The sequence below is a fragment of the Streptomyces sp. NPDC037389 genome (assembly GCF_040636475.1).
GTDB classification, from domain to species: domain Bacteria; phylum Actinomycetota; class Actinomycetes; order Streptomycetales; family Streptomycetaceae; genus Streptomyces; species Streptomyces hesseae.
Map to the genome: position 1 here is coordinate 1 of NZ_JBEZUS010000015.1, position 115,343 is coordinate 115,343.

95 protein-coding genes, 1 tRNA gene, 1 pseudogene and 1 riboswitch (1 of these 98 running past the window's edge) are annotated in these 115,343 nt (G+C 72.0%); of the genes and pseudogenes, 36 read left to right on the forward strand and 61 right to left on the reverse strand.

Annotated elements, in window-relative coordinates:
* Together AB0E98_RS27695 and AB0E98_RS27700 are read right to left on the reverse strand one after the other, a co-directional pair.
* On the reverse strand, positions 1-1,291 hold a 1,291-nt coding region (locus AB0E98_RS27695; protein ID WP_361707682.1), incomplete at its 3' end, for a LuxR family transcriptional regulator.
* Positions 1,292-1,558: 267 nt separating this feature from the next.
* Positions 1,559-2,752 carry an MFS transporter gene (locus tag AB0E98_RS27700; protein ID WP_361707685.1) on the reverse strand — a complete coding sequence of 398 codons (1,194 nt, stop codon included), beginning with the start codon at positions 2,750-2,752 and terminating at the stop codon, positions 1,559-1,561.
* Positions 2,753-2,944: 192 nt separating this feature from the next.
* Here AB0E98_RS27700 and AB0E98_RS27705 point away from each other — a divergent pair, with 192 nt between their 5' ends.
* The 4 genes and pseudogenes from AB0E98_RS27705 (at position 2,945) to AB0E98_RS27720 (ending at position 7,026) form a co-directional block, all read left to right on the forward strand.
* Positions 2,945-4,591, forward strand: coding sequence for a PucR family transcriptional regulator ligand-binding domain-containing protein (locus AB0E98_RS27705; RefSeq protein ID WP_361707688.1), 1,647 nt, complete (start codon positions 2,945-2,947; stop codon positions 4,589-4,591).
* 85 nt (positions 4,592-4,676) lie between these two features.
* Positions 4,677-5,297: pseudogene (dhaL, locus tag AB0E98_RS27710) on the forward strand (dihydroxyacetone kinase subunit DhaL); the annotation flags it as partial.
* A 102-nt stretch (positions 5,298-5,399) separates the two neighbouring features.
* The gene (locus tag AB0E98_RS27715; protein WP_361707959.1) at positions 5,400-5,777 is read left to right on the forward strand and encodes a PTS fructose transporter subunit IIA; all 378 of its coding nucleotides are present in this window, start codon (positions 5,400-5,402) and stop codon (positions 5,775-5,777) included.
* A 106-nt stretch (positions 5,778-5,883) separates the two neighbouring features.
* Positions 5,884-7,026, forward strand: a complete 1,143-nt coding sequence (locus tag AB0E98_RS27720; RefSeq protein ID WP_361707691.1) for a PP2C family protein-serine/threonine phosphatase — start codon at positions 5,884-5,886, stop codon at positions 7,024-7,026.
* A 47-nt stretch (positions 7,027-7,073) separates the two neighbouring features.
* Here the strand turns inward: AB0E98_RS27720 and AB0E98_RS27725 are convergent, their stop codons facing one another.
* Positions 7,074-7,805: a PIG-L deacetylase family protein gene (locus AB0E98_RS27725; RefSeq protein WP_361707694.1), complete on the reverse strand. Its 732-nt coding sequence runs from the start codon at positions 7,803-7,805 to the stop codon at positions 7,074-7,076.
* Positions 7,806-7,947: 142 nt separating this feature from the next.
* Between AB0E98_RS27725 and AB0E98_RS27730 the strand changes: the two genes are divergently transcribed.
* The 3 genes from AB0E98_RS27730 (at position 7,948) to AB0E98_RS27740 (ending at position 10,901) form a co-directional block, all read left to right on the forward strand.
* Positions 7,948-9,015: an ABC transporter substrate-binding protein gene (locus tag AB0E98_RS27730; protein WP_361707695.1), complete on the forward strand. Its 1,068-nt coding sequence runs from the start codon at positions 7,948-7,950 to the stop codon at positions 9,013-9,015.
* Between the two features lie 75 nt (positions 9,016-9,090).
* Complete coding sequence (locus AB0E98_RS27735; protein WP_361707961.1) at positions 9,091-10,107, forward strand: iron ABC transporter permease; 1,017 nt, start codon at positions 9,091-9,093, stop codon at positions 10,105-10,107.
* On the forward strand, positions 10,104-10,901 hold the full coding sequence (locus tag AB0E98_RS27740; protein ID WP_361707698.1) for an ABC transporter ATP-binding protein: 798 nt from the start codon (positions 10,104-10,106) through the stop codon (positions 10,899-10,901). The genes AB0E98_RS27735 and AB0E98_RS27740 overlap by 4 nt, the downstream gene beginning before the upstream one ends.
* 76 nt (positions 10,902-10,977) lie before the next feature.
* Here AB0E98_RS27740 and AB0E98_RS27745 read toward each other — a convergent pair whose 3' ends face one another.
* From AB0E98_RS27745 to AB0E98_RS27760, 4 genes are all read right to left on the reverse strand, one after another.
* Positions 10,978-12,864: an endonuclease/exonuclease/phosphatase family protein gene (locus AB0E98_RS27745; protein WP_361707701.1), complete on the reverse strand. Its 1,887-nt coding sequence runs from the start codon at positions 12,862-12,864 to the stop codon at positions 10,978-10,980.
* A gap of 147 nt (positions 12,865-13,011) precedes the next feature.
* The gene (locus AB0E98_RS27750) at positions 13,012-13,647 is read right to left on the reverse strand and encodes a hypothetical protein (RefSeq protein WP_361707704.1); all 636 of its coding nucleotides are present in this window, start codon (positions 13,645-13,647) and stop codon (positions 13,012-13,014) included.
* Between the two features lie 122 nt (positions 13,648-13,769).
* On the reverse strand, positions 13,770-14,705 hold the full coding sequence (locus tag AB0E98_RS27755) for an isocyanide synthase family protein (protein ID WP_361707707.1): 936 nt from the start codon (positions 14,703-14,705) through the stop codon (positions 13,770-13,772).
* Between the two features lie 8 nt (positions 14,706-14,713).
* The gene (locus AB0E98_RS27760) at positions 14,714-16,018 is read right to left on the reverse strand and encodes a cytochrome P450 (RefSeq protein ID WP_361707709.1); all 1,305 of its coding nucleotides are present in this window, start codon (positions 16,016-16,018) and stop codon (positions 14,714-14,716) included.
* Positions 16,019-16,248: 230 nt separating this feature from the next.
* Between AB0E98_RS27760 and AB0E98_RS27765 the strand changes: the two genes are divergently transcribed.
* Genes AB0E98_RS27765 through AB0E98_RS27775 form a run of 3 tightly spaced genes read left to right on the forward strand, consistent with a single transcriptional unit; the run spans position 16,249 to position 19,324 of the window.
* Positions 16,249-16,467, forward strand: coding sequence for a hypothetical protein (locus AB0E98_RS27765; protein WP_361707710.1), 219 nt, complete (start codon positions 16,249-16,251; stop codon positions 16,465-16,467).
* A complete protein-coding gene (locus AB0E98_RS27770; RefSeq protein ID WP_361707713.1) occupies positions 16,467-18,803 on the forward strand; it encodes a heavy metal translocating P-type ATPase in 2,337 nt (778 codons plus the stop codon). Before AB0E98_RS27765 ends, AB0E98_RS27770 begins: the two co-directional genes overlap by 1 nt.
* Entirely contained in the window at positions 18,800-19,324 is a 525-nt protein-coding gene (locus tag AB0E98_RS27775) for a copper chaperone PCu(A)C (RefSeq protein WP_361707715.1), read from the forward strand. Before AB0E98_RS27770 ends, AB0E98_RS27775 begins: the two co-directional genes overlap by 4 nt.
* Before the next feature lie 75 nt (positions 19,325-19,399).
* On the opposite strand, the gene AB0E98_RS27780 is transcribed toward AB0E98_RS27775, so the two are convergent.
* Positions 19,400-20,032, reverse strand: coding sequence for a sigma-70 family RNA polymerase sigma factor (locus tag AB0E98_RS27780; RefSeq protein ID WP_361707717.1), 633 nt, complete (start codon positions 20,030-20,032; stop codon positions 19,400-19,402).
* Between the two features lie 49 nt (positions 20,033-20,081).
* On the opposite strand from AB0E98_RS27780, the gene AB0E98_RS27785 reads away from it, so the two are divergent.
* On the forward strand, positions 20,082-20,258 hold the full coding sequence (locus tag AB0E98_RS27785) for a zf-HC2 domain-containing protein (protein WP_361707720.1): 177 nt from the start codon (positions 20,082-20,084) through the stop codon (positions 20,256-20,258).
* Positions 20,259-20,452: 194 nt separating this feature from the next.
* Here the strand turns inward: AB0E98_RS27785 and AB0E98_RS27790 are convergent, their stop codons facing one another.
* Both AB0E98_RS27790 and AB0E98_RS27795 read right to left on the reverse strand, forming a co-directional pair.
* Positions 20,453-21,163, reverse strand: a complete 711-nt coding sequence (locus tag AB0E98_RS27790; protein WP_361707723.1) for a hypothetical protein — start codon at positions 21,161-21,163, stop codon at positions 20,453-20,455.
* Between the two features lie 311 nt (positions 21,164-21,474).
* Entirely contained in the window at positions 21,475-21,744 is a 270-nt protein-coding gene (locus AB0E98_RS27795) for a holin (RefSeq protein ID WP_361707725.1), read from the reverse strand.
* Between the two features lie 204 nt (positions 21,745-21,948).
* Between AB0E98_RS27795 and AB0E98_RS27800 the strand changes: the two genes are divergently transcribed.
* On the forward strand, positions 21,949-23,208 hold the full coding sequence (locus AB0E98_RS27800) for a GAF domain-containing protein (protein WP_361707728.1): 1,260 nt from the start codon (positions 21,949-21,951) through the stop codon (positions 23,206-23,208).
* 96 nt (positions 23,209-23,304) lie between these two features.
* A complete protein-coding gene (locus AB0E98_RS27805; protein ID WP_361707731.1) occupies positions 23,305-24,828 on the forward strand; it encodes an aldehyde dehydrogenase family protein in 1,524 nt (507 codons plus the stop codon).
* Between the two features lie 703 nt (positions 24,829-25,531).
* On the opposite strand, the gene AB0E98_RS27810 is transcribed toward AB0E98_RS27805, so the two are convergent.
* Entirely contained in the window at positions 25,532-25,738 is a 207-nt protein-coding gene (locus AB0E98_RS27810) for a hypothetical protein (RefSeq protein ID WP_361707733.1), read from the reverse strand.
* A gap of 406 nt (positions 25,739-26,144) precedes the next feature.
* On the opposite strand from AB0E98_RS27810, the gene AB0E98_RS27815 reads away from it, so the two are divergent.
* Positions 26,145-27,614 carry an NF041680 family putative transposase gene (locus tag AB0E98_RS27815; RefSeq protein ID WP_361707734.1) on the forward strand — a complete coding sequence of 490 codons (1,470 nt, stop codon included), beginning with the start codon at positions 26,145-26,147 and terminating at the stop codon, positions 27,612-27,614.
* 169 nt (positions 27,615-27,783) lie between these two features.
* Positions 27,784-28,629, forward strand: a complete 846-nt coding sequence (locus tag AB0E98_RS27820) for a helix-turn-helix transcriptional regulator (RefSeq protein WP_361707964.1) — start codon at positions 27,784-27,786, stop codon at positions 28,627-28,629.
* On the opposite strand, the gene AB0E98_RS27825 is transcribed toward AB0E98_RS27820, so the two are convergent.
* On the reverse strand, positions 28,616-29,446 hold the full coding sequence (locus tag AB0E98_RS27825) for an alpha/beta hydrolase (RefSeq protein WP_361707736.1): 831 nt from the start codon (positions 29,444-29,446) through the stop codon (positions 28,616-28,618). The two genes, AB0E98_RS27820 and AB0E98_RS27825, sit on opposite strands and share 14 nt — an antisense overlap.
* Before the next feature lie 556 nt (positions 29,447-30,002).
* On the opposite strand from AB0E98_RS27825, the gene AB0E98_RS27830 reads away from it, so the two are divergent.
* The gene (locus AB0E98_RS27830; protein WP_361707739.1) at positions 30,003-30,782 is read left to right on the forward strand and encodes an AfsR/SARP family transcriptional regulator; all 780 of its coding nucleotides are present in this window, start codon (positions 30,003-30,005) and stop codon (positions 30,780-30,782) included.
* A 166-nt stretch (positions 30,783-30,948) separates the two neighbouring features.
* Here the strand turns inward: AB0E98_RS27830 and AB0E98_RS27835 are convergent, their stop codons facing one another.
* The 11 genes from AB0E98_RS27835 to AB0E98_RS27885 all read right to left on the reverse strand — a co-directional run bounded on the left by AB0E98_RS27835 (position 30,949) and on the right by AB0E98_RS27885 (position 40,300).
* The gene (locus tag AB0E98_RS27835; RefSeq protein ID WP_361707741.1) at positions 30,949-32,169 is read right to left on the reverse strand and encodes a beta-ketoacyl-[acyl-carrier-protein] synthase family protein; all 1,221 of its coding nucleotides are present in this window, start codon (positions 32,167-32,169) and stop codon (positions 30,949-30,951) included.
* Positions 32,169-32,399 carry an acyl carrier protein gene (locus AB0E98_RS27840; RefSeq protein WP_361707744.1) on the reverse strand — a complete coding sequence of 77 codons (231 nt, stop codon included), beginning with the start codon at positions 32,397-32,399 and terminating at the stop codon, positions 32,169-32,171. Before AB0E98_RS27840 ends, AB0E98_RS27835 begins: the two co-directional genes overlap by 1 nt.
* Positions 32,400-32,462: 63 nt before the next feature.
* The gene (locus AB0E98_RS27845) at positions 32,463-33,509 is read right to left on the reverse strand and encodes a beta-ketoacyl-ACP synthase III (RefSeq protein WP_361707747.1); all 1,047 of its coding nucleotides are present in this window, start codon (positions 33,507-33,509) and stop codon (positions 32,463-32,465) included.
* Entirely contained in the window at positions 33,506-34,504 is a 999-nt protein-coding gene (locus tag AB0E98_RS27850) for a VlmB-like protein (protein WP_361707750.1), read from the reverse strand. Before AB0E98_RS27850 ends, AB0E98_RS27845 begins: the two co-directional genes overlap by 4 nt.
* Before the next feature lie 47 nt (positions 34,505-34,551).
* Positions 34,552-34,755, reverse strand: coding sequence for a flavin reductase (locus AB0E98_RS27855; protein WP_361707752.1), 204 nt, complete (start codon positions 34,753-34,755; stop codon positions 34,552-34,554).
* Positions 34,756-34,760: 5 nt separating this feature from the next.
* Positions 34,761-35,312 (reverse strand): hypothetical protein, encoded by a 552-nt coding sequence (locus AB0E98_RS27860; RefSeq protein ID WP_361707754.1) that lies wholly within the window; start codon positions 35,310-35,312, stop codon positions 34,761-34,763.
* A 43-nt stretch (positions 35,313-35,355) separates the two neighbouring features.
* Entirely contained in the window at positions 35,356-35,847 is a 492-nt protein-coding gene (locus tag AB0E98_RS27865) for an SRPBCC family protein (RefSeq protein WP_361707757.1), read from the reverse strand.
* Between the two features lie 6 nt (positions 35,848-35,853).
* Complete coding sequence (locus tag AB0E98_RS27870; RefSeq protein ID WP_361707760.1) at positions 35,854-37,140, reverse strand: aminotransferase class III-fold pyridoxal phosphate-dependent enzyme; 1,287 nt, start codon at positions 37,138-37,140, stop codon at positions 35,854-35,856.
* A 67-nt stretch (positions 37,141-37,207) separates the two neighbouring features.
* Positions 37,208-38,347, reverse strand: a complete 1,140-nt coding sequence (locus AB0E98_RS27875) for an acyl-CoA dehydrogenase family protein (RefSeq protein WP_361707763.1) — start codon at positions 38,345-38,347, stop codon at positions 37,208-37,210.
* Positions 38,348-38,399: 52 nt separating this feature from the next.
* Positions 38,400-39,998 (reverse strand): aldehyde dehydrogenase, encoded by a 1,599-nt coding sequence (locus AB0E98_RS27880; RefSeq protein ID WP_361707766.1) that lies wholly within the window; start codon positions 39,996-39,998, stop codon positions 38,400-38,402.
* A gap of 213 nt (positions 39,999-40,211) precedes the next feature.
* Positions 40,212-40,300, reverse strand: a tRNA-OTHER gene (locus AB0E98_RS27885).
* Between the two features lie 182 nt (positions 40,301-40,482).
* Here AB0E98_RS27885 and AB0E98_RS27890 point away from each other — a divergent pair.
* Positions 40,483-41,481 (forward strand): DUF2156 domain-containing protein, encoded by a 999-nt coding sequence (locus AB0E98_RS27890; protein ID WP_361707768.1) that lies wholly within the window; start codon positions 40,483-40,485, stop codon positions 41,479-41,481.
* 69 nt (positions 41,482-41,550) lie between these two features.
* A complete protein-coding gene (locus tag AB0E98_RS27895) occupies positions 41,551-41,736 on the forward strand; it encodes a hypothetical protein (RefSeq protein ID WP_361707770.1) in 186 nt (61 codons plus the stop codon).
* Positions 41,737-41,811: 75 nt separating this feature from the next.
* On the opposite strand, the gene AB0E98_RS27900 is transcribed toward AB0E98_RS27895, so the two are convergent.
* Positions 41,812-43,317, reverse strand: coding sequence for an MmgE/PrpD family protein (locus tag AB0E98_RS27900; protein WP_361707773.1), 1,506 nt, complete (start codon positions 43,315-43,317; stop codon positions 41,812-41,814).
* A complete protein-coding gene (locus AB0E98_RS27905; protein WP_361707776.1) occupies positions 43,314-44,276 on the reverse strand; it encodes a diacylglycerol kinase family protein in 963 nt (320 codons plus the stop codon). The genes AB0E98_RS27900 and AB0E98_RS27905 overlap by 4 nt, the downstream gene beginning before the upstream one ends.
* 229 nt (positions 44,277-44,505) lie before the next feature.
* Here AB0E98_RS27905 and AB0E98_RS27910 point away from each other — a divergent pair, with 229 nt between their 5' ends.
* Positions 44,506-44,880: a nuclear transport factor 2 family protein gene (locus tag AB0E98_RS27910; RefSeq protein ID WP_361707779.1), complete on the forward strand. Its 375-nt coding sequence runs from the start codon at positions 44,506-44,508 to the stop codon at positions 44,878-44,880.
* 74 nt (positions 44,881-44,954) lie between these two features.
* The gene (locus tag AB0E98_RS27915) at positions 44,955-46,184 is read left to right on the forward strand and encodes a cytochrome P450 (protein ID WP_361707782.1); all 1,230 of its coding nucleotides are present in this window, start codon (positions 44,955-44,957) and stop codon (positions 46,182-46,184) included.
* Between the two features lie 28 nt (positions 46,185-46,212).
* On the opposite strand, the gene AB0E98_RS27920 is transcribed toward AB0E98_RS27915, so the two are convergent.
* Positions 46,213-47,202 (reverse strand): YafY family protein, encoded by a 990-nt coding sequence (locus AB0E98_RS27920; protein WP_361707784.1) that lies wholly within the window; start codon positions 47,200-47,202, stop codon positions 46,213-46,215.
* Positions 47,203-47,350: 148 nt separating this feature from the next.
* Between AB0E98_RS27920 and AB0E98_RS27925 the strand changes: the two genes are divergently transcribed.
* Complete coding sequence (locus AB0E98_RS27925) at positions 47,351-48,781, forward strand: MFS transporter (RefSeq protein WP_361707786.1); 1,431 nt, start codon at positions 47,351-47,353, stop codon at positions 48,779-48,781.
* Between the two features lie 84 nt (positions 48,782-48,865).
* Here AB0E98_RS27925 and AB0E98_RS27930 read toward each other — a convergent pair whose 3' ends face one another.
* The 8 genes from AB0E98_RS27930 to AB0E98_RS27965 form a co-directional block, all read right to left on the reverse strand.
* Positions 48,866-50,074 carry a cytochrome P450 gene (locus AB0E98_RS27930; protein WP_361707788.1) on the reverse strand — a complete coding sequence of 403 codons (1,209 nt, stop codon included), beginning with the start codon at positions 50,072-50,074 and terminating at the stop codon, positions 48,866-48,868.
* A 147-nt stretch (positions 50,075-50,221) separates the two neighbouring features.
* Positions 50,222-50,926 carry a TetR/AcrR family transcriptional regulator gene (locus AB0E98_RS27935; RefSeq protein ID WP_361707791.1) on the reverse strand — a complete coding sequence of 235 codons (705 nt, stop codon included), beginning with the start codon at positions 50,924-50,926 and terminating at the stop codon, positions 50,222-50,224.
* Between the two features lie 163 nt (positions 50,927-51,089).
* Positions 51,090-51,878 carry an alpha/beta fold hydrolase gene (locus tag AB0E98_RS27940; protein WP_361707794.1) on the reverse strand — a complete coding sequence of 263 codons (789 nt, stop codon included), beginning with the start codon at positions 51,876-51,878 and terminating at the stop codon, positions 51,090-51,092.
* A gap of 74 nt (positions 51,879-51,952) precedes the next feature.
* A complete protein-coding gene (locus AB0E98_RS27945; RefSeq protein ID WP_361707796.1) occupies positions 51,953-52,936 on the reverse strand; it encodes an LLM class flavin-dependent oxidoreductase in 984 nt (327 codons plus the stop codon).
* An 18-nt stretch (positions 52,937-52,954) separates the two neighbouring features.
* A complete protein-coding gene (locus AB0E98_RS27950) occupies positions 52,955-54,526 on the reverse strand; it encodes a long-chain-fatty-acid--CoA ligase (protein ID WP_361707797.1) in 1,572 nt (523 codons plus the stop codon).
* 89 nt (positions 54,527-54,615) lie between these two features.
* The gene (locus AB0E98_RS27955; protein ID WP_361707800.1) at positions 54,616-60,534 is read right to left on the reverse strand and encodes an SDR family NAD(P)-dependent oxidoreductase; all 5,919 of its coding nucleotides are present in this window, start codon (positions 60,532-60,534) and stop codon (positions 54,616-54,618) included.
* Positions 60,535-60,587: 53 nt separating this feature from the next.
* Entirely contained in the window at positions 60,588-60,911 is a 324-nt protein-coding gene (locus AB0E98_RS27960; RefSeq protein ID WP_361707802.1) for an acyl carrier protein, read from the reverse strand.
* A gap of 513 nt (positions 60,912-61,424) precedes the next feature.
* On the reverse strand, positions 61,425-62,027 hold the full coding sequence (locus AB0E98_RS27965) for a TetR/AcrR family transcriptional regulator (RefSeq protein WP_361707804.1): 603 nt from the start codon (positions 62,025-62,027) through the stop codon (positions 61,425-61,427).
* A 118-nt stretch (positions 62,028-62,145) separates the two neighbouring features.
* Here AB0E98_RS27965 and AB0E98_RS27970 point away from each other — a divergent pair, with 118 nt between their 5' ends.
* Positions 62,146-63,087, forward strand: coding sequence for an alpha/beta fold hydrolase (locus AB0E98_RS27970; RefSeq protein ID WP_361707807.1), 942 nt, complete (start codon positions 62,146-62,148; stop codon positions 63,085-63,087).
* A gap of 70 nt (positions 63,088-63,157) precedes the next feature.
* Here the strand turns inward: AB0E98_RS27970 and AB0E98_RS27975 are convergent, their stop codons facing one another.
* Together AB0E98_RS27975 and AB0E98_RS27980 are read right to left on the reverse strand one after the other, a co-directional pair.
* On the reverse strand, positions 63,158-64,762 hold the full coding sequence (locus AB0E98_RS27975) for a phosphodiester glycosidase family protein (protein ID WP_361707809.1): 1,605 nt from the start codon (positions 64,760-64,762) through the stop codon (positions 63,158-63,160).
* A 1,226-nt stretch (positions 64,763-65,988) separates the two neighbouring features.
* Positions 65,989-66,528, reverse strand: coding sequence for a hypothetical protein (locus tag AB0E98_RS27980; protein ID WP_361707812.1), 540 nt, complete (start codon positions 66,526-66,528; stop codon positions 65,989-65,991).
* A gap of 175 nt (positions 66,529-66,703) precedes the next feature.
* Between AB0E98_RS27980 and AB0E98_RS27985 the strand changes: the two genes are divergently transcribed.
* From AB0E98_RS27985 to AB0E98_RS27995, 3 genes are all read left to right on the forward strand, one after another.
* The gene (locus AB0E98_RS27985; protein WP_311610484.1) at positions 66,704-67,435 is read left to right on the forward strand and encodes a class F sortase; all 732 of its coding nucleotides are present in this window, start codon (positions 66,704-66,706) and stop codon (positions 67,433-67,435) included.
* Between the two features lie 171 nt (positions 67,436-67,606).
* The gene (locus AB0E98_RS27990; RefSeq protein ID WP_361707815.1) at positions 67,607-70,138 is read left to right on the forward strand and encodes a tetratricopeptide repeat protein; all 2,532 of its coding nucleotides are present in this window, start codon (positions 67,607-67,609) and stop codon (positions 70,136-70,138) included.
* A gap of 142 nt (positions 70,139-70,280) precedes the next feature.
* Positions 70,281-70,703, forward strand: a complete 423-nt coding sequence (locus AB0E98_RS27995) for a DUF779 domain-containing protein (RefSeq protein WP_361707818.1) — start codon at positions 70,281-70,283, stop codon at positions 70,701-70,703.
* Positions 70,704-70,728: 25 nt separating this feature from the next.
* On the opposite strand, the gene AB0E98_RS28000 is transcribed toward AB0E98_RS27995, so the two are convergent.
* Both AB0E98_RS28000 and AB0E98_RS28005 read right to left on the reverse strand, forming a co-directional pair.
* Positions 70,729-72,879 carry an EAL domain-containing protein gene (locus tag AB0E98_RS28000; RefSeq protein ID WP_361707966.1) on the reverse strand — a complete coding sequence of 717 codons (2,151 nt, stop codon included), beginning with the start codon at positions 72,877-72,879 and terminating at the stop codon, positions 70,729-70,731.
* A 711-nt stretch (positions 72,880-73,590) separates the two neighbouring features.
* Positions 73,591-74,961 carry a peptidase C39 family protein gene (locus tag AB0E98_RS28005; protein ID WP_361707821.1) on the reverse strand — a complete coding sequence of 457 codons (1,371 nt, stop codon included), beginning with the start codon at positions 74,959-74,961 and terminating at the stop codon, positions 73,591-73,593.
* 170 nt (positions 74,962-75,131) lie between these two features.
* Here AB0E98_RS28005 and AB0E98_RS28010 point away from each other — a divergent pair, with 170 nt between their 5' ends.
* Positions 75,132-75,725: a hypothetical protein gene (locus AB0E98_RS28010; RefSeq protein WP_361707824.1), complete on the forward strand. Its 594-nt coding sequence runs from the start codon at positions 75,132-75,134 to the stop codon at positions 75,723-75,725.
* A gap of 522 nt (positions 75,726-76,247) precedes the next feature.
* The gene (locus tag AB0E98_RS28015; protein WP_361707827.1) at positions 76,248-78,170 is read left to right on the forward strand and encodes an AAA family ATPase; all 1,923 of its coding nucleotides are present in this window, start codon (positions 76,248-76,250) and stop codon (positions 78,168-78,170) included.
* A 60-nt stretch (positions 78,171-78,230) separates the two neighbouring features.
* Here the strand turns inward: AB0E98_RS28015 and AB0E98_RS28020 are convergent, their stop codons facing one another.
* The 10 genes from AB0E98_RS28020 to ribD form a co-directional block, all read right to left on the reverse strand.
* Positions 78,231-79,310 carry a hemolysin family protein gene (locus AB0E98_RS28020; RefSeq protein ID WP_361707830.1) on the reverse strand — a complete coding sequence of 360 codons (1,080 nt, stop codon included), beginning with the start codon at positions 79,308-79,310 and terminating at the stop codon, positions 78,231-78,233.
* A complete protein-coding gene (locus AB0E98_RS28025; RefSeq protein WP_361707968.1) occupies positions 79,307-80,641 on the reverse strand; it encodes a hemolysin family protein in 1,335 nt (444 codons plus the stop codon). The genes AB0E98_RS28020 and AB0E98_RS28025 overlap by 4 nt, the downstream gene beginning before the upstream one ends.
* 233 nt (positions 80,642-80,874) lie before the next feature.
* Positions 80,875-81,339: a PH domain-containing protein gene (locus tag AB0E98_RS28030; protein WP_361707832.1), complete on the reverse strand. Its 465-nt coding sequence runs from the start codon at positions 81,337-81,339 to the stop codon at positions 80,875-80,877.
* A 49-nt stretch (positions 81,340-81,388) separates the two neighbouring features.
* Positions 81,389-82,237 (reverse strand): ATP phosphoribosyltransferase, encoded by an 849-nt coding sequence (gene hisG / locus AB0E98_RS28035; protein WP_361707834.1) that lies wholly within the window; start codon positions 82,235-82,237, stop codon positions 81,389-81,391.
* A 74-nt stretch (positions 82,238-82,311) separates the two neighbouring features.
* On the reverse strand, positions 82,312-82,581 hold the full coding sequence (locus tag AB0E98_RS28040; RefSeq protein ID WP_045932822.1) for a phosphoribosyl-ATP diphosphatase: 270 nt from the start codon (positions 82,579-82,581) through the stop codon (positions 82,312-82,314).
* 33 nt (positions 82,582-82,614) lie between these two features.
* The gene (gene ribH / locus AB0E98_RS28045) at positions 82,615-83,100 is read right to left on the reverse strand and encodes a 6,7-dimethyl-8-ribityllumazine synthase (RefSeq protein WP_361707836.1); all 486 of its coding nucleotides are present in this window, start codon (positions 83,098-83,100) and stop codon (positions 82,615-82,617) included.
* A gap of 28 nt (positions 83,101-83,128) precedes the next feature.
* Complete coding sequence (locus AB0E98_RS28050) at positions 83,129-84,412, reverse strand: bifunctional 3,4-dihydroxy-2-butanone-4-phosphate synthase/GTP cyclohydrolase II (RefSeq protein ID WP_361707839.1); 1,284 nt, start codon at positions 84,410-84,412, stop codon at positions 83,129-83,131.
* On the reverse strand, positions 84,409-85,068 hold the full coding sequence (locus AB0E98_RS28055) for a nicotinamide mononucleotide transporter family protein (protein WP_361707841.1): 660 nt from the start codon (positions 85,066-85,068) through the stop codon (positions 84,409-84,411). The genes AB0E98_RS28050 and AB0E98_RS28055 overlap by 4 nt, the downstream gene beginning before the upstream one ends.
* Positions 85,065-85,730, reverse strand: a complete 666-nt coding sequence (locus AB0E98_RS28060) for a riboflavin synthase (RefSeq protein WP_361707844.1) — start codon at positions 85,728-85,730, stop codon at positions 85,065-85,067. Before AB0E98_RS28060 ends, AB0E98_RS28055 begins: the two co-directional genes overlap by 4 nt.
* 2 nt (positions 85,731-85,732) lie before the next feature.
* Positions 85,733-86,866, reverse strand: a complete 1,134-nt coding sequence (gene ribD, locus AB0E98_RS28065) for a bifunctional diaminohydroxyphosphoribosylaminopyrimidine deaminase/5-amino-6-(5-phosphoribosylamino)uracil reductase RibD (protein WP_361707846.1) — start codon at positions 86,864-86,866, stop codon at positions 85,733-85,735.
* 186 nt (positions 86,867-87,052) lie between these two features.
* Positions 87,053-87,183, reverse strand: a riboswitch (FMN riboswitch).
* A 345-nt stretch (positions 87,184-87,528) separates the two neighbouring features.
* Here ribD and AB0E98_RS28070 point away from each other — a divergent pair.
* Positions 87,529-89,919: a glycosyl hydrolase family 18 protein gene (locus AB0E98_RS28070; RefSeq protein WP_361707971.1), complete on the forward strand. Its 2,391-nt coding sequence runs from the start codon at positions 87,529-87,531 to the stop codon at positions 89,917-89,919.
* 45 nt (positions 89,920-89,964) lie between these two features.
* Entirely contained in the window at positions 89,965-91,185 is a 1,221-nt protein-coding gene (locus tag AB0E98_RS28075; RefSeq protein ID WP_361707849.1) for an MFS transporter, read from the forward strand.
* Positions 91,186-91,280: 95 nt separating this feature from the next.
* On the opposite strand, the gene AB0E98_RS28080 is transcribed toward AB0E98_RS28075, so the two are convergent.
* Positions 91,281-91,922: a hypothetical protein gene (locus tag AB0E98_RS28080; RefSeq protein ID WP_361707851.1), complete on the reverse strand. Its 642-nt coding sequence runs from the start codon at positions 91,920-91,922 to the stop codon at positions 91,281-91,283.
* A gap of 231 nt (positions 91,923-92,153) precedes the next feature.
* Here AB0E98_RS28080 and AB0E98_RS28085 point away from each other — a divergent pair, with 231 nt between their 5' ends.
* Both AB0E98_RS28085 and AB0E98_RS28090 read left to right on the forward strand, forming a co-directional pair.
* Positions 92,154-93,572, forward strand: coding sequence for a solute carrier family 23 protein (locus AB0E98_RS28085; RefSeq protein WP_361707854.1), 1,419 nt, complete (start codon positions 92,154-92,156; stop codon positions 93,570-93,572).
* A 112-nt stretch (positions 93,573-93,684) separates the two neighbouring features.
* Complete coding sequence (locus AB0E98_RS28090) at positions 93,685-94,377, forward strand: DUF5995 family protein (protein WP_361707856.1); 693 nt, start codon at positions 93,685-93,687, stop codon at positions 94,375-94,377.
* Positions 94,378-94,441: 64 nt separating this feature from the next.
* Here AB0E98_RS28090 and AB0E98_RS28095 read toward each other — a convergent pair whose 3' ends face one another.
* From AB0E98_RS28095 to AB0E98_RS28105, 3 genes are all read right to left on the reverse strand, one after another.
* Complete coding sequence (locus tag AB0E98_RS28095) at positions 94,442-96,148, reverse strand: NAD(P)/FAD-dependent oxidoreductase (RefSeq protein ID WP_361707858.1); 1,707 nt, start codon at positions 96,146-96,148, stop codon at positions 94,442-94,444.
* Positions 96,149-96,208: 60 nt separating this feature from the next.
* Complete coding sequence (locus AB0E98_RS28100; protein ID WP_361707859.1) at positions 96,209-97,009, reverse strand: carbon-nitrogen hydrolase family protein; 801 nt, start codon at positions 97,007-97,009, stop codon at positions 96,209-96,211.
* A 192-nt stretch (positions 97,010-97,201) separates the two neighbouring features.
* Complete coding sequence (locus AB0E98_RS28105) at positions 97,202-97,693, reverse strand: MarR family transcriptional regulator (protein WP_361707861.1); 492 nt, start codon at positions 97,691-97,693, stop codon at positions 97,202-97,204.
* Positions 97,694-97,760: 67 nt separating this feature from the next.
* Between AB0E98_RS28105 and AB0E98_RS28110 the strand changes: the two genes are divergently transcribed.
* Positions 97,761-98,885: a hypothetical protein gene (locus AB0E98_RS28110; protein WP_361707864.1), complete on the forward strand. Its 1,125-nt coding sequence runs from the start codon at positions 97,761-97,763 to the stop codon at positions 98,883-98,885.
* A gap of 18 nt (positions 98,886-98,903) precedes the next feature.
* Here the strand turns inward: AB0E98_RS28110 and AB0E98_RS28115 are convergent, their stop codons facing one another.
* The 8 genes from AB0E98_RS28115 to fmt form a co-directional block, all read right to left on the reverse strand.
* Positions 98,904-99,359: an Lrp/AsnC family transcriptional regulator gene (locus tag AB0E98_RS28115; RefSeq protein ID WP_126913291.1), complete on the reverse strand. Its 456-nt coding sequence runs from the start codon at positions 99,357-99,359 to the stop codon at positions 98,904-98,906.
* A 96-nt stretch (positions 99,360-99,455) separates the two neighbouring features.
* Positions 99,456-100,022: a GNAT family protein gene (locus AB0E98_RS28120; protein ID WP_361707867.1), complete on the reverse strand. Its 567-nt coding sequence runs from the start codon at positions 100,020-100,022 to the stop codon at positions 99,456-99,458.
* A 140-nt stretch (positions 100,023-100,162) separates the two neighbouring features.
* Positions 100,163-101,746, reverse strand: a complete 1,584-nt coding sequence (locus tag AB0E98_RS28125; RefSeq protein ID WP_361707974.1) for an amino acid permease — start codon at positions 101,744-101,746, stop codon at positions 100,163-100,165.
* Positions 101,747-102,178: 432 nt separating this feature from the next.
* Positions 102,179-103,633 (reverse strand): GuaB1 family IMP dehydrogenase-related protein, encoded by a 1,455-nt coding sequence (locus AB0E98_RS28130; protein ID WP_361707869.1) that lies wholly within the window; start codon positions 103,631-103,633, stop codon positions 102,179-102,181.
* Positions 103,634-103,842: 209 nt separating this feature from the next.
* Positions 103,843-104,832: a sugar-binding domain-containing protein gene (locus AB0E98_RS28135; protein ID WP_361707872.1), complete on the reverse strand. Its 990-nt coding sequence runs from the start codon at positions 104,830-104,832 to the stop codon at positions 103,843-103,845.
* Positions 104,833-105,050: 218 nt separating this feature from the next.
* Positions 105,051-105,737 (reverse strand): ribulose-phosphate 3-epimerase, encoded by a 687-nt coding sequence (rpe, locus tag AB0E98_RS28140; RefSeq protein WP_361707875.1) that lies wholly within the window; start codon positions 105,735-105,737, stop codon positions 105,051-105,053.
* 104 nt (positions 105,738-105,841) lie between these two features.
* Positions 105,842-107,278, reverse strand: a complete 1,437-nt coding sequence (locus tag AB0E98_RS28145) for a transcription antitermination factor NusB (protein WP_361707876.1) — start codon at positions 107,276-107,278, stop codon at positions 105,842-105,844.
* Positions 107,279-107,380: 102 nt separating this feature from the next.
* The gene (gene fmt, locus AB0E98_RS28150) at positions 107,381-108,316 is read right to left on the reverse strand and encodes a methionyl-tRNA formyltransferase (protein ID WP_361707879.1); all 936 of its coding nucleotides are present in this window, start codon (positions 108,314-108,316) and stop codon (positions 107,381-107,383) included.
* Between the two features lie 235 nt (positions 108,317-108,551).
* Between fmt and AB0E98_RS28155 the strand changes: the two genes are divergently transcribed.
* Entirely contained in the window at positions 108,552-109,055 is a 504-nt protein-coding gene (locus AB0E98_RS28155; RefSeq protein ID WP_361707882.1) for a hypothetical protein, read from the forward strand.
* A gap of 313 nt (positions 109,056-109,368) precedes the next feature.
* Here AB0E98_RS28155 and AB0E98_RS28160 read toward each other — a convergent pair whose 3' ends face one another.
* Positions 109,369-111,519 (reverse strand): primosomal protein N', encoded by a 2,151-nt coding sequence (locus AB0E98_RS28160; protein WP_361707884.1) that lies wholly within the window; start codon positions 111,517-111,519, stop codon positions 109,369-109,371.
* A 185-nt stretch (positions 111,520-111,704) separates the two neighbouring features.
* On the opposite strand from AB0E98_RS28160, the gene AB0E98_RS28165 reads away from it, so the two are divergent.
* The 3 genes in view from AB0E98_RS28165 to AB0E98_RS28175 are tightly spaced (at most 14 nt apart) and all read left to right on the forward strand, a layout consistent with a single transcriptional unit that may run on beyond the window.
* On the forward strand, positions 111,705-113,015 hold the full coding sequence (locus AB0E98_RS28165) for a helix-turn-helix transcriptional regulator (RefSeq protein WP_361707886.1): 1,311 nt from the start codon (positions 111,705-111,707) through the stop codon (positions 113,013-113,015).
* Positions 113,016-113,029: 14 nt separating this feature from the next.
* Positions 113,030-113,776 carry a toll/interleukin-1 receptor domain-containing protein gene (locus AB0E98_RS28170; protein WP_361707888.1) on the forward strand — a complete coding sequence of 249 codons (747 nt, stop codon included), beginning with the start codon at positions 113,030-113,032 and terminating at the stop codon, positions 113,774-113,776.
* Positions 113,773-115,343, forward strand: the 5' portion of a protein-coding gene (locus AB0E98_RS28175) for a hypothetical protein (RefSeq protein WP_361707891.1). Its footprint extends 379 nt past the window's final position; only the first 1,571 of its 1,950 coding nucleotides appear in the window; it begins with the start codon at positions 113,773-113,775; the stop codon falls past the right edge of the window. The genes AB0E98_RS28170 and AB0E98_RS28175 overlap by 4 nt, the downstream gene beginning before the upstream one ends.

Here is a 115,343-nt window from a genome sequence, read left to right on the forward strand (position 1 = left end):
CGGCACGGCTGCGAGGAGGAACGGCAAGATGCGGTTGTAGGAGCCGCCTGCCGCGGGGGGCGGGGGCGCCGGGGGTTCCCCCGGCGCCACCCCGCACGACGCGGACCAGGTCGACGCGGGATGCGACGCCCAGCTTCCGGAAGACCTTGCGCAGGTGGTAGTTGACGGTGTGGGGGGACAGCCCGAGCCGGCGGGCGATCTGCCGGTTGGTGAGCCCTTCGTGCACCAGGCCCGCGATGACGGCCTCCTGGTCGCTCAGATGTCCTCCGTAGGGCGCGGCCGCCGGCCCGTCCGCTCCTGTTCCTCTTCCTCCCGGTTCCGTCAGGAGGGCGGGGCCGGTGGATTCCGGTGCCCCGGAGGCCTGGCCGCGCAAGGCGTCGCGAACGGTTTCGGGCATCCAGCCGGTAATCAGCCGGTGCAACAACTCGTCGCGGAACGTGAGCCGTCCGGCATTGTTCTCCAGAACTCCGGCCGCGACCACTTCGTCCAGGGTCGGCAACAACGCCGTGGGCGGCTCGTTCAGGACCCGGGCGACTTTATCGAAGGAGACTTCATTTCCCAGCGCGGCCGCGACCCTGACCATCTGACGGAACTCCGGTGAATATCCCATGAGGGAACTCTCGACCCGTTCCACCAGTCGCCGGGGCAGCCGGTCGGTCACCAGCCGGGCCCGGTATCCGTCGACGGCGATGCTGCCTTCCTCCAGCATTCCCTGGGTGAGTTCCAGCAGCCGGCGCGGATGCCCGCCGGCCCGGCCCAGGATCCGGGCCAGCCCGGCGTCGGGCGGTGCGCCGAGGGCGTCGCCGGCGAGCGCCATCGCCGCGCCGGGGCGCAGGGGGCCCAGTTTGATCCGCTCGGTGCCCGCGGTGGGGCTGAGCAGCATGCCCTCCAGGGGCGGGGCCCCTGCGGACGGGCGGCGGGCGAGGATCCACACCCGCGCCGGGCCCTGGGGCCCGGCCTCGTGGGCGATGAGGGTCCGCACGTCCTCGTGGTCCAGGTGGTGGGCGTTGTCGACCGCCACGGCATAGGGATGGCGGGGGTTGTCGGGGTCCCGTTGCGGCAGTACCCCGGCCGTGTGCGAGCCGTCGGCGGATTTGGCGCGAATCCGCAGCCCGAACCCTTCGGCAATGAGCATGGACTCGCGCAGCAACCGGGATTTCCCGCAGCCCGGCGGTCCTTCGATCGTGATCAGTGTGCAGCGCCCGGCCATGACATGCCCGATGAGTGACGTCAGCCGATCGACTTCGGCTTCCCGTCCACGCAGCGGAGCATCGGGCACGGCTCCCAGCATCTGATTCCCTCCTTCCGCCCGCGCCGGTCAAGCACGCGTCAAGACGGCCGCCGCCGTTCCGATACGCCGATGCCGGCACCGCGACGATTCAGTGTGCAACCAGTTTGCGGGGAGGACGTTCTCACCGGCCGGGACGGGCTCGATATCAAGCCGTTCGCTTTCCGGCAGGTTTCAGAACTCGGCGCCCGTTTCCGCCGGTTGCACCACTCGTTTTCCGGCGCCGTCCCGGAGGGCTGTCGGCGCGGGGCGCCCGGCCCTCGGCCGTCCTCACCCGGCGTCGGCGGCGGGCGGCGGGAGCCGCCGGTCCCGGAGGTCGGCGACGGCGACCGCCGCCAGGGCCGCGAGCACCACGGCGACCAGCACGAATCCGGTGTCGTAGCCCGCGTACTGGGCGACGAGGCCGACGCAGAAACCGCCGAGGCCGAGGCCCGCGTCGAAGGCGAGATTCCACTGCGTGCTGCCGACGCTGGAGTCGCCGGCGCGCTGGAGGGCCAGGACCAGGGTCGCGTTCTGGAGGGCGCCGAACCCGATGCCGAAGACCACCATGAGCACCAGCAGCGCGCCGGTGTGCCGGGTGGCGACGCCGCCGAGCACGCCGAGGGCGGCGAGCAGGGTCGCGGGCGGCAGCAGTACGCGGTGGCCGTGGCGGTCGCCGAGGCGGCCCGACGCCCAGCGGCTGGCGGCGGCGGACAGCTGGAGGCAGAGCAGCGCCAGCGGGGTGAGCCAGACGGGGTCGCGGGGCGCGGCGGGCGGCAGGAAGGTCACGACGGTGCCGGACGCCATGGTGCCCGCCGTCAGCAGGACGAGCGGGCGCAGGATCGCCGGGCGGGCGAGGCCCGCGACGACCCGGGCGCGGCCGGGCGGCGCCGGGCGGGGCGCGGAGACGGCCAGGGCCGCGAGAAGGCCGCAGGCCGGTGCCAGGGCTCCGGCGACGAACAGCGGTGCGTAGCCGAACTGGTGGGCGAGCAGCACTCCGAAGGGCGTGCCGACGGCCCCGCCCAGCCCGGTGGCCAGTCCGTACCAACCGGTGGCCGTGCCGCGGCGGCCGGGGGGCGCCAGTTCGGCCACGGCCGCGCTGCCGGCGACCACGAACATCCCGAAGCCGACGCCGCGCGGCACGGCGCAGACCAGGGTCACCGGGAGACTGTCGGTGGCGAGCGGCACAGCGGCCGGGGCGCCGAGGAGGACCATGGCGGCCAGCAGCACGGTCCGGTGGCCGACGGCGGCGATGACGCGGGGCATCGCGGGCTGCACGGCGACCGTGGCGCCCATCAGCAGTCCGGTGACCACTCCGCCGGCGGCCCGCCGGCCGCTGCTCTCGGCGGCGAACTCGGGCACGGTCGCCAGCAGCAGGTAGAAGCCCGTGAAGCCGCTGAAGGTGCACAGCAGCACCGCCGTCATGGACCGGCCGAACATTTCCGACGGCGTGTCACGGGCGAGGAGCGCGGGGGGCTGTTTCACGACAATGATCTCAGCCGTCCGAAAGCCTCGCGAACAGTGGACGGATCTCCATGGATGCGGCATTCGACTGTGTGATCGTCCAGTTGGCGGGGCGGGGTCCGGACGGGGCGGTCCGGGCCGGTGGCCTGATTCCCGCCGCCGGTGGCCGCGGACGGTGGACAGGGGCATCGTCTCCTGTGTTGTGTCCGACGGGTGACCGCCCCCCTGGACCCCCCGCAGAACCACCCGCACGAACAGCCGCCCCCGCCGGGGCAGGACCCCCACGCCATGCTGCGCGTCCGCGACCTGCTCGGCGTTCCCGGGCTCGGCCTGGAGGCCGTGCCGGGCACCGGGGACACGGACCGCGCGGTCCGCTGGGCCCATGTGACCGAGCTGCCCGACCCCGGACCCTACGCCGGGCCGGACGAGCTGGTGCTCACCAACGGGCTCTGGCTCGGCCGGCAGGAGTGTGCCGCGTATGTCCACCGCCTGACCGAATCCGGCGCCGCCGGGCTGGTCTTCGGGCTGCGGACGGACATGCCCGCCGTGCCGGACGACCTCGTCGCGGCCTGCCGGGCGGCCGGGCTGCCGCTGCTGCGGCTGCCCGTCGAGGTGCCGTTCACCGCCGTCACCCAGGCCGTGGCGACCGCCCAGGCCGAGCAGCGGCAGCGGCATCTGCTGGACGCCCTGCGGCACAGCAACGCGCTGACCCGCGCGGTCTCCGCGGGCGACGGTCTGCGGGGTGTGCTGGCGGTGCTCGCCGGGCCCGCCCGGACCCCGGTCGCGCTGGTGGACGGGCTCGGCACCGTCCTCGACGCCGTGGGCCGGCCGCCCGCGGAGCAGGACGTGCGGGCGGTCGCGGACCGGCTGGGGCCGGACGGCGAGGAGTACGCGGAGTACCCGCTGCGGCTGGCCTCGGGCGCCGACGCCACGGTGATCCCGGTGCGCGGCGTCGCCGGTTTCGACCTCGCCGTCGTCTACGGCCGTCCGGTGGCGGAGCTGGGCGCGGCCGGGCGGCTGGTCCTGGAGCAGGGCGTCCGCTTCCTGACGGTGGAGCTGGCGCACCGTCAGGCGCTGCGGGCGATCGAGATGCGCTTCGCCGGGGAGATCCTCGACATGGTGCAGAGCGGGCCGCACCGCTCCGGTGAACTGGTGGCCCGGCTGCGGTCGTTCGGCGTCAACCCGGACAGCGCGCTGGCCGTGTTCTCCGTCATCGTCCCCGACTCCCCCGGCCGTGCCGCGTGGCCGCTGCCCGACACGGCGGCCGTCACCGACCACTTCGTCGCGCGGGGCCTGGCGTCCGTGGCGGCGAGCAGCGGGCAGGACGTGGTGGCGATCGTCAGCCTGCCCGCCGCCGACACGGACCCGGCACGGCTGGCGGAGGGGCTGGCGGCGGCCCTGGGGCCCGCGTCCCCCGCACCCGGGCCGCGCATCGGCGTCGGCCGGGTCGCCGCCGGGCACCAGGAGCTGCGGCGCGGACTGCTCCAGGCGCGGGAGGCCTCCCGGGTGGCACGGTCGCGGCGGCGGGGCCCGCGCGTGGTGTCGTTCGCGGACGTGGGCTCCTACCGGCTCGTCCTGGCCCTGGTGGACCCGCAGACCCGCCGGGACTTCGCGGACGCGGTGCTGGGGCCGGCGATCGCGTACGACGCCACGCACAACAGCGAACTGCTGCGCAGTCTGGACGCGTTCCTGGGCTCGGGCATGAAGTGGGGGCAGGCGGCGGCCTCGCTGCACATCCACGTCAACACCCTGCGCAACCGGCTGGCGAAACTGGAGGCCCTCACGGGCCGGGACGTGGGGTGCGCGGAGGACCTGGCCGATCTGTTCCTGGCGCTGCGGGTGCGCGACGAGGAGAGCTGACCCGCCGGCCGCCGGGGCTACGCTGGGCCGCGTTGATCATGTTGATGATTCCGTCAGCCCGCCCCAGCGCCGAGGAGCAGCCGTCATGACCGTCCCGCTCGACCTGGACTTCTTCCGCCGCTTCCTCGACCGCGCCACCCGGGTCGTCGTCGCCGAGGCCCGGCACCTGACCGACCTCGACGCCGCGATCGGCGACGCCGACCACGGGGTCAACCTCAAACGCGGCTTCACCTCGGCCGCCGGGGCCGTCGCCGCCGAGCCGCCCGCCACGCCGGGCGCCCTGCTGACCGCCGTCGGCGCGCACCTGACCAACACCGTCGGCGGCGCGGCCGGGCCGCTGTACGGGACGGTCCTGCGCCGGATGGGCAAGGTGCTGGGCGAGGACGCGGTCGTCGCGCCCGAGACGCTGGGCCGGGCGCTGGCGGCCGCGGTGGCGAGCGTACGGCGGCTCGGCGACTCCGCGCCCGGCGACAAGACGATGGTCGACGCGCTCCAGCCCGCCGCCGACGCCTACGCCGGGGCCCTGGCAAGCGGCGATGCGACGGCCGCGCTGGAGGCGGCCGCGCGGGCCGCCCGCGAGGGGGCGGAGGCGACGGTCCCGATGCGCGCGCGGCGCGGGCGGGCCAGCTATCTGGGCGAGCGCAGCGTGGGCCACCAGGACCCGGGGGCGACGTCCTCCGCGCTGTTGGTCACCGCGCTGTTCGAGGCCACCGACCCGGAGCTGTGCGCCGCTCCCCCGGCGGCGGAGGCGGCGGGGGACGAGCCGGAGGCGGCGGCCGCGGAGCGGCGGCCCGGCCGGGTCGGCGTGGTGCTGGTCTCGCACAGCAAGGCCGTGGCCGAGTCGACGGCCGCCCTCGCCCGGGCCCTGTTCGGCGCGGGCGTCCCGGCGCCGGCGGCCCCCGCCGGCGGGCTGCCGGACGGCGGTGTGGGCACCAGCGCGGAGCTGGTGCGCCGGGCGGTGGCCCGGGTGGACGAGGGCGCCGGCGTCGTCGTGCTGTGCGACATGGGCAGCGCGGTCCTCACCGTCAAGGAGCTCCTGGACGCCGGGGAGCTCGGGGACACGCGCATCGCCGACGCCCCGTTCGTCGAGGGGGCGGTGGCCGCCGTGGTGACGGCCTCGGCGGGCGGCGACCTCGCGGCGGTCCTGGCCGCGACGGACGACGCGCGGACGTACCGCAAGCTCTGACCGGAGCGCCGATCGGCGACACGGTGGCGGGCGACGGGCATTCGCGGCGAAAGTCTGGAAATGTCTACGTGTCCCGCTCCCACCCCGCGCGGAGGTACAAGCCGCGGTGTCGCGCAGACTGCTGCCGTTCGCACTGGTCCTGGCCTATCTCGTGGCCGTCGTGGTCATCGACCTCAGAACGCCGGCCTATCTGCGGCTCGACGTCTACGCGGCGCTGGCCCCGGTGACGGCCGCCGCGGTCTGCACCTACCGGCAGACGGTGTTCGTCGGGCTCGTCGACTTCTTCCTGATGGTGGCCCACCACGGGGTGCTGACCGGCGAGTCCTCACCCGTCAACCGCGTCGGGTCGGTGCTGGGCAACATCCTCATCGTGGGCGCCGCCATCACCGTCGCCCGGCTGCGGCGCAACGGCGACGCCCTGCTGGAGCGGGTCCGGGCCACCGGCGAGGCCGCCCAGCGGGCCCTGCTGCGGCCGCTGCCGCTGCGCACCCACAGCGTGGTCGTCGACGGCTTCTACGTCTCCTCGCAGCGGGACGCGCTGGTCGGCGGCGACATCTACGAGGTCGTCGACACCCCGTACGGCACCCGGGTGCTCATCGGGGACGTCCGGGGCAAGGGGCTCGGCACGCTGGGGGCGGGGGCGGCGGTGCTGACCGCGTTCCGGGAGGCGGCGTACCACCTGCGGGACCTGGGCAGCGGGGTCGCGGCGATGGAGCAGGGCCTGACCCGCTACCACCGCTCGGCGGAGTACCAGGCGCGCACGGTGGACACCCACGCGGCGGAGGAGTTCGTCACGGCGCTGGTCATGGGCACCGAGGAGGACCCGGCCGCGCGGGACGGGGCGCCCGGCGAGGTGCCGGTGGTGTTCGTCGACTGCGGCCACCCGGCACCCTTCCTGATCGGCGCCGACGGCGGGGTGCGCGAGCTGCGTCCGGCGGAGCCCGGGCTGCCGCTGGGGCTGGGCGAGCTGGTGGACGTGCCCAGGTCCCGGCAGCAGGTCACGCTGCCCCCGGACTGCCGGGTGCTCGTCTGCACCGACGGGGTGACCGAGGCGCGCGGCCGGGACGGCGGCTTCTACCCGCTGGCCGAGCGGCTGGACGCGTGGGCCGCCCTGCCCACCCCCGAACTGCTGGGGCGGCTGCGCGCCGACCTCGCCGCGCACACGGGCGGCCGGCTCCAGGACGACGTGGCGGTGCTGGTGGTGGAGCGGGCCCCCGGGCACGACCCGGGTGCCACCGGGGGCCCGTGAGCGCGGACGGCCCTTCGGCAATGAAGGGGGCGCTCAGCGGAGGAGGCTCAGCAGCGGAAGAGCTCGAACGCCACGCCCGGCCGGCCGCCGAACCGCTCGGCGACGGCCGCCATGGTGCCCGTCAGGAACGTCCGGCAGTAGTTCTCCGGCTCCTCCTCGGTGAGCGCCGCGATATAGGTGCGGTGACAGAGCAGGGACCGCACGGCCCGTTCGAAACCGGCGCCCGCGTCGACGGCGTGGGTGGGATGCGGGGAGCCGGCTACGGCCACGTAGCGCACGCCGTTCCAGGGCGGCAGGTCGTCCTCGACCAGGTCGGGGAAGATCCAGCGGTTGCCCGCGTCGGCCACGGCGTCCAGCGCGGCCCGGCCCACGGCCCGGTGGTCGGGGGTGTTCCAGTACCCGCCGGGCCAGGTGTCGTGGTGGTTGAGGGTCAGCACCAGCTCCGGGCGGTGGCGGCGGATCGCGGCGGCGAACTCCCTGCGCAGCGGGAGGCCGTATTCGATGACGCCGTCGGTGTGGCCCAGGAACTCCACACCCGTGCCCCCCACGGCCGCCGCGCTCGCCCGCTGCTCCGCCTCGCGCAGGGGCGCGGCCTCGCCGGGTCCGAGGGTGTCGATGCCCGCCTCCCCGAAGGAGGCCAGCAGATAGGCGCACGAGCGGCCTTCGTCGGTCCAGGCGGCGACGGCGGCCGAGGCGCCGTACTCCAGGTCGTCGGGGTGGGCGACGATCGCCAGGGCGCGGGTCCAGTCGGTGGGCATCTCGGCGAGGGGGACGCTCATGACGGCAGCGTAGGCCGGTGGCGCCGTTCCTTTTCACTCTTCCTCGCGACACGCGGGAACCAGGTGGACGCGCGGTCCGACTATCTGGTCCGGGTCCGCTGCAATGGCCCCGGTGAATGTCGAGCTTTGTGGAGAGTTACTGATGCGCCCTCGTGCGTGGTGCGGTGTGCTGGCCGCTGTGGCCCTGTCGGCGACGGCCTGTGGCGGCGGTGGCGGTGAGGCGGAGAAGACCGACGGCGCCGGGGCGGCCGCCCCGGCGCGGGCCGGCTTCCCCGTGACCGTCTCCGACTGCATGGGGGCGAGGACGACGTTCGACACGGCGCCCAAGAAGATCGTCACCAGCAACGCCGCCGGCCTGGAGCTGCTGATGTGGCTGGGCGCGGGCGACAAGGTCGCCGGTACGGGCTTCCCGCCCGGCAAGGGCGCGCTGCCCGGGCAGTACGGCGAGGCCGGGGCGAAGGTGCCGGTGCTGGGCAAGAGCGTGATCCCCAAGGAGAAGCTGCTCGGCTCGGGCGCCGACCTCTATGTGGACGCGTTCTCCTCCATGAAGAACATGGGCAAGATGGGCGACGCCCCCACGGCCGAGGAGTTCAAGGCCGCGGGCATCAAGCACGTCTTCCTGAAGTCCACGGCCTGCGCCTCCATGGCCAAGGCCGCCCGCACGGACCTCTCCGGTGTCGAGGCCGACATCGAGGAGCTCGGCAAGGTGACGGGCACCTCGGCCCGCGCGACCGAGCTGGTGACGGGGATGCGCAAGAAGACCGCCGAGGTCCGGGACGCCCTGAAGGACGTACCGGCCGACAAGCGGCCCACCTACTTCCTCTTCGACTACGACGCGGGCACCAAGCAGCCCATGGCCGTGTGCAACCGCCAGGTGGCCAACGCCGTGATCGGCATGGCGGGCGGGCGGAACGTCTTCGCCGACTGCGACGGCGACTTCAAGCCCGTCGGCTGGGAGGACGTCGTGGCCAAGGACCCGGACTGGATCCAGCTGGCCGTCCGCAACCGCGGCAGCGAGGAGGCCAACGCCAAGGCCTTCGACGAGGCCGCCGAGTTCCTGAGGACCTTCCCCGCGACGGCCGGCCTCAAGGCCGTCAAGGAGGGGCACTTCGTGCGGATCAACTCCGAGCGCACCACCATCGGCGGGGTCCGCAGCGCGGACACCGTGCGGGAGATCGCCCACACCCTCCACCCGGACCGGGTCAAGTAGATGACGGCGCTCGCCGCCGCCGGCACGGCGGAGGAGGCGGAGGAGGCGGAGGAGGCGGAGCCGGGCGTCCGCGTCATGGGCGCCGGCTGGGTCTGCGCCGCCCTGGCCGTCGCCCTGGTGGCGGCGCTCGCCGCGTCCGTGTGCCTGGGCTCGACCCGGGTGCCGCTCGACCAGGTGTGGTCGGCGGTGGTGCGCGGGATCAGCGGGCAGGAGCCCGCGCCCGGCACCCAGGACCTGATCGTCTGGCGGCTGCGGGTGCCGCGCGCGCTGCTGGCGGCCGTGGTGGGCGCGGGCCTGGGCCTGGTCGGCACGGCCGTCCAGGCCCTGGTCCGCAACCCCCTGGCGGACCCCTACCTGCTGGGCATCTCCAGCGGCGCGTCCCTGGGCGCGGTCGGCGCGCTCGTCCTGGGGGCGAGCGCGGGCGGGGCGCTGGGCATCGGGCTGTCCTCGGCGGCGTTCGCCGGGGCGCTCGCCTCGTTCGCGCTGGTGTGGGCCTTCGCCCGGCGCGGGGGCGGCTTCCGGCCGCTGCGCCTGGTGCTGGCGGGGGTGGGCATCGGGCAGTTCCTGTCCGGCTTCACCCACTACCTGGTGCTCCAGGCGGGCGACGAACAGCGCACGCACGGAGCGCTGTTCTGGCTGATGGGCTCCCTCGGCGGCGCCCAGTGGGCCACCCTCGCGCTGCCCGCGGCCGCCGTCGTGGCGGCCACGGCGGTACTGCTGGCCCGGGCGCGGGCCCTCAACGCGATGCTGATGGGCGACGAGACGGCCGCGAGCCTGGGCGTCGACGTCACCCGGCTGCGGCGCGAGCTGTTCGTGGCCACGAGCCTGCTGACGGGCGTGCTGGTGTCGGTGTCCGGGGCGATCGGCTTCGTGGGGCTGATGGTCCCCCATGCCTGCCGGATGCTCGTGGGCGGCGACCACCGCCGGCTGCTGCCGGTGACCGCGCTGTTCGGCGCCGTGCTGCTGACGGTCGTCGACCTGGTGGCCCGTACCGCCCTGCCCGACCAGGAGCTGCCGGTGGGCGTGGTCACCTCCCTGATCGGCGCGCCGACCCTGCTGTATCTGCTGGACCGACGTCTGGAGCGGCCGTGAGGATCTCCGTCGAGGGCCTGGAGGTGCGGCTGTCCGGGCGGACGGTGGTCTCCGGGGTCGACCTGCTCGCCGCCGAGGGCGAGATCGCGGGCCTCGTGGGCCCCAACGGCAGCGGCAAGTCCACCGTGCTGCGTACCGTCTACCGGCATCTGCGCCCGCACGCGGGCCGGGTGCTGGTCGGCGATACGGACATCCGGGAGCTGTCGGCCGTCGCCTCCGCCCGCCGGGTGGCGGCACTGCCGCAGGAGCGGGGCACGGACTTCGAGCTGTCGGTCCGCGAGGTCGTCGCCATGGGCCGTACCCCCTACAAGCGGGCCTTCGCGGGCGAGGACGCCGCCGACCGGGACGTGGTGGCCGAGGCCCTGGCCCACGTGGGCATGGCCCACGCGGCGCGGCGCCGCTTCTCCGCGCTGTCCGGCGGCGAACGTCAGCGGGTCCTGCTGGCCCGGGCGCTGGCGCAGGCCCCCGAGGTGCTGGTGCTCGACGAGCCGACCAATCACCTGGACGTCCGCCACCAGGTGGAGCTGCTGACGCTGTTGCGCGCCCAGCGCCGTACGACCCTCCTCGCCCTCCACGACCTCAACGCGGCGGCCTCGGTCTGCGACCGCCTCCACGTCCTCCACGACGGAGCGGTGGTCGCCTCGGGGACCCCGCGCGAGGTGCTCACCGCGGAGTTGCTGGCGGAGGTGTTCGGCGTACGGGCGGCGGTGGTGGAACACCCGCTGACGGGCGACCCGCTGATCGCGTTCGACCACCGGGCGCCGGCGGGGGCCGCGGTGCCGACGGCCAGGTGAAAGGCCCCGGGTCCGAGCTGACGGTGGTCGGCCCGGACCCGGTTCGCCTGAGGGCTACGGAGCCTTGGGAGTCATGTCACGGCACGATCGTCCAGCGCTGACGAGCGTCGTCGTTGCAGTTCTCGATCGTCACGTAGGCCGCCTCACGCGAGGACGGCACCAGGCACAGGTGCGCCCTCTCGTTGCGGAAGCGGAGGGTTCCGTCGCCGTACGTCTCCACCTGCCAGCGGTGGCCGGCGCCGTCCTCCCTGGCGCCGCGGTCGGTGCAGCTGTGCACCAAGGTGCGCTCACCGGCCCCGGGCTGGTGGGGGTCGATGAGGTCGACGCACTGTCCGCCGGCGCCGAGCCCCTTGAGCCGGACGAGGTTGTCGCCCCGGCCGGCGTACTCGATGTCCCACCGCTGGGTGGTGGCGTTGTCGGCGCGGCTGGTGCTCAGCGGGGTGCCGTCGCGGTCGGACCGGCCGAAGGTGTCCAGGTAGAGGCCGTTCCACGCGCGCAGCCGGACCCGCTTGTCACCGGGCTCCCACTCCCGCGCGTCCACCGCGCGGGAGTTGTCCCACCACTGCTGGGCGGGGCTGTCGCCGCACGGGAGGGCACCGACCGGCTCTTCGTTGCCCGCACCGGTCAGGCACAGGTCCGGATGGACCGAGTTGTGCCAGCGCAGCGGACCGCCGGGGGCACCCGGATCGTCGGGGTGCCACTGGGCGAGGGGCGACTCGCACGACAGCACGATGACGGAGAGCGGGAAGAACGGGTTGAGGCCGGGGCACAGCCGGTCGGCGGCGCGGCCCGCGAGAGCGCCCTGGGCGCCGGACGCGGCCGCGGGGCTGCCGCCGGCGGCGAAGCGGTACCAGTGCCCGCGCACGGTGCCCACACGGAACCGCTGACGGAGGTTGTACCGGTCCAGGCTGGTGGTCACCTGGTTCCCGGCGGTGTTCGGGGCGTCCAGGACCAACCCGGTCCGCTCGTTCTCGAGGGCCACGGAGAAGTTGTGCAACGGGCGGTCGGGCGCGGCCGGTACGGGGGTCGGAGCCGGTTCGAACTGGACGGGATAGTGGTCCGAGCCGCGTGCCGCGGGAATGTCCGCGTTGAACCGGGGGGTGCCGCGCGTGATCGCGTAGTCGAGTTCGCCGCCCCGCTGGTGGGTGGGGCGGTGCGGCCGGGCCAGTTGTTCGTTGCCCCTCAGGCGCAGGCTCCGCTCCCTGGCCTCCCGGTCGGAGCGGTTGACGATGTCGAGGTTGAAGTCGCCGACCATGACCCAGTTCTCGCCGGGCCGGGCGGCGTTGCGGATCCCCGTGAGCAGGTAGGGGACGTCCGCGCCGCGCGCGTGGACGTTGTAGTAGACGGTGTTGCCGATCCGTACGCCGAGGGCGCGGCGGTAGCGGTACTCGTTGCGGGGCTCGTCCCGGTTGTACAGCGGGTTCTCGATGACGCGGACCTCGGCCGCGGGGACCTGGGTGACCACCGCCAGGTTGACCCGGCCGCCCTGCCAGCGGTCCCGTCCCGTGGTGCTGTCGCGCTGCGGGTCGGTCTGGAGGTAGTACACGTGCCGGCGGTTGTGGTCGTAGTCCCACTGCGTGTGGCCCACATGGTCCGGCAGGCCCGCCGGGAACGGGTGGAGGATGGGGATCGACTCACCGGTGTCCCGGGCGTGGCTCGGCTCGGGGGGCGGTCCGTTGCCGACCTCCTGGAGGGCGACGACCGGGTGATGCAGCGTCAGCGGTCCGACCTCGCCGCTCCAGCGTATCCCGTGGTCGGAGCCCTGCATGTTGTAGCTGGCGAACGGCAGGCTGCCGTCGGAGGCCGGGCTCGCCCGCCGGTCGTCCGCCCGCGCCGTGTAGCCGCCCTGCCCCGGGCCGGCTCCGGCCAGCAGCCCGGCCGCCAGCAGCGCGGAGGTGAGGGCCGCGGTCAGCCGCGATCCGCGGCGGGTCTTGGGGCGGGGCGGCGGTAACGGTAATCGCATCGTGGTCTCCCTTGCGGAGCGATCGGGTCGCGGGTATGAACAACCGCGGACTCGATCCCTTCACTATTGGCAGGCCCACGTCAAGAGCCCCTTACACGCCACACGCCCCACCGGGGGGGGCGGGCGTTCCGGCCATACGCCGGCCCGTCAGTAGTACCGAGGACCGGAGTCGGTGGCCCGCACGGGCTGCGGGAAGCCCGACGGCTTCTTCCCCTTGTCGACCACCTCGCAGGCGTACTTGGACTGGGTGTTCAGGGGCGCCAGCACGGCCTTGGGGATGTCGTTGCACAGGGCGTAATCGATGTAGCCGCGGTAATTGCCGTAGAGCAGCCGGGCGACGCCGTCGCGGGTGAGGATGCCCTGGCTCGGGGTCGCCTTGAAGTTCACATAATTCTTCGAGAAGGCGGACTTCTCGCCGATGCTCACCTTCCACTCCACTTCCAGGCCCTCGTAAGTGGTCTTGCAGGTCACCTGGGTGCCGCTCGTCGTGCTCACGTCCTGGGGACACTCGGCGGTGATCTTTCCTGGCGCGCCGGCCATGTCCTGGGTCTTCTTGCGCAGCTCGTACGCGAGGTTCTCGCCGACCGGGGCGTCGGCGGCCGGGGACGGCTGCGCCTTCTCGTCGGGCACGGCCGGCGGATTCTCCAGCCTTTGCGACATCGGGGTGGCCGACGGCTTGGGCTTGGCGCCGCCGCTGTCCTTGCTGGACTTCTCGCCCCCGCATCCCACGGCGAGCAGACACACGGAACCGGCTATGAACACTGACACGATCTTCGATCTCACGACCGACACCTTAACCAGTGCCTTACCCGCGTCGTCGCGCCGTTACCGCCGGTGCCGTCGCCCTGGCGGCCTCCGCCTTCGCGGGAGTCGTCACCACGACCCCGGCGCAGGCCTCCGCTCCTCTACTCCCCCGCCGCAGCCACGAAGTGACCGGCCCGCCCGTCCCGCAGGACGACCCGTCCCAGCCGCTCGGCCTCCTCCCGCCGCACCAGCCGCGCCGTACCGTCCGGCATCCGCAGCACCGTCGTATGCCACGGCGTGGCCCACGCGTCATCCGCGTCCAGCAACCGGATCCCGAACTTGGCGGATCCGGGTCGCTGCGGATGAATGGACAGCCGCACGGACCGGGGGAAGTGATCGGCGATGAGATCGCCCCACGCACGGCTGCGGGCGATCACCCCGTACGCCCGCACGCGGCACTCCCGCTGCAACGCCGACCGGCTGCCGTCGAAGTCCGCCGTGTCCTCCACCAGGAACCGGGTGATGCCCCGGTAGAGCCTGGCCGTCTCCTCGTCCGTACGCGTCAGGGCGCGCAGCGAGTCGAGCGACGGCGCGTACGACTCGACGACGAGGCGGCGCTTCTCGTCGTGCGGCAGATCGCCGTGGACCTGCCGCAGGTCGAAGGTGTCGAGGTGGGCGAGGCCCTCCCGCTGGATGAGGGCGCGCAGTTCGTCCCCGTAGGCGTCGATGTGTTCGTCGGGCACATGGATGAGGTCACCGAAGATGTGCCCGTCCGAGCAGATGACCAGGCGCGCGCCCGGCGCGTAGATCTCGCCGATGCGGTCGCAGAGCCGGTCGAGGAAGGCCAGCGAGAGCCGCTCGCCCTCGTCGGGCAGGTGACCGAGGACCTTGGCCGGGTTGGGGGACTTGCAGGGGAATCCGGGGAGCGTGAGGACCATCGGCTCGCCCGTGTCGGTGAACTCGCGTATCTGGGCGAGCTGTTCCGGGTGGTCGGCGGGGTCCGGGGAGGACGCGCCGGTGGTGCGGTGGAAGGGCAGGAGCAGCCGGAGGATCCGGGCTTCGAGGGAGGTCGCGGCCGCGAGGGCTGTGGGGGTCATGGCGGGTATCACGTGCGGGGCCACTTCAGGTCGCGGGGGCATATGGGCGCGTCAGGGGTCTCAGGCCCCTCGGGCGTACCGGCCGTGTCGGTCACGTCGAAGGCGACGGGCAGTGCGGCCGTGCCCCGGCCGAGGACGGCGGGGATCCACTCGAGCTCGTCGTCGGGCACGGCGAGCCGCAGCCCGGGCAGCCGGGCGATCAGCGTGCCGAGGGCGACCTGGAGTTCGATACGGGCCAGGGCGGCGCCCGGGCAGAAGTGGGTGCCGTGGCCGAAGGCCAGGTGCGGGCCCTGCGGCCGGTCCAGGTCGAGGGCGTCGGGGCCGGGGAAGCGCTCGGGGTCGCGGTTGGCGGCGCAGAGGGAGACGATCACGGAGTCGCCGGCGGGGACGCGCCTGCCGTGCAGTTCGGCGTCCTCGGCGAGGAAGCGCCAGGTGGTGAGCTCGAAGGCGCTGTCGAGGCGCAGCAGTTCCTCGACGGCGCGCGGCATGAGGCCGGGTTCGGCGCGGAGCCGTTCCAGGGCCTCCGGATGGCGCGTCAGGGCCACCAGGGCGGTGGTGATCTGATTGGTGACCGGCTCCTGACCGGCCACGAGCAGCTGGAAGATCATGGAGTCGAGCTCTTCCGGGCTCAGCTCGCCCTCATCGCGGGCGGTGACGAGCCGGGAGAGCAGACCGTCGCCGGGGTGCTCGCGCCGGTCGGCGACGACCTCGGCGATGTACTCCTGGAGGCCGCGCAGCAGTGCCTCGTAGGCCGGTCGGCCGGGGTCCGTGGGGCCGACGGGCGCGACGACCTTGCCCCACTCGCGGCGGAAGCGGGCGGCGAGGTGCGGGGGCAGGCCGATGACCTCGGCGAGGACCTGGAAGGGGAAACGGGCGGCGAAGCAGCGCACGAGGTCGATGCCCTGGCCGTCGGCCGGCATCTCGTCGACGAGCGCGTCGGCCATCTCCTGGAAACGCGGCCGCAGCGCCTCCACGCGCCGTGGCGCGAAAGCATCGGTGATCAGACGGCGCATGGCGGTGTGCTTCGGCACGTCCTGGTGGAGGAGGTGGACCTGGAGCTGGGAGTGCTGCGGCTCGGGCATGATCGAGGCGCGGGCGCGCCAGCCGTCGTTGCCGAGGGCGTGGTTCTTGCCCAGCCGGGGGTCGGCGAGGGTCCGCTGCGCGGCGGCGTGCCCGGTGACCAGCCAGGCGGTGACCCCACTGGGGAAGAGCACCCGGTGGATGGGGCCGGCCTCACGCATCCGTGCGTACAGCGGGTACGGATCGCGCTTGTACTCGGGGCCGTAGAGGGGCACGGGATCGGGCAGCGGCACGGTGGGAGTCTCCTCGCGAAGTGATGGTCCCTTGAGGAGTCGTACCGTTCCGGGGGTGAGTTCCCGGCCATTTCGGCGAGGGGCGCGCCGGGCTCGGGGAGGGGTCCCCGATCTCCGGGTAGTCGGCCGCGGGGGCCCGCTGGTTCCCGGCCGGGAAAGGGACAATCCTCACGCGCCGGGAAGTGGCCGAAGCGCCCGGACGGCGGACCGTGCCGTGTCACGATGCGGCGATGACCGCACGTCTGGCACGCCCTCCGCTCCGCCCTTACGCCACCCTGGCCGGCTTCGTCCTGCTGCTGGCCGTTCTCTTCGGCGTCTCCTACGCGGCCGGTTCGGCCGCCGGCCCCGTAGCGCCCGGCCTCCACCGCGTGGGCGGCGCGACTCCGGGATCCGGCTCCGGTAGCGGAACCGACGGGAACATGGGCGGTATGCCCGGGATGGGTCACTGATGGGTACGACCACGACTACGACCACGGGTGCCACCGGTGCCACGGACGCCGCCGTCGTCACCGAGCTGATCGTCGGCGGGATGACGTGCGCCGCGTGCGTGGCCCGCATCGAGAAGAAGCTCGGCCGGCTGGAGGGCGTGAGCGCCACCGTCAACCTGGCCACCTGCCGGGCACGCGTCAGTCACCCCGCCGCCGTGCCGGTGGCGGAGCTGATCGCGGTGGTGGAGGGCGCGGGCTTCACGGCCGCGCTGCCGGAGCCGGAGAAGCCGGCGACGGACGCCGACGACGCCGGCGAGAACGGCCGGCCGGACGGCCCCGCCGTCACCCGCCTCCTCATCACCGCCCTGCTGTCGGTGCCGGTCCTGGTGCTCTCCATGGTCCCCGCCCTTCAGTTCGACAACTGGCAGTGGCTGTGCTTCGTCCTGGCCTCGCCGGTCGCGGTGTGGGGCTCCTGGCCGTTCCACGAACGGGCGCTGCGCGGGCTGCGGCACGCGGCCGCCACCATGGACACCCTGGTCTCGCTCGGCGTCCTGGCCTCCTACGGCTGGTCCGCGTACGCGCTCTTCCTCGGCGGCGCCGGGCGGCCCGGGATGCGGATGCCGTTCACTCTGGTGCCCTCGATGACGGGAGGTGCGGCGGACGTCTACCTGGAAGCGGTGGTCGGCGTACCGCTGTTCGTGCTGACGGGCCGGCTGCTGGAGGCCCGGGCCCGGCGCGGCACGGGCTCGGCGCTGCGCGCGCTGGCGTCGCTCGCGGCGAAGGACGCGGTCGTCCGGGACGCGGACGGCACGGAACGGCGCGTTCCCATCGCCCGGTTGCGGGTGGGCGACGTGTTCGTCGTACGCCCCGGGGAGCGCGTCGCCACCGACGGTGTGGTGGTCGCGGGCAGCTCGGCGCTGGACCTGTCGCTGGTGACGGGCGAGAGCGCGCCCGTCGAGGCCGGTCCCGGCACGGCCGTGGTCGGCGGCGCGGTCAACTCCGGCGGACTGCTGGAGGTACGGGCCGAGGCCGTCGGCGCGGACACCCAGCTGGCCCGGATCGCCAAGCTGGTGGAGGAGGCGCAGGCGGGCAAGGCCCGGGTGCAGCGCGTCGCGGACGCGGTCGCGGGCGTCTTCGTCCCGGCGGTGCTGGCCGTCGCCGTCACGGTCCTCGGCTTCTGGCTGGGCGCGGGCGCCGCCCCGCAGGCGGCGGTCACGGCGGCGGTCGCCGTGCTCGTGGTGGCCTGCCCCTGCGCCCTGGGCCTCGCCACCCCCACCGCGCTGCTGGCCGCCACGGGCCGGGGCGCGGGCCTGGGCATCCTGGTCAGCGGCCCGCAGGCGCTGGAGGGCCTGCGCCGGGTGGACACGGTGGTCCTCGACAAGACGGGCACGCTGACGACCGGTTCGATGACGGTCACGGAGGTCACGGGCGACGCGGAGGCCCTGCGCCTGGCCGCGGCGGCGGAGTCGGGCTCGGAACACCCGGTGGGGCGCGCGATCCACGCCCATGTGCGGGAGACGACGGCGCGGGACGCGGCGTTGCCGCGGGCGACGGACTTCACGGCGACGGCGGGAGTCGGCGTACGAGCGGTGGTGGAGGGCCGCGTGGTGGAGGTGACGCGGCCGGACGGGGCCGCTCCCGGCCGGGGCGCGGCCCAAGCCGCCCTCCCCACCCCTCTCCCCACCCCCCTCGCCGACGCCCTGGCCCGCGCCGAGCGCCACGGCCACACCGCCGTCCTCGCCCGCGTCGACGGTGAGCCCCGAGCCGTGATCGCCCTGGGCGACACCGTCCGCGCCGGCAGCTACCGCGCCGTCGACCACCTCAAGCGCCTCGGCCTGCGCCCCGTGCTGGCCACCGGCGACGGCGCGGCGGCCGCCCACGCCGTGGCCGACGAGCTGGGCATCGCCGAGGTCCATGCCCGGGCCACCCCCGAGGACAAGGCGGAGCTCGTCCGTACGCTCCGCGAGCGCGGCCACCGGGTCGCGGTCATCGGCGACGGGGTCAACGACACCGCCGCCCTGGCCGGCGCCGACCTCGGCATCGCCATGGGCGGCGGCACGGACGCCGCCATCGGGGCGGCCGACGTGACGCTCGTCCGCGAGGACATGGGTGCGCTGGCCGACGCCATCCGGCTGGCCCGCCGCACCTCCGTCACCGTTCGGTCCAATCTCCTCTGGGCCTTCGGCTACAACATGGTCACCGTGCCGCTCGCCGCGGTCGGGCTGCTCAGCCCGATGGTCGCGGCGGCGGCGATGTCCGTCAGCTCGCTGCTGGTCGTGGGCAACAGCCTGCGGCTGCGCGGCTGGCAGCCGCGCCCCGGGCGCACCACTGCGAACAAGCGGAGGACGCTCCGATGACTGATCCGATGAAGGAGATGAACGAAACGAAGGACTCCCTGCTCCGCACCGCGCGAGCGGCCCTCGTCCCGGTCGCGGCCTGCGCCGTGGCCCTCGGCGGGCTGACCGCCTGGACGGCCTCCGGCGCGGCGGGCCGCCCCGCCTCCGTGACGGTGGAGGGCGGCCAGGTCTTCCAGCCCTTCGGCATCGAGAGCACGGCGGCGATGTTCCGCCTGCGCAACACCGGCGACGAGGACGACGAGCTCATCGGCGTCGACGTTCCCTCAGCGGGCGGCGCGATGCTGAGCCGTACGGTCGTGAAGAACGGCGCGGGCAAGATGAAGATGATCGCGTCCACGACCGTCCCGGCCCGCGGCACGGTGGAGATGTCCCCGCACGAGCTGGACGTCATGGTCTACCGGCCGCCCCTGGTGCGCGTGGGCGAGCGGCTCCCGTTCGTCTTCCGCTTCCGGAAGAGCGGCGTCGTACGGGTGGACGCGGTGGTCGTCCGCCCCGGCAACAGGCCACTCACACAGCACTGAACCGCCGGAACGAACAAAAACGAGTGAGGGGCTGCGGTGCCACCCGGCACCGCAGCCCCTCACTCCGTCAATCGATCACCCGGCGAGCGCCGGCACCCGTTCCGGCACCCGCGCCGGAACCCGTTCCGGCATCGGCGCCGGAACCCGTACCGCCGCGGCTCCCCGCTCGGCCGCGTCCAGCTGCACGATCAGCGCCTCGCGCGCCCGCGCCACGCGCGAGCGGACCGTGCCGACGGGGCAGCCCGCGACGACCGCGGCCTCCGCGTAGGGCAGGCCCAGCAGCTGTGTCAGGACGAACGCCTCGCGGCGTTCGTACGGCAGCCGGTCGAGGAGCTGTGAGAGGGCGACGCCCTCGTCGAAGCCTGGCAGCTCCGCGGACTGGGTGCGCTCCGCCGCCGACTGCCAGTCGTCGGTGTCCGACAGCCGGGGCCGCGCCGCCTGGAAGCGGATCCGGTCCACGACCGTGCGGCGGGCGATGGACAGCAGCCAGGTACGGGCCGACGAGCGGCCCTCGAAGCGCGGCAGCGAGCGCAGGGCGCGCAGGAACGTCTCCTGGACGAGGTCGTCGGCGCCCTGCGGGTCATTGCTGAGCCGTGCCACGTACCGGCGGACATCGGTCTGTGTGGCACGGATGAATCGTTCCACCGCGTCGGCGTCGCCGCCGCGCGCCGCCAGTGCCCAGGCGGTCACGGACTCGTCGTCACGCATGGCGGCCCCCGGTGCTCGCGGCAGGGCCCGTGCCGGGGACGATGGCGGGGTGCACTGCGTCGACGTCCGTACCGCCATATCCGCCCGCGCCGACGGCGAGGAACTGCCGCCGGAGGTGTCCGGCGCGGCGCTCGACGCGCATCTTCCGGTCTGTGCCGAGTGCCGCGACTGGGAGAAACGGGTACGCCGGCTCAAGGTGCTCACGGCGGGTCTGGGGCTCGTGTGACGGGTGTGTCCCGTACGAGCGGACCGCCGGTGTGAGGGCAGGGGTCATCGCCCTGGGTCCTTCCTGGAATCCGGGCGACCGGTCGCACGGCGTGGCGTCGCTCGTGGTGACGAGGACGGCGGCCGTGGACGGGCGGGCCCGGTGAGGTGATTCGGCCCGGTCGGTCACCGCCGCGAGCCCGGAAAAGGAAGGGCTCAGACGACGGCGACGACGGGTCCGGGCGGACCGCGCGTGGCGAGGACATGGGCGTAGAGCAGCTGACGGAGCCGCTGCGCGGCGCGCCCGAAACCGGCCCGGACGCGGGGCGGCCGGGGCCGCGCCGGTACGTCGCGGAAGAGGAGGACCAGCGGGCCGCGCAGCCGCGCGGTGATGGTCCGGCCGAGCCGGAAGGCAGCCTGTTCGCCGCCGGAGAGCCAGAGGCCGCAGATGAGGGCGACGAGGACGTGGGCGGACCACATGCCGAGGGCGCCGTGCCCGGCGTGCATGGACATGGACATCCCGTCCATGCCGCCACCCATGCCGTGGTCCATGGGCATGGGCATCGACGGCATCGACGTGGACGCGGTGAAGCCACCGCAGACGACGTCGGACGCGGTGGCGGACGTAGCCGGAGCACTCGCCCCCGCCGCGCGGTCGGCGACGCTCTGCGCGACCGTGAAGAAGGAGTGCAGCCCCGTCTGCGCGCCCACCGTGGCGAGCGTGATCAGCAGGGGACCGCGTTCGCGGCCGGCCAGGAACCAGGCGCAGCCGCCCGTAGTCGTCAAGGCGACGGCTATCGCCCACCACGGGACGGTGGTGCCGGACATCACGGCGTGGCCCAGGGCAGCGAGCAGCACACAGACCGCTGCGAACACACCGGCTCGCAGCGCACGCGGGACCTGTCCGGTCTGCTGCCCTGCTCTCATGACGGAGACATCGTTGCACCCGCCCGGCGCGGGCCGATAGCGGGGGGCGCGCTGACGCCCGTACGACCCCCCGCTCGGGCGCACGGCTCCGACCCGTACCGTCCGCCCGGCGGTACGGGTCGGCGGGCCGCCAGGCTCGGGGGGAATGACCGGCGGCACCGGTCCCGTCGCGCCAGTGGGACTCGCGTTCTCGAGTCAACCGCGAGGAAGGCCCGGGCGGGAGCGTGTGCGAGGGGGTGGGCGCGGGTGCGCCGCGCACACCCCGTGTGAAATGCCGGCTTCCGCGAGGCTTCCGCGCGCGGCGTCCCGGGCTACCGACCGCCGGCCGGTGTCCCCGCCGAAGTCCCGCCACCCGCCTTGTCACGCTCGGGCAGCCAGGCGGCGCTGTCCTTGTCCCCGAAACGGCTGCCGATCGCGCCCTTGATCACGGAGAGCGCGGCGGGGAGCGCGGCGACGGCCGCGGCCTTGAGCGCGGAGATGCTGGTGAGGTCGAATCCGTCGGCGATGATGATGCCGAGGAAGGTGGTCACGTAGGCGGCGAGGGTTCGCTCGGCTATGTCGAGAAATACCTTACGGTTCACTGTGTTTCCGTTTCGGGAGTTCCTGATGTACGCGCGGAGGCACTGACGGGTGCCAGCGTCACCACTGTGACGTGTCCACCGCAACTCTCCGCTGTCCGTGTCCTACCCGCCGACCCGTCGGCACAGCCCTCTTCCGCTCGGCGTTCGCCGCGCACCCGCCCGGCGGTATGGTCACGGAGGCGGCCGACCTCCGGGAGGGTCCACGTGGTCAACCCCTGGCTCGCGATGGCGTCCGGCGCCGACCCCGCCGAGCGGAGCCGGACGATGGGCGGCGCGCACTCGGCGTTCGTCTCGGACGGGGTGGTGAGCCCCCGGGTCCGCGCGGTCGTCGCGGATTCGTGGCGGCGCTCGGCGGCCGTGCTGCCCGGTCCGGAGTTCATGGCTCCGGTGGAGCTGACCGACGACGAGCTGGAACGCCACCGGCGCGCGCACCCGCTGGCGCGCGTGATGCCGCTCCTGCGCGAACTGCTCGGCACCATCGCGGACGACGGCGCCCACCTGCTCGCGGTCTGCGACGCGGCGGGCCGGATGCTGTGGGTGGAGGGACACGCGGGGGTGCGGAGGGGCGCCGAGCGGATGAACTTCGTACCGGGCGCCCGCTGGGACGAGCGCCACGCCGGCACCAACGCGCCGGGCACGGCCCTCGCCCTGGACCACGCCGTGCAGATCTTCGCCACCGAGCACTACAACCGTCTGGTCCAGCCGTGGACGTGCGCCGCGGCCCCCATCCACGACCCGGTGACCGGACGACTGCTGGGCGCGGTGGACATCACCGGTGGCGACCACCTGGCCGGCCCGCACAGCCTGGCCCTGGTCCAGGCGACGGCCCGCGCGGCGGAGGCCCAACTGGCGTCCAGCCCTGCCGGAGGGCAGCCCGCATTGTCGGTCCTGGGCCGGGACGAGGCCCTGCTGGTAACGGCCGGGCGCCGATTACGCCTGAGCAGACGGCACAGCGAGATCCTGGCCCTGCTGGCGGCCCACCCGGCGGGCCTGACGGGCGACCAGCTCTCGCTGGCCCTGTACGGGGAACGCCCGGTGCCACCGGTGACCCTGCGCGCGGAACTGTCCCGACTGCGCCGACTGGTGGGCGCGCTGCTGCACTCGCGCCCGTACCGGCTGAGCGTCCCCGTGGAGACGGACGCGGCAGAAGTGGAACGAACGCTGACGGCGGGCGACCTGTGCGCCGCGCTACGGGCTTACGCCGGCCCGCTGCTCCCTTCGTCCGAGGCTCCGGGGATACAGCGGCTGCGCCGCCTCCTGGAGGACAGACTGCGCAGGGCGGTGCTGGGCGGAGGCGACGCGGGGGCGCTCCAGCTGTGGGCGGACAGCGCGTGGGGCGAGGAGGACCTGGAGGTGTGGGAGCGCCTGCTGGCCACGCTCCCCGAGGGCGCGGCGCACCGGGGCCCGGTGGCGGAGCGGGCGGGACGACTGCGGGCAACGTTCGTGCAACGGGACCGGGACTAGCGTCGCGTGACGCGCAGGACGTGCAGAACGTGCACGCGAGGCGCACCCCGAACCACCCCGGAACGCACGACGAACCCACCCACCCGAAGGGCCGCCATGACCCGCTACGCCACCCCTGGTTCCCCGGACGCGATCGTCACCTACCGCCCACGGTACGACCACTGGATCGGCGGCGAGTACGTACCGCCCAAGCAGGGCGGGTACTTCGAGAACCCGTCCCCGGTCGACGGCCGCCCCTTCACGGAGATCGCGCGGGGCACGGCCGAGGACGTGGAACGCGCCCTGGACGCCGCCCACGCCGCGGCCCCGGCATGGGGCCGCACCTCCCCGGCGGAACGCGCCCTCGTCCTGAACCTCATAGCGGACCGCATGGAGCGGAACCTCGAAATCCTGGCCGTCGCCGAGACGTGGGACAACGGAAAACCGGTCCGCGAGACCCTGGCCGCCGATATCCCCCTGGCCATCGACCACTTCCGCTATTTCGCGGGCGCGATACGGGCCCAGGAGGGCAGCCTCTCCGAACTCGACGAGGACTCCGTCGCCTACCACTTCCACGAGCCGCTGGGCGTGGTCGCCCAGATCATCCCCTGGAACTTCCCGATCCTGATGGCCGCCTGGAAGCTGGCCCCGGCACTGGCGGCGGGCAACGCGGTCGTCCTCAAGCCGGCGGAGCAGACCCCGGCGTCGATCCACGTCTGGCTGGACCTGGTGGCGGACCTGCTCCCGCCGGGGGTGGTCAACATCGTCAACGGCTTCGGCGTGGAAGCGGGCAAGCCCCTGGCCTCCAGCCCTCGCGTAGCCAAGATCGCCTTCACCGGCGAAACGACGACAGGCCGCCTGATCATGCAGTACGCCTCGGAGAACCTGAAGCCGGTCACCCTCGAACTGGGCGGCAAGAGCCCTAACATCTTCTTCGACGACGTCTCCGCCGCGGACGACGACTTCCTCGACAAGGCCCTCGAGGGCTTCACGATGTTCGCCCTCAACCAGGGCGAGGTCTGCACCTGCCCCTCCCGCGCCCTCGTCCAGCGCGGCCACTACGCCACGTTCCTGGAAGCGGCCAAGGCCCGCACCGAGGCGATCGTCCCCGGCCACCCCCTGGACACCGACACCATGATCGGCGCCCAGGCCTCCAACGACCAGCTGGAGAAGATCCTCTCCTACCTCGACATCGGCAAGCAGGAAGGCGCCCGCATCCTGACGGGCGGCGCCCGGGCCGACCTGGGCGGCGAACTCGCGGGCGGCTACTACGTCCAGCCCACCATCCTCGAGGGCCACAACCGCATGCGCGTCTTCCAGGAGGAGATCTTCGGCCCGGTCGTCGCCGTCACGTCCTTCACCGACTTCGACGACGCCATGTCCCTCGCCAACGACACCCTCTACGGCCTGGGCGCCGGCGTCTGGACCCGCAACGGCACCACCGCCTACCGCGCCGGCCGCACCATCCAGGCCGGCCGCGTCTGGACCAACTGCTACCACACCTACCCGGCCCACGCCGCCTTCGGCGGCTACAAGCAGTCGGGGATCGGGAGGGAGGGGCACCGGATGATGCTGGAGCACTACCAGCAGACGAAGAATCTTCTGGTGAGCTACTCGCCGAAGAAGCTCGGCTTCTTCTAGGAGGTATGGAAACGGCCTCTGACCTTGTTCCTTATCGTCGGCCATCACGCAGAGCGACGATAAGGAACAAGTTCATCGCTGTCAGACGACGACGATGGTCGTGTTGCCCCAGCCCCAACTCCCAGCGAGTTGGCCGCCCCAGGCGCCAGCCCTGAGGTGTACTTTCCGGTCACGGGCCAAACGACCGCTCCCAAGGACAGAGACGGCGCTGCCGCGGTAGTCCGCGGGGCAAGGGTCCTCGATCCATTTCCAGGATTCACGGCTGCTGCCGTACTCCAGGCCCATGTACTGACTGGGGCCGAACTTGTGCCGGCATTGGCCCTGCAGTGTCCCTGTGATCGTGTAGCGGTTACTGCCGTCGCTCGTGACGGTCACGTCAGCCCAGACGGCGTAACTGTTTTCGGTGGCAGAGGAGCTGTATCGCACGGTGGCTTTGGCTGTGGCTGCGGAAGCGGGGGCAGACGCAACCCCCCATGCCACGGCCAACGCCGTAACCGCGCAGGTCGCCACACGCGGCCACGCACGGCCGGGCCTGCCGCTGGAGCTGGTCCGAGTCGTCGTTGTCGTAGCGCATACCTGCCGCACCATTGCTGCCTCCCTGTTCAGTCGTATGCCTGCTGCTGGAGCGGGTGTGAAGGGCTCGGTCCTGCCGCAGTCGGCGTCCGGTGGCGACCGGATCGCTGGCTTAGGCCGTGGCGCCCGGTCAGAGTGCCCCGCCGGGGCCGTCGATGAGAGCACCCAGCTCAGGGCTTAGATCGCTCACCACCTGGCCGGCCCCGGGCAGCTCATTACTGACGACATGCGTCAGATCGGAAAGCCCCAGGTCTCCGGGATCCGCGTACGCCGACCCGGCTGGAGCCAGGATCAGCAGGACACACGCTGAGGTCAGCAGACCGAAACGCTTGAACACGGCACCTCCACAGGCTCATTGCCCCAGATCCGCCCATGCGCTGGGGCCGGTACGAGACTGTCCCTCAATGCCGCTTTTACGCTAAGAGCCAGAGCAGCTACACCAAGAGGTGAAGACCGGAACTGGTGTCCGCGCCGGCCACAATGCCCTCTTCGGCACCCCCGGGAGAGAGGCTAAGCACTCGCGGCGGTACTGGGGGGCGACCCCCACCGGACGCCAGAACCAACGAGCATCCAGCAGCCTCAGCCCTTCGATGAGGGGCTTTCCAACGCATTCTCGGCTTGTTCCTTGTCGTCAGGGCCAGCCACATGGTCACTCTTTAGGGTGACCGCAGTGTATGGGGCGGTCTTCCTCGTGATCCTGAACTCTGCGACGAGATCCAGGGGTTCACAAGGAAGGCCGTGGGATGAGTGTGCTGGTGCATACTGGCGAGCGGGAGGCGTTCGCGGACCTGTCACGCTTTCGGACGGCCTTCTACGGGTGTCTGTCCGCGCGAGCGGATGCGTTCTTCGAACTGGCCGACGCGCTGCTGTGCGCGGACGGGCCGACACGGACGCCTGTGGAGCTGTCGCTACTCGCCGAGCACCAGCGTGGCTACGGCTCGCTGTACGGAGCCTTGAACCACGGCCGCCTCGACACCGATGCCTTGCGTGACCTGCTGATATCGCTGCCTCTGCCACGGTTCGGCGGGCGGATCGTGCTCACCGTGGACGTCTCCCCGTGGCTGCGCTCGGACGCGGCGTGCTCGCCGGAGCGGCTGTTCTGCCTGGTCCACGGCCGTAACGGCCGCTCATCGGACCATGTGGTGCCGGGCTGGCCGTACTCGTTCGTCGCCGCGCTCACCCCGGACCGGACCTCGTGGACGCAGGTCCTGGACATGGTCCGCCTCGGCCCCGCCGACGACATGGCGCTGGTGACCGCCCGCCAGCTGCGGGCCGTGGTCGAGCGCTTGATCACGGCCGGGCAGTGGCGGGAGGGCGACAGGAAGATCCTTGTCGTGATGGACGCCGGCTACGACCCGATGCGCCTGGCGCACGTCCTGTCCGATCTACCGGTCGAGGTGGCCGGACGCCTGCGCTCGGACCGCGTCCTGCGGCTCGCGAAGCCGGCCTACCTCTACGACCCCAAAGGCGGCCGGCCTCCGAAGCACGGGCCCCGGTTCAAGCTCGCCGACCCCGCCACCTGGCCCGAACCCACAGTGCTGACCAGGAACGACACCGCGCGCTACGGCAAGGCCGAAACCCAGGCATGGGACCGGATACACCCCTTGCTGACCCACCGCTCCGCGTGGATCGACGACAACGGAGAACTTCCCCTGGTCGAGGGCACCCTGCTCCGGCTGAAGGTCGACCACCTCCCCGGCGACCGCGACGCGCCACCCATCTGGCTGTGGTCCTCCGCCATCGGCGCCGACGCCGAGCACGTCGACTTCGTGTGGTCGTGCTACCTGCGGCGCTTCGACCTGGAGCACACATTCCGCCTGTTCAAGCAGACCCTCGGCTGGGCCAGGCCACGGCTGCGGAGCCCGGAGGCGGCGGACAGGCGGACCTGGCTGATTATCGCGGCGCACACCCAGCTCCGCCTCGCGCTCCCGCTCACCGTGGACCAGCGCAAGCCCTGGGAGAAGACCAGCCGGCCCGGCACCACGCTCACCCCGACCCGCGTCCGCCGCAGGTTCAGAAACATCCGACCACACCTCCGCAGTCCGGCCCGTGCACCCAAACCGTCCAGGCCAGGCCCCGGACGGCCCCCAGGCATCCCGAACCGGCACCGGCCGACCCGCCATGACGTGGGCAAAACCGTCAAGCGACCCGAGACGCTGATCGAACGTGACCGAAGCAGACCGCAACGATCAGAGCCTCAATGCAGAGAGTGACCGCCCGATGTAAAGGAACAAGCTGACCTGCGCGGAAACAGGTTGGAGGCCCTCACCCGACGCCCTTGTCGACGGAGGGGGATCCGGTCTCCCCACCCGCGGCTGGGACTTGGAAGGCTGTTCCGCCGCCGGTTCAGGGCTGGCGGATATAATCCGCCGAGTGACGACCATGAGTACGGGCTCCGATGTCGGCGCCTTATTACGAGACTGGCGCCGACGCAAGAAGGTCAGCCAGAGCGAGCTGGCCCTGCAAGCCGACGCATCGGCCCGGCACTTGAGCTTCGTCGAGACGGGACGCTCACGCCCGAGCCGCGAACTGGTCCTGCGGCTCGCGGACTGCCTGGAAATCCCGTTGAGACAGCGCAATACATTGCTGGTATCAGCGGGTTACGCCCCCACGTACCAGGAGACGCCGCTGGAGGCTCCCCGGCTGGCAGCCGTCCGGGAAGCGGTCAATCGGATTCTGGGAGCCCACGCGCCGTTCCCGGCCCTGGCGGTCGACGTCGACGAGAACATCGTCGCCATGAACGCCGGCACGGAGCTGCTCCTGCAAGAGGTGTCACCCCACCTCCTCGTGCCGCCACTCAACGTGATGCGGATCTGCCTCCACCCCGAAGGTCTGGTGCGGCAGGTGGTCAACGCCGAAGAGTGGCGCAGCCACCTCACCGGCCGGCTGTACCGGCAAGCCATCTACTCGGGCCGGGAGAGCCTGCGTCGCCTGTACGAAGAGGTGAGCGCGTACTGGCCCGACGCCTCGACGCCTCCCGGCCGCGGCGAGGATCTCTCGGACACGATCGTCGCCTCGATCCGTGTCCTGGGTCTGGGCACCGAACTCCAACTCTTCAGCACCATCGCCACGTTCGGTGCGGCCACGGACATCACCGTGGCAGAGCTGTCCCTCGAGACGATGCACCCCGCCGACCAGCGGACCGCCGCCGCTTTCCGGCGCGCCGCAGACGCGCGGACCGCCTGCGTCGAGCGGCCCGGTCAGACCTCTGTCGTCATTCCGTCATAAAGTCCAGCAGATCCGCGTTGAACCGGTCCGCGTGGGTGGCGAAGAGTCCGTGTGCCGCGCCCTTGTAACGGATGACGGTACTGTGCGGGATCAGCGCGGCGGTGGCTCCCGCGCAGAGCCCGATGGGCGCGCCCAAGTCGTCCTCGCCGTGCAGGATGAGGGTCGGCAGGGTGATCTTTGCCGTCTCGGCCCGCTGGTCGCTGGTGAAGAGGGACCGGTAGATCTCCACGGCAGCCCTCGGCGAGCAGTCGAGGGCCAGCTCCGCCAGCCAGCGCGTGAGTTCCGGCGAGAGGGGCGAACCGCCCGGATCGGCGTGCGCGCCCCCGAAGAACTGCCCGGCGAGCTCCGCCGCCCAGCGCGGACGGTCCCTGACCATGGCCTCGGTCATCCCCGTGAAGGCGGCGATGTCCAGGCCATCGGGGTTATCCGGCGTCTTCATCATAAAGGGAGTGGTCGAACCGACCAGTGCGAGCCGGGACACCCGGTCGGTTCCGTGGCGCGCCAAGTAGCGCACCGCCTCCCCACCCCCGAGCGCATAACCGACCAGCCCCGCGTCGCGCAGGTCGAGGTGGTCCATCAGGGCGGCGAGATCGTCTGCGAGGGAGTCGTAGTCGTAACCGTCCCACGGCTGGTCCGAGCGCCCGCAACCGCGCCGGTCGTAGGTGATGCAGCGCAGGCCGTGAGCGGCCAAGTACGGCGCCTGGAACTCCCACATCCGGGAGTTCATCATCGCGGTGCCCAGCAGCACTACCGGCCGGCCGGCACCCCAGTCGTTGTAGAAGAGCCCGACATCGTCGCTCGACTTTACAAAGGGCATTCCCATATGATTCCCGTCCCGGCATTCCGCGTCAATTACCTCCGAGGTAATGAAGAGCGACGGAAAAGCGGCATGTGAAGCCGCGATAAGGGCGTGCACCCTCGGCCGCAGCAGCGGTGACGCAAACCTGCCATATACAACAACCGGCCATTAACGGCCCCGCGGCCACACGAGCACACCTCCACCCGCCACCCGATCCGACCCACTGTGCCCGCTTTTGACAGGGCCCCGCGCGCAAGGAAATGTACCGAATGTCGGTTGGCTCATAATCACCCCCACTCGAAAATATGTGCTTGCGGACCGCCCGCCCAATACAATGTTCTCTGGTCAATGAGCTGACTGCCGTAAACGGGGGCGTTGATGAAGAGTTCCATGGCTTTGTCGTGGAAAAAATACCGACCTGCTCGGCCATCGGACACTCCCACTCTTTCCAGCCGCTCCCTATAGCCTGCGGCTTCTCACGCTGGGCGGATGCCTGCCCCCGTGCGGCATCCACCGAAGGGGCGTGATTCTCCCCTCCTCGAAGAGACGCACTAGTCCGCAAGGAGAACAGAACGTGAGGTTCAGAGTGCTCGGCTCCGTCGGAGTCGAAGTCGGGGGCCGCTACCGCGGAATCTCCGGATCGCGCCAGCGCACGCTGCTGGCAAGTCTGCTCGTCAGCAACTGCAGGCCCGTGCCCGCCGAACAACTCTACGCGGAATTATGGGGCGAAAGGCCGCCGCCGACCGTGGAGAACTCACTGCAGGCCCATGTCTACCGGCTGCGCCGCACCCTGCAGACCCTGGCCGGCTCCGAAGGTACCGCGCCGCCCCTCATCACCCGGGCCCCGGGCTATGTCCTGGACATACAACCGGAGGACCTGGACCTGAACGTCTTCCGGGAACGCACCGCTCTGGCCCGCCAGGCTCTGGCCACCGACCCCGGCCGGGCGTACACCTACTTCGAAGAGGCTCTGGACCTGTGGCGAGGGTCGCCGCTGCAGGACGTGAGCCTGGGACCGCTGTGCCAGAGCGTGGCACTACAGCTGGAGGAGGAACACCTCAGCGCGCTGGAGGAAAAACTCTGGCTCGGCATCGACCACGAAGATCCGAACCGTGTCATCGGTGAACTCAAGAGAATGAGTACGGTACACCCCTGGCGGGAGCGGATCACCGAAATGCTGATGCTGGCCCTCTACCGCGGCGGACGCCAGGCAGAGGCCGTCGCTGCCTACAACAGCGTGCGCAGCCGGATGGTCGACGAGCTGGGCATGGAACCCTCGAAGCAGTTGGAGCTGCGTTTCCAGGAAATTCTGAACCAGGCCCCGTCGCTGCATCTTTCACCGCTGGCCCGCTGATAGAAGCTGATCGAACCGGCATTCGGTCTCCTGGACGGACGGCAGTCGTCGAGCCACCGTTCAGGAGACGGCGCCGTGCGCCACCGGGCCCGGTACGGGCGAGCCTCCGCCACCGACGGGGGCGGTGACGGAGGCGGTCCAGGAAGGGCTTGGCACTGCGGTCCGGTCATGTGCGGGCGATCGCCAGCACCGCGTTCTGCCCGCCGAAACCGAAGGAATTGCTCAGGGCCAGGGAGATCCGGGCATCGGTCGCCGTGGTGGGAACCTCGATCTCCAGTCGTGGATCGAGGGTGCGCAGGCCCGCGTTGGGCGGCACGAGGCCCGTTTCCACCGTCAGTACGCTGAGCGCCGCCTCCACCGCGCCGGCCGCGCCCAAGAGGTGACCGGTGACCCCCTTGGTCGACGTGACCAGCGGCCTGTCCGGCAGCACCTTGCTCAACATCCGTGCTTCGACAAGGTCGTTCAGCGGAGTGGAAGTGCCGTGCGCGTTGACATGGTGGACGTCCGCCGGGGCAGCACCCGCGTCCCGGAGTACGGCGCGCAGTACCGCCTCGACGCCCTTCCCCTCCGGATGAGGGCTTGTCATGTGGTGGGCGTCCGCTCCGGCCGCGTATCCGGTGATGCGGGCACGTGCGCGGGTGCCACGGGCCCTGGCATCGGCCATCCGCTCCAGGACGAGTACGCCGGCGCCCTCCCCCGCCACGAAACCGTCACGATCGACGTCGAATGGCCGGGAGGCGCTTCCCGGGTCGTCCTCGCGACGGGAGAGCGCTCCCATCTTGGCGAAGCCCGCCATCACCAATGGCGTGATCATAGCCTCGCTGCCGCCGGCCAGTACGACGTCGCAGCGGTCCAGCAGGAGCAGGTCCCGCGCCGTACCGATCGCGGTCGCCCCGGACGCACAGGCAGTGGCCACCACGATGTTGGGGCCGGTGGCCCCGAACTCGATGGCCGTCTGCCCCGCCAGCATGTTGGGCAGTTGCATGGGCAGTAGCAGTGGCGAGACCTTGGCCGGGCCCTCTTCCAACAGCACACGGTGCTGTGCCTCCACGGTACCCGGGCCGCCGTCGGCACAGCCCAGTACGACACCGACACGCGCCCCGTCCCAGGTCGCCGGGTCGAGCCCGGCGTCCGCCAGTGCCTCTCGGGCCGCCACCAGGGCGAACCGCACGAAAGGATCGAGCCGCAGTGCCCGGCGTCCCCCCAGCAGCGCGTCGGCGTCGAAGTCCGGAACCCGGCAGGACAGCCGGACGGTGTTGCCTGCCAGGGCGGGGTCGAGTGCAGCGGTGGGCCGGCCGGTACGGACGGCCTCCCAACTCGCGTCGACCCCGACTCCCCCCGGCGTCACCAGGCCGAGACCCGTGACCGCGATGTCGGAGGCGGCCATCAGACCTTCGTGCTCCTCTGCTCCATCAGCCGGGCCATGTCACCGATCGTGGCGGCTTCCAGCAGTTCGTCGTCGCTGATGGCCATGCCCAGCTCCTTCTCCAGCAGCAGGGACAGCTCGACGACCGCCAGCGAGTCCAGCTCGACCTCCTCCCTCGTGGCGTCGGGCGTGACCTGCTCCGGCGACACCTTGAGCTTGCTGACCAGGATTTCCTTCAGGGTTTCAAACATGAGTCGTCTCCTTGACTTTGATCGGTCTTCGCTTGCGCTCCGCTCCGGCCACCGGGCCGGCTGTCAACCCGCCTTGATGTCAGGCCAGATCACGGTGGTCGCGCCCCACGCCAGCCCACCGCCGAAAGCGGTGAGCAGCAGCCGGTGCCCCGGCAGCAGAGCGCCCTCGGCCGCTGACCGAGCCAGCAGGAGGGGGATGGACGCGGCCCCCGTGTTACCCACGTGTTCGATGTTGGACAGCTGACGCGTGGCGGGGATGCCCAGTTCCTGCGCCACCGCGCTGAGGATGCGGGCGTTCGCCTGATGGGCGGCGAACCGGTCGACGTCGTCCGCGGTGGTCCAGCCGGCGGACTCGGCGGCCGACCGCGAGGCCGCTGTCATACGGGTGACCGCGTGCCGGTACGTCTCACGGCCCCGCATGCGGAAGTACTCCTCACCGGCTTTCGGCGCGACGCCGGAGGAACGGGTGCGGGAGCCGCCCGCCGGGACTTCGATCAGGTCGCTGAGCCCGCCGTCGCTGCCCAGGACGATCCGGCCGATCGCACCCGGCTCCTCGTGACCGCCCGCCCGCAGCACCACCGCACCGGCTCCGTCGGCGAAGATCACCGAGGTTCCGCGGTCGTTCGGGTCGATGATCGTGGTGAAGGCGTCCGCGGCGATCAGCAGGACGCGTTCGGCCACCCCGGACGCGATCAGTCCCGCGGCCGTGGCGAGTCCGTACAGGAAGCCGGTACAGACGGCCGCGATGTCGAAGGCCGCGACGCCACCCAGACCGAGCCTGTTGGCGACCTCGGGGGCGGTGGCCGGGCAGGGCCGGTCCGGTGTGGTGGTCGCCAGCACCACCGCGTCCGGGAGCCGCTCGCCCGCTGACTCCAGCGCCCTGCGTCCCGCCTCCACCGCCAGGTCGGAGGTGGCCGTGCCGGGCGTGATCACGTGCCGACGGGCGATCCCGGTGCGGCTGCGGATCCACGCGTCATCGGTGTCCAGCCGGGCCGCGAGGTCGTCGTTGGTCACCACGTCCGGCGGCAGGTACGCACCGATGCCGGTTATCACCGCCGCCGGCCCGTAGCGGCGGGTGATGTCCGCGGCCTCGGCAGCGACGGGGCTCACGCCGACGTCCCTTGGATGCCGAGCACGTCCGGGGGCAGTCCCATGTAGGCCAACCGGGTCCTGGCCATCTCGTCGGTCCAGTGCTCGGCCATGTCGTAACGCTGGTCGGGAGTGGTGTCGATCATCCGTACACCGGGCCAGATCTCGTAGTCGCCGACCTTGTCGGCGTGTTCGGCCATCCCCTGCTGGAAGAGCTCCTCGCGGTGGATGACGAACTCGCGGTCGGGCACCACGTCCCACATCCGCGCCCCGGCCTGAATGATCTCCAGCACCCGGTCCCGCGCCTCGGGATGCCGCTCCAGGTGCTCCTTGAGGATGGTGCTGGCCACCGTCAGATGGCGGATCTCGTCGATCGCCGTGCCCCGGGAGATCTCCCCCGTGGCCGGGGACAGCGGGGTCCATTTACGTTCGCTCAGCTCGGCCGCCGGAGCGAGCACCCCTTCGATGACGATGGCGAACACGGCGACGCCGCCGATGAAGTCGCCCTGGTCGCGCACGATGTCGAGGGTGAAGTCCTCCACCGGCTGCAATACCCGGCGCCGGTAGTCCGCCGACATCTCTTCGATGTCCGCCAGGAGCGTGGCTTCGGACATACCGAGCTCCACCAGGTGATTGCGGAAGACCCGGGCGTGCCGCGCCTCGTCCAGCAGCTGGGTGGCGTAGAACTCCATCTCCGGGACGCCGGGGGCAATGGTCACGTAGTGGCCGAGCAGCCGGGTGGCGATCTCCTCGGACAGCCCGCGGAAGCCGAACTCCAGGACCAGGGCCTCGCGCAGCGGTCCAGGGGCGCGCAGGAAGTTCGGCACGCCGGCGTCCTTGTGGTGTCCGCTCTCGCCCCGGTCACGCAAGGTGCCCTGCGCGACGGAGGTGATCCAGTAGGCGAGGTCGCAGTCGCGCGGCCCGAGCGTCAGTTTCATGGCCCCGTCCAGGAGGCCAGGGGCGGTGTCCCAGTCGGCCTCGGGTGCCGTGGTTCCGTCGTAGGGGGTGGTGGTCATGGTCCTGCCTTCTCCTTCATGGGACGTGGTTCTGGTGCCACGAGGCGTCAAGAGCCGGATGCCGGTGCCGGCCCGGTGAAGGCCGAGCCGCCCCGCAGACAGACCCCCATCAGCAGCGGGGCCTTCGACACCCGGGTCACGCTGCTGATGGTCGTGCCGTGCGGCCGGTCCTCGTGGCGTACCGTCACGACGGTGACCGGCGCCGCGAGCCGGCGCAGCGCCTCCTGCCGGACGAGGGGTGCTCCCGTCACCGTGGTCACCGGATCGCCTCCGGTGCCGCGGCTCCCGGTGCCTCGGCGGAGTGCCGCGCGGCCGGTATGTGCCCGACCGGCGCCGGGTCCGGCACATGGCCGACCGGCTTGGGGTGCGCGATGCCGAGGTCGTCCAGCAGTCTCAGGTAGCCCTTCTGCCGAACCGGCTCGAAGGGCAGCGCGAAGGCCTTCATGAAGTTGCCGAACAGGCCGCGGTCGCCGAAGAGGTGGAAGGGCAGCACCAGCAGCGCCCACTCCGGCCGGACCAGCCAGCACCACAGCGCCGCGACGGCGCCCTGGGTGATCAGGCTGTGCATCACGTTGTAGAGCACGTAGTAGGTCTTGGCGATGGGCTTGCCGCCACCGCGCCGGAACGCGATGGCTCCCGGGATGTAGCCGATCAGGTCGATGTAGAGGAACAGCGCGATCGCCGGCAGCCAGCGGATCTCGTCGAGGCGCGCGATGATCAGTCCGGTCGTCACGGCCAGACCGACCAGGTACTCGGCGCGGTGCAGGGAGTAGGTCCTCGGCGTCTCGAAGGGGTTGGCCTGGTCCACGGTTCGCCTCCTGTGTCTTACCGCGGTTCATGGATGCGTGGGCTCATGCCGTGACCGGGGCCCCGGCCTCGGGAGTGCCCAGGTCCACGTCGCCCAGCAGTTCGGTGCCGGGGAAGAGGCCGGCGACCGCCCAGGCGATGGTCTCCTTGATGACGCGTTCGGCGATGGGGTCGAGGATGCCTTCGAGACTGGGGATGCCGAAGTCGAAATCGGCTTCGAAGCGCAGGCGGACGTCGTCGCCGTCCTGCGTCAGCAGCCAGGTGCCGGCGAAGCTGTCGAAGTCCCCGTCGGACTGTTCGAAGTGGATCTCCAACGTGTCGGGGTGGAAGCGATCGTCCTCCGTCCAGCGCAACAGACCACTGCGGAACTCCAGTTCCCAGCTGGAGCTGCACTCCTCCGCCGGGTGGGCGGCGTGCACGGTGGTGGCTCGTACGTGCGGTGCGAGCTCCGGGTACCGCTCCCAGCGCTGGACGGCTTCGAAAACGGTCTTCGCCTTCTCGGAGCGCACCAGGACGTCCAGTTCGACATGTCGCACGATCGGTTACCGCCTTCCGGGCATCGTGGCCGAGCCGCTGATCAGGTGGCGGGTGGCCTTGTCGAAGGAGTCGAGCAGAAAGTCCATGTCATGGTTGGTGAGGACGGCCGGCGGCGTGAAGCGCACCACGGAACTTCCGTTCATGGAGTGGTTGGCGACGACCCCCTGGTTGAACAGCTCGATCAGCAGCTCGCCGGCCAGGCCGGCCTCGACCAGTTCGACGCCGATCAGCAGACCCTGGCCGCGGACGTCGACGAGCTGATCGGGGATGTTCCGGTGGGCTATCTCCGCGATCCGCGGCAGCAGCCGAGCCCCCAGGTCCATCGCACGGGTGACCAGCCGGTCCTCATGGATGGCCCGTATCGCGCCCTGCACGGCGGCCATCAGCAGCGGCTGGCCGGAGAACGTGGCGGTGTGGACGTACGGGTCCTTGTCGAACGGGCGGAACGCCTTGCGGGTGGCGACGGCCGCGGATACCGGGACCACCCCGCCGCCCAGGGCCTTGCCCGCGAGCAGGACGTCGGGGACGACGCCTTCGGTGTCGGCGCCCCACCACTCGCCCAGCCGCCCGAAGCCGGACTGCACCTCGTCCAGGATCAGGAACCCGTCGTATTCGCGGACCAGTTCCTCGACCTGCTTGAGGTATCCCTTGGGCGGGATGATCACTCCGCCCTCGCCCTGGACGGGCTCGAGGATGACGCAGACCTCGCCGGGGTGCGCGGCGAGCTCGTGCTCCAGGGCCTCCGCTTCGCCGAAGGGCAGATGGGTGAAGTCCGGGATCAACGGACGGAAGGGCTTCTGGTAGACCTCCTTCGCCGTGGCCGACAGCGCACCGAGGGTCTTGCCGTGGTACCCGCCGTGCATGGCGACCGTGCGGCGGCGGCCGTTGGCCCGGGCCAGCTTGAGGCCGGTTTCCACGGCCTCGGCGCCGGAGAGCGCGAAGTGCACCCGGTCCAGGCCGGGCGGGGTGATGGAGACGAGCGCCTCGGCCGCCCGCGCCACCGTGGGCTCCAGCAGGATGCGGGTGGCGGTCGGATGGGTCCGCAGCTGGCGCTCGACCTCCTCCATGACGACGGGGTGCCGGGCTCCCATGATGAAGACGCCGTAGCCACCGGCGTTGAGGAAGCGCTCGCCGTCGCTCGTGGTGAGCCACGCCCCGGAGGACTCCACCTCCATATGGCTGCCGAACAGTTCGGCGAGGGTGGCCCGCCCCTTGCTCAGGTGGGCGCGGTACAGGCCGAGGATCTCCTCCTCCGTGTCGGGGGTGGTCCTGGCCTCGGGTACGACGGTCATCGCGGGGCTCCTGTGGGCAGGTACGCGCCGGGCGGCGGCGCGGGCGTGGACGGGTGGGAGGCGGGGGTCACGCCAACTCCAGCGGGGCGCCGGCGAACCACTTGAGCAGCGGGTTCTCGGCGGAGGCCCGACCCGGCGGGTGGAACATGAGCGGGCGGACCGCGGCAGCCAGCCGGGCGTTCTCGTTCGACCGGATGAAGTCGATGCCGCCGAGCAGTTCCAGCGACCGGTCCGCCGCCCCGGTCAGGGCCTCCTGAGCGGCGTACCGGGCCACCAGTACCTCGGCGACGGCCGCCTCGCCCGCCAGCCCGTCCCGTACCGCCCGGGCGGTACCTCCCAGCAGCGCGAAGGCCGCTTCCACGCGCAGCGCGAGTTCCGCGCGGTCGTTCGGGCCGCCCCGCTCCCTGTCGATGACCCGGTCGACGAGGGCCGTCGCGGCGCCGGCGTAGCCCGCGGAGATCAGGAGCTCGAACCAGACGAATCCGGCTGTCTGCAGGTCCTCCAGACGGCCGGGGTCGTCGGCGGCCGTCGTCACCACCAGTTCCTCCGAGACGAAGACGTCCTCGAGCCGCACCTCGTCGCTCTCGGCGGCGGCGAGTACCTCGTTGTCCCAGAAGTGGTGGACGGACAGGCCGGGCGAGGACGCCGGCACCAGGGCCAGGGCCAGTTCGGGCGTGCCGTCCGCGCCCGGCACGGCGATGCTCGCGGTGAGCAGGTCCATCGAGCCGGCCAGGCTGCAGGGCTTCTTGGAGCCGTTGAGGAGGTAGCCGCCCTCGGTCCTGGCCGCGGTCACCGCCGGGGCGAGGATGTTCTGCTGGGTACTGCCCTCCGCCCAGCCGGAGGCCAGTAGCCGCCTGCCGGGTGCCACCTCGTGCAGCAGTTCGAGCTGGGCGGCGTTGAGCCGGCCGGGGTCGGCGGCCAGGGCGTAGAGCATCGCCACGGTGAAGTGGTGCATGGCAGTCGCCGCCGCGAGCGAGGGGGACAGTGAGCCAACGGCGCGTTGCACGCGAATGGCCTCCAGCACGTCGGCCCCGAGGCCACCGTATTCGGTGGGGACCAGCAGACCCGCTCCTCCATGGTCGCGGAAGAGGCCGATCACCTGGCTGCCGCGGGCCTCCCGCTCCGCGTACGGAATGCTTTCCAGGGTCTTGAGCAGGCCCGGGAAGAACCGCTCGGTCAGTTCTCTGGCGTGTTCGAGTGAGCGCATGGAACATCCAATGCCGATTCGGGCACCGCTGCCGCCCCGCGGGGCCGCGGTGTCAGGAGCCGAAGACCGCGTCGCGCGGGCTGATGTCGTCGGCGATGCTGACCCCTTGCACATGCGAGGTCTTGAGCATCGGGTAGTTGGCCTCGCCGAAGACGCCACCGGTCAGCCCGGTGCCTCCGTGGCTGGGCAGATACGGGAGGAACCCGATGTGCGAGTCGTTCACCTTCAGCAGGCCGCCGTTGACCACGCGCTGCACGAACGTGTCGATCACCGCGGGTTCCTTGGCCCACAGCGAGTTGCGCAGTCCGTAATCGTTGCTGTTGACGAACGTGACGAAGTCCTCCAGAAGGCTGTCGTCGTCATCGGCCTCGGCGACGACGATCGGCAGCAGCGGGAAGAACGTCTCGTGCCGTACGACGTCGAACCCGCGGGCGTGGACCAGGCCGTCGACGCGCAGCACGGTCGGCTGGAGGAACACCCCGGATTCCGACGGGGTTCCGTCCAGTTCGGTGCGCCGGCCGCCGGTGACCAGCTCGGCGCCCTGGTCCAGGGCCTGCCGGAGCAGGGCGAAGAAGCGCTCGCTGCGGCGTACGGGCGACAGCAGGACGTCCTCGTCCTCCGGGTATCCGGGACGTACCTCCGCGGCACGCTCGGCGACCTCCGCGATGAGACGGTCGGCGATGGAGGGATGGACCAGCACGTAGTTGGGGACCATGCAGATCTGACCGGAACCGTAGAACGCCTCGGCGATTGCCTCGGCGGCCTTCGCCACGTCCGCGTCCTTCCAGACCACTATGCCGTCGTTGCCGGCCAGTTCGAGGATCGGTTTCTTTCCGGCGGCGACGCAGCGCTCCTGGAAGCGCAGGCCCTCCTGGCTGCCACCGATGTAGAAGATGTCGTCGATCAGTGGGTCGGCCAGCCAGCGCTCCAGGGTCTGGCGGGGGTTGCCGCACACCGCGTTCAGCACGCCCGGAGGCGCACCGGCTTCGTCCAGGAGCGGCCCCACCACGTCCCGCATCAGCCACATCGTGCTGAGCGCGATGCTGCGCGGGGCGCGGACGACCACGCTGTTGCCCGCCATGAGTGCCAGTACGGCCAGGGCGGCGCTCGGGGCCGGGGCGTTCTGCGGAGGGTTGAAGGCGATCACGCCGTCGGGCTGCCTGCGGACGATCAGCCGCCGGGGCCCGTGCCGGAACTCGGTGTGCATCTGGCTCCGGTACCACTCCAGGCTCTCCTCGCTGAAGACCTGCAGCAGGCAGCTCAGCTCCCATCGGGCGAGCCGTACCGGGTGGGCCTCGGTGACGAGCATCTCCACAAACTCGTCCTGATGTCGCAGGAGTTCCTCGCGGAATCGGGTGCCCAGGAGCATGCGGCGCTCCAGTGGCACCGCGGCCCAGCCGGGTGCCGCCGCCGCTGCCGCCTCGGTGGCGAGGTCGATCGCGTCGTCGCCGGCGATGGCGCAGCGGCCGGCGACATAGGGGTGCTGGGCGGCTTCGGACTCCGGGTCGCTTTCCAGTTCCCGTTTGAGCCCGACGCTGGTGAAAACATCCTCGAGCAGCGACCGGGAACTGACCGTATAGACCCAGCCGTCGCCGTCGACGTCCTTTCCGGCTATGTAGAGCTTGTAGCTGTGCAGTGGCTTTTCGCGCATGAATACGCCTTCCCGGTGTCACCGGCACGCGGGGCGGTTCGACTGATCTGGTCCCCGTATCGCCGCACATCACTTCCGAAGCGGATCGATGCTTTCAGCCCGACCTGATCCGCTGCTGACATCTCCCTGACCGTCGGCCCGGCTCCCTTCCGTGCGGCATGAAAAAGCCCGGCCGCCGAAGTGAGGCAGCCGGGCCCGTATACATGTCCGTCGCGGAGAGGGCAGGATTTGAACCTGCGTTGGCGTGAACCAGACCGCCGTTGAGCCAACGGTCCCCGATAGGCCGCTCCGGGCACCTCTCCTCGATCCCGGCGTGGTATCCCCCGCCGTTCACGGGAATGAGCATGGCACATGGATCTGATACGCACCTGACACGCCTCTGACACCGGAAAGTTCCCCCCTTCCGGCAGGTAATTCCAGCTGCTCTAATTTCCCTGTAGCCCCCGACCCAGTCCTGCCAGACCCACCCGACAGGGAGCACAGCATGCCCGCGCCCACATCCGCAGAAAGCCTGGTCCTGCATGCCGTGCGCCGGCACACGCAGGCGGAGAACCCGAGTTCTTTTCTCGCCCTGAACAGCGGAAACGAAATATTTACCGACCCGGCGGCGGACGGCGTGATCATCTACCGGCACACCGGCCGTTTCCTGGTGCAATTAGGCGGCCCGTTCGCCGCGGCGGATTCCTACGGCGCACTGCTGGACCGATTTGCGGCACACGCACGCGCCCTGGGGCTGGGCCTCGTCGGGGTGCAGCTCCAGCGCGCCGACGCCGAGCGTTACGCCCAGAAGGGCTTCACCGTGAACCAGATCGGGGCCTCCTGGGCGGTGCGGCTGCCCGACTTCACGCTGCGCGGGACCAAGTTCATGCAGCTGCGCAACAAGATCTCTCGTGCGCTCCGCAACGGCCTGCAAGTCAGCGAGGTGGACGCCGACCAGTGGCAGGACCGGCTGCGGGAGATCGATGGGGCCTGGCTCGCCACCAAGGGCGAGGCGCCGCGGGCCCTGGAATTCCTGGTCGGGCAGCTCGGGGGCCCGGCGCAGACGCATCGGCGGCTTTTCCTCGGCACGATCGAGGACCGTCCGGTGGGATACATTTCCTATTCACCGGTGTACGGGAGCCGCGCGGGCTGGATGCACGATCTCAGCCGCCGTATCCCGGACGGCTCTCCCGGACTGATGGAGGCCATCAACGCCCACGCGATCGAGGTATTCAGGTCGGAGGGGGAAGAGTGGCTGCACTTCGGGTTCACACCGTTCACCGGCCTGGACGAGGACCTCGAACTTCCCGGGCACAGCCCTTCCTTCCACTGGCTCATGCGCTTTCTGTGGGAGCACGGGGAGCAGCTGTACCCGGCCAAGTCCCAACTGGCCTACAAGGAGAAGTGGGCACCGGAGCTGCGGATTCCCGAGTACGTGGCCTTCGACGGCGAAGCGTCGCTCGCCGGTTTCGCCCATATCTTCCGTGCCTGCAACGCCTTTTGAGACACCCATATTTTTCTGCCCCCCACACACAAACCCCCCCACAATCCCCTCTGCCACCAGGAGATGACCATGTCCCAGGCCCAGCAGCAGGTAGGCAAGCCGGATTACAAGAGTGTGGAGTCCCTGCAGAACTCGCTGGTCGAGTTCCTCATGGCGATCATCGGCGCCCCGGACGACGAGACGCTCGCCCGTGACGCGGACGCGGCCGTGCGGGCGCTGGACGCCCGCCTCCGGACGGGGCCGGCCGGTACCTGACGGCGGCCGCGGGAAACGACGGAGGACGGCAGGCCACCGGCCTGCCGTCCTCTTCCGTGCCGTCCCGTATCGCGGTCAGCGGTCCCCGAGTGCCGCCTCCACCAGCTCGGCCACCCGGTCGGGGCCGGCCTCCTCCAGGCTCTCGAACCCCTCTACGACCTCGTTCTTGCCACCGGTCGCGAGGAACTTCTCCCGTACCAGGTCGCGGTGGCGCGCCCGGGTGTCCGGACCCGCCGCACCGAGCGGGATGTCCCGGCGCACGCAGAAGGACCGGCCGTCCGCGAGGCGCACGGTGACCCGGGCGCCGGTGTGCTTGGTGGCGTACCGGAAGTCCGCCGCGGGAGCGGCGGTGCGGCCGAGCAGGGCGGCCCGGTCCGGGCCCGCGAACGCCCGGAGCCATGCGGGCCCGCGGTCCGCCGCCTGCCGGAGCGCCTCGCCGAACGGGGCTTCGCTGTGCCACAGGTCGCGGGTCATCAGTGGGTCCTCCATCAGCCGCACCCGCTCCGCCAGCCGCCATCGCCGGGAGTCGTCGGTCGCCGGTGCGGTGAAGTCCGCCACGGTGAGGGCGCCCTCGATCAGCGCGGTGGCGACCGCGTACGGGACGGACAGCGGCAGCACGCTCGCCGGCGTACGCGGCCCTTCGTCGTGCGCGCGGGCCAGCCGTTCGGCGTGCATCGTGTAGAAGGAGGTCTCGACGATCACCTCGGTGATGTCCTCGGGGCGCACGGGATCCGCGGCGGACTCCGCCGCGTCCGCCAGCCGCCGGCGGATCTCCAGTGCGCAGTCCACCGCGCTGTCGACGCCGGGGCCGCCGGGGCGGACCTTGAAGGACAGCGTGTCGGTGTGCCACCGGCTGCCGAGCCCGGTCGTCACCGCCTCGGGCAGGGGCACGGCGGCGAACTGGGCCAGGAAGCCCTGCGGGTGTTCGAGGACGTCCGGTGCCGAGGTCACCCCGGCGCCGGCGGCGTCGCACGCGTCCATGGCCATCCGTACGGGCGTGAACGCCGACAGCACGCGGGCCTCGCCGCCGAGGAAACCGTGCATGAGGGTCCACGGCGGCATCGTCAGGGCGAGCCCCAGTGCCCGGGCCCATTCCGGCGCCGCGGCCCCGGTGCCGTGGAGCCGTCCGGCCACCCCGCCGACCAGGCTCGTGTGGGCAGCCGTCTGTCCCCGGAACGGGCCCAGGGTGGCGGCCGCGGTGACCCGTGCCGCGCACTCGTTGGCCGCCACCACCGCTGTGAGGAGCGCTCTGCCGTCCGCACGGCGCTCACGGGCGTAGGCGAGCGGCACCGCCACGGTCGAGTTCGACAGGTGGCCGGCGTACGCGGTGTCGTCCAGGTTCAGCCAGGACCCCAGCCCGGCGAGCACACAGGCCGCCCGCGCGGGATCGGGCTGCAGCGGCCCACCGAAGGCGCGGACGAGCTTGCCGCCGAGCGGATGTGCCAGCCCGGCGCGGATCGCCGCCAATTGGGAGACGAGCTGGCTCTTGGCCAGGTCGGTCACGCGCCGCGGCAGGTCCTCGAACCGCAGCGTGGCCGCCCACCGGGTCAGCTCGCCGAGGAGCGGCTCCGGCGCCTTCATCGCCGGTCCGGCCGGGCCGCGGTGGCGCACAGTACGGGCAGGGCCGCCGGCAGCACGTCGATGGTGCGCCGCGACCCGGCGTCCGGGGCGAGCTCCCCGTCGTGCTCGAAGCACAGTGGCAGTCCATCGGTCCGTTCGAAGGTGACGCTGCGGCCCGTCGCGTACACCACGCCCGGGCGGCCGACGTGCTCCCCGCCGAGCAGCAGCGCGGGAACGTCGCCCGGGTCGGTGTCCGCGCCGACCACGCAGACGTCCAGCAGCCCGTCGTCCAGTTCCGAGTGAGGCAGGACGAGGTAACGCCAGGCGCGGTGCCGGCCGCCGCCGACGTTGGCCAGGACGGTGTCGCCCTTGTGCACCACCACGCCGTCGACCGTGACCCGCCCCGCGTACGGGGAGAACCGGGCGGCCGCGTGTTCCAGCCCGGCCTTCAGCCGGTCCTTGCCGCTCAGCGGGATGTCCCTGGCGCTGCTCAGGACTTCGGCCGTCAGCCCGGCGCCCGCGCCGAGGACGATCAGCTCGCCCGTCTCCCGGACGCGGGCCAGGTCGAGCCGGCTCGGCGCCGGCCGCCCGGCGCCGAGCGCCTGGTCCACCGCGTCCTGCCAGGGCCGCTCGCCCCAGTGCGCGCGGTAGTTGGAGTTGCCGGTGCCGGCCGGGACGATCAGCAGGGCCACCCCGTCGGCCGCCCGGTCGCCGGTCACCATGCCGTTGACGACCTCCAGTACGGTGCCGTCGCCGCCCATCGCGACCACCACGCGCAGGCCCCCGTCGTGCGGGGCCGCCACGTCCATCGCCACCAGCCGCGTCGCGTCCCCGCGGCTCCCCGTGCGCACCACGCGCACGTCGGTGTACCGGGCGCAGCGCTCGGTCACCTCGGTGATCAACGCCTCGGTCACCGCGCCCGCACGGGGATTGGCAATGACGAGACAGCCTTCCAGACGCGGGACGTCGGGGTCCGCCATGGATGCACTCCTGTGGGGTCGTGGGGACTGGCCGCGCAGCAGCATCTCCGGCCCGGCTGACCAGCCCCTGACGGCCGGCTGACGCGCGTTCCGCGCAATCCGTTTCCGTTAAACCCGCATTACTCGACAGGTAATGGACAGCGCGTCCGGCCGGTGCAACGCTGGCCGCGTCCGACCGGCCCGGAGGGAAGAATCCCTCCGGGGTCTTTTCCATGAAAGGAAACCTTCCTTGAGCAACATCACAGGGCTCGTGGACCGGTATGTCTCCGCCTGGAACGAAACGGATCCGGCGCGCCGGGCCGAGGCGGTCCGCGAGATCTGGGCGGAGGCTGCCCTGTACGCCAACAGCAGCCAGGAGTTCCTGGGCCACTCGGGCATCGAAACCGCCATTCGCGAGGCGCAAGAGGAATTCATGGAGAAGGGTTTCAGCTTTGTGCTGAATTCCTATGCGCAGAATCACGATGCCGTGCGCATCACCTGGGACATGGTGCCTTCCTCGGGTGGTGCACCCATCACCCGCGGAACGGAATACCTGATTCTCGACACGGACGGCAAGGTCCGCACCGACCATCAGTTCCCGGAGGAACTCCCGGCTTCCGCATGACCGGTCCCCGTGTTCCGTGACCGCCGGGCCGGGCGGCGGCCGCCCGGCCCGGCGGCATAGTGAGGAGAAACCCAGTGCCCGACCTGGTGACGTTCGACGTGACGAATCCGCTGTTCAAGGCGGACCCCCATGAGTTCTACGCGCGATTGCGCGAAAGCGGCCCCGCACACCGTGTGTACCTTCCGGGATACGGCGACGTCTGGCTCATCACCACCTATGCCGACGCCCGCGCGGTGCTGGCCGACCCCCGGCTCTCCAAGGACCCGGTCAATGTGCCCGAGGCGCTGCGGAAGGCCATGGTGGAGGCGGGCGGGCAGGACAACTTCCAGCTGATGGCCCATATGCTCAACAGCGACCCGCCCGACCACACGCGGTTGCGCAAGCTGGTGGTCAGGGCGTTCACCGCCCGGCGGGTGCGCGAACTGCGGCCCCGCATCCAGGAGATCACCGACGCGCTGCTGGACGAGGTGGTCGCGAAGGGCAGCGCCGACCTGATCGACGACCTGGCCTTCCCGCTGCCGATCACGGTCATCTGCGAACTGCTGGGCGTGCCCACGGCCGACCAGGAGGACTTCCGGCGCTGGACGTCGATCCTGGTCTCCGAGGACGAGGAGCTGCTGCCGCAGTTGCAGGACGCCTTCGACCAGCTGAACGCCTATATGACGGACCTGGTGGGGCGCAAGCACACCGAGCAGGACGACGGGCTGCTGTCGGCCCTGGTGTCGGTGGCGGAGGACGGCGACTCCCTCACCGACGCCGAAGTGGTGTGGATGGCGTTCCTGTTGCTGGTCGCCGGGCACGAGACCACGGTGAACCTGATAGGCAACGGGTTGCTCGCGCTGCTGCGCCATCCCGGTCAGCTCGCCGCGCTGCGTGCCGACGAGTCGCTGCTGCCTGCGGCGGTGGAGGAGATGCTGCGGTACGACGGGCCGGTCGAGACGGCGACGTGGCGGTTCACGACCGGCCCGGTCAAGGTCGGCGACGTCGTGATCCCGTCGGACGAGTCGCTGCTCGTCGTGCTGGCCTCCGCCGATCGCGATCCGGGCCGGTTCCCGGCCCCGGACACCTTCGACATCGGCCGGGCGGACAACCAGCACGTCGCCTTCGGCCACGGCATCCACTACTGCCTGGGGGCTCCGCTGGCACGCCTGGAAGGGCAGGTCGCGATCGGGTCCGTGCTGCGGCGGCTGCCGGATCTGGCCCTCGCCGTGGAGGACGGCGACCTCGAGTGGCGGCTGGGAGTCGTCATGCGGGGGCTGCGGAATCTGCCCGTACGGTTCACCCCGGGCTTCGTGGCCCGCTGAGCCCCCGCCCCGGCGACGGGGCGGCCGCTCATTCCGGCGTCGCCCCGTCCCCGTACCGCGCGGCCATCGCCGCGAGCGTCCGCCGGAGACGATCACGGAGCTCCGGCGGGCCGACCACCTCGGCCTCCGTTCCCATCGACAGCAGCGCGGGGAGCGCCCTTTCGGCGGACTCTATGGGCACGGTCACCCTCGTCCAGCCATCCGCGTCCAGCGGGCCCGCCGAGCGTTCGGCCGCGCGGGCGGCCGCCGGCTCCAGCAGCTGTCCGATGTCCCGCAGCGCGGCGGGCGAGAGCCGCAGGACCACCTTCTCCCGGAACCGGCGCGCGTCGAAGGTGGCCAGATACTCGTGCCAGTGACCGGCCAGGTCGAAGCCCTCAGGGTGCTCGAACGTCTCGTCGAGCGCCTGCAGTTCCAGGATCCTGGACACCCTGTACGTGCGGATTCCGTGGTCGGACCCGGCCACCAGGTACCAGCGGCCCGCCTTGAGCACGACCCCGTAGGGGCAGACGGTGCGCAGCACCTCGTGCGGCGCGGCCCAGCGTTCGTACCGGATGCGTACGGTCTGCTGGTTCCACACCGCGTCGGCCAACGCGGCCAGTTGGGGCGCGTCGTCGGAGTCCTGGTACCAGCCGGGAATGTCGATGTAGACCCGCCGGCGGGACTGTTCGGCGTGCTCGCGCATCTCCGGCGGCAGGGCGGCGCTCACCTTCAGCCGCGCTTCGGCCGCCACGGGGCCGAGTCCCAGGTCCGCCGCGGCCGTGGGCAGTCCGGTCAGGAACAGCGCGCGGGCCTCGTCGGCAGTGAGGCCGGTGAGCCGGGTGCGGTACCCCTTCAGGAGCTGGTAGCCGCCCGCGCGGCCGGCTTCTCCGTACAGCGGGATACCCGAGGCGCTGAGCGACTCCATGTCCCGGTAGACGGTGCGGACGGACACCTCCAGGGTCTCCGCCAGCTCCTGCGCGGTCATCCGCCCGCGCGTCTGAAGCAGCAACAGGATGCTCACCAGCCGACTCGCACGCATGTTTCCAGCCTATGCCGGTTCACTGACACTGGATGTCAGTGAACCGGCTCTAGCCTCACTCCGATTCACTCGACAAAGGATGGAAGACCTCGTCATGACCAGTCCCCAGGCTGTAGTCCGGGCAGCTGACCGACCCTCGTGGGCGCCGTTGGCCGTCGTTCTGATCGGCGGCTTCATCGCCTTCCTGGACTTCTTCATCGTCAACGTCGCCATCCCCTCCATTCAGCACGACCTGGGCGCCGGCGCGCCGGAGACACAGCTGGTCATGGTGGGTTACGGTGCCGCCCTGTGCGTGGGGCTCATCACCGGCGGGCGGATGGGCGACCTCTTCGGCCCCCGCCGGATGTTCCTGACCGGGCTCGCCCTGTTCACCGTCGCCTCGGCGGCCTGCGGGATGGCGCCCTCCATCTGGGTGCTCATCGGCGCCCGCATCGTCCAGGGGCTCGCCTCGGCCCTGCTGGCGCCGCAGGTGCTCGCCATCGTGGGCCACGTCTACACCGGTGCGGCCCGGGCCCGCGCCTTCGGTGCCTACGGGCTGATGCTGGGCCTGTCCGGCTTGTGCGGACAGCTCATCGGCGGCGTGCTGATCGCCCTGAACGTCGGCGGGCTGGACTGGCGGACCATCTTCCTGATCAACCTTCCGATCGGCGCGGTCATCCTCGTACTGACGCCGAAGACGATCCCCGACATCCGCCCGGGTGCCGGTGCCCGGCTCGATCTGGCCGGCGCCGCGCTGGGCACGGTGAGCCTGGCCGCGGTGATGCTGCCGCTGCTGGAGGGCCGGGAGCAGGGCTGGCCGCTGTGGGCGTGGGTGTCGCTGATCGCGGCCGTACCGCTGTTCGCGCTGTTCATCACGCACCAGCGGCGGCTGGCAGCGCGGGACGCCGCGCCGCTGATCAACCCCGGGCTGTTCCGCAGCCGAGGCTTCACCTTCGGCGTCACGGCCTACTGCGTCTACTTCATGTCCATGGGCTCGTTCTTCCTGCTCTTCGCGATCTACATGCAGGAGGGCAAGGGCCTGGGCGCCCTGGCTTCGGGCCTGCTTTTCACCACCATGAGCGTCGGGTTCTTCGGTTCTTCGTTCCTCGCCACGCGGATCGCCGCCCGGATCGGCAACCAGGTCATCGCCGTGGGCGCCGGGCTGGTCGCCATCGGATACACGGTGGTGGCGGTGATCGTCGCACAGCTCGGTACCGTCGGTGCACCCGGCTGGGTCGCCCCCGGCCTGCTGATCGCCGGTTTCGGCATGGGCCTGGTCGCCGCGCCGCTGCCGGCCGCGGCCATGGCGGACGTCGACCCCCAGCACGCCTCCGCGGCTTCCGGTGTGCTGTCCACCGCGATGGAGGGCGGCGCGGCCCTGGGCACCTCCCTCGTCGGCCTGGTCTTCTTCGGCGTCCTCGGCGACTCGCCGGTGTCGCAGGACTACCCCCGGGCCTTCTACCTCAGCATCGCGCTCATCGTCGTCTTCCCGGTCGTCGCCGCCCTGCTCGTGCAGGCGCTGCCCAAGCCGGCCGCGGACCCGGCTCCCGAGAGCAGCGGCGCGGACACCAGTGTGGGGGAGCCCGTCGCCGGGCACTGAACCGGCGGCTGCCCCATGAGAATCCGGGCTTCACCACCCGCGACCCGGTGGTGAAGCCCGGAGCTTTTTCTTGCCGGCCCGCGGCTACCAGGTGACCGGCAGCGAATCCAGCCCGTGGAAGACGGTTCCCTGACGGAACAGCCCGTCCGCTTCGTCGACGGCCAGCTCCAGAGTGGGAAGACGGCCGAACAGGGACGTCAGGGCGAGTTCCATCTCCAGCCGGGCCAGCGGCGCGCCCAGGCAGTAGTGCGGGCCGAGCCCCCACTGGAGGTGCGCGCCGGTGTCCCGGTCGACATCGATGACCGCGGGGTCCGAGAAGACCGACTCGTCGTGGTTGGCTGCGGGAATGGAGATCACCACCGCCTCTCCCTTGTGCACGGTGACGCCGCCGAGGTCCAGGTCCTCCAGGGCCACCCGGAGGATGGCGTCCTGCGACAGCGACCAGAACCGCATCGACTCCTCGACATATCGGGGAATCAGTTCGCCGGGATCGGCCATGACACGGGCCCGCAGCGCGGAGTCCCGCAGCATGCTGAGGACGCTCAGGGCGATCTGATTCGTCGTGGTCTCGTGGCCGGCGACGAGGACCAGCCGGGCGATGCCCACGATCTCGTCCCGGGTGATCTCCCCGGCCGCCGCCCGCACGGCCAGCCGGCCGATCAGGTCCTCGCCGGGCTCCCGGATGCTCCGGTCGGCCATGTCCTCCAGGTACCGCGTCATCTCCAGGAACGCCGCGTAGGATTCCTCCGGATTTCCCTGGGAGAGGGCACCGCGGGTCTTGTCCGTGAAGAACTCGGAGTCCTCGTCGGGCACTCCCAGCACCCGGGCGATGACCAGCGTCGGCAGCCGCATGGAGAAGACGTCGTGCAGGTCCGCCGGGCGTGGCAGCGCCTGGAGTTCGTCGAGGAGTTCATCGACCAGCCGCTGGATCGCGGGACGCATCGTCCGCACCCGACGGGCGGTGAACTCGGACGCGATCATGCCGCGCAGCCTGCTGTGCTCGGGGTCGTCCATGCGCAGGAAGGAACTCGGCCGACCGCCCGGCGGTACCTGGAGCCGGACGGGGGCGCCGGGGGCGAGTTCGTCGGCGCTCAGCCGCGGATCCTTGAGAGCCTGGTGGACGTCCGGGTAGCGGGTCACCAGCCAGGCGAGCTGCGTTCCCACCGCACCGGCCGGTAGCCGGATCGCGCTGGGCGGCCGCTGTCGCAGCTTGGCCAGGACCGGCGCGGGACAGCCGTCATGGGTGCGGGCGAAGGGCCAGTCGAGGACGTCCTCTTGTGCGTCGAGCGTCATTCGTACCTCGCTTGTCCAATGAGATGTGCGCGGGCATTGCCTCGGCATCCACTATTGGCGGGCATGCTGACGCACGGCTGACCCGTATCTGACACACGACTGACCCGGCCGGCGACAAGCGCACGGCCGGGCCGGAAGAGGGGTGGATCAGCGCGGCAGGCCCACGTACTCACCCATGGACGCCGCCGCGTGGTCGAAGAACGCGACGGGGTCGGCCGCCACACCGGCGATGTGCCCGTACACCGCGAAGCCGGTCATGCCCAGCAGCTGGGTCCAGGCGATGTTCATCCGCGCGATGACAATGTCCGGAAGCCCCGCCGAGATGCTGGAGGACAGGATCTCGACGTTGCGCCGCATGCCCTCGTCGAGCGGCGGGGTGAGGGCGTGCTCCCGCAGCGCCTCGGACTTGACGGCCTCCCGCACGATGCCGATCAGTGCGACGGGCGTCCGCCCGCCGGCCGCCATGGTTTCGGGCGGCGCGTCGTAACCGCTGAGCGGCGGCCCCCAGACGAGCGCGAACTGCCGGGGTTCGGCCACGGCCCAGGCACGCACGCCGCGGCACACCCCGACCCACCTTCCGAGCAGGCCGGCACCGCTCTCCTCGGCCTGGCGCGCGCCGTGTTCGGCGCTGTCCCCCATCGCGTCGTAGGCGTCGAGGATGAGCGCCGTCAGTAACTCGTCACGGCTCGGGAAACGCTTCTCGGCCTGCGCGGGATCGATGCCCAGCCGCTTCGCCAGATCCGGCACCGACAGGTCGTCGCCGCCGTGCCGTGATACGTCCCGCATCGCCTCCTGCTTGATCCGGTCTGCGATCTCGTCACGGCCGTTCTCGGCGTGAACCTCGGACTGCATGTCGGGGGAACCTCCTGGTACCACTCGTCTGTTGCTCGCCCTCACGTTGTCAGCTCCGGCCATGGCTGTCGATTACGTCGTGGGTAAGGACGGCTGTGCGGCTTCACGGGAGGCCATCTCCCGCAAAGCCGCACAGCCGTCCGCCCGGCCGTCGCTCCGGCGCTCAGCCGCGGCTCCCCGCGAGCCGGTAGAGGTGGCGGGTGAAGTCCGAGGTGACCGCCAGCGCGTGCTTGTCGATGAAGAAGTGGCCGCCGGAGAACTCACTGTGTCCCAGGTACTGCGGGCTGCGCGGCACCCAGGAGGCGAAGGCGTCGTCCTCCTCCATCAGTGGGTCGGACTTGCCTCCGTAGGACACCAGCGGGCAGGGCACCTCTGCGCCCTCGTCGACGCGCTGCGCAGCGACCGAGAGGTCGGCCCGCAGCGCCGGGATGACCATCTGCAGCATCTCGGGGTTGTCGTAGATCTCGGCAGGGAAGGAGCCCAGCTTCTTGATCCAGCCGACCAGCTCCTCCTGCGGCATGCCGATGTGTTCCTTGGTGGGGTTGAAGAACCCCTCCGGCGCCCAGCCGGACATCCCCAGCAGCAGGGGCCCCGTGATGCCGTCGTCGTTCATGCGCACCGACAGGTGGTACGCCAGCTGAGCCCCGAGGCAGTGCCCGAAGAAGGCGAACGGGCGGTCGTCGCATTCGGCGACCACGGCCTCGTAGAGCCCGTCCAGCAGCGGCTCCCACTCGGTGTAGGCCACCTCCTCACGGCGCTCCTGGCGGCCGGGCAGCGTCACCGCCTGCGCGCCGATGTCGGACGGCAGCAGGTCCGCCCAGTCACGGTAGATGATCGCCCCGCTGCCCGCGTGCGGGAAGAGGAACAGCCTGATCTCGGCCTCCGGCCCCAGCTCGCCGGGCTGGAACCAATGTCCGGGGGCGGACACCTTCTTGGCGATGGATTCCTTCACCGTTGTCCCCTCGGGGTGACGTAGGAATGATGCGTCGGACGCGATTGACGCGTCTGATGTGGTCGTCTTCGTTGTCAGCCGCGTACCGCGGGCAGCACCGTCTCGGCGATCTCCTTGAGCCGGGACTCCGGGTGGAGCGACCCGATGCGCAGCACCACATGCCGCGCACCGGCCCGCACATAGCCCGCCAGCCATTCCGCGCACTCCTCGGCGCTCCCCCAGGCGTACGCCTGCAGGGCTGACATCTGCTCCAACGAGCGGCCGTAATAGTGCCGCAGGTAGTCGTCCAGCTCCCGGCGCGCCCGCTCCCGGTCGTCGTCGACGGTGATCGTGGCATAGAGCGCCGGGGTCACCGCGTCCGCAGGCCGTCCGGCCGCCTCGCTCAGCCCGCGAATCCGCTGCCAGGCACGGCCGTACGCGCCCGCCGTGGGCAGGAACGGCAGCCAGCCGTCGTACATCCGGGCGACCCGCTCCAGCACCCGGGGCGTGTCGCTGCCCGCCAGCCACAAGGGTGGCCCTCCCGGCCTGTGCGGCACGGGCAGCCGGTCGAGCCCCTCGGCCTGCCAGCGCCGTCCGGTGAAGCCGGTCGGCGCGCCGTCCTGGGTGCTGCGCCACGCGCCGCGCCACAAGGCCGCGGTCTCGTCCAGCCTCCCCGCCCGGCCCTGGAAGGGCACGCCGGCGGCGGCGAACTCCGCCTCGGACTCGGGGACGGGGAAGCCGGCGCCGAGGCCGAGTACCAGCCTGGAGCCGCACACCTGGTCCAGGCAGGCGATCATGTTCGCGCCGATCAGCGGAGGGCGCAGCGCGGCCGTGAGGGCGGCGGTGCCGAGGGTGACCCGGCTCGTCGCCGCCCCGACCGCGGACAACAGGACGAGGGGGTCCAGCCGGGGCCGCGCGGTGAGCGAGTCGCCCGCCCACACCGAGTCGAACCCGAGCAGTTCGGCTTGGCGCGCGAACTCCAGCAGCGGTTCCGCGGCGAAGTCCCCTCTGATCGCCTGCTCCCTGGTGGGAAGCAGGACGCCGACACTCAAGTCTCCAGAGGAGGGCCCGTTGGCCATGGGAGAGTTCCTTCCGGATCAGAGGGTGGTGGTCGCCGTGCGCAGTTCCTCGCGTACGGCCCGGCGGAGGATCTTGCCGGCCGGGTTGCGCTCCAGGGCGTCCACGAAGTGGAAGGCGGTGGGAATCTTGTAGTCGGCCAGCCGGCCGCGCAGGAAGAGCAGCAGCTCGCGCGGGGTGACCGTGGCGTCCGGCCGCGTCACGACACAGGCGTGCACGGCCTCCCCCCACTGCGGGTGGGGCATCCCGACCACCGCTGTGTCGGCCACCGCCGGATGCTCGGCGAGCTGCGTCTCCACCTCGGCTGGGTAGATGTTCTGCCCGGCCACGATGATCGTGTCGTTGATCCGGTCGCACAGGAACAGGTGCCCGGACTCGTCGAGATAGCCCGCGTCCCCCATGAGCAGCCAGCCGTCCACGAGGGTTTCCCGGGAGGCGTCCGGCAGGTTCCAGTATCCGAGCATGGCGGCCGGAGTACGGACGCACACCTGGCCTATACGGCCGGGCGGCAGCGTCGCGCCCTGCTCGTCGATCACCTTCAGCTCGTTCCCGGGACATACCAGCCCGGCCGAGCGCAGCAGCGGGCTGCCCGGCCGGTGTTCGTCCGGCGGCAGGCACACCGCCACGCTGGCGGTCTCCGTACTGGCGTAGATCTGCGCGAACGCACAGCGGTACACCTCCATGCAGCGGGCGAGCAGGTTCTCGCTGATCGGTGCCCCGCCGTAAGCGATCTTGCGCATCGACTGGAACGCGTCCGGCCCGGCCCCGTCCTCGTCGAGCATCATCTGCAGCATGGCCGGCGCGGCGAAGGTGATGGTCACTCCGTGCTCCCTGATGAGCCGAACCGCCTCCTGCGGGATGAACGCGCGCATCACCACGTTGGTCAGCCCGGCGTTGAAGCCGTGCATGAACCAGCCGATGCCGGCCGTCCCCAGTCCGGGCAGCGAGATGAGACTGACGTCGTCCGGGAGCCAGTCGATCCAGTCCACGCCGGCGACGGCGAACTGTTCCGGCAGGGTGAAGAAGCTGCGGTGCGGGATGACCGCGCCCTTGGGCTTGCCGGTGGTGCCGCTGGTGTAGATCTGTACGACGGCGTCGTCCGGGTCCGCGCCGAGGTCGATGTCGGTGCCGGGCGAGCCGGCCCACCACTCCCGCAGGCCCGCGCCCGGGTCGGGGTCACCGGCCCGGTCGGTGGTGACCACGCGGAGCCGTCCGGGCAGCTCCGCTCCCACGCGCTCGGCCAGGCCGCGGAACTCCTCGTCGACGAAGAGGAGTTCCGCGCCGGAATCGCGCAGGATGTGGTCGATCTCGCCGGTGGTCAGCCGCCAGTTGACGGGTACCAGGACGGCTCCGGCCTTGGCGCAGCCGAGGACTGCGGTGTAGTAGTACTCCGACTCCCGGCCGAGGTAGGCCACCCGCGTGCCCCGGCCCACTCCGGCCGCCCGCAACGCGTGCGCGAGGTGGTTGCTCACGCGGTGCAGCTCCCCATAGGTGACCTGGCGGTCCTCGCAGCGGATCGCGACATGACCGGCGCGGGCCCGGGAGTGCGCCGCGGACGTCGCGACCAGGGTCCAGTCCCTCGCTACGCTCACTCTCTCCTCCAGAAGCTCGTGGGCCCGTGGGTTCGGTGGGCCTTTGGGTTCCATGGGCGGGCGGGCCCCGTAGGGACAGGCGCCGGTACTCATCCGGTCACCGGTGCGGCTGCCATGAGCCGGCTGTCGAGGAATTCGGCCAGTTCCTGGGGCGTGGGATGGTCGAAGGTCAGGGTGGCCGGCAGCGCGATCCGGAAGGCCTTCTCCAGACCGGTCCGCAGGTCCAGGGCCATCAAGGAATCCAGCCCGAGTGCCACGAACTCGGTGCCGGCATCCATGTGCTCCTCGTCCTCCGCGTGCAGCGCGACGGCGAGGAACTCCAGCACCATCCGCCTGATCGTCAGCTTCCGCTCACTCTCCGGATTGGCCAGCAGCGCGTTCACGTCGAAGCCGTTGTCCTCCCGCGTACGGGCGCGGACCAGCCTGGAGTACAGGGCGTTGTCGAGCATGCTGGGCGCGACATAGCGGTCCCAGTCGAACTCGCCGGCCACCCGTTGGGCCGCCGGACCCGCCAGCAGCCGTTCCAGCGTCCGCAGGGCCCGCACGGGCGAGAAGAACCGGACGCCGCTGCGCCGCAGTTCTCGACCGAGGTTCTCCTCCAGCCGGGCCGACATGCCGACCCGGCCCCACGCGCCCCAGTTCACCGCCAGGGCGGGCAGACCGGACCGGGCGCGCCAGGCCACCAGGCCGTCCAGGAAGGCGAAGGCGGCGGCGTAGTGGGCCTGGGTGGCGCCGCCCAGCACCGAGGCGATCGAGGAATGGACAACGAAGAAGTCGAGCTCGGGGAAGTCCAGGCTCGCCTCGTGCAGCAGCCAGCCACCGTATGCCTGCGCACGCAACTGCTCGTCGACGGCCTCCCAGGTCAAGGAGCCGATCAGCGACTTTCCCGCGGCGCCGGCCGCGTGCACGATGCCGCCCACGGGCACGGCGGCGTCCCGGAGCCCGGCCGTCAGCCGCGCCACGTCTTCGGCGGAGCCGAGGTCGGCCCGCGCGAGGGTCACCTCGGCACGCTCGGACAGCGCCGCGAGCAGCTCGGCGGCTTCTGGGGTCGGCTGCCCGCTGCGGCTGACCAGGACCAGGTGGCGGGCGCCGAGATCCACCAGCTTCTCGGCCGTTACCAGGCCGAGCCCGCCCAGGCCGCCGGAGACCAGATAGGTGCGGTCGGGCCGGACCACAGGGGCCGGGCTCCCGGTCGGACGCGGACCGGCCGTGGCCGTCGACGCGGACGGCTCGGGTGCGAGGGACACCACGACCCGCGCACCGGAGGTCCCACGGCGCACCGCCTCCAAGGCCTCCCCCACCTCGTCCACTCCGTACACGTCGACGTCCGGCGTGGCCGGGCCGTCGCTGTCCGCCATTCCGGCGGCGCCGGCCAGCTCCGTCAGGCAGATGTCGCCCGGCGCGGGCGAGACCGCGTCCGACGGCACGGTGACCGTCCGCCGCAGCGTGCCGTGGTGGCGTGCCACCACGCGGTCGCCGACGGCCCACCGCGCGACCCCGTCGCCCACCGCGAGGACCGTGCCGGTGCAGCTGGTACCCGGTACGCCCGGTTCCGTCAGGTCCCGGCCGGTCAGGCCGACCGCGTGCACCAGCACCTGGACGTGGCCGGCCGCAGGAGCGATGTCCTCCGCGGGGACCGGCACAAGCTCCGCCACATCGGTGCGGGTCCCGCCCTGTCGCGAGGCGCCGTCGTCCTGGCCGTACTGCTCCCCGTCCGCGCCGTCGCCCCCGGTCCGGACCTCGAAGCCGCCCTGCCACGCCGGGGTCCGCTCCCCCGTCAGCAGACGGCGTACATGGCGCCGCACGCCCCGGTAGGCCACCTGGTACTCACCGGTGTCCTGCGCCAGCCACTCGTCGAACAGAACGTCCGGGTCGGTGTCCCGCCCGGTGTCGACCAGCGTGGCGCGATGCTGCGGATACTCGTTGAGCAACACGTGACCGAAGCCCCACAGCGTCGCCGCGACCAGTTGCTCACCGGTGCCCGGCACGTCGCCGGGCAGCCACTGGCCCCGCTCGGTCACCAGCCACAGCCGTGGTGACCGCCCCTGCTCCCCGCCTGACAGCGCGGCCACCAGTGCCAGCAGGTCCCGGTAGTTGCGCTCGCATTCCGCCCGCAGCCTCCCGGCGGACATCGGCGTGTCGTCCGCGTGCCAGAGCCAGCACACATCGGTCACGGAGGTGTCCTCGAGCGCGGCGGGCAGCTCCTGGACCGAGCCGACGGGCGACAGCCGTACACCGCGCTCGGCGGCCCGTTCCCCCGCCGCTGTCAGCCACTCACGCCGGTCCCCCAGGACCAGCACATGACGCGTCGCCTGCTCCGCTCCCCGTGCCGGGCTCCGGCGCAGCCAGACCGGCCGGTGCAGGAACGGCGTGGGCGCCGGGCGGCCGACCGGTGCCAGCCGCACGCCGGTCAGCTCGGCCACGGGCAGCCCGCCCTCCAGGAGCAGCAGGTCGGCCGACCGCCGGGCGGGCCCGTCGGCGGCCACCCGAGCCACGATGCGCAGGTCCCGGCTACGCGGCTTTTTGAACAGCCGTACGGTGCCGAAGCCGACCGGCGCGAAGGCGGGACTGTCCTCGTCAAGCGCCGCTGTCGCTTGCAGGGCGCTCTCCAGGACCTCGACGGGCAGCTGCTCGACGGGGTGCGCCCGCCGGGCGGACAGGGTCGCGGTGAGCACGCCGCCGGGGTGTCTCGTGACGCCGGTGAGCAGCCGGAACGCCTCTCCGTACACCCGCCCCACCGAGGCGAGATCGGTGTACACGTCGTCCTGGCCGGCCCGCTCGGCGGCCTCGCCGGGGGCACCGGCGAGCGCGTCCAGACCGGTCACCGGCCCGCCGCCCGGGGCCCCGTCGTCCAGTACGGCGGTGGCGTGCCGGACTTCGTCCGTCGTGGGCCCGCTGACCACCTCGACGTCGGCGCCGCCGCCGGGCCGTCCGCGCAGCCGGGTACGTACCTCCACCGCGGCGTCCTCGGGCAGCGTGAGGGGGTGGTCCAGGCGCAGGTCGCGTATGACGCCCTGGGTGTGGCCGTACACCGCGTCCTGCGCGGCCAGCAGGAGTTCGACGTATGCCGCGGCGGGCAGCAGGGCGTTGCCCTCGGGGTCCGTGTGGTCGGCCGACCAGGCGGGGCTGCCCGGTGCCAGGACGGCGCTGAACTCCCGGGTCCACTCCGGGGCGTCCGCCGTGTCGTGGCCCGTCGGCAGGCCGGGGCCGCCGTCCCGGTCCTCCGACGACTCCTGGCCGAGGAGCGGGTGCGTGGCCGGGCCCTGTCGCGCCACGCCGCCGGCCGGACCGCCGGCGCCGTCCAGCGGCAGCCAGTAGCGGCGGCGTTGGAACGCGTACTCGGGCAGGGTGACGCGCGGAAGCTCACGTCCCGCGTGCACACCCGGCCAGTCCACCGAGATACCGGCGGTGTAGAGGTCCGCCAGGCCGTGCAGGATCGCGTCCGTGCCCTGGCCGCGACGGCGCAGGCTGGCAGCCCAATGGTGCTCGTCGGTCAGGCACTGCTTGGCCAGTGCCGTCAGTGCTGCCGACGGCCCCAGCTCGACGAAGGCATGCCGGCCGCGCTTCTCGATCGCCCGGACGCCCTCCATGAAGAGCACCGGCTCTCCGATGTGCCGCACCCAATACTCGGGCGTGCCGATCTCGCGGAAGGCGGCGACCTTGCCGGTGACGTTGGAGACCAGCGGAAGGGACGGTTCGTTGAAGGAGATCCCGTCGAGCGCGGCCCGGAACTCGTCGAACACCTCGTGCATCAGCGGCGAGTGGAAGGCGTGCGAAACGGAGAGCGGTTCGACTCGCAGGCCGCGCTCTCGCAGCCGCCCGACCAGCTTGTCCAGCGGCTCCTGGGCACCGGAGACCACACACTGGCCGGGGGCGTTGACCGCCGCCATGGCGAGCTCGGGCGACTCTTCGAGCAGCGGCTCGACCTCGTCCGCCGGCGCGTGGACAGCGGCCATGCCACCCGCCGTCCGCACCGACTGCATCAGCCGGGCCCGGACGGCCACCAGTTTCACCGCGTCCGGGAGCGAGAACAGCCCGGCCACCGCGGCCGCGACGACCTCGCCGATGCTGTGCCCGATGAGCACGTTGGGCCGCATGCCCCAGGACATCCACAGCTTCGCCAGGCCGTATTCGAGGGTGAACAGCGCCGGCTGGGTGTATTCCGTACGATCTATCAGCGTGGCGTCGTCGGCCGTGCCGAGCAGCAGGTCACGTACCGAGATGTCCAGGTACTCCGCGAACATCCGGTCGCACGTGTCGACGCTTTCGCGGAACACCGGGAACCGCTCGTACAGGGCGGCGCCCATACCGCTGTACTGAGTGCCCTGCCCGCTGAAGAGGAACGCGACGCGACGTGTCTTGCCGGCGGAGGGTGGCTCGTCCTTGGCCAGCTGGGCCTTGAGCAGCCCGGACAGTCCGCCCAGATCCTTGACCACGCCCGAGAGACGATGGGAGAAATGCGCCCGCCCCAAGTTGGCCGTGTAGCACAGCCGCTCGATGTCAATGTCGGGATCGTCGGCCAGGAATTCCTGGTAACGCTCGACCTGGCGGCGCAGCGCCGCGGCGTTCTTGCCGGACACGGTGAACACCGCCGACGGCCGTTCGACGTCGGTGCCCTGCTCACCGGCTGCGTCCTCGCCCCCGCCGGTCGGCGCACGGTGCGGCGCCTCCTCCAGGACGACCGCGGAAATCGTGCCCGCGAATCCGAAGCTGTTCACCACTGCCCGCCGCGTGTCGTCGCCCGGCCACGGGGTGCACTCGGTCGGCACCCGGACGGGGTAGGTGTCCCACGGGATGCGGGCGGAGGGTGTGGTCAGGTTCAGGTGCGGGTAGATCGTGCCGGAGCGCAGTTGCAGGACCGTCTTGATCACGCCGACGACGCCGGACGCCGGCTCCATGTGCCCCAGATTGGTCTTCACTGAACCGACCATCAGCGGATTCTCACGGGTGTGCGACTCCGCGAAGACATCGTTGATGGCGCCCAGTTCGATCGGGTCGCCCACCGGGGTACCGGTTCCGTGCGCCTCCACATACTGGATGTCGCCCGGTGCCAGCCGCGCCGCGCCCAGGGCACGGCGGATCACCAACTCCTGAGCGGGGCCGTTGGGCACGGTCAGCCCGGCACTGTCCCCGTCCTGGCCGATGGCGGTGCCACGGACCAGGGCCAGCACGGAGTCACCGTCACGTTCGGCGTCCGAGAGCCGCTTGAGCACCAGCATCCCGCAGCCCTCGGCCCGTGTATAACCGTCAGCGGCGTCGTCGAACGTCTTGCACTGACCGTCAGCCGCGAGCATCTGGCCGTGGGAGAACATCACCATGATGCGAGGGTGGTGCAGAGCGTTCACGCCGCCGCACAGGGCGATGTCGCACTCCCCCTGACGCAGTCCCTGCACCGCCATGTGCAGTGCGCTGAGCGAGGAGGAACACGCCGTGTCCACGCTGACGCTGGGACCACGCCAGCCGAGGAAATACGACAACCTGCCGGACAGCGGGAACATCGTGATGCCGGATGCCAGATGACCGTCGAGTTCCTCATAGGGCAGCCCGTCGATCTCCAGCGCGTAATCGATGGAACTCGCTCCGACGTACACGCCTCCGTTCCCGCGCCGCAATGGGGTGGGATCGATGCTGGCGTTCTCCAGCGCATGCCAGGCCGTCTCCAGGACCAGGCGCTGTTGGGGGTCGATGTACTGGGCTTCTTTGGGCGAGATATTAAAGAAAGGGGCGTCGAAGAGGTCAATGCGGTCGAGGAAACCACCGCCTGCCGTATGAATCTTCCCCTTCTCGTCGGCACTCGCCGGGGTGAATACGGAGGCGTCCCAGCGGTCCTCGGGAAGCGCCCGGATTCCCGAGCGTCCCGCTCGCAGGAATTCGTCGAACTCATCGAGCGACTCGGATCCGCCGGGAAAGCGCAGCCCGATGCCGACAATCGCGATCGGTTCGTACTTCTCTCGTAACAGCGTCTCGACGGTGTTCCCTGCGGGCGTCGCCACGGACTCACTCGGCATCCGCGCGCCTCCTGTCCTAGTCCTCGTCATGGGGCGTCAGGGCATTGCGGGGGTCATGGACGGCTGTTCGCGGACCGGGCCGGACCGGACGGGGCAGCGGCCAGATACTCGACGAGCCGGCCGACCGTCGGTTCGTTGAACAGCACTGTCGCGTCGATGGCCACCCCGAGCAGGTCTTCCAGGCGTTTCCTCATCGCGCCGAGCGCGAGCGAGGTGAGACCGAGGTCGAAGAAACTCGTGTCCAACTCCAGCTCCTCGTCCTCGCCCATCAGCAAGGCTTCTTTGAACTGGGTGACGACCTTCTCCTCCAACGCATCGCGACGCTCGACCCACGACAGCTCGCGCGGGGGCCCACCATCAGGCAGGGAATCAACCATCTCCGTTCCGCCCCTTCGCGTAGGGAACAGGGGCACGTTTCCGGTGCCGCCCGATGTCCCACCCGATACAAACAGTGCGGCCTGACGCGCCCCTGACCGAGCGCTGATGCCGCCCACCGGCCCCCACACCGCCGGATCCGGTTTCGCACTTCCGGGTCCGGGGACCCTGGAGGCACCGACGCGAGCTGCTCCTGGAGCGAATTTCTTATGCCGATTCCGATGAGGCGGAATTCCATCCCGCACAACGCCGGGGTCCGACGCCGCGACGGCAGGCGGGCAGGCGGGCGACGGAATTCAAGGGCCTCCCGGCCGCGACGTACTGGGCCTCACGGCCCTACCTGGAGAGACTCGGGGCCGTACCGGCGCCCGGCCTGTTCGGCGCCATCGGGTGCGACCCTCACCCGCCGTTCGACACAGGCAGCCCGGAGAAGGCGGATGACGCGACGCGGCGGCCGGCGCTGAAGCCGGTCGAGGGTCACTGGGCAGTGTCTATCGCTGTCGGCCTCCGCCGTCTCATTCCGTGAAGATCCGGTCCAACTGCCGTTCCAGGACCGTCACCGCCGACTCCGTGCCGCGCTGGCCGACGAGGATGCTCGTACCCAGCCCCGCCGACAGGGCGAGCAGGGCGATCGCTTCAAGGCGGGGGTCCGTCCCCGGGTGGGTGAGGTCCGCTTCCCGGGCCTGCCACAGGAGTTCGGTCAGGTGGTCCTCGGCCGCCTCCGGGTTGCGGATGAAGGGCTGGGCGGCGAGGGCCTCGTCGGTCACGGCCAGGACGGCGTACGAGGTGTAGACGAGGTGGAAGGTGCGGCCGGCCTCGTCGGTCGGCAGTGATGCCATCAGGAACGCCTCGATCACCGCGCGCGGGCCCGGGGCGTCGCCGGCCGCCCGGAGCCGGGCGGCCACCCGTTCACCGAACCGCTCGCTCAGGTGCTCCAGCCCGTAGAGGAGCAGCTTCTCCTTGGTCTCGAAGTAGTACTGCACCAGCCGCAGCGACACTCCCGCCTCCGCCGCCACGTCCCGCATCCGCACGGCGTGCAGTCCACGGCGTCCGGCGACGCGGAGGAGTGCCTCGGCGATCTCGGTGCGCCGCTCCGCGTGGTCCACACGCTTCGGCATCGGTTGCGGCTCCGTTCTTCAGTGGCGATGGGCCGGGCCTCTTTATGGTACCGCCGTATCAGGTTGATGATACCGTCGTACCACGAAGAACAGGTGATCGTTCCCGAGGAGGCCACCCGTGCCCCAGACCGCCACCCACGCCAAAGCCCGTCCCGACGTCGCGCGATACGTCAACGACGCCCTGCGCGACCGCTACTTCGCGGCATGCGACGCCGTCTACGCCCTGGGGGCGACAGCCGTCGCCGAGACGGACGTGGAGACCTCGTTCGGGACGACGCACGTCTACCGCTACGGCCCCGACGGAACCGGCGACCCCGCCGGCGCCTCCCGCACCCCGATCGTCCTCGTGCACGGCTCCGGCAGCTGCTCCGCGATGTGGTACCCGAACACGCCCGCGTTCAGCGCCGAACGCCCCGTCTACGCGATCGACACCCCGGGCGACCCGGGCCGCAGCGTGCACCGCGAGCCCCTCCACCGGCCCGAGGACGCCGCACGGTGGCTGGACGAGACGCTCGCCGGGCTCGGCCTCGACCGCGTCCACCTCGTCGGCTCCTCCTACGGCGGATGGCTCGCCCTGAACCAGGCGCACCGCGGGTCCGGCCGGCTCGCCTCGGTCACCCTGCTCGACCCCGGCGGCCTGGAGAAGGTGGGGCTGCGCTTCTTCGTCTGGATCTTCGTCAGCCTCTTCGCGACCTCCGCTCCCAAGGCGCTGCGCCCCCGGCTGGCGCGCCGGCTGGAGCAGCCGGTTCTCATCGTGCCGGAGCTGCGCGCGATGATCAGGGCGGGAGTCCGCGCCCACCGCATCCGCCGCCCGGCCCCGCTCCCCCTCTCCGAGCGGGAACTGGCCACCATCCGCACCCCGCTCTATCTGGTGCTCGGCAAGCGCAGCCTTCTCGTCCACCCGCGGCGGCAGGTGGAGCGCGTTCCGCGCCTGATACCGGGGGCCCGCGCCGAGATCATCGCCGACACCGGCCACGGGCCCCAGATCGATCACGCGGAGGAGATCAACCGCCGCATGCTGCGCTTCATGGATTCCGTCGAACGCAAGCCGTGGTCCTGACGGGGCGTCACAGCACCCGTCAGGACCACGCCGCAAGGGCCGTCCGTCAGTGACTGAGTCAGCGAATGAGTCAGCGAATGATCAGCGCGTTGGCCATCAGCCGCGGCCCCGTGCTGTCGGAGGGCCGGTTGATGAGCCGGCCGCCGACCACCATGGTGGTGGATCCGCCGCCGTCGAAGTTGAGGGCGTTCACCGCGCCGAGGGAGCGCATGACTTCCGCGCTCTCCCGGAAGGACAGCCCCGCGCTGTAGCCCGGGCGCCGGCCGTCGACGGCGACGAACAGCAGCGAGCCGTCGGCCGTGACACCCGCGAGGCTGCGCGGGTGCCGGTGGGTGCTGAAGTAGTCGAAGAAGCCGGGGTCGTCGGGGTAGTTGAAGCCCTCGGTGTCCGCGGGGATGTCGACGCGGCCGTCCCGGAGCAGTTGCGGGCCGCCCGAGGCGACGTCCATGGCGCGTCCGGCAGTGGCCGTGAGGGGCCGGCCGTTCCGGTCGAGGACGGTGGCCGTCACGGCCACCGTCTGCCCCTTGCGGGCGTGGGCGCGCAGCCAGTCGGCGCCGTCGCCCGTACCGGCGAGCAGCGTCGTGCCGGACGGGAACGTGCCGCCGCGCTTGTCGCGTACTTCCAGCACCTTGCCGTTCTTGTCGAGGACCACCGCGACGCCGTCGCCGGCGTGCACGGGCCCGTAGAAGAAGTCGGTGTACTGGATGACCTCGGAGTCGTCGGTGCACTGGACGTCGTGGCGCGGCCGCTCGGTGGGCAGGTCGCCCCCGGTGCCGCCGCAGTTGCGGATGTAGCCCGGGGAGCGGTTCAGCCCGTCGAGCTCGCGCTGGGCGCCGTCGGCGGAGCGCAGGCGCAGGTGGGTGCTCAGTTGCTGGACGGAGGGGCGTGCGCGCCGGTCGGAGGGCAGGACGAGGGCGCTGGTCCCCTGCACCGCCTCGCTGACGAGCTTGCCGCCGACGACCGACAGGCCGGCGACGTCGCCGAAGGTGCCGTCCTCCTCGTCCGAGCCGTAGCTGCCGTTGATCCCGGCGATGCCGCCCATGTGCTTGACCATGTCGGCCAGCGTCTCGCCGCCCGGTACCCGGTCCAGGGACTGTCGCACCTGGACCCGGTTCCGCTGCGCGGCGGAGACCCGCAGCACGTCGACGACCCAGGGACCGGTCCGGCCGTTGCCGTCCTCCCCCGTGAAATAGGTGTGCGTGGGGCGGAAGCCCGCCGCCCGCAGGTCCTTCACCAGCAGGGCGGCCGCATCCCGGTCGGCGAGCTCGCCGACCCGTACGCGCCAGCCCCACGGCCGCTTCGAGGGCAGGTCCTGGGGGCGCTCGTCCACCCTGCTGACGGCGGGGGCGAACCCGGCGGCCTTCAGCTTGGCGGCCAGGGAGCGTGCCGCGCTCTCGTCCTTCAGCAGCGCGACCTCGATGGTCCAGTGGTCACGGGCGTCGGGACGGCCGCGCTTGATCCGGGTCCAGGTCACGCCCGGGGCCACCTGGGTGGTCGTGCGCGTCTCCGGCAGGTTGGTGTCCCCCAACGGGAGTCGCTGTACGGCGGGTTGAGCGGCGGTCCGATCGGCGGGTCGAGCGGCCGCCTGGGCGTGCAGGCCCGTGGCGGGCAGAACGAGCGTCAGTACGGCCAGGCCGGCGGTGAGCGCCGACCGGCGCATGCGTCTGATCTTCACCACTTTCCTCCCTGCCCTCTCTGTGTCGTGGCGCTGTGTCGTGGCGCTGTGTCGTGGCGCGGGCTGTCGCCGCAGTCTGTCCGCGCAGCGTGTCGCCCACGAGAACGCTCAGCTCAGCATGGCGTAATGGAGCGGAAACAAGATGCCGCTGTGCCCGACGAGTTGGGCCGGTTCACCCTGTGGGGGCGGCCTCATGGCGTCACGTGGACACGGGGCCGCACCGTCCGCACCGTCCGCGAAAATCTCCCATCATGCCGCAACCCGGCCCACCGGGCAGCGAAAACCTCCACGCGGATCGTTCAACTCACCGCGCCCGCTACGCTACTGGGTGCAACGGCTCTGCCTCCCCTGAGTGCCTCGCCCGCCGGGCGGGGCCCCGGCACATACCCGGGATCGTCAAGAGGTGAAGGAGCCGGCTGATGGTGAAACCGAGGAGCAGGAGGAGGCGTCGGGGACGGCGCCCCGGCCGGGATCGTCAGGACGCTCAGGACTGGGTGACGCTCTCGGCGGTGCTTCTGAACGCGGTTGCCGCCATCGCGCGGTGTTGTGACCAGCTGCTGCGCTGAGGCGTACGGCTGGGGCGGTTCCGGACGACTGGTCGGCTCCACCGGAAGGTGTGGACCCGACCGCCGCTAGGTCGGCCGGGTCCACACGATGCCTCGCACGCGACGGGCCTGGCTCTCGGCAACCTCCGGAGCCGGGCCTTTCGTGTCCCGTACGAGAGACTGGCCTCCGCCGTTCGTGCCGTCCGTTCCGCGGAGCTCGGTCATCGTCGTCCGCGGCCGCCCGGCGTTCTCCCGGCGGCGCCGGCTGACCGCGAACGTCACTCTAGCAATCGGTCAAGCGCCTGCCACCCCTTTGACCTGCGACGACGAGAATCCGGCCACAACGGGCCAGGCCAAACGCCCACCGTCCGCCAGGCCTCGCCATACCTTCGCCACCCCTGTCAGCAGCCGGAACGCCGTCGAGGGACCGGATACCTCGCCCCCGGGTGGCGCGCGGCATGGCGATTGCCGCGGCCGGCCACCCCCTGCCTCCCTCTACCTCCCACCCCGCCTCCCGCGCCCCCGCCACGCCGTACGGGCCCCGGATTCAGCCGCGGGACCCATCCCTCTCCCCCGACCGGCCCATGTTGCTTACCGAATGGAGCAATACAACTACCCTGCGGATGCTCCGTCCGGAGTGGGGGGTGAACCTCGGAAACGAAGGAGGTACACCCAATGAAGTCAATCCGTACCGCTCTCTGCGGCACCCTGACGGCAGTCGCCGTCTGCGCGGCACCCGCCGCATACGCCCTCGGCTCCTCCAACACCCCGGTCAAGCCGCCCCAAAGCAGCGTCGTGCAGCACACCGGTCATGACGAGGACTGCGACGACGACCACGGCCGTGGCGACCACGACCACGGTCGTGATCACGGCCGTCACGACCGTGACGACTGCGACGACGACGACCACGGGCGTGATCACGGTCGCGACCACGAGGACCACGGCCGCGAACACGGCCGGGACCACGGGCGTGACGACCACGGCCGCGACCACGGGCGTGACCACGACTGGGACGACCACGACGACCATGGTCGGGACGACCACGGGCGTGACCACGGCCGGGACCACGAGGACCACGGCCGCGAACACGGCCGGGACCACGGGCGTGAGGACCACGGCCGTGACCACGGTCGGGACGACCACGGGCGCGACCACGGGCGTGAGGACCACGGCCGCGAACACGGACGTGACGACCACGGCCGCGAACACGAGCGACCGCACGGCCGCAACCACACGGGTGGTGGCGCCACGGCGCCGGTGGCCGCGTCCGAGTCCACGTCCGTCGATGCCCCCGCACTCGCCCTCGCGGGCGCCACGGTGGGTATGGCCGGTGGGCTGATCTGGTACCGGCGCCGCGCCAGCGCGGCCAAGCGGTGACAGGGAGCGAACCGGCGTCATGTCAGAAGCGCGCACAGGCGGTTCGAAGCGCCGCCTGCTGACCGGGGTGGCCTGGGTGGCTCTGCTGCTGGCCCTGTGGCTCTGGGGTCACGACACCGCGGAGGAGCCGATAGCCTCGGCTCCCAAGCCCGGTGACGTGGCCACCGCGGGCCGACCCCCTGCGCGCGGCCTGCCCCCGGCACACCAACCGTTGCCGGGGGCGGGCCCCCTCGCACTCGCCATCAAGGCGGTGGGGCTGAAGGCCCCGATCGAGGGGCACGGGCTCGACCCGCGCGGTGGCGTGGAACCGCCCCCGTACGAGCGGCCCAACGCCGTCTCCTGGTACCAGGACGGCCCCGCGCCCGGAAGCACCGGCACCGCCGTGCTCGTCGGGCACGTCGACACCACGACCTCACCGGCGGTCTTCTACGAACTGAGCTCCCTCAAGCGCGGCGCGAAGATCAACGTCACACGTGTGGACGGCTCCACCGCCGAGTTCACCGTCGACGACATCACCGTCGTCGACAAGGACCACTGGGACGACGACAAGGTCTACGGCCCCCGCGACACCAACCGCGCCGAACTCCGCCTGATCACCTGCGGCGGCGACTACGACCGCGCCCAGCACGAGTACACCGCCAACCTGGTGGTCTCGGCCTATCTGACCGGGACCGGCCGGACCCTCCCCGAACCCCGCGTCACCCCCGACACCCAGGGCTCCTCCGACGGCCAGGGCACCTCCGACACCTAGGCCCCACCGAACCACCCGCCCGTTCGCCCCGCGCCTCGGATTCCGGTCCGAAGCGCTTCGCTGCGTCCGCCACCGTTCGCCCCGGCACGCATACTGACCTCGGCACCACGACACCACGGCACCACGGCAGTGCGGCACCACGAAAGGGACGGACACGGCACGGGGGGTTCGATGCCGGAGCAGAGCACGTCACTACAGGAACTGATCGCCCGTCAGCATCGCTCGGGACTCGTCGGCCGCCAGGCGGAACTCGCCTGCTTCCAGGAGAACTTACGGCAGCCCGCCGACGACCCCTCCCACCGTTTCGTCTTCCACCTCCACGGCGCCAGCGGAGTGGGCAAGACCTTCCTGCTCCAGCAGATGATCAGTGGCGCCCGGGCGCAGGGGGCCCTGACCGCGTACGTCACCGACGCGGCCCGCACCGTCGTCGACACCATGGCGGCCATCGGCGCGGAGCTGGCGCGCCAGGGCTTCCCCCTCAAGAAATTCGACGGCCTCCTCACCACCTACCACCGCAAGCTGCGCGAGGCAGAGGCCCTCGCCCACGCGGCGCAGCCGGCGCCCGGCCGGGACCGGGACGGCTCCCCCTCCGCCTCCAGCCGGGTGGCTGCGCGGATCGGGCTGGCGTCGCTGGGGCTGGTGCCCGGCCTCGGGTTCGTCGCCGAGGCGGCCGACGCCACCGAGGTCGCCCAGGCGACGGACCGGCTGCGGGAATGGCTCGGCGGTCATTTCCACAACCGCGAGGACGTCGAACTGGTGATGTCCCCGGTGCGGACGCTCACGCCCGTCTTCGCCAAGGACCTCCACGACATCGCGGGCCGCCGCCCCTGGCTGGCGCTGTTCTTCGACGACTACGAGCGCACGGCGCCGGTGCTCGACGACTGGCTGCGCGAGCTCCTCCTGAGCGACGTCCACGGCACGCTCCCCGGCAACGCCGTGATCGCCCTCGCGGGACAGCAGCCGCTGGGCTACGCCGGGTGGGGCGACCAGCTGGGCGTGGTCCAGCAGATGCCGCTCGACGTCTTCACCGAGGCGGAGGCCCGGCAGTTGCTGGCCGCGAAGGGCATCACCGACGAGCGCGGCGTCGCCGTGCTGCTGCGCGAATCCGGCAGGCTGCCCCGGCAGGTGGCCCTGATGGCCGAGAACGGCCCCGGCGACCCGCATCTCGCCGACGTCAGCGGCGCCACGGTCGAGCGGGTCCTCAAGGGGGTGGACGACCCGGTCCGGCGGGCCGCGGCGCTGGCGTGCGCCGTCCCCCGCCTGCTCGACGAGGACGTCTACCGGGCCGCGGTCGACCCGGAGGCCGCCGGCCTCTTCGGCTGGCTGCGCACCCTCGCCTTCGTCACCGACCAGGGCGGCCTCTGCCAGTACAACGAGCCCATCCGGGCGGCCTTCCTGCGCCATCAGCGCCACCACTCGCCCCAGCGCTGGTACGACCGGCACCGGGCGCTGGCCGACGCGTTCGAGGGGTGGCGGTTGCGGCTGGAGGAGGCCCTGGCGCCGGAGGAGCGCTGGGCCGACGACCGCTGGCTGCGGTACGCGGTCGAGGAACGCTACCACCACGTGTGCGCGTTCCCGCAGAGCTCGCCGCGCACCACGATGCGCTTCCTCGTCGACGCCTGCGCCTGCGAGCCGCCCCGGGTCCGGACCTGCGCCGACATGCTGACGCAAGCCGGCGAGGCGGCCGGCCTGGAGGCCGCCCGGAGCCTGGGGCAGCGGCTGCTGGACGTCCTGCCGGACGAGCGCGCCGACGTCACCCCCGCCCTGGACGTCCTGCTGGACGGGCCCGGTCTGGACACCGCCGGACGGGTCGCGGCGCTCGTGGCCCGGGGCGAGCGGCACCGCAGGTCCGGGCGCGCCGAGGAGGCGCTCGCCGACTACCGGGACGCCCTGCAGCTGGATCCGGCCTCCCCGCGCGTCTACCGGGGACGCGGCGCCCTCTACCGCGCCATGTCCCGGCTCGAGGAATCGCGCGCGGACTTCACCCGCGCCCTGGAACTCGCCCCCGGCGACCCGGTCACCCTCGCCGGGCGGGGCGTCACCCACCGGCTGATGGAACGCTTCGGCGACGCGCTGGCCGACCTGGCGCGGGCCGTCGAGATCAGCCCCGAACTCCACTGGGCCCACGCCGAACGCGGCTGGTCCTATCTGTCCACCCGGCAGCCCGAGGACGCCGCCAAGGCCTTCACCCGCGCGCTCGGCCACCGGCCCGGCGACTCGCTGCTGTTCATCGGGCGGGCCTGCGCCCACCGCTGCGCGGGCCACTACGACCTGGCCCTAGCCGACTGCGGCCACGCCCTGCGCCTCAAGCCGGACTCGTGGTGGGCGCACGCGGTGCGCGGCGCGACGTACCGGCTGCTGGAGCGGTACGACGAGGCGCTCGCCGACCTCACGCGGGCCATCGATTTGCGCCCCGGCTACGACTGGTGCCTGGCCGGGCGCGGGGAGGTCCACCGGCGCGAGGGCCGGTTCGAGGAGGCGTTGCGCGATCTCGACGAAGCCCTGCGCATCCGGCCGGACAACGACTGGGCGCTCGCCCGGCGCGGCGCGGTGCACTGCGCCCAGCGGCGCACCCAGGAGGCGCTGGCGGACTTCCAGCGGTCCTGGGACAGCATGCCCGACTACGACTGGACGCTCGTCCGGCCGGGCGGGACCTACCGGCACGTCGGCCACGAGTTCGACTGGTACACGGCTCCGGGGTGAGACCCCGGCGGCGGGCTCCCTCGCGTTCCTCTGGCGATCAGCTCCCGGCTCGGGGCAGGCTGTCGTCCCTCAGCACATGGGCGCACATGGAGGAGGGATATTCCATGAATCCTCACTTAGGCCGGCGACAAGGGCACCACCCATGAGCGGGCACGGGAACGGCGGGGGCGTCTCGCGGATCGCCCTCACCCCCGCCGCCGCCGGACTCGTCCGGCGGCTCGGCGAGCGGCACGGGCCGCTGATGTTCCACCAGTCGGGCGGCTGCTGCGACGGCAGTTCGCCGATGTGCTACCCGCGCGGCGAGTTCCGCACGGGCGGCTCGGACGTACTGCTGGCCGAGCTGGTCGTCGACGGGGTGGCGGATCCCATCGGGTTCTGGATGTCGGCCGACCAGTTCGAGCGGTGGCGCCACACCCATCTGACGGTGGACGTGGTGCCGGGGCGGGGCAGCGGCTTCTCCCTGGAGGCTCCCGAGGGGGTGCGCTTCCTGATCCGCTCACGACTGCTGACGGACCGGGAGGCCCGCGCCCTCGACGGTGCCGCCGCCACACCCCCCACCGGCTGAGCCCGCGCCCGCCGGCCTCCGTCCGTCAGACGGAGGCCGCGTCCGCCAGGGAGAGCGTGTGCAACCGGTCCGGCGGGCCGGGGCGGGCGTAGTACCAGCCCTGGGCCGTGTCACAGCCCAGCAGCCGCAGGTGGTCCGCCTGGGTGCCGGTCTCCACGCCCTCGACCGTGACCGACAGGTCGAGGGTGTGGGCGAGCGAGACGATGCCCTCGACGATCTTCACATCGACGGGGTCGGCGGGGGCGCACTGCATGCCGCGGGTGAAGGAACGGTCGAGCTTGAGCGTGCTGACGGGCAGCCGGCGCAGGTACGAAAGGTTGGAGTAGCCCGTGCCGAAGTCGTCGAGGGCGATGTCGACACCGAGGTCGGCGAGCTGGCGCAGCGGGCGCAGCTCCTCCTCGTCGGCGCCGATGAGGGCGTTCTCGGTGACCTCCAGGCACAGGGCGGAGGGGTCGAGGCCCGCGTCGTCCAGCACGGCGACGGTGTCGGCGACGAGGCCGGGGTAGCGGAGCTGGGACGGCGAGAGGTTGACGTTGACGCGGAAGGGGGTGCCGCCGGGGCCCTCGGTGTGCCAGGAGCGGGCCTGGCGGGCGGCCTCTTCCAGGACCCAGCGGCCCAGCGGGACGATGAGGCCGGTGCTCTCGGCGAGGGGTATGAAGCGGTCCGGGCCGAGCACCCCGTGCACCGGGTGGAGCCAGCGGACGAGCGCCTCGGCGCCGCGCACGGTGCCGTCCTCCAGCCGTACGAGCGGCTGGTACTCGATGAAGAACTCGCCGTTGTCGAGGGCGGCGGGCAGCCGGTTGGTGAGGCCGTGGCGGGCGATGGCGCGGGCGTCGGAGTCGGCGTCGGCGAGCTCGTAGCGGTTCCCGCCGGCTGCCTTGGCGCGGTACATGGTGATGTCGGCACTGCGCAGCACCTCGGCGGCGCCGAGCTCGCCGGCGGTGCCGTCGACGATGCCGATGCTGGCCCTTACGGACAGGTCGCGGCCGTCGAGGTGGACGGGTTCGGCGAGGGCGGCCAGCATCCGCCGGGCCAGCGCGGTCGCCTCGCCGGGGGCGGCGGGGCCGGTGATCAGGGCGACGAACTCGTCGCCGCCGAGGCGGGCGACGAGTTCCCGGGGCCCGGTGGCGCAGGCGCGCAGCCGTTCGGCGACGGCGACGAGCAGCCGGTCCCCCACGGCGTGGCCGAGGCTGTCGTTGACGGCCTTGAAGCCGTCGAGGTCGAGGTAGCAGAGGCCGAAGCGGCCGGCTCCCTCCTCGGCGGGCTCCGCGCCGCTCCCGGTCTCCAGGGCCTGGTCGAGGCGCTCGAAGAAGAGAGTGCGGTTGGGCAGGCCGGTGAGGGGGTCGTGGGTGGCCTCGTAGCGCAGGCGCGCCTGGAGCTGGCGGCGCTCGGTGATGTCCTCCATCAGCGCCAGCTGGTACTGGGGTTCCCCGGCGGCGTCGCGCAGGAGGGTGACCGACATGTCGGTCCACACGACGCTGCCGTCGCTGCGGTAGTACGGCTTCTCGACGCGGTAGTGGTCGCGGTCGCCGCGCACGAGCTCGCGGTAGAGGCTCCAGAACTCGGGGGCGTCGTCGGGGTGGACGAGCTCGCCGACGTTGCGTCCCGTCACCTTGCGGCCGGGGCTGCCGAACATGCCCTGGAGCGCGCCGTTGACGTCGATGATGCGGCCGTCGACGTCCGCGATGCCCACACCCACGGAGGTGTCCTCGAAGACGGCGCGGAAGCGGGCCTCGCTGGTGTGGAGGGCCCGTTCGGCCTCGGCGAGGGCGGCGCGGGCCGCTTTGGCGGCGGCCGCCTCCTCGGCGCGGGCGTGCTCGGCGAGGGCCTGGGAGAAGCCCGCGGCGACGGCGTGCTGGAGGCGGGAGCAGCGAGCGCGGCTCTCCTCGGCGGGCATGGGGTGGCCGGGCGGCAGGTAGAGCACCAGATAGGCGTCGATGACGCCGAGGATCCGGGGCAGCGCCTCGGCCTCGGTGCAGTGCGCGGCAACCAGTGCGGCACCGACGTCATGGGCGGGCCGGGGGTCGAACGGCCGGGCGTGGAGGGCGTCACGGAGTACGGCTGCCAGCGGGACGAGATGGCGTTCGAACTCGGCGCGGGAGACGGATGCCGTCAGCGACGGGTGGACCGCTCGGCTCCATATGGCGGCGAACCGCCGCAGCCGGTCGTCACGCAGATCGCAGCCGGCGGTTCCCTTGGCCGGTTCCCTCGCGGCGTACGAAACCGGGGAGGCGGTTTGCTTCACGCGCAGCATTCTGCCACTGAACCGTCCGGTCACGGCTGCCACCCCGCCCCGGCGTGCCGCGTCCGTATGGGATTCCGGTTCCGGATGCGGGCGGCGGTCGCAGTCACGGCGTCCCGTTGAGGGCATGTCGGCGATGAAGAACAAACCGCACGGTCGATGCCGTACCGCTTCTTCTCCGGCGCGACCCTCGGCAGACCCGACACGTGGGGCAGGGACGGGTCGATGCCCCGGGGGGCCCTGGTGGGACGCTCCATCAGACTGTGTCTCCAGCTCATCACAAGGGTGTCGGGGAGTGTTGAGCAGAGGCTACTGATCGTTCGTTCGAATGGAAGCGTCAAGTGGAAATGACTCATCCGCATTCGGCCATCGACCACCTTCGCCTCCTGCGGGTGCGTCCTCCACGGCAGTTCGAAACCACCCGATCGCGTGACATGCATCTCCTCCGCCCCAGAGGGTTCACCGCGACCGCGCGGTGGCGGGACGTGGCGATGATCACGAAATCGATCACTATCGGCCGCTTCCCGGCCACTGCTGCAAATGATCACATGGAGGATGTATGTGCGATACATGTGGGGGGTCCCGTGATGACGGGGATCGTCACCGGGGCCGGACGGCGGCCCCGGTGGACCGGGGCCGCACCGGTCAGCGCACCCCGACCGAGGCCAGCGCGCGTGCCTGGCGGGTCGTCGGGCGCACCGGGAAGTAGAGGTAGCAGACGCCGCCCGAGCCGCTCTTGACCTGCCCCTGGGCGTTGTGGCGCTTGGTCCGCAGCCAGATGTTCTCGAACTGCCGACGCCTGTAGACGCGTTCGACCGCGGCGTCGGAGGGGCTGGCCGGGTCGTTGGCGACGACGTCGCCGCTCCCGGTGAAGCCGGTCACGCACATCAGATGGCCCGACGTGCCGTAGCCGGCGCCGTCGAGCTCGGTGGCGAGGAAGGACTGCGAGGTGATGACGGGGATCCCCGCGCGGATCAGACGCTCGGCGTCGTCGAGCGAGCGGAGGCGGGTGACCACACCCTGGAGGTCGTGGTACGTGGCGGCGTAGGCGGCGTTGAAGGGCCAGTTGCCGCAGCCCTTGTACTGGTTGTCGTAGGTGTACCGGGCCGCGTGGCAGACCTGGGGGTCCGTGTAGGAGGGGTCGACCCAGGCCAGGTCGTGGGCGGAGGGCCGGCGTCCCCAGTACTCGACGACCATCTGCGAGGAGGTGGGACTGCACCACGCCTCGCCGCCGTTGTCGTACTCCGGGTACTGGCCCTTGTGGATCTCCTGCGAGTAGCGCGGGACCCGCAGCTTGTGGCCCGCTCCCTCCCCCGGCCGCGAGGCGGGCACCGTGAAGCGGTCGGGGATGTCGGAGGCCATGGCGCCCAGCCGCCAGACGGTGGGGGTCAGCCGGGTGCCGGGCCTGCGGTAGAGAGTGAGCCTCAGCTCGTACGCGGCCAGGCGCGTCCCGCTCGCGCGGTCGTCGACGGCGAGGGTGTCGGTGGAGACGCTGCTGCGCTTGTCGCCCTGGCCGTCGACCGAGGTCCGCCGGATGTCGCCGGACGCGTCGCCGGAGGTCCAGCGGCCCATCACGTACCAGGGGGTGCGGGTGCCGTCGGCGTAGACGGCGCGCAGCTCGGCCTGGAGCCAGGTACCGGCGGGGGTACGGGCGTTCCAGGAGACGACGATCTCCGTGGCGGGCACGTCCAGGCGGCGGAGCGGGGAGAGCCAGGTGGCGTGCTCCCAGCGGGCCGTGGTGCCGGTGTGCGGGTCGGTGTAGTCGACGGCGCCGAGGGAGCGGTCGATGACGAGGCCGGGGCGGTCACCGCCGACGACCTCGGTGCCGGCGCCCTTGCCGCCGGCCCACTGGGGGAAGGTGGACCAGGCCCGGTAGTCGACCGACCCCTCCGGGCGGGCGGAGCCGCCGCCGGCCGGGGTGCCCGCGGCGGAGACCGAGGCCAGCGGCCCGGTCACGGCCGTGAGGGCGAGGGCGGCGGTGAGCACGGTGCGGCGCGGTGTGGGTCTGCTGGACATATGGTCCCCCAGTCGTCTGTGGTCGGTGCCGCGGGCCTGCCGGACCGGCCCGGCAGGCCGGACCACTATCGCGCCACCGGGCGGCCCAGGCCAGTGATTCCCGCACGGCGCGTCCCCCATACCGCGACGGGCGCGGACGGGTCCCGGCCACGCGGTCCTAGGGTGGTGCGGTGAACGAACGAACCACGCTGGACGGCCTGGCCCGCCGGCTGAGCGCGCTGCCCCCGTCCGTCGGCCCCGTACGGCTGGTCGCGGTGGACGGGCACGCGGGCTCGGGGAAGACCACCTTCAGCGAGCGGCTGGCGGCCGCCCTGGGCGGCGCCCCCGTACTCCACCTCGACGACCTCGCGACGCACGAGGAGCTGTTCGAGTGGACGGGCCGGCTGCGGGAGTGGGTGCTGGACCCCTTCGCACGCGGCGATACCGCGCGCTACCGCGCCTACGACTGGGTGGCACGCCGATTCCCGCCGGAGGAACGGGAGTTGCCCGCCGCACCCGTGGTCCTGCTGGAGGGCGTGGGCGCGGGACGACGGGAACTGAGGCCGTATCTGGCGTGCCTGCTGTGGATGGAGTTGGCGGATGAGGGCTCCTGGGAAAGGGGTCAACTCCGCGACGGCCCCGAACTGACCGAATTCTGGGACGGCTGGAAGCGAGCGGAGCGCGCGCATTTCGCCGCCGACCCCTCCCGGCCCTTCGCAGGACTACTGGTACTCCAGTGCAACGAGGGGTACGAGATGCTGGAGAGGCGCCCGAAAACCGACTGACCCCCACACCTCCTCACTCTCCGTGCACACCCACGCCCGAACCGCGCTAAGGGTGCGTAGGTTCCCCGCCTACTGCCTCAACTCGGCTTGACCCAGGGGGCTTACAGGACTTACGTTCTCAATGTGCGGTCGGCCAAGGCCGCTTGCAGACGCGAAGCCCCCGGTTGTTCCCCCGTGATCGGGGGCTTCGTACTGCCCTCCGCCCGGCGATTCGCACCGTTTGTTCCCTCGCACCGCCGTACGGGGTCACCCTGGGTGATCGCTCTCCGGATCGCTTTCCCGGCCGCCCCCGGCTCACGCCCGTGCCGCGAACCGCTCCCCCACACCCTTCGGCCGACACCGATCGCGCAGGTACGATGCGAGACGGCGCACCCGATGACGGGCGGCCCCGGGCCGGCCGCGCGGGACGCGCCGGGCATTGATGGTCAACTCCCGTCCACAGCACAGCGGTTCGGAAAGGCGCGGCCAAGGCACTCGCCCGTCGGCACGGCACGCTACGGGGGCAGGTTTGTGGGGGACGTGATGGATCTCGGCATGCAGGGCCCGCCCGCCCCGGCCGATCTCGCCTGGCTGCGCGCCGTCGACGCCTACACCATGGGCGCGTACACCGAGGCCGAGAAGGAGTTCCGGGCGGCGGTCCGCGCCGACCCGGGGATGGCCGACGCCTGGCTCGGTCTCCACGCGCTGCGCGCGGAGACCACCACCGCGCTGCTGCGGATGTACCGGCACCGCGACCGCTTCGGCGAGCAGCGCGCCCGCCACCGGCGGCCCCTTAACTCCTGGTACTGGCTGGGCTGGTGGGTACAGCCGGTACTGGAGAGCCATCGCGATCTGCTGCTCGCCCATGCCTCGCACTGGCTCGACAGCAGGCACGTCCCCGAGCTCGACCGCGCCCTCGCCGGCTGTCCGCCCGCGGAGACCGACGCCCAGGTGCGCTTCCTCCACGCCTGCCGCGCGTATCTCGTCAAGGACTGGGAGCAGCTCGTCCGCCACACCGAGCCGCTCCTGGACGACCCGCTGCTCGGCATCGAGGCGGGCCTGTTCGGCGGCATGGCCCGGGTGCGCCTGGAGATGTACGGACAGGCCGAGCCGCTGCTGGCCGCCGCGCTGATGCGCTGCCGCAGCGAGCAGCCCCAGCGCAAGGAGCTGCGCTACTGGCTCGCCCGCGCCCACGAGGGCACGGGCCGCAGCGCCGCCGCCCTCCCCCTCTACCGGGCCGTCCACCGCGTGGACCCGTCCTTCATGGACACCGCCGCCCGGCTCACCGCCATCGCGGACGCGGACGGCCTCGACGACATCCCGGCGGACCTCGCGCCCGTACCGCTCGGCGGGCCCGTCGCCCCCGAGCCGCAGGAACCCGGCGGGGAGCCCGAGCCCCAGTCGTTCACCGACCCCCTCGACCTGCTGACCGGCACCGATCCCGATCCCGCGCCCACGCCGGGCGGCACTCCGGGCAACGCTCCCGTCGAGGCCGACGGCGTACGGGAGAAGTTCCGCGTCCCGGCCCAGGGCGGCCCGCCGCCCGCGCCCGGCCGCTCGGACCCGGTCCTGCTGGCCAAGGCCCTCGCCGAGCTGGAGCGGATGGTCGGCCTCGAGCCCGTCAAGCGGCAGGTGCGGGCGCTGTCCGCACAGCTGCACATGGCCCGGCTGCGGGCCGGCCAGGGACTGCCCGTCCAGCCCCCCAAGCGTCACTTCGTCTTCTCCGGCCCCTCCGGCACCGGCAAGACCACGGTCGCCCGGATCCTCGGCCGGGTCTTCTACGCCCTGGGCCTGCTCGGCGGCGACCATCTCGTCGAGGCCCAGCGGGCGGACCTGGTCGGCGAGTTCCTGGGCCAGACGGCCGTCAAGGCCAACGACCTGATCGACTCCGCGCTCGGCGGGGTGCTCTTCGTCGACGAGGCGTACAGCCTCTCCAACTCCGGCTACAGCAAGGGCGACGCCTACGGCGACGAGGCCCTCCAGGTCCTGCTCAAGCGCGCCGAGGACAACCGCGACCGGCTCGTCGTCATCCTGGCCGGCTACCCGGAGGGCATGGACCGCCTGCTGGCCGCCAACCCCGGGCTGCACTCCCGCTTCACCACCCGCGTGGACTTCCCCAGCTACCGCCCCGCCGAACTCACCAGCATCGGCGAGGTCCTGGCCGCGGAGAACGGCGACGCCTGGGACGAGGAGGCACTGGAGGAACTGCGCAGCATCAGCGCCCATGTGGTGGAGCAGGGCTGGATCGACGAACTCGGCAACGGGCGCTTCCTGCGCACCCTGTACGAGAAGAGCTGCGCGTACCGGGATCTACGGCTCTCGGGCTACGCGGGGACGCCCACGCGGGACGATCTCGCGACGCTGCGGCTGCCGGATCTCATGCAGGCGTACGGGGAGGTGCTTTCGGGGCCGGGGTGGGGATCGCCCCGGCGCCGCCAGGGAGATCCGCAGGATCCGGCGCCGTGACGGCTCCCGCCGCGGTGGCGATCAGCCACCGCGGCGGGGACCGGCGGTGCCGGACCGGGCTCAGCCCGTCAGCGCGGCGGTTCGCTGCACCGGAACCGCCGGCGGAACAATCCGGTGGGCCGGGTCCCGGACCTCGCCCACCAGCTTCTCCAGCACGTCCTCCAGCGCCACCAGCCCCAGCACCCGCCCCGACGAGTCCGCGACGGCGGCCAGGTGGGCGGCGGCCCGTCGCATCACGGTGAGCGCGTCGTCGAGCGGCAGCTCGGCGCGGATCGTCTGGACGCGGCGCCACACGTGCTGCGGCACCGCCCGCTCGCGGTCCTCCAGGTCGAGGACGTCCTTCACATGCAGATAGCCCATGACGGCGCCGCCCGGGGAGGCGCATATCGGGAAGCGGGAGTAGCCGGTCCGGACCGTCAGCTCCTCGACCTCGCGGGGCGTGACCGACGGGTCGACCGTCACCAGCGTGGCCGGGTCCAGCAGGACGTCCGTGACCGGGCGGCTGCCCAGGCCCAGCGCGTCCTCCAGCCGCTCCTGCTGCTCGGGCTCCAGCAGGCCGGCCTGCCGGGAGTCGTCGACCAGCCGGTTGAGCTGCTCACTGGTGAAGACCGCCTCCACCTCGTCCTTGGGCTCGACGCGGAAGAGCCGCAGCACCCCGTGGGCGCAGGCGCCGAGCAGCCGGGTGACCGGCCGGCACAGCCGGGCGAAGGTCACCAGGCCCGGGCCCAGCCACAGCGCCGCCCGGTCGGGGGCGGACATGGCCAGGTTCTTCGGCACCATCTCGCCGATGACCAGGTGGAGGAAGACCACCAGGGCCAGGGCGATCACATAGCCCAGCGGATGGATCAGCCCTTCGGGGAGACCCATCGCGTGGAAGGCGGGCTCCAGCAGCCGGGCCACGGTCGGCTCGGCGACCGCGCCCAGCGTCAGGGAGCAGACGGTGATGCCGAACTGGGCCGCCGCCATCATCTCCGGCAGGCTCTCCAGCCCGGTCAGGACGGTACGGGCCCGCCCCGACCCCTCGGCGGCCTTCGGCTCGATCTGGCTGCGCCGTACGGACACCAGCGCGAACTCGGCGCCCACGAAGAAGCCGTTCGCCAGCACCAGCAGGACGGCGAACAGGAGTTGCAGCACGTTCATCGCCGCTCCCCCACGGGGGCGGCGTCCGAACGGACGAACCGCACCCGCTCGGCGCGGTGGTGCCCGACCCGGCGCACCTGGAGCCGCCAGCCGGGCAGCTCGGCGCCGTCGCCCGGAGCGGGGATGCGCCCCAGCAGGCCGGCGACGAGGCCGGCGACGGTCTCGTAGGGCCCGTCGGGCGCCTCCAGGCCGATGCGGCGCAGGGTGTCGACGCGGCAGCCGCCGTCGGCGTCCCAGACGGCGCGCCCGTCCTCGCAGGGCACCGCCACCAGGTCCGGCCGGGCCGCGTCGAGCGCGTCGTGCTCGTCGCGGACCTCGCCGACGAGCTCCTCGACGATGTCCTCCAGGGTGACCACCCCGGCCGTACCGCCGTACTCGTCGACGACCACGGCTATCGGCTGCTCGCTGCGCAGCCGCTCCAGGAGCGGCTGGACGGGCAGGGTGCCGGGGACGAGCAGCGGGGCGACGGCGATGCGCGCCACGGGGGTGCGCAGCCGGTCGTGGCCGGGAACGGCCAGCGCGTCCTTGAGGTGGACCATGCCGACGACCTCGTCGAGACGCTCCCGGTAGACGGGGAAGCGGGAGAGGCCGGTGGCGCGGGTGAGGTTGAGGACGTCCTCGGCGGTCGCGGTGGACTGGAGGGCGCTGACCTTCACCCGGGGGGTCATGACGTGCTGGGCGGTCAGCCCGCCGAGGGAGAGGGTCCGTACGAAGAGGTCGGCGGTGTCCTGCTCCAGCGCGCCGGCCCGGGCGGAGTGCCGGGCGAGCGAGACGAGTTCGCCGGGGGTGCGGGCGGAGGCCAGCTCCTCGGCGGGCTCCACGCCCAGGGCCCGCACGAGCCGGTTGGCGACCGCGTTCAGCCCGGTGATCACGGGCCGGAAGAGGTGGGCGAAGACGCTCTGCGGGCCGGCCACGAACCGGGCGACCTGGAGCGGCCGGGAGACGGCCCAGTTCTTGGGCACCAGCTCGCCCACGACCATCTGCACGGCGGAGGCGATCAGCATGCCCGTGACGACGGCGGCGCCGGGCGCGGCGGAGGCCGGCAGCCCGGTGGCCGCGAGGGGGCCGGTGAGCAGCCGGCCGAGGGCGGGCTCGGCGAGCATGCCGACCACCAAGGAGGTGATGGTGATGCCCAGTTGGGTACCGGAGAGCTGGAAGGACAGCTCCCGCAGCGAGGCGACCACGGTCCGGGCCCGGGGGTCGCCGTCGGCGGCGGCCCGCTCGGCCTCCGGCCTCTCGACGGTCACGAGACCGAACTCGGCGGCGACGAAGAAGCCGTTCGCCAGGATCAGCAGGAGCGCTGCCACGAGCAGCAGAAGAGACACGGTGATACTCATGACGCCGCCTCGCTGTGGGGGGCGGCGCAGGTACTACAGGACGATCCGTCCATTGCCGGAGTACGTCACTCCTCGGTTCGCAGGTGTCCCCGGTGCGGGGCGGGGCACGTGTGTGCCCGTGGCACCAGAGTAATCAAGGAACCGTCGACGGCATCGTCAGGTCACGTACCCGATCGCTCACGTCATGAACGTGATCGTTCAGGTGGGGAAACGAAGTGTGTCGTGGGTCAGTCCGCGGAGTGGACGGTGCCGTGGGCGTCGACGAGCGCGCGCAGGGCGCGGGCGTCGGCGATGGCCTGCTGCTTGGCGATGCCGGTCTGGATGCCCATGGCGGGCAGGCTCGTTCCGTCGGAGAGGTCGAGGTGGACCCAGGAGTCGCCGGAGCGCAGATTGACCCGTACGATCTGCGCCCAGGCGAGTCGGCGGACGGTCGTCAGATTGGTGACGGTGATGCCGTCCTCGGTGGCGACGACCTTGGGGCGGCTGAGCAACGCCAGGACCCCGAACCCGAGCAGCCCGGTGCAGATGAACGTGATCCGGTCGCCCGTGGTGAACGTCTCCAGCAGCAGCGGCATCACCGTGAGCACGACGAGCAGGGCCCCGCCGATGCCGAGGAGCACGGCGCGGGTGCGGGTCGGGCGGAAGGTGACGGGCAGCCGCGGCGAGTCGGCGTGCGGCACGGGGGTGGTCACGTCGGTGTTCTTCCTCGGGTCGGTGGGTGCTCGGGGCCCTACGGGACCGTCAGAGGCGGCAGGCGTGGATGCCGGTGGTCAGGATGGCGCGGGCGCCCAGCTCGTAGAGCTCGTCCATGATGCGCTGGGCGTCCTGGGCGGGGACCATCGAGCGGACGGCGACCCAGCCCTCGTGGTGCAGCGGGGAGACGGTGGGCGACTCCAGGCCGGGGGTGAGGGCGACGGCGCGCTCGACGTGCTCCACGCGGATGTCGTAGTCCATCATCACGTAGCGGCGGGCGACGAGGACGCCCTGCATCCGGCGGAGGAACTGCCGGACCTTGGGGTCGTCGGCGGGGGCGCCGTGGCGGCGGATGACGACGGCCTCGGACTTGAGGATCGGCTCGCCGATGATCTCCAGTCCGGCGTTGCGCAGGGTGGTGCCGGTCTCGACGACATCCGCGATGATCTCGGCGACGCCGAGCTGGATGGCGGTCTCGACGGCGCCGTCGAGGTGGACGACGGAGGCGTCGACGCCGTTGTCGGCCAGGTGCTTGGTGACCAGGCCGGCGAAGGAGGTGGCGATCGTCATCCCGCCGAACTCGCTGACGTCCTGGGCCGTGCCCGGGCGGGTCGCGTAGCGGAAGGTCGACCCGGCGAAGCCGAGCTGCATGATCTCCTCGGCCTTGGAGCCGGAGTCGAGCAGCAGGTCACGGCCGGTGATGCCGATGTCGAGGCGGCCGGAGCCGACGTAGACCGCGATGTCGCGAGGCCGCAGGAAGAAGAACTCGACGTCGTTCTCGGCGTCGACGAGGACGAGCTCCCTGCGGTCCTTGCGCTGGCGGTAGCCGGCCTCATGGAGCATCGCCGACGCAGGCTCGGAGAGAGAACCCTTGTTGGGGACGGCGATGCGCAGCATGAGGTCGTTTTCCTTTTGTGCGGAGAGAAGAAAGGGGTGGGGGTGTGATCTCTGGTCCGGTGGATCCGGGTGGATCAGAGATGAGCGTATACGTCGTCGAGGGAGATGCCCCGGGCCACCATCATCACCTGAAGGTGGTACAGCAGCTGGGAGATCTCCTCGGCCGTGGCCTCGGCGCCCTCGTACTCGGCGGCCATCCAGACCTCGGCGGCCTCCTCGACGACCTTCTTGCCGATGGCATGGACACCCTTGCCCACCAGCTCGGCGGTGCGGGAGGTGGCGGGGTCGCCGGAGGCCTTCTGCTGGAGCTCGACGAAGAGCTCCTCGAACGTCTTCTTGGACATGGTCCCCCTACCCTACGCCGCTCCCGGCCGGGGTCAGTGCCAGGGCTCGGAGACCGAGCGCAGGGTGACCGCCGTGGCGACGGCCGCGGTGACCGCCTCGTGGCCCTTGTCCTCGGTGGAGCCCTCCAACCCGGCGCGGTCCAGGGCCTGCTCATCGTTGTCGCAGGTCAGCACACCGAAGCCAATGGGGACGCCGGTGTCGACGGAGACCTGGGCCAGGCCCTGGGTGACGCCCTGGCACACATAGTCGAAGTGCGGGGTGCCGCCGCGGATGACGACGCCGAGGGCGACGATGGCGTCGTAGCCCCGGCCGGCCAGCACCTTGGCCACGACGGGCAGCTCCCAGCTGCCGGGGACGCGCAGCAGCGTCGGCTCGTCGATGCCGAGCTCGTGGAGGGCCCGCAGGGAGCCGTCGACGAGACCGTCCATCACCTTCTCGTGCCACTGTGCCGCGATCACCGCCACCCGGAGGTCCTGGCAGTTCTTCACACTCAGCTGGGGGGCGCCCTTGCCGCTCACTTGCCTTCTCCTCTGTCGTTGCTTCTGATCACTGGTTGCCGCAGGTGGACACGCGCTGCTCGCCGTCGAGCCACGGCAGGTCGTGTCCCATGCGGTCCCGCTTGGTGCGCAGATAGCGCAGATTGTGCTCGCCGGCCTGGACGGGCATGGGCTCGCGGCCGTTGACCTTGAGGCCGTGCCGGACGAGGGCGGCGGTCTTGTCGGGGTTGTTGGTCATCAGCCGCAGCGAGCGCACCCCGAGGTCGGTGAGGATCCGCGCGCCGACGCCGTAGTCCCGGGCGTCGGCCGGCAGGCCCAGTTCCAGGTTGGCGTCGAGTGTGTCGTGGCCGTCCTCCTGGAGCCGGTAGGCGCGCAGCTTGGGCAGCAGGCCGATGCCGCGGCCCTCGTGGCCGCGCAGGTAGAGGACGACGCCCCGGCCCTCGTCGGCGACGCGCTCCAGGGAGGCGTGCAGCTGCGGTCCGCAGTCGCAGCGCAGCGAGCCGAAGACGTCGCCGGTGAGGCACTCGGAGTGGACGCGCACCAGGACGTCCTCGCCGTCGCCGAGCTCGCCGGCGACCAGCGCGATGTGCTCGACGCCGTCGACGGTGGAGCGGTAGCCGTAGGCGGTGAAGTCGCCGAAGGCCGTGGGCAGCCGGGTCTCGGCCTCGCGGCGGACGGTGGGCTCGGCGGCGCGGCGGTAGGCGATCAGGTCCTCGATGGAGATGATCGACAGGCCGTGCTTACGGGCGAAGGGGACCAGCTCGGGCAGCCGGAGCATGGCGCCGTCCTCGCCGGCGATCTCCACGATGGCCGCGGCCGGGCGCAGCCCGGCGAGCCGGGCGAGGTCGACGCCGGCCTCGGTGTGGCCGTTGCGGGCCAGGACGCCGCCGGGCTTGGCGCGCAGCGGGAAGACGTGGCCGGGGCGGACGAAGTCGCCGGGGATGGCGGCCGGGTCGGCGAGCAGCCGGATGGTGACGGCACGGTCGGCGGCGGAGATGCCGGTGTCGGTGCCGTGGGCGCGGGTGGCGTCGACGGAGACGGTGAAGGCGGTGCGCATCGACTCGGTGTTGCGGGTGACCATCTGCGGCAGGTCGAGCCGGTCGATGTCCGGCTCCTCCATGGGCACGCAGATCAGGCCGCGGCACTCGCTCATCATGAAGGCCACGATCTCGGTGGTGACCTTCTCGGCGGCGACGATGAGGTCGCCCTCGTTCTCGCGGTCGGCGTCGTCCACGACGACGACGGGCCGGCCCGCGGCCACGTCGGCGATGGCGCGCTCGACGGGGTCCAGGACGATCTCGTCGCTCGCGTACCAGCTCTGCAGGGCGGTCATGCCGCCACTCCTTCCGTAACGGGGGTGGCCGCGGTGCTCATACGGGAGCGCAGCCACCAGTCGCGCATGCCCCACAGGACGAGGGCGAAGTAGACGACGTAGACGAGGCCGGAGAAGGCGAGCCCGCTGTCGAAGGCGAGCGGGACGCCGACGACGTCGACGAGCAGCCAGGCGAACCAGAACTCCACCAGGCCACGGGCCTGGGCGACCATCGCGGCGAGGGTGCCGACGAAGATGTACGCGTCCGGCCAGGGGTTCCAGGACAGTTCGGGGACGGCGGTGAAGAGGGCGCCGACGGCGACGGTGCCGACGGCGGTGCCGGCGAGCAGCACCGCGCGCTCGCGCCAGGAGGCGAAGCGGATGGCGAGGGAGCCGTCCTGGGCCTGTCGCCTGCCGCGGGTCCACTGCCGCCAGCCCCACGCCGCGACCCCGATGACCAGGAGCTGCTTGCCGACGCCACCGCTGAGGTGGGCGGAGGCGTAGGCGGTGACGAGGATGACGCCGGACAGCAGCTGGGCGGGCCAGGTCCATATGGAGCGGCGCCAGCCGAGGGCGAGGGCGGCGAGGCCTATGGTGTTGCCGATCATGTCGGACCAGATCACCTTCTGGCCGAAGGCCGAGAAGGCCTCCTGGCTCAGCCAGTCGAGGGCGCTCACGCCACGACCTCCTCGGTGCCCGCGGCCTCCTGGGCGCCGGGCCGGCCGAGGAGCCGCTCGACGTACTTGGCGAGGACGTCCACCTCGAGGTTGACCGGGTCCCCGGGCTGCTTGATGCCGAGGGTGGTCAAGGCGAGCGTGGTGGGGATGAGGCTGACGGTGAAGAAGTCGTCACCGGCCTCGACCACGGTCAGGCTCACCCCGTCGACGGTGATGGAGCCTTTCTCCACCACGTAGCGGGCGAGCGGGGCCGGGAGGGCGACCTTCACGATCTCCCAGTGCTCGCCGGGCACGCGCTCGACGACGGTGCCGGTGCCGTCGACGTGGCCCTGGACCAGGTGGCCGCCGAGGCGCCCGCCGAGTGCCATGGGGCGTTCGAGGTTGACGCGGGAGCCGGTGGCGAGGGCGCCGAGGCTGGAGCGCTTGAGGGTCTCGGCCATCACGTCGGCCGTGAACTCGCCGTCCGCGGTGTCCACGACGGTGAGGCAGACGCCGTTGACGGCGATGGAGTCGCCGTGCTTGGCGTCCTCGGTGACCAGGGGGCCGCGCAGCCGGAAGCGAGCGGAGCGACTGGGGATACCCCCAGCGGTAGCTGAGGGACTGTCGCCGAACTCCTCGACGGCGACGACCTCACCCAGTTCTTCGACGATTCCGGTGAACACTGTCAGTTCTCCTCGGTGGCGGGAGCGGTGGCGGTAGCGAGGGGGGTGGCGGTGACGCGCAGGTCGGGGCCGAGGCGGGAGACGTCGGTGACGTCGAGACGCAGTGCCCGGTCGATGGTGCCGATCCCGGCGTCACCGAGGGCGGCCGGTCCGGCGCCCAGCAGGGCGGGGGCCAGATAGCCGATGACACGGTCGACGGCGCCGGCGGCCAGGAAGGCGCCGGCGAGGGTGGGCCCGCCCTCCAGCAGGACGGAGCGGATCTCGCGGCGGTGGAGGACGTCGAGCAGCGCGCGGATGTCGAGTCCGGTGCCGCCCTCGGCGCGCGGCAGCCGTACGGTGTCGACGCCGGCGAGGTGGCGGGTGTCGGCGTCCTCGGCCACGGCGACGAGCGTGGGCGCGGCGTCGTCCAGGACGCGGGCGCCGGGCTTGACGGTGGCGTGGGTGTCGACGACGACGCGCAGCGGCTGGGTGACGGTGCCCCGGCGGAGCAGTCCGCCGCGTACGGCCAGGTGGGGATCGTCGGCGCGCAGGGTGCCGGAGCCGACGACGACGGCGTCGGACTCGGCGCGCAGCCGGTGGACGTCCGCGCGGGACTCGGCGGAGGTGATCCAGCGGCTGGTGCCGTCGGCGGCGGCGCTGCGGCCGTCGAGGGTGGCGGCGTACTTCCACACCACGAAGGGACGGGCGTGGCGCACGGAGGTGAGCCAGGCGGCGTTGCCCTCGGCGGCCGGGTCCGTGAGGAGGCCGCCCTCGACGTCGACGCCGGCCGCGGCCAGGGTGGCCGCGCCGCCGGTGGCGGTGGGATCGGGGTCGGCGACCGCGTAGACGACCCGGGCGACGCCGGCCTCGATGAGGGCCTGCGCGCAGGGGCCGGTGCGGCCGGTGTGGTTGCAGGGTTCGAGGGTGACAACGGCGGTGGCGCCCCGCACGTCGTGGCCGGCGTCGGCGGCGGCGCGCAGGGCGTTGACCTCGGCGTGCGGGCCGCCGGCCCGCTGGTGCCAGCCCTCGCCGAGGACACGGCCGCGGGGGTCGAGGACGACACAGCCGACGACCGGGTTGGGGCTGGTGGAGCCGAGGGCTCGGGCGGCGAGCGCGATGGCGCGTCGCATCGCGTCTGCTTCGGTCGCGGTGGCCACCGGGGTCCTCCTGCCTCATAGGGCAACGGACTCCGGGGCGTCGTTTGAGGAACGACGATGAGCGGGACCACCGCGGCGGGGACCGTCCGGCCGGGGACGGGAGAGGGTACGACGGTGCCAGTGGTGAAACCGGTGGAACCGCCACCCATCCGCGTCACCTGTGACGGTGGTGCCGATGCGTGCCCGCCGCGCACTGCCTCCCATCCGGACTTTAACCGTCGGTCCAGGAATTTCACCTGGTCAACCGGCCGCCGGCTGCGGTCGGGTCGCGGACTGTAACCGCCGGTTCGGATTTTCACCGACCCCGGAGTGCGCTGCGTAAAAATATTCGCTCAATAGTACAGGGTGCCTGACCTGCGGTTTCTTGATCTGCGGGCCGGACGTTCCGAGCGTACGCCGGGCGGCGGCGCGGTGTCCATGGGGACTTGACACAGTGCGCCGAGGCTCACACCGAGGGCGACGAGGGAATACGGCACCTTGGTCCGGACCTATTGACGCACTGGTCTAGTCCTCTTAACCTCTGCCACACCTCCGAGCCACGTCTTTGAGAAAGCACGAAAGGCCCGCCGGTCGCCACACACCACGGGCCACAGCACGTCGCAAGCCCCCCACGCACCGCGCTCGCAAGAGCCCCCACTGTGAGGAACACGCTCGTGTTGTCCCTGAAGAGACCATCCAGACCCCGAGCCCGAAGAGCCGCCGCACTCGCGTCGGCGGGCACCGCGCTGGCCGGGCTGCTCGTCGGCACCCTCTCGGCCACCGCCTCGCACGCCCAGGACCAGTCCGCCTGCCGCCCCGACGGCCTCTACACGACCCCGGGCGTCGACGTCCCCTACTGTTCGGTCTACGACACCGCCGGCCGCGAGAAGATGGGCGCCGACCACCAGCGCCGCGTCATCGGCTACTTCACCGGCTGGCGCACCGGCAAGGACGGCACCCCCGCCTATCTGGCCCCCGACATCCCCTGGGACAAGGTCACCCACCTCAATTACGCCTTCGCGCACGTCGGGGCGGACGACAGGATATCCGTCGGCGCGGACGGCCCGGACAATCCCGCGACCGGAATGACCTGGCCCGGAACGACCGGTGCGGAAATGGACCCGGCCCTCCCCTACAAGGGCCACTTCAACCTGCTCAACAAATTCAAGAAACAGCACCCGGACGTGAAGACCCTCATCTCCGTCGGTGGCTGGGCCGAGACCGGCGGATACATCGACGAGAACGGCAAGCGCGTCGATTCCGGCGGCTTCTACAAGACGGCCACGAACGCCGACGGCTCCGTCAACCAGGCGGGCATCGACACCTTCGCCGACTCCGCCGTCGCGTTCATCAAGAAGTACGGCTTCAACGGCGTCGACATCGACTACGAGTACCCGACCTCCATGAAGGACGCCGGGAACCCCAAGGACTGGGCGCTCGCCAACGCCCGGCGCGGCGGGCTCAACAAGGGCTACAACGCACTGCTGAAATCCCTGCGCGAAAAGCTCGACCGGGCCGGCGCCGCCGACGGGAAGCATTACATGCTCTCCGTCGCCGCGCCCTCCTCCGGATACCTTCTGCGCGGCATGGAGACCTACCAGGCCACGAAGTACCTGGACTACGTCAACGTCATGTCGTACGACCTCCACGGCGCCTGGAACGAATTCGTCGGCCCGAACGCCGCGCTGTACGACGACGGAAAGGACGCCGAACTCGCCAAGTGGGGCGTCTACACGACCGCCCAGTACGGCGGCATCGGCTATCTGAACGGCGACTGGGCCTACCACTACTTCCGCGGCGCCCTGCCGCCCGGCCGGGTCAACCTCGGTCTGCCGTACTACACCCGAGGCTGGAAGAACGTCACCGGCGGCGCCGACGGCCTGTGGGGCCAGGCGAAGACGACCGCCTGCCCGGCCGGTTCGGGGCTGACGACCTGCGGCGACGGCGCCGTCGGCGTCGACAACCTCTGGCACGACCTCGACGACAACGGCAAGGAGTCCCCCGCCGGCTCCAACCCCATGTGGCACGCCAAGAACCTGGAGAAGGGCGTCGCCGGGGACTACCTCACCCGCTACGGCTTCCCCGCCGGCACCAAGCTCACCGGCACCTACGCCCGCCGCTACGACGCCAAGCTCACCGCGCCCTGGCTGTGGAACGCCGAGAAGAAGGTCTTCCTCTCCACCGAGGACGAACAGTCGGTGCAGGCCAAGGCCCAGTACGTCGTGGACAAGGGCCTCGGCGGCACCATGATCTGGGAACTCGCCGGCGACTACGGCTGGAACGCCGCCAAGGGCCAGTACGAGCCCGGCAGCACGCTCACCTCGGCGATGTACGACGCCTTCAAGTCCGCCCCCGCCTACGGCGCCCGGCGCGCGACCACCGACCTGCCCACCCAGGCCCTCGACATCGACGTCAGCCTCACCGACTTCCCCCTCGGCGACTCCAACTACCCCATCAGCCCCAAGCTGCGCATCACCAACAACAGCAAGACCACCATCCCCGGCGGCTCCGAGTTCCAGTTCGACTACGGCAATTCGGCACCGGGCAACGCCAAGGACCAGTCCGGCTGGGGCCTGAAGGTCGTCCGCAGTGACCACACGGCGGCGAACAACGTCGGCGGCCTCAAGGGCGACTACAACAGGGTCTCCCTCAAGCTGCCCTCCTACCAGCCGCTCGCCCCGGGCGCCACGGCCGTCGTCGACTTCGTCTACTACCTCCCGGCCGCCACCCCGTCCAACTGGACGGTGACCGTCGGCGGGACGACGTACGCGCTGGCCGGCGACCTGGCCCGGGGGACGACCGTGGTCGACCCGGGCGGCGCCACCCCGACCCCCACCGGGACCCCGACGGCGACCCCGACGGCGACCCCGACCGCCACTCCGACCGGTACACCCACCGCCACCCCGACCGGCGGCACCTGCGCCGCCCCCGCCTGGGACACGACGACCGCCTACAGCGGCGGCGCCACCGTCTCCTGGAAGTCCCACAACTGGAAGGCCAAGTGGTGGACCAAGGGCGAGGAGCCCGGGACCACCGGCGAATGGGGCGTATGGCAGGACCTCGGCACCTGCTGATGCACTGGGGTCCGTGAAGACGGGCCGATGCCGAGGAGGGGTCGCATGGACGGCAGCACGGGACGCGTGGAACACGGCGGTCCACCGGCGGCGGTACGCCGGGCCAGGGTCGCGACGGCGGCGGTCTTCGCCGTGCACGGCGCGGTCACCGGCAGCTTCGCCACCCGCGTCCCCTGGTTCCAGGACCACCTCGGCATCGGCGCCGGCCGGCTCGGGCTGGCGCTCGCCCTGCCCGCGATCGGCGCCTCGCTCGCGATGCCGCTCGCGGGGCGGATAAGTCACCGCTACGGCTCACGGACCGCGCTGCGCGCCCTGCTCGCCCTGTGGTGCGCCTCGCTGGTCCTGCCCGCCGTCGCCCCCGGGATGATCACGTTCTGCGCGGCGCTGGCGGTGTACGGGGCCACGTCCGGGATGTCGGACGTGGCCATGAACGCCCTGGGCGTGCGCACCGAGGAGCGGCTGGGCCGCTCGATCATGTCCGGGCTGCACGGGATGTGGAGCGCCGGGGCGCTCACCGGTTCGGCGGCGGGCACGGTCGCCGCGCACGCCGGTACGGACGCCCGGGTCCATCTCGGGCTGGCGGCCGGCGTCCTGGTCCTGCTGGGCGCGGTCGTGTGCCACTGGGTGCTGGATCTGCGCGCCGAGCCGGAGGAGCATCCTCCGCCGCGGTTCTCGCTTCCGCCGCGCTCCGCGCTGGCCATCGGGGCGGTGGGGTTCTGCGCCGTCTTCGCGGAGGGCGCGAGCCTGGACTGGTCGGCGGTCTATCTGCGGGACGTCGTCGGTTCCGGCGCCGGGGTCGCGGCGGGCTGCACCACGGCCTTCGCCTGCACGATGGCGGCGGCCCGGCTGGCGGGCGACGCGGCGGTGCGGCGCTTCGGGCCGGTGCGCACCGTACGGGCCGGGGGCGCGCTGGCGACGATCGGTGGAGTGCTGGTGGTCGCCGGGGGTTCGGCGGTGCCGGTCATCGCCGGGTTCGGCCTGCTGGGGCTGGGCATCGCGGTCGTCGTGCCGCTGGCCTTCGCGGCGGCGGGGCGCAGCGGGCCCGAGCCCGGTCAGGCGATAGCGGGGGTGGCCACCATCACCTACACCTCCGGGCTGGTGGCGCCTGCTGTCATCGGGCAGATCGCGAACGCCAGCTCGCTCACGGTGTCCTTCGCGCTGGTGACGGCGGGGGCAGCGGGGCTGGTGGCGGGCGCGGGCGTACTGCGCGCGCCGGTCCGCGCGGCGACGTCCGGCCGGGCCGCCGCGGCGGTCGAGCGCCGCTAGACCTGCGGCGCCGCACGCCGCCGCGGGCCGTGCGCCGAACCCCGGAGGGTGCGACGACGGCCCGCGGTGGAGGGGGATTGTTCAGGCGCGAGGGGTCAGATCAGGATGCCGCCCCAGATTCCGCCTCCGTGACCGCCGCCCCAGCCGCGGTTGCAGTCCTCGCCGCCACCCCAGCGCTCGTGGTGGCCGCCCCACTTGCCGCCGCCGCAGTCGTCTTCCCAACCGCCGTGGCGGCCGCCCCAGCGGCCACCGCCGCAGTCGTCATCCCAACCACGGTTGTGGCCGCCCCAGCGGCCCTCGCCGCCCCAGTTCCCGCCGCCGCCCCAGCGGTTGTGGTGGCGGTTCGTCCAGCCGCCCAGCCAGTCCCACAGGTTGCTGTGGCTCCAGACGTGCCGGAAGACGTGGTGGGTGTGGTGGTCGCAGTCCTCGTGGTGACGGCCGCGGTCGCGGTCGCAGTCGCGGTCACGGCCCCGGTCACGGTCGCGACCACGGTCGCAGTCCCGGTCGCGACCCTTGTCCCGGTCACGGCCCTTGTCGCGGTCGCGACCCTTGTCACGGTCCTTGTCGCGGTCACGGCCGTGGTCCCGGCCGCGGTCGCAGTCACGGTCGTCGTCCCAGCCCTTGACCTGGTTGCCGGACGCGATCTGCGGCGCGGCCTGAGCGACCCCGGCGACCGGAACGACGGTTGCGGCGGCGATGATCGCGGCGGCCGCGGTGCGGCCGACGTGCTTGCGCATGTGTGTCTCCTGAATTGCAGGAAATCGGACACAGAGACGCATACCTCGCATGAGCTGATAAACATCCGGCGGTCGTGGCCATACAGCCCTACGAGGTGTTAATTGCGCCGATCGCAGCAACACCCCGCGCGGGGCGGCCCGCCGCCCGCAGGCTCCGGGCGCGCGGGAGCACCCGCCGGGCCCGCTTAGCATGGTCCGGATCATCACAACGCGAACATTTTGGGAGCAGTCATGGGCCTGGGCGTCCGCTGGACCCTGCACGGGGACGGGCGCACCCCTGCCCCCGGCGCCGTCGTCAGACCGGATGAACGGCTCTCGTGGCCGAGGACCGCGGGGCTGGGCGCCCAGCACGTGGTCGCGATGTTTGGCGCATCTTTCGTAGCACCCGTATTGATGGGCCTCGACCCGAATCTCGCGATCATGATGTCGGGCGTCGCCACGATGCTCTTCCTGCTGGTGACCCGCGGCCGGGTGCCCAGCTATCTGGGGTGCAGTCTCTCCTTCGTCGGCGTCGCGGCGATCATCCGGGCCCAGGGCGGCGACAGCTCGGCGGTCACCGGCGCGATCCTCGTGGTCGGCGTGGTGCTGTTCCTGGCCGGTCTGGTGGTGCGGCGGTTCGGCGCGCGGATCATCCACGCGGCGATGCCGCCGGTGGTCACCGGCGCCGTGGTCATGCTGATCGGCTTCAACCTGGCGCCGGTCACGGCACGGACGTACTGGCCGCAGGACCAGTGGACGGCGCTGTTCACCATGCTCTTCACCGGGCTCGCGGTGGTGTGCCTGCGGGGCTTCTGGTCCCGGGTCGCGATCTTCCTCGGCCTGCTCTTCGGCTATGCCCTGTCATGGGTGTCCGACCGGCTCTTCGGCAAGATCCACTCGGTCAACGGCGGCGCCGAGGCCGTCGACCACTGGCGGCTGGACCTCTCCGGGGTGGCCAAGGCGGACTGGATCGGCCTGCCCTCGCTGCACGGGCCGAGCTTCGGCTGGTCGGCGGCGCTGGTGGCGCTGCCGGTGGTCATCGCGCTGATCGCGGAGAACGCCGGGCACGTCAAGGCCGTCGGCGAGATGACCGGCGACCGGCTGGACGACCAGCTGGGCCCCGCGATCGCGGCGGACGGCGCGGCGACGGTGCTCTCCACGGCGGTCGGCGGGCCGGCCAACACCACGTACTCCGAGAACATCGGCGTGATGGCCGCCACCCGTGTCTACTCCACGGCCGCCTACTGGGCCGCCGCCTTCTTCGCCCTGCTCTTCGGCGTCTGCCCGAAGTTCGGGGCCGTCGTCGCGGCGATCCCGGGCGGCGTGCTCGGCGGCATCACCGTCATCCTGTACGGCATGATCGGCCTGCTGGGCGCGCAGATCTGGGTCCACAACAAGGTCGACCTGCGCAATCCGCTGAACCTGGTGCCGGTGGCCGCGGGCGTCATCATCGGCATCGGCGGCGTCTCCCTGAAGTTCGGCAAGAACTTCGAACTGGGCGGCATCGCGCTCGGCACGATCGTGGTCCTGTCCGGCTACCACGTCCTGCGGGCCCTGGCCCCGGCGCACCTCAAGGCGCAGGAGCCACTGCTGGACGAGGGCACGAGCAGCTACGACCCGGTCGAGGGCGCCACCGGCGACGGCGAGGCCCCGGCGCGCGACGAGGCGTGATCGCACCCGGGGCGCTGCCGCCTGCTTCCGGCGCGGCGCCCCGGTTCACCCGTTCCGGTTAACTGTCGGACCAGTCCGCCTACGCTCCGCATTCACCTGTCACTCTGTGTGCATGACGATGGCGCGGGCACAGCCGGCGGTGCCCGCCGGTATCGAGGGGGTCCTGGCGCGGATGCGGGCGCTGGAGGCCGCGCTGCCGCCGGGGGACGGGGTGGCCGTCTTCAACCGGGTGTATCTGACCGTCACCGAGGAGGTCGGCCGGCGGGCGGCGACGGGGGGCTTCCGGGACCGTAGCGCCACGACGGAGCTGGACGTGCGCTTCGCCGAGCGCTATCTGCGCGCCGTCGACCAGGCCGCGCGGGGGCGGCGGCAGCCCGCCTGCTGGCGACCGCTGTTCCAGCTGCGCGGCCATCCGGCCGTCCGGCCGCTGCAATTCGCGCTGGCGGGGATCAACGCCCACATCGGCCATGACCTGGCGCTGGCGCTCGTCGACACCTGCCGGGCGCTGGAGGTCGAGCCGCACGCCCTCCAGAGGGACTTCCACCGGATCGGCGAGACGCTCGTCGCCCTGGAGGAGCGGATCCGTGAGGAGCTGATGCCCGGTCCGGATGTGCTCGACGTCGCCGATCCCCTGACCCATCTGGTCGGCTCCTGGACCCTGGAGGCCGCGCGGAACGCGGCCTGGGCCTCGTTCCGCGCGCTGTGGGCGATACGCGACCTGCCCGAGCTGGCCGAGGAGTTCACCGACCGCGTCGACGCCGGCGTCGGCATGGTCGGCCGCTGTCTCCTCACCCCGCTGGGCTGACGCGCGCCCGCCCAACCCGTACGAACGGGCGGGCGCGCGTCAGCGGCCGGAGCGGTGGAGCGGCTCAGTCCTCCGGCAGCTCGACGGGCGCGATCTCGTCGAAGACGTCGCCCGGGCCGGGGTTGGTGGCGTCCGTGCCGCCGCCGAACTGGTGCATGACGCCCCACACGGCGTTCAGCGCGGTCTGGATCGCGCCCTCGGCCCAGCCGGCCGTCCAGGAGATGTCGTCGCCCGCGAGGAAGATGCCGCGCTTGTCCTCGGGCAGCCGCTCCTGCATGAAGTGGGTGTACAGCCGTCGCTGGTAGCGGTAGTGACCCGGCAGGTTGGCCTTGAACGCGCCCATGAAGTAGGGCTCGTTCTCCCAGGAGATCGTCACCGGGTTGCCGGTGATGTGCTTGCGGATGTCGACCTTCGGGTAGATCTCGCCGAGCGACTTGAGCATGACCTCCAGGCGCTCGTTCGCCGACAGCGGCAGCCACTTGAGGCTGTCGTCGCACCAGGTGTAGGAGAGGCAGATCACGGCCGGCTTGTCCGGGCCGTTGTCCAGCAGATAGGTGCCGCGGGTCATGCGGTCGGTGAGCGTCATCGACATGACGTCCCGGCCCGTCTCCTCGTCCTTGTCCAGCCAGAACGGCCGGTCGACCGGCACGAAGAGCTTGGACGACTCCATGTAGTGGGTGCGCTCGATCGCCGTCCAGTGGTCGATCGGGAAGAGCGAGTCGTCGCACGCGATCTTGGAGAGCAGCATCCAGGACTGCGCCGTGAAGATCGCCGCCCGGTAGGTGCGGATGTCGCCGGTCGCGTCGGTCACCGTGATGCGGTTGCCCGCCGTGCGGTGCAGCCGTGTGACGGCCGGGCGGGGGGCGCCGCCGTGCAGCGAGGACAGCGAGGTGCCCTGCGCCCAGTGGACGATCTTCTCCGGCTCGCGCTCCCACAGCCGCAGCGGAAGCTGCTGGCTGCCGCCGACGATGCCGCGGTGGTGGTCGTCCGCCTCGGTGTAGACGACGCGCAGGATCTCCAGGATGGAGTTGGGGAAGTCGGTGTCCCAGCCGCCGGTGCCGAAGCCGACCTGGCCGAAGATCTCCCGGTGCCGGAAGGACTTGAAGGCCTCGGAATCGCAGAGGAAGCCGTAGAAGGTCTGGTCGTCGAACTTCTCGACGAGCTTCGCCCAGATCTCGCGGATGCGCGGCACGTCGCGCTCGCGCATGGCGCGGTTCATGTCGGAGAAGTCCGCGCCCTCCTCCAGGCAGGCGTTCCACGCGGTGGCGACGTCACGGTAGACCTGCGGCAGGTCGTCGATCGTCTCGGCGTAGTGCGACTCGCCCTTGAGGTCGACGACGGTCGAGGGGGTGTCGGGCGCCAGCGGGTTGGGGAACGGCTTGGTCTCCAGGCCCACCAGGTCGATGTAGTGCTGGAAGGCGGTGGAGGACGGGGGGAAGCGCATCGCGCCCATCTCCGCCGTGAGCTCCTCATCGCAGCCCTCGAAACCGACGGTGCGCAGCCGGCCGCCGATCTGGTCGGCCTCGTAGACGACGGGCTTGAGGCCCATCTTCATCAGCTCGTACGCCGCGACGATGCCGGACAGACCGCCGCCGATGACGGCGACCTCGGTGCCGTGCTCGGTGGCCGGGATCTGGCCGAGGCCCGCCGGGTGGGCGAGGAAGTCGTCGTACGCGAAGGGGAAGTCCGGGCCGAACATGGTGATCGGCGGCTCGACGGGCTGGGCCTGCTCGTGCTCGTCGTGGGCGGCGGGGGGCACCGTGGACGTCATCGGCTGGACTCTCCTACTGGCAGGGGGTGTTGAGGGGGTGCGCGGGGCGGGTGCCGCGGGTCAGGTGAGCGAGGTGTAGAGCGCCGGGCGGCGGTCGCCGAGATAGGGGTTCTCGGCGCGTGACGCCCGGAGCAGCTCCGGGTCGACGTCGGCGACGACCAGGTCCTCGCCGGCGCCGGCCCGGGCCCGTACGGTCCCGTCCGGGGCGGCCAGGCAGGACAGCCCAGCGAAGGTGAAGTCGCCTTCCACGCCACAGCGGTTGGCGTAGGCGATATAGAGCTGGCTCTCCCACGCGCGGGCCGGGACGATCGTCTGCGGGACGATCTCGTACGGCCGCATCAGCGCGGTGGGGACGAGCAGCAGCTCGGTGCCGGCCAGGGCGTGCGCCCGGACGGCCTCGGGGAACTCGACGTCGTAGCAGATCAGGATCCCGATCCGGACGCCGTCGAGCTCGGCCTGGACGACGAGGTCCCGGCCGGGGGTGAAGCTGGTGGTCTCGTACTCGCCGAAGAGATGGGTCTTGCGGTAGTTCGCGAGCCGGGTCCCGTCGGGGCCGATCAGCTGGACGGAGTTGAAGATCTCCGCGCCGTCGCGCTCGGGGTAGCCGTAGCCGATGGCCAGGCCGTGCTCGGCGGCGATGCGCGCGACCGCCCGGGCGCCGGGGCCGTCGGCGGGCTCGGCGAGCCCGGCGACGGCCGCGCCGAGGGCGTACCCGGTCAGGAACAGCTCGTCGGTGAGCAGCAGCCGGGCGCCGGCGGCGGCGGCCCGGCGTGCGGCGTCGTCCAGGGCGGCGATGCTGTCGGCGGTCGAGGCGGGAACGCCGCTGGGGCCTTGGCAGAGCGCGATACGCAGCGGCGTCATGCGTCCTCTTCAGCAGTCGAGCAGGTCAGTTCAAACGCTCATACGTTTAAACGACTCGACGGTAAGGTTTCGGCTCTTGGCCGGACAAGGCGCGGACGTTGCGCGACGATGGTGGATTCGTTGCGCGTTTTGACCCGGTAGCGGCGAATCGTTGCGTCGGGCCCCTGGTTCTCAAGGGCCGGACAGCGGAAGTCAGCCCTGGACCTCCCGCACCCACGCCGCCAGACCCGCCACGAAGCCCGCCCGCTCCTCCGGCGTCAGCCCGTCCAGCGCCCGCAGCAGCGGCTCGCCCCGCAGCGCGACGAAGGTCTCCAGCAGGGGCCGGTAGTCCGCCGTCAAGGAGACGAGCACTCGGCGGCGGTTCGCCGGGTCCTCCGACCGTTCCACGATCCCCGCCCGGCTCAGTGCCCCCACCAGCTCGCTGGCGGTCGGCAGGGAGACGTGCAGCCGCCCGGCGATCTGGCCGACGGTCAGCGGTACGCCGGCCAGCAGATGCGGCAGCACGGCGCCATGACGCGCCGTGAGCCCGTGCTGCTCCATGGCCTCGCGCAGCGCCGGCGGCATCTGCTCCCGGACCCTCACCTTGCGGAAGAAGGGCTCCAACAGGGGGACGAGGGCGATGACTTCGACCTCTTCGGCGGTCGGGGTGCGGGGCGGTGTCCCGGTTCTGATCGCGTGCGGCATACTTCGATTGTAGATGCTTTGGAACTCCGAACCATTGGGATATCCGAAAGGTATGGGTGGCCGAATCATGCCGTCGATCAGCTACAGCGATGCCCTCAACGACGCCTTGGAGCGCATGAAGGATCTGGGGTACGAGCGCGGCCAGGGCGTCGACCTGGCCAATCACGGCCCGATGGGGGCCGAGGCGCTGGCCCTCCTGGGGCACGAGGACGAGGTCTCCCGGTGGGTGGAGCGCTACCGCCGCGCCATGGAGCACCACGAGCCGCCGGCCCCGCGCTTCCCCCTGGACCCCGCCGACGAGTCCTCCTGGCGCCCCGCGCTCGGGGCGTTCCACCGGGCCGGCGACTGGGAGGCCCTCTTCACCCGCGAACTCGCCGAGGCGCACTGGCGCGAGGTGCTCGTCCGCTGGTGGCCGCGACTGCTTCCCGGCCTCTTCGCCGGGCTGACCCACGGTCTCATCCGCACCGCGCACGCCGTGCGCGGCCTGTACGCCGCCGAGCGGCCCACCCCGCTCCAGCTGGACGAGCTCGCCCGGGGGCTGGCCTACTGGGCCGCCCGCTTCACCGAGCTCCCCGGCCGCCCGCGCCTGGGCGGGACGTACGAGATGGCCGGCGCGATCGCCGCGCTCCCCCGCGTCCCGCACGACGGGCCGCTGAGTCCGGAGGTCCCCCGGCAGCGCCTCGCCCGGCTCGCCGAACTCCCGGGCTACGGAGAGGCGTTGGAAGCGCTCGCGCCGGACCACGCGGACCGGCTGCTGAGCGAGATGACCCTGCGGTTCGCCGACGTCTACCTCGCCCACCCCGAGGTCTTCCCCGTCCCGCTGATCCACGGGGTGACCGCGCCCGCGGCCGCCCGGCTGGTCCTCCCCCACCTGCCGCCGGAGCTGCACGAGCCGACGCTGGCCGCCCTCTGGCAGGTCCACACGACCTTCCTGCTGGCGTTCACGACCGACCGGCGCGGCGAGGGCACCGACGCCTGGCGGGCGGAGGCGGAGGCGGCTCCCGCGCTCCCCGAGCTGGCCGCGCGGGCGGTGGAGCACGGCGACGAGCACGTCATCAAGTTCACCGAGGCCTGCGTGCGCGAACACGCGCTGCGGCCCGACCCGCGCTATCTCGCCGCGGCCTTCGCCGCCCAGGGGCGCGTCAGCCGGCTGGACACCGGTGGCGCGATCGGCGTCGCCGGCCGCGGGTGACCCCTTGGGCCGCCCCGGTCAGGACGGGGCGCCGGAACTGAAGCGGCGCAGCAGCGGCGAAAGGACCAGCACGGACTTGGTGCGCTCCACGAAGGGCTCGCCCGCGATGCGCTCCAGGACCCGCTCGAAGTGGCGCATGTCCGAGGCGAAGATCTGCACGATGGCGTCGGCCTCACCGGTGACGGTGGAGGCCGACGCCACCTCCGGGTAGCGCGAGAGGCCCCGGTGGATCGCCTCGGGCGAGGTGTTGCGACGGCAGTAGAGCTCGATGAACCCCTCGGTCTCCCAGCCGAGCGCCGCCGGGTCCACGCGTACGGTGAAGCCGGTGATGGCGCCCTCGGCGCGCAGCCGGTCCACCCTCCGTTTGACGGCGGGCGCGGACAGGCCGATCTCCGCTCCGATGTCGGCGTAGGAGCGCCTGGCGTCCTCGGCCAGGGCATGCACGATGCGTTCGTCGAGCTCGTTCAATCGCACGGCGGGTGGATCACTTTTCTCCGGGTCATGGCTGCTGCTACCAGCAGTAGATCACGTGCCCGGCCCCGCTCCCGACCCGTGCGCGGCGGGAGCGGCTCATCTGCCGAGGGTGGTGACCATGGCGGAGGGCCCGGGGAAGTCCTCGACCAGGGCGTCCATCAGGACTTCGTCGACGCGCTGGCCCATCCAGCGGCCGGATTTGCGGAAGCGGCCGGTCGGCCGGAACCCGGCCTTCTCGAAGGCGGTGATCCCGGCCCGGTTGGGTTCCAGGACCTTCAGCCAGACGGTGTGGAGCCCGCCCAGGTGGAAGGACCAGTCGAGGGTCAGCCGGGTGGCCTCCTCGGCGAAGCGCCGGCCGCGGTGGGCCGGGGCGATCAAGAGCGAGAACTCGGCCCGTCGCTCACGGGCGTCGACCCGTAGCGAGGTGAGGCCGATGGGCTGCTTGTCCTTGAGCCGGACGATCTCGAAGCACGAATGGTCACGGTCGCCGAGAGCGCGGTCCCATTCGTCGGCCCGGGCCTCCCACGTCTGCGGGAAGCCGCTGCCGCGGCCCAGGACGCTGCCGGGGTCGGTCTCCCATTTGTGGTACTCGGTCAGCATCTCGTCACGGGGCATGCCCAGGGCGAGCCGGTCGCCGGTCAGCAGGAGGTGGGGGCTGCTCATCGGATGTGATCCCTTCCGTGCCCCGGACGGCCGGGCCGGGGCCGTCGACATACCCGGCTGCCGGGTTCGACATACGTGGCTGCCGGGCCCGCGCGGAGCGGACCCGGCAGCCAGGGATCATAGGGCGGCGCGGAAGAAGATCACTTCCTGTTGGAAGGCTTCCGGGACTTGGCGGAACGCTTCGCCGCCGGCTTCGCGGCCTTGGCGGGGGCCTGGGCCGTCTTCGCCGCCGCCTTCGGAGCCGCCTCGGGCGCCTCCTGGGCCACCTCGGTCACATCCGCCACCAGCTCACCGCCGGCCTCCCGGGCGAGCCGCGAGCTGCGCATGCCGTAGGCGAAGTAGAGCACCAGGCCGATGACCATCCAGCCGCCGAAGACCTCCCAGGTCACGACGTCCAGGCTGGTCATCATGTAGACGCACAGGGCGCAGCCGATGGCGGGGAAGACCGGGGCCAGCGGCACCGTGGTGTCGCCGAAGGGAATCCGCACACCCGAAAGCGGTACCCGGAAGCTGCGCTGCATGGTCGGGCGGGTGAACCGCAGCACGATGACGGCGATGTTGACCAGCGCGAAGGCGAAGAGCGTGCCGATGCTGGTGGCGTCCGCGAGCTGGCCGAGCGGCACGGCGGCGGCCAGGACTCCGCAGAAGAGCGAGACGATCACGGTGTTGGCGACCGGGACGCCCTTCTTGCTGACCTTGGCGAAGGACTTGGGGACCAGTCCGTCGCGGGACATCGCGAAGAGGATGCGGGTCTGGCCGTAGAGGACGGTCAGCACGACGCTGGCGATGGCGATGACGGCACCGGCGGCCAGGAGGACGGCCCAGAAGCTCTGACCCGTGACGTCCTTCATGATCCCGGCCAGCGCGGCCTCGGAACCCTCGAACTTCTTCCACGGCAGGGCACCGACGGCGATGGCCGCGACCAGGACGTACAGGGCGGTGACGATCAGCAGCGAGAGCATGATCGCCTTGGGCAGGTCCTTCTTGGGGTCCTTCGCCTCCTCACCGGCCGTCGACGCGGCGTCGAAGCCGATGTACGAGAAGAACAGGCTGGCGCCCGCGGCGCTGACGCCGCCGAGGCCGAGCGGCATGAAGGGGGCGTAGTTGCCGGCGCGGATGCCGGTGAAGGCCACGGCGCAGAAGAGCAGCAGGGCCACGATCTTCACGCCGACCATGATGGCGTTGGCGCGGGCGCTCTCCTTGGCGCCGCCCAGCAGGAACGCCATGCACAGCAGCACGACGAGCAGGGCCGGCAGGTTGAAGACACCGCCGTCCACGCCGGGCGGGTTGGCCATCCACGTCGGGATGGTGACGCCGATGGTGCCCTCGAGGAGCTCGTTGAGGTACTGGCCCCAGCCGACGGCGACGGCGGCCACGGAGACGCCGTACTCCAGGATCAGGCACCAGCCGCAGACCCAGGCGACGACCTCGCCCATGGTGGCGTAGGCGTACGAGTACGAGGAGCCGGAGACCGGGATGGTGCCGGCGAGCTCGGCGTAGGACAGGGCCGAGAAGAGCGCGGTGAGACCGGCGATCACAAACGAGATCACCACGGCGGGGCCGGCCTTGGGCACGGCCGCGCCCAGCACCACGAAGATGCCGGTGCCCAGCGTGGCGCCGATGCTGATCATCGTCAGCTGCCACATGCCGAGCGAACGGCGCAGCGTGCCGCCCTCGCCCTGGCCGCCCTCGGCGACCAGTCGCTCGACGGGCTTGCGGCGCATCAGGCGGGCGCCGAAGCCGGCGGTCGGCAGCGGGGCACGCTTGTCGTCGGCGGTCACGGCCGACGATGCGCCTTTGTCCAACACTGGGGTCGATCCCACAGGGGTCGCTCCGTTCAATGATTCCCGGTCGGGGGGTGGCCGGTCGGGAGCGACGGCACGGCAGCCCCAGGGCGCGCCGGCATGGCAGAGCAAACCCGTAGCGAGGGGGTACCGCCGAGCAAGCGGTATCCGCCACTCCACGTTCTGCGCAGACCTTACGAGGTGAGGGCCCGCGCTCGTAATGCACCATTCTTGCGTATGCACGTTCGATCATTGCGTCGGGGTGCCTTTAGCAGTGAATCATTGCGCACGGTGTCATGAATCGGTACAGGGGTAGCAAAAAAGGGGCGCGACCCGGCGAACCGGATCGCGCCCCTTCCCGGGCGGTGCGGACTACTGCCAGCTGGCGTGCAGCGGCTTGCCCTCGGCATAGCCGGCGGCGCTCTGGACGCCGACGACGGCCCGCTCGGCGAACTCCTCCAGGGAGCCCGCGCCCGCGTAGGTGCAGGAGGAACGGACACCCGCGATGATCGAGTCGATCAGGTCCTCGACACCCGGGCGGGCCGGGTCGAGGAACATCCGGGAGGTGGAGATGCCCTCCTCGAACAGACCCTTGCGGGCCCGGTCGTAGGCGGACTCCTCGGAGGTGCGGTTGCGCACGGCACGGGCCGACGCCATGCCGAAGGACTCCTTGTACAGACGGCCGTCGGCGGTCTGCTGGAGGTCGCCCGGGGACTCGTACGTCCCGGCGAACCAGGAACCGATCATGACGTTGGAGGCACCGGCGGCCAGCGCCATCGCCACGTCACGCGGGTGACGGACGCCACCGTCGGCCCAGACGTGCTTACCGTACTTCTTGGCCTCGGCGGCACACTCCAGCACCGCGGAGAACTGCGGGCGGCCCACGCCGGTCATCATGCGGGTGGTGCACATGGCGCCCGGGCCCACACCGACCTTGATGATGTCCGCGCCGGCCTCGATGAGGTCGCGCACGCCCTCGGCGGCGACGATGTTGCCCGCGACGATCGGGACCCGCGGGTCGAGCGACCGGACGGCCTTGACCGCGGAGATCATGCCCTCCTGGTGGCCGTGCGCGGTGTCCACGACGATGGTGTCGGCACCGGCGTCCAGCAGGGCCTTGGCCTTGCCGGCCACGTCGCCGTTGATGCCCACGGCGGCGGCGATGCGCAGCTTGCCGTCCTTGTCGACGGCCGGGGTGTACAGCGTCGCGCGCAGGGCGCCCTTGCGGGTCAGGATGCCCGCCAGCCTGCCGTCCTTGTCGACGGCCGGGGCCAGCTTGCGGTGCGCGGCGTCCAGCTGGTTGAAGGCCTCACGGGGGTCGATGTCGGCGTCGAGGAGCAGCAGCTCCTTGGACATGACCTCGGAGAGCTGGGTGAAGCGGTCCACACCGGACAGGTCGTGCTCGGTGACGACACCGACGGGACGCTGGTCCTCGTCGACGACGACGCCGGCGCCGTGGGCCCGCTTCGGCAGCAGGGACAGCGCGTCGGCGACGGTCTGGGTGGGGGCCAGCACGATCGGGGTGTCGAGCACGTGGTGACGGCCCTTGACCCAGGAGATGACCTCGGTGACGACCTCGATCGGGATGTCCTGGGGAATGACGACGATGCCACCGCGGCGGGCGACCGTCTCCGCCATGCGGCGGCCGGCGATCGCGGTCATGTTCGCGACCACGAGCGGAATGGTGGTGCCGGTCCCGTCGGGGGCGGAGAGGTCCACACCCTGGCGGGAGCCGACCGCGGAGCGGCTCGGCACCATGAACACATCGTCGTACGTCAGGTCGTACGGCGGCTTCTGGTCATTGAGGAAACGCACGTGCTGATACATCCCAGTCGTTCGAGGTGACCCCCGACAAGGCATGCCGAGGGAAAAGCACGTACTTCATTCTCCCATGCCGACCGGGGCGCCGTGCCAGTCCCGAACCTCCAGGGCTGTCCGGGAGGGCCTTGGCCGATCCTCCAAGCCCCGCCGGTGACCTGCGAGGATCCCGGTGAAACCCGGTGAAACCAGGCGAAAACCGGGAAGTGCCCGCCTGCCTACACCCCGTCCGGGTCGGCACGGTCCAGGGCCGGGCGGGGGCCCGGGCCCGTCTCGTTGAGGAGGAAATCGGCGGCGGCGGTGTCCGTGACCAGGCTGGTGACCAGGCCGGAGCGGAGCACCGCGCCGATCGCCGCCGCCTTGCGCAGCCCGCCGGCGATCGCGACGACCTCCGGTATGCGGCGCAGCCGGTCGGCCTCGACGGTGATGCAGCGCTCGCCCAGGTCCCGGCCGATGCGGCGGCCCTCGGCGTCGAAGAGGTGCGCGGACATCTCCGCGGCCGCGCCGAGGGAGGCGTAGTGCTCGCGCTCCTCCTCGGTGAGCATGTCGTAGACCGTGGAGACGCCCGACTCCCAGGAGCCGATGGACACGGCGGCGACGGTGACCCGGTCGAAGTACTCGAAGGCCCGGGCGATGCCCGTCTGGCCGCGCAGGGCGGCGGCGGTGGCCGTGTCCGGCAGCAGCATCGGGGCGTAGATCGGGTGGGCCTCGCCGCCGGAGACCTGGGCGGCCCGGCGGACGGCCTCCACCGAACCGCGCTCGGCGGTGCCCGCGTCGTAGACGCCGGTGAGCTGGACCACCGTGCAAGGGGGCAGCCGGTGGAGGGCCGCGGCCATGTGGATGGTGGAGCGGCCCCAGGCGAGGCCGAGCACATCGCCCTCGTGGACCAGCTCGCCGAGCAGGCCGGCCGCGACCTCGCCGAGGTTCTCCGGGTCGGCGGCGTCGTCGGCGGCGTCGGCCGGGGACTCCACGACGACCGCGTGGCGCAGGCCGTAGCGGGCGCGCAGCGCGTCGGAGCGCTCCGCGTCCAGCTCGGCCGGCACCCGGATCTCGATGCGCACCAGATCGCGCTCGAGCGCCGTCTCCAGCACACGGGCCACCTTGAAGCGGCTCACGCCGAACTCCTCGGCGATCTGGATCTTCGACTTGCCCTCGAGGTAGAAACGGCGGGCCATCGCCGCCGCCTGCACCAGCTCGGCGGGCCCCATAGGCGTGGCTGAACGGCCGCCCGTCGACACCGCGGTCTCCTCACTACTGTGGTCAAGCTTGCTGCTACCGGTGGGTAGCTACTGATGTGGATGTAGCTGTTTCTGCTGAAGGTGTCCCGCTGTGACGCGTGGACCCGATGTCATCCTGTCAGATTCGACGGTCCGTGATCAGACCTCGACCTCGGCCCTCAGCAATTCGGGCGAGCGGTACGGACCGCTCAGTGCGCGCAGGCCCAGGGCGCGGTGAGGGTGGCCTGCTCCGCCTGGGCGCGCAGGGCCCGTACGGCCTCCGCCGGGTCGTCCATACCGTAGACGGCGGAGCCGGCCACGAACACGTCCGCGCCCGCCTCCGCGCACCGCTCGATGGTGGCGGCCGAGACGCCGCCGTCCACCTGGAGCCAGATGGGGAGGTTGTGGCGCGAGATCAGCTCACGGGTGCGGCGGATCTTGGGCAGCATGATGTCGAGGAACGACTGGCCGCCGAAGCCCGGCTCGACGGTCATGATCAGCAGCATGTCGAGCTCGGGGAGCAGGTCCTCGAAGGGCTCGATGGGCGTGGCGGGCTTGAGCGCCATCGACGCCCGGGCCCCCAGCCGCCGGATCTCCCGCGCGAGCCGTACGGGCGCGTGGGCCGCCTCCGCGTGGAAGGTCACCGAGCCGGCGCCCACCTCCGCGTACTGCGGGGCCCAGCGGTCGGGGTCCGCGATCATCAGATGGCAGTCCAGCGGCGTGTCGGTCGCCTTGAGCAGCGATTCGACGACGGGAACGCCGAGCGTCAGATTGGGGACGAAGTGATTGTCCATCACATCGACGTGGAGCCAGTCGGCGCCCCGCACGGCCTGCGCCTCGTCGGCGAGCCGGGCGAAATCCGCGGAAAGGATGCTGGGGTTGATCTGCGCTGCCATGCCCCAAGCCTGCCATGCCGCCGCTTATGCCTGTGACACGGGCCCCGGCGGCGGCCGGGGAGCTCGGCCGTCGGCCGGGGACGCTCGCGCCCCCGGCCGGGAGGTCAGCCCGTACGGCGCAGCAGCGCCAGATACATCGCGTCCGTGCCGTGGAGATGCGGCCACAGCTGGACGTCCGGGCCCTCGCCCAGCACCGGGACGCCCTGCATGAAGGGGCGGGCGTCGATCCACTCGGCGGGTGGGGCCTCGCCACCGCGGCCGCGGAGCACGTCCTCGACGACGGCCCGGGTCTCCGCCAGGTGGGGCGAGCAGGTGGCGTAGCCGACGACGCCGCCGACGCGCACGGAGCGCAGCGCCTCGCGCAGCAGTCCCCGCTGGAGCGGCGCGAAGCCGGCCAGGTCCTCGGGGCGGCGGCGCCAGCGGGCCTCGGGACGGCGGCGCAGGGCGCCCAGACCCGAGCAGGGCACATCGACCAGGGCCCGGTCGAAGGACCCCTCGCGCCACGGCGGACGGGTGCCGTCCGCGGCGATGACCTCGTACGGGCCGGGGTTGCCTTCCAGGGCGCGGGCGACGAGGCGGGCCCGGTGCGGCTGCTTCTCGGACGCCAGCAGCGAAGCGCCCCGCTGCGCGGCGAGCGCGCCGAGCAGCGCGGCCTTGCCGCCGGGGCCCGCGCAGCCGTCCAGCCAGCGCTCGTCCGGCCCGTCCACGGGGACCTCGGCCAGGGCGAGGGCGATCAGCTGGCTGCCCTCGTCCTGGACGCCCGCGCGCCCCTCCCGGACGGGCTCCAGCGCGCCGGGCTCGCCGCCCTCGGCGAGCCGGACCGCGCAGGGCGACCAGCGGCCGGGCAGGGCGGAGTCCTCGCCGACCGCCGCGATCAGCTCCTCGGTCGTGGCCCGGCCGGGGCGGGCGACCAGGGTGACCTCGGGGCGCTCGTTGTCCGCCTCCAGCAGGTCCTCGATGCCGGCCCGGGGGCCGCCGAGCGCGTCCCACAGCGCGGAGACGATCCAGCGCGGGTGGGAGTGGACGACGGCGAGGTGCTCCTCGGGGTCGTCCTCGTAGGGCGGGGCGACCTTCTCCAGCCAGCCGTCCAGGTCATGGGCGGTGATCCGGCGCAGGACGGCGTTGACGAACTTGGCCCGCCCGTCGCCGAGCACCACCCGGGCCAGCTCGACGGTGGCCGAGACCGCCGCGTGCGTGGGGATGCGGGTGCCGAGCAGCTGGTGGGCGCCGAGGCTCAGGACGTCCAGCACCGGCGGGTCGACCTCGCGCAGCGGGCGGTCCACGCAGGCGGCGATGATCGCGTCGTAGGTGCCCTGGCGGCGCAGCGTCCCGTAGACGAGCTCGGTGGCGAGGGCGGCGTCGCGGGTCTCGAAGCCCTCCTGCTCCCGGGCCTTGCGGAGCAGCGGCGGGAGCACCAGGTTCGCGTACGCGTCCCGCTCGTCGACGGCCCGCAGTGCCTCGAAGGCGAGTATCCGCACCGGGTCCTTCTTGGGCCGGCGGTAGGGCTTTGCGGGGCGCTTGCGAGGGGCCTGGTCGTTCACGAAAGGTGCTCCGGAGCTGGGGTGATGAGGAACTCCAGCCTACGCCGGATCACTCCTGCCCCACCCCGGGCCACCGCCGGCTCGCCCCGGGCCACTCCTGGCTCACTCGTCGCCGAGCTTCTCGCCTTGGGCGATGCGCACGCCGCGCGCCCAGTCGGCGGCCTGCATCGGCTTCTTGCCCTGCGGCTGGACCCACTGGAGCCGGACGGCGTGGGAGCCGGTGCCCACGTGGACGGAGTTCTTGGCGGCGGCCATCTCGCCGGGCGCCAGGTCCGTACGGGCGGGGTCGAGGGCCACGGACATGACCTTCAGGCGCTCGCCGCGGAAGGTCGTCCAGGCGCCGGGCGCCGGGGCGCAGCCGCGTACGACGCGGTCGGCGCGCAGGGCGGGCGCGGCCCAGTCGATCCGGGCGTCCTCGACGCTGATCTTCGGGGCGAGCGTGATGCCGTCCGCCGGCTGCGGCACGGCCTTGAGCGTGCCGTCCTCGATGCCGTCCATGGTCGCGGCGAGCAGCCCGGAGCCGGCGAAGGCGAGCCGCGTCAGCAGGTCGCCGCTGGTGTCGGTGGGGCGGACGTGCTCGGTCAGCACGCCGTAGACGGGGCCGGAGTCCAGGCCCTCCTCGATCTGGAACGTGGAGGCGCCGGTCATGTCGTCACCGGCGAGGATCGCGTGCTGCACGGGGGCGGCACCACGCCAGGCGGGCAGCAGCGAGAAGTGGAGATTCACCCACCCGTGGGTGGGGATCTCCAGGGCGGCCTTGGGCAGCAGGGCGCCGTAGGCGACGACGGGGCAGCAGTCCGGGGCGATCTCCCGCAGCCGGGCGAGGAAGTCCTCATCGCGCGGCCTGACGGGCTTGAGCACCTCGATGCCGGCCTCCTCGGCACGCTCGGCGACGGGGCTGGCGACCAGCCGGCGGCCACGCCCGGCGGGCGCGTCGGGCCGGGTGACGACGGCGACGACCTCGTGGCGGTCCGAGGCGATCAGGGCATCGAGGGCGGGAACGGCGACCTCGGGGGTACCGGCGAAGACGAGCCTCATGGGTGGCGGACTACCTCTCTGGTGAGCGGCGTCTCAGTCTAGAGGCGCCCTTGCCACAGGGGGCGTGCGGGCTGACACGCGCCCCATTCCGGCGGATGTACGCCCCCATACCGTGACCCAGCGGCCCGTGGCGCGTTGGGTCAAGAGAGATTGACCGAAACGGGCCGCAACTGCGGCCCGCCTTCCTTTCTCCCACCCGAACGTCCCTTTAACCGCCGGTCCGAGAGGCTTGTTCATGCCCGACCACGCAACCCACGACGCCCAGGCACGGGCCAGCCTGCATCTCCTGGTCCGGGACATCGAGAGGGTCCGCCGCCAGGTGGACGCCCTGCGCACCCTCACCGCCCAGCTGGGCAATGTCTACCGGCCGCGCCGCACCGGCCCGTCGGCGGGCTTCGTCGTCTACGGCCGCGCCCCCGCGCCCACCGTCCGGCTGGCGCAGGAGCTGCGGGACAGCGTCGAGACGCTGGTCACGGCGGCGGTGGACTTCGACCGTTCGCTGGGCTTCTCGTGGGACGCGGTGGGTTCGGCGCTCGGCGTCACCAAGCAGGCGGTGCACCGCCGCTACGGCGCTCGGCGCGCGGGCGCGCAGGCCACGGCCGAGGCACCCGACTCCGTCCGCACGGCGGACCCCACGCCGGTACCGGTCGTCCCGGCGGCCCGTACGGTCCCGGGCCAGCCCTCGGCCCACCGCGAGGAGCCCCGCGCGTCGGCGTTTCCGGGCCCCCGGAACGGCTGATCTCCCCGGGCCGGGGAGCGGGGCGCGGGCACGGGGTGAAGCCCCGGAAACGCCGGCCCCCATCCCCTGGGTCGGGGGCGCAGCCCCCGGAAACGGTGAAATGGGGGCACCTCCCAGCGGTAGCCGGGGGAGGGACCGGGGCCCTCCCCGCCGCAACGGCGAGCGACCCCCACCGGGGAGCCCGGCGGTGCCGAACAGACCACATGTGGGGCACCCACCGGCCCGAGGCCGGTCCGGCACCGCCGACCTCCACCATCGTGGCCGTCGCCCGACGCTGCGGAAGGTGGACACTCCGCACGGGACCGGTCACCGGTCACCCAATATCCGGCGGATCCACCCGCAACCGCACCGCCTCCCCCTCCCGCCGAGCCAGCCGTATCGCCTGCGCCGTCTTGAGCGCGGCCGCCAGCGCCGCGCCCTGCCCGGGCCGCACCCGGAGCAGGGCACGCTCCCAGTGCTCACCCGGCGGAGGGTCGCCCGCCCGCCGCGGCCGCCCCGGCAGGGGCGGCGGCAGCGGGACGGGCCCGAGCACCTCCGCCCCCTCCGGCAGCTCCGCCATCGCGATCAGCTCCGCGACAGCGGACGGCGGCCCCGAGACCTCCGCCATCCGCGACACCGGCGGAAAGCCCAGCTCCGCCCGGTCGGCCAGCTCACGCACCGCGTGCCCGGCCGGGTCCCAGCGGACCAGGGCCTGCACCGGCCGCAGCGTCGGGTCGGCCACGACCACGACCGTGCCACCGGCCTCCTGCCCCCGCACCAGCGCGGCCGCGCCCAGCCAGCGGCGCAGCGCCTCCTCCCCCGCCCGTAGGTCAGGGCGGCCGAGCAGGGCCCAGCCGTCCAGCAGCAGGGCCGCCGCGTAACCGGCGCCCTCGGCGACGGGCTCGGCGCCCGGCGTGGAGACGACGAGCGCGGGCCGGTCCGGGACGGTGTCCAGGACGTGATCGCGCCCGGACGTACGGACGGGCACGGCCGGAAACGCCCGGCCCAGCTCCTCGGCGGTCCGTCCGGCTCCCACGACCTGGGCGCGCAGCCGGAAACCGCCGCACTCGCCGCAGTGCCAGTCGCGGGCCTCCTGCCCGCACCAGCCGCAGTGCAGCAGGCCGTCGTCTCCGGAGCGCGCCTCCAGCGGCCCGGCGCAGTGCGCGCAGCGGGCGGGCTCGCGGCAGCGCTCGCAGGCCAGCCTGGGCACATAGCCCCGGCGCGGCACCTGGACCAGCACCGGCCCGTGCTTGAGGCCCTCCCGGGCGGCCTCCCAGGCCACCGTGGGCAGCCGGGCGGCCCGGGCGGCGGCGTCCCGCGCCTCGTCGGCCTCCCCGACCGTACGGATCCGGGGCGCGGTGACGCGGATCCGGTCGCGGGCCGCGACCAGGGGCAGGGCCCAGCCGGTCTCCACCAGCTGGGCGGCCTCCACCGTGCAGCCGAAGCCGCCCAGCAGGAACGCCGCCTTCTCGTGGGCGGCCCTGAGCAGCAGCACCTCACGGGCGTGCGGCTGGGGCGCGTGCGGCTCGCTGTGGCTGGAGTCGCCGTCGTCCCAGATGGCCACGAGGCCGGGATCCCGTACGGGCGCGAACATCGCGGCGCGGGTGCCGACCACGGCCCGTACCGCACCGCGGCTGACCGCGAGCCAGCGACGGTAGCGCTCCTCGGGGCCCGTGTCGGCGGTGAGCAGCACATGGCGCCCGGCGCCCAGCAGCTCGCCGAGCGCGGCGTCGACGCGGGCGGCGGTCCGGCCGTCGGGCACGACGATCAACGCCCCGCGCCCGGACGCGAGCGCGGCGGCGGCGGCCCGGGCCAGCTCCCCCGGCCAGTGCGGCCCGGGCAGCGCCGTCCACACCGCGCGGGGGGCGTCGCCCCGGGCGATGGCCTGGAGGTAGGCGGACCCGGTCGGATACCGCGCCCAGCTGCCGGGCTCCGGCGCGGCGGGGTGAGGGGCCGGCCCGGGCGACGGCTCGGCCTCGATCCGGGCGTGCCGGGGCGGCACGGCCAGCTGCAACACATCGGCGAGCGAGCCCGCGTACCGGTCGGCGACGGCCCGGCAGAGCCCCAGCAGCGCCGGGCTCAGCACCGGCTCGGGCGACAGCACCTGCGCGAGCGCGGCCAGCGGCCCCTGATAGTCGGACTCGGCGACCCGCTCCACGATGAACCCGTCGAGCAGCCCGCCCCCCTCCCGGCGCCCGCCCCGTACGTTCCGTGTGCCCGCGCCGAAGCGCACCCGCACCCGCACCCCGGGCCGGGCCTCGGCGTCCAGCTCGGCGGGAACGGCGTAGTCCCACAGCCGGTCGAGGTGGACCGGGCCCTTGTCGACCAGCACCCGGGCCACGGGCAGCTCCTTGGCCAGCACGGCCCCCCGCCACGTCCGCGGCTTGGCCCGCGGCACCTTGGCCTTGCGCACGCTCTCCCGGATCAGCGCGAGCTGCTCCGCCTCGGGACCCTCCCGCTCCGACCGTCCGTTCTCGCTGCTCACAGCCCCAGTCCTACCAGACGCCACTGACAGCGGTGGCCGAGCGCGATGCGCCTGGGCGGCGGGGAGTGCGCGAAGAGGAAACAGGAAACTTTTCTGTTGACCTTGCTCGCCCGGGGCGCCGCGCCGCAATCTGACTCGCGGCGCCCCGGGGGGCCGCCGGCGAAAGGGAAACGAGGGGGATCCGCGTGCTCGAGCAGTCACGTCACTTCGGACACGAGCTTCGCAAACTGCGCCGCGCCGCGCGTATGACGCTGGACGACCTGGCCACACGTGTCCACTTCAGCAAGGGCCACCTGAGCAAAGTGGAGCGCGGCGACAAGCCGGCCAGCCCCGAGCTGGCGCGTCTGTGCGATGTCGTGTTCGAGGCGGGGGGCGCGCTCATCGCCCTGGTCCCGGAGGAACGCCGACGGCAGGAAGCGGAACCCTCACAAGTGAGCACCGGTGACGAGGAGCTGTGGTCGATGGAGTTGCCCCCGGACGGGCCGAGCCGGTTCGAACCTCTGGGCCGCAGGCAGGTCGTGGCGAGAGCGGCCGCTTCGGTTGTCGGTGTCCGTATGGGTCTCCCCCGCCCACCGGCCGGCCCCGAGGGGGAGACGCTGCTGGAGATATCCCGTTCCTTGTTCGGCCAGTACCGGCAGCTCGGCCAAGCGGCCGCTCCCGAGGCCGTGCTGCCCGCCTTGATCGCGCAGACGCACATCTTACGGAGCCTCGCCCTGCGCGCCGGTCCGCGCACCCGCGCGGGCCTGCTGGGGCTGGCTTCCCGCTACGCCGAGTACATCGGCTGGCTCGTACAGGAGACGGGGAACGACCGGTCCGCTCTGTGGTGGACGGAACGCGCCGTGCGCATGGCGGCCGCCGGCGGCGACGACCACCTCGCGGCTTACGCCCTCGTGCGGAGAGCGCTGATCGCCATGTACCGGCAGGACGCCGCCGAAACGATCAGCCTGGCCCGTCAGGCGCAGCGGGGCCCGTTGCCTCCGCGTATCCGGGGCCTGGCCGCGCAGCGCGAGGCGCAGGGGCACGCGCTCGCGGGGGACTACGACTCCTGCATGCGCTGTCTGGACCGTGCCCGCGTCCTGCTCGCCATCCCCGGGGCCGACCCGGACACCCCCGTCATCGGCCCCACCAGTCTCTCCGACCCGGTCGCCATGGTGACCGGTTGGTGCCTGCACGACCTGGGCCGGCCACGGCGGGCCGCGGAGGTCATGGACGCGCAGGTACAGCGGTTACCGGGCAACGCTCTGCGATCCCAGGCCCGCTACGGCGTACGCCGCGCCCTCGCTCATGCCACCGCCGGTGACATCGACCACGCCTGCGATGTCGTGGCGCCCCTGCTCACCGCCACCGTCGCAGTGGGTTCCGCCACCATCACCGCGGACCTTCGCCGACTGGAACGCACGCTGGCCCGCCACCCGCGCAATTCCTCTGTTCGCGCACTGGCACCCGAGCTCACCGCCGCACTGCATTTCGTCTCCACGCACCATCCGTCAAGCTGAGAGGAAGAATCGCCATGCCCGACATCTTCATCAATTACCGGACCGGTGACGGCGAGAAGACCGCCACGGTGCTCGACACGGCACTGTCGGCCCGTTTCGGGGATGAGAAGGTCTTCCGCGCCTCGAAGTCCATCCGACCCGGCACGCTATTCCCCGAAGCACTGCGAAAGGCGGTCCGGAGCAGCAGCGTCCTGATCGCGGTCATCGGGCCGGGCTGGGCACAGCACCCCGGTCTGCGCGACGCGAAGGACTGGGTGCGCCAAGAGATCCTCGAAGCCTTCGAGTACGGGATCGAGGTCCTCCCGGTGCTCGACGGGCGCACGACGGACCGGCTCCCGAAAGCCGCACTTCCGAAGAAGCTACAGCGAATCGCCGACCTCAATTCGCTGCGATTCGACCACCAGAACGCCCAGGCCGATCTCACCCGGATCGGAGACGCGCTGGCGGAGCTCGTCCCGCACCTCGCCGCCGCCGACAACAGCACCGCCCGAACCGAGCCGGCCACTTCCGTGCAGAACTCCGTGAGCGGCGGCACTCAAGGCACGGTCGTCCAGACACGGGACTTCACCGGCACCGTGGGCACTTCCCTCCACGGAACGCGGGGGCCCGTGCATACGGGCAGAGGTGACCAGTACGTCGGGTCGCAGCACTTTTCCGGGGCCGGATCGGGAGCCGGCGCCGCCTATGTGGCGAGCGACCTCCAGGGAGGCATCCGGCATCACTTCGGCCAGACGAACGGCACCGCGGACGACGAGCAGTGAGGGAACGGATCGGTTCCTTCCTGTCGGGGGGCCAGGGCCCCGTCCACACGGGCGGCGGCAATCAGATCTTCATCACCGACCCCGGCGACTTGCTGAGGAATACGTATGGCCAGACGCCCCGCACCATTGCCGAGGACCAGCTGCGGTGGCTGCGACAGCGCTTCGTCGCCCCTTCAGGCCTGGGCGAGGCGCGGGAACTGCTGAGACAAAGCGGGACCGTGCTGCTGAACGGCGACCCGGGAAGCGGTAGGCACTCCGCAGCACAAATGCTCCTGTATGAACTCGCCAAGGACGGGGGTGCTTTCCACGAACTGACACCGGAAGGCAAGAAGCCGTATCTGATCGCGGACTACATCGGCGAGAACGACCGGCTCCTACTGAACATGTCCACGCGCGACGAGGATCTATGGAGCGATGTCCAGGACGAGCTCTCCTCGTTCCGCAGGACAGTGGTGGAGCGCCGGGCCCATCTGGTGGTGGTCCTCCCCCACCGCCTTGTGCACCGGCTGCATCCACCGTTCCAGCAGTTCCGAGCCGATATCGAGCGCCCCTCGGGACGGGAAGTGCTCCGGCGCTACGCGCGCCTGGCGGGAATCGACCCCGGCGAGACCGCGACATTACCCGCGGACCTGGTGTCCTATCTGGACCGGAAACCACCCCTGCGGGAAGTCGCCGCCCTCGCTCACTACCTGGCACGCGCCCATGCCTCGTCGCCCGGGGCGGGCGGATTCCCCAGGTGGTGCGAAGAGGCCCTGGGGGCGGTGACGGACCGGGCCAAGCAGGCCGCGGACGACGTCGCGTCCCTACGGGAAGGGCCCCAGCGCGCCCTCCTGCTCTCCACGGCCATGCTGCACGGCTCGCATGCCGACGCCGTGCACCGCGCCACCGGCGACCTGCTGCGCGCCGTGGGCTATCCGGACGACCCGGTGCCCCTGCTGGAGCGGGCCGATCTCGCCGAGCGATTCAAGGCGATCAACGCCGAGAGGGATCCGGAAGGCAGGGTCCGGTTCACCGGTCTCGGCTATGCCCCGGCCGTCCGGGCGCACTTCTGGGGCACCATGCCGGAGCTCCGCGCCCATTTCCGGACCTGGGTGGGAGGCGCCGTCGAACTGCGCACACTGACGCAGGGCAACCGTGACCGTCTGATCGCCCGGTTCACGGAGCAGTGCTTGCGAACGGAACGGCCGAGCGACCTGGTGACCCTCGTGGAGCGGTGGGCTGGATCGGCACATGCCGACACCGCACTCCGCACGATCCGGCAGCGAGCGGCCGCGCACAGTCTCGAGCACGGCCTGACCCACGAGTCATGGGGCCATTTCTTCCGGGCGAAGATCTACGACTGGTCCCGTGAACGCCGCCTGGCGACGGGGCTCGCCGAGGTGCTCGTCGGAGTCTGCGGTGAGGTCATGGCGGTGCGCCACCCGGACCAGGCCATGGTCCGGCTGCACCATCTGGCCAGACGAGAGCGTGGCACCACACTGGCGCGAGACGCCCTGCTCCGGCTCGTACGCGCCGATCGCCGCCTCCACCGCAGGCTCCTCGACCGGCTCGACCGTGACATCGCCCA

Coding starts and splice junctions, on each gene's coding strand:
- AB0E98_RS27725 (WP_361707694.1), bottom strand. CDS start 7,805: ATGAGCGTCCCCCTCGCCGAGATGCCCACCGACTGGACCCGCGCCCTG.
- AB0E98_RS27730 (WP_361707695.1), top strand. CDS start 7,948: ATGCGCCCTCGTGCGTGGTGCGGTGTGCTGGCCGCTGTGGCCCTGTCG.
- AB0E98_RS27735 (WP_361707961.1), top strand. CDS start 9,091: ATGGGCGCCGGCTGGGTCTGCGCCGCCCTGGCCGTCGCCCTGGTGGCG.
- AB0E98_RS27745 (WP_361707701.1), bottom strand. CDS start 12,864: ATGCGATTACCGTTACCGCCGCCCCGCCCCAAGACCCGCCGCGGATCG.
- AB0E98_RS27755 (WP_361707707.1), bottom strand. CDS start 14,705: ATGACCCCCACAGCCCTCGCGGCCGCGACCTCCCTCGAAGCCCGGATC.
- AB0E98_RS27765 (WP_361707710.1), top strand. CDS start 16,249: ATGACCGCACGTCTGGCACGCCCTCCGCTCCGCCCTTACGCCACCCTG.
- AB0E98_RS27770 (WP_361707713.1), top strand. CDS start 16,467: ATGGGTACGACCACGACTACGACCACGGGTGCCACCGGTGCCACGGAC.
- AB0E98_RS27775 (WP_361707715.1), top strand. CDS start 18,800: ATGACTGATCCGATGAAGGAGATGAACGAAACGAAGGACTCCCTGCTC.
- AB0E98_RS27780 (WP_361707717.1), bottom strand. CDS start 20,032: ATGCGTGACGACGAGTCCGTGACCGCCTGGGCACTGGCGGCGCGCGGC.
- AB0E98_RS27790 (WP_361707723.1), bottom strand. CDS start 21,163: ATGAGAGCAGGGCAGCAGACCGGACAGGTCCCGCGTGCGCTGCGAGCC.
- AB0E98_RS27805 (WP_361707731.1), top strand. CDS start 23,305: ATGACCCGCTACGCCACCCCTGGTTCCCCGGACGCGATCGTCACCTAC.
- AB0E98_RS27815 (WP_361707734.1), top strand. CDS start 26,145: ATGAGTGTGCTGGTGCATACTGGCGAGCGGGAGGCGTTCGCGGACCTG.
- AB0E98_RS27820 (WP_361707964.1), top strand. CDS start 27,784: ATGAGTACGGGCTCCGATGTCGGCGCCTTATTACGAGACTGGCGCCGA.
- AB0E98_RS27825 (WP_361707736.1), bottom strand. CDS start 29,446: ATGCCCTTTGTAAAGTCGAGCGACGATGTCGGGCTCTTCTACAACGAC.
- AB0E98_RS27835 (WP_361707741.1), bottom strand. CDS start 32,169: ATGGCCGCCTCCGACATCGCGGTCACGGGTCTCGGCCTGGTGACGCCG.
- AB0E98_RS27840 (WP_361707744.1), bottom strand. CDS start 32,399: ATGTTTGAAACCCTGAAGGAAATCCTGGTCAGCAAGCTCAAGGTGTCG.
- AB0E98_RS27850 (WP_361707750.1), bottom strand. CDS start 34,504: ATGACCACCACCCCCTACGACGGAACCACGGCACCCGAGGCCGACTGG.
- AB0E98_RS27870 (WP_361707760.1), bottom strand. CDS start 37,140: ATGACCGTCGTACCCGAGGCCAGGACCACCCCCGACACGGAGGAGGAG.
- AB0E98_RS27875 (WP_361707763.1), bottom strand. CDS start 38,347: ATGCGCTCACTCGAACACGCCAGAGAACTGACCGAGCGGTTCTTCCCG.
- AB0E98_RS27880 (WP_361707766.1), bottom strand. CDS start 39,998: ATGCGCGAAAAGCCACTGCACAGCTACAAGCTCTACATAGCCGGAAAG.
- AB0E98_RS27890 (WP_361707768.1), top strand. CDS start 40,483: ATGCCCGCGCCCACATCCGCAGAAAGCCTGGTCCTGCATGCCGTGCGC.
- AB0E98_RS27895 (WP_361707770.1), top strand. CDS start 41,551: ATGTCCCAGGCCCAGCAGCAGGTAGGCAAGCCGGATTACAAGAGTGTG.
- AB0E98_RS27900 (WP_361707773.1), bottom strand. CDS start 43,317: ATGAAGGCGCCGGAGCCGCTCCTCGGCGAGCTGACCCGGTGGGCGGCC.
- AB0E98_RS27905 (WP_361707776.1), bottom strand. CDS start 44,276: ATGGCGGACCCCGACGTCCCGCGTCTGGAAGGCTGTCTCGTCATTGCC.
- AB0E98_RS27920 (WP_361707784.1), bottom strand. CDS start 47,202: ATGCGTGCGAGTCGGCTGGTGAGCATCCTGTTGCTGCTTCAGACGCGC.
- AB0E98_RS27930 (WP_361707788.1), bottom strand. CDS start 50,074: ATGACGCTCGACGCACAAGAGGACGTCCTCGACTGGCCCTTCGCCCGC.
- AB0E98_RS27935 (WP_361707791.1), bottom strand. CDS start 50,926: ATGCAGTCCGAGGTTCACGCCGAGAACGGCCGTGACGAGATCGCAGAC.
- AB0E98_RS27945 (WP_361707796.1), bottom strand. CDS start 52,936: ATGGCCAACGGGCCCTCCTCTGGAGACTTGAGTGTCGGCGTCCTGCTT.
- AB0E98_RS27955 (WP_361707800.1), bottom strand. CDS start 60,534: ATGCCGAGTGAGTCCGTGGCGACGCCCGCAGGGAACACCGTCGAGACG.
- AB0E98_RS27960 (WP_361707802.1), bottom strand. CDS start 60,911: ATGGTTGATTCCCTGCCTGATGGTGGGCCCCCGCGCGAGCTGTCGTGG.
- AB0E98_RS27965 (WP_361707804.1), bottom strand. CDS start 62,027: ATGCCGAAGCGTGTGGACCACGCGGAGCGGCGCACCGAGATCGCCGAG.
- AB0E98_RS27985 (WP_311610484.1), top strand. CDS start 66,704: ATGTCAGAAGCGCGCACAGGCGGTTCGAAGCGCCGCCTGCTGACCGGG.
- AB0E98_RS27990 (WP_361707815.1), top strand. CDS start 67,607: ATGCCGGAGCAGAGCACGTCACTACAGGAACTGATCGCCCGTCAGCAT.
- AB0E98_RS27995 (WP_361707818.1), top strand. CDS start 70,281: ATGAGCGGGCACGGGAACGGCGGGGGCGTCTCGCGGATCGCCCTCACC.
- AB0E98_RS28005 (WP_361707821.1), bottom strand. CDS start 74,961: ATGTCCAGCAGACCCACACCGCGCCGCACCGTGCTCACCGCCGCCCTC.
- AB0E98_RS28015 (WP_361707827.1), top strand. CDS start 76,248: ATGGATCTCGGCATGCAGGGCCCGCCCGCCCCGGCCGATCTCGCCTGG.
- AB0E98_RS28020 (WP_361707830.1), bottom strand. CDS start 79,310: ATGAACGTGCTGCAACTCCTGTTCGCCGTCCTGCTGGTGCTGGCGAAC.
- hisG (WP_361707834.1), bottom strand. CDS start 82,237: ATGCTGCGCATCGCCGTCCCCAACAAGGGTTCTCTCTCCGAGCCTGCG.
- AB0E98_RS28040 (WP_045932822.1), bottom strand. CDS start 82,581: ATGTCCAAGAAGACGTTCGAGGAGCTCTTCGTCGAGCTCCAGCAGAAG.
- AB0E98_RS28050 (WP_361707839.1), bottom strand. CDS start 84,412: ATGACCGCCCTGCAGAGCTGGTACGCGAGCGACGAGATCGTCCTGGAC.
- AB0E98_RS28075 (WP_361707849.1), top strand. CDS start 89,965: ATGGACGGCAGCACGGGACGCGTGGAACACGGCGGTCCACCGGCGGCG.
- AB0E98_RS28080 (WP_361707851.1), bottom strand. CDS start 91,922: ATGCGCAAGCACGTCGGCCGCACCGCGGCCGCCGCGATCATCGCCGCC.
- AB0E98_RS28085 (WP_361707854.1), top strand. CDS start 92,154: ATGGGCCTGGGCGTCCGCTGGACCCTGCACGGGGACGGGCGCACCCCT.
- AB0E98_RS28090 (WP_361707856.1), top strand. CDS start 93,685: ATGACGATGGCGCGGGCACAGCCGGCGGTGCCCGCCGGTATCGAGGGG.
- AB0E98_RS28095 (WP_361707858.1), bottom strand. CDS start 96,148: ATGACGTCCACGGTGCCCCCCGCCGCCCACGACGAGCACGAGCAGGCC.
- AB0E98_RS28100 (WP_361707859.1), bottom strand. CDS start 97,009: ATGACGCCGCTGCGTATCGCGCTCTGCCAAGGCCCCAGCGGCGTTCCC.
- AB0E98_RS28105 (WP_361707861.1), bottom strand. CDS start 97,693: ATGCCGCACGCGATCAGAACCGGGACACCGCCCCGCACCCCGACCGCC.
- AB0E98_RS28110 (WP_361707864.1), top strand. CDS start 97,761: ATGCCGTCGATCAGCTACAGCGATGCCCTCAACGACGCCTTGGAGCGC.
- AB0E98_RS28120 (WP_361707867.1), bottom strand. CDS start 100,022: ATGAGCAGCCCCCACCTCCTGCTGACCGGCGACCGGCTCGCCCTGGGC.
- AB0E98_RS28125 (WP_361707974.1), bottom strand. CDS start 101,746: ATGCGCCGCAAGCCCGTCGAGCGACTGGTCGCCGAGGGCGGCCAGGGC.
- AB0E98_RS28130 (WP_361707869.1), bottom strand. CDS start 103,633: ATGTATCAGCACGTGCGTTTCCTCAATGACCAGAAGCCGCCGTACGAC.
- AB0E98_RS28135 (WP_361707872.1), bottom strand. CDS start 104,832: ATGGGGCCCGCCGAGCTGGTGCAGGCGGCGGCGATGGCCCGCCGTTTC.
- rpe (WP_361707875.1), bottom strand. CDS start 105,737: ATGGCAGCGCAGATCAACCCCAGCATCCTTTCCGCGGATTTCGCCCGG.
- fmt (WP_361707879.1), bottom strand. CDS start 108,316: ATGAGGCTCGTCTTCGCCGGTACCCCCGAGGTCGCCGTTCCCGCCCTC.
- AB0E98_RS28155 (WP_361707882.1), top strand. CDS start 108,552: ATGCCCGACCACGCAACCCACGACGCCCAGGCACGGGCCAGCCTGCAT.
- AB0E98_RS28170 (WP_361707888.1), top strand. CDS start 113,030: ATGCCCGACATCTTCATCAATTACCGGACCGGTGACGGCGAGAAGACC.